This window comes from Streptomyces sp. 1114.5 (assembly GCF_003635085.1).
Taxonomy (GTDB): Bacteria; Actinomycetota; Actinomycetes; order Streptomycetales; family Streptomycetaceae; genus Kitasatospora.
In genome coordinates, this window is record NZ_RBXE01000002.1 from 916064 (window position 1) to 1031406 (window position 115343).

The window sequence follows — 115343 nt, forward strand, 5'->3', positions numbered from 1 at the left end:
CCGCCGGATGCTCGCCGAGGACGAGCAGGAGACCGGCTCGGCCGACGAGACGGAGATCGTCGCCCGGATCGGCCTACGACTGGCGCACCTGGGCTCCAGGGTCCTGCTCGTCTACGACAACGTCGCCGGTCGGGAGCAGTTGAACGGCCTGCTGCCGGACTGCGACGGCGCGCACGTGCTGATCACCACCCGGGACTCGGCCTGGGCGGCCGCCGAGGGCGGGCTGGTGGTGGAGCGGATGGCCGCCGCCGAGGCCGCGGCCTGGGCCGGGGAGCGGCTGCAGGCGGCGACCGGAACCGAGGTCGCCGCGCTGGTCGACGCGGTGGAGGGCATCCCGCTCGCGATCGCCCAGGCCACCGGCTACATCGCGGCGACCCAGTGCCCGGTCGACGTCTACCTCGCGGAACTCGCCCGGTTCAGGGCCCGGTTGCTCGACGAACCGGGTTTCGTCCCGCTGGACTACCGCCACGGCGTGACGCTGACGGCGGCCGTCGCCCTGAGCGTCCGGAAGGTGCTCGCCCAGGCACTGAGTTCGCCCGAGGCGTCGGGGCGCCACCTCGCGGGCGAGGTGCTGGCCCGCTGTGCACTGCTCGCTCCGGACTTCATCCCGCTCCACCTCGCGACCCTGGACCTGCCGGGCGGATCGGCCGTCTACGGCGCGGTGGCCGAGCTGCGCAGGTTCTCGCTGGTGGACCCTCGGGACGGCGTGCTGGCGATCCACCGCATCGTCCAGGAGATCGTCCGGGCCCTGCTGGACGGCGAGGCGGTGGACATGATGCTGCACCGGTTCCAGCGGAAACTGGTGACGGGGCTGCGGGACTGCCAGAAGCACGAGTCGTGGTCCGAGGCCGCCGCGCTGATCGAGCACGCCGTCCACGTGGCGCGCCAGGTGCGGAGCAGCGGCTTCGCGGACAGCGACACCGTCGCGGTGCTCAGCAATGTCGCAGGGGCGATCATGAACGTGCACGGCGACCTGGTGCGCAGCGAGGGGCTGCTGCGCGAGGCGCTGGAGGTGATCGAGCAGGCGGACGAGGGCGTGGTGGACGACCCCGTCTACCGGCGGGCCGCGACGACCGCCGCCCTGGCCCAGTGCTTCCTGAACCAGACCCGGTTCGAGGAGGCCGCCGACGCGGCGCGGACCGGCTGGCAGTTGCTGGAGGGCGTGGGCACGCTCGATGCGGACGGCGTGGAGCACCTGCTGCTGGCGTACGCGGCCGACATGCGCGCAGCCGTGGCGCTGGACCGCTTCTCCGGCGTCGCCCTGGCCAACGTTCGGATCGAGGACGCGCTGAGGCGGCTGGACGTGTCGGCGGAGGCGGTCCTGCGGGTCCGGTTGGAACAGGCGCAGGTGCTGATCTGGATCCAGAACTGGGAGGACGCGGCCCTGGTCATCGAGCGGGCCAAGGAGGACGCTCCGCGGGAGGCTGCGGCGAGCGTGCAGTTGCAGTTCCTGGAGGCCATCGTCCGTGCATCCACGGGCCGGCTGGAGGAAGCGCTCGCCGTGACCGCCAGGATCCCGGAGCCGGCCGAACGGGTGGCGGTCACCGTCCTGCGCCACCACACCGACCAGATGGTCGAGTCGGCCCACGCCCTGATGGTCGGGAGTCAGGCCAGGCACGACGCGGGGCAGCCGGTCGAGGCGTGGATCCTGCAGGCGGCGGAGTCGGTGATCGACCGGGCCGAGGCCCTGCTGAAGGCGCACACCGACGCCGGGCCCGATGCACTGGCGCCCATCGTCCACCGGCGAGCGATCCTCGCCCTGACCCGGCACCTGGTGGGGCACGCGGAGGGCCCGGCGGAGTGCGGGGTCCTGATGCGGGAGAGCCTGGAGCTGTTCGAGGCCGCCGGCCAGGGAAATGTGCCGCTGGCGCTCACCGCACGCCGCTACCTGGAGATCGAGGCGCAGGGCTTCGTGGACGATCCCGGCGAGGACGGCGCTTGCGGCGGGCCGCGGCTCGTCCCGCCGCCCCCGTCGGGCGTCGGCGGGCCGCACCGGATGTCCGACTTCGCGTGGCGCGACGCCGTGGCGCTCGCCCGGGTGGCGCCGGCGGACGCACACCGGCTCTACGGCCTGCTCGGGGCCACCGCCTACCACCTGGGCGGGCAGGAGGCACCCTCGTCCCTCTTCCTCGCCTCGGCGTTCGCTGCGGCGCTGCGCTCCCTGGGGGAGAAGAGCCGGCTGGTGCCCGTGACGGTGCGCGTGCTGCGGGCCGACGGCGAGGCGCTGGACCTGCCCGAGTGGCAGCTGCCGCCGGTGGCCACCGGGGACGGAGAGCTGGTCGGCCAGGTGGCCGTCTGGTGCGAGGGGTTCGGGCGGTTGGTGGATCCGGGGCTGTTGCTCGGTCAGAGCTGGTTCGGCCCGGGTGCGGTGGAGCGAGCGGTCTTCGAGGCGCCCGCCGTGTTTCCTGCTCCCGCACTGGATTCGCTGCTCGGCTTCAGCCCGGCGTCACGCCGTGAGGGACATCTGCTGGCGTACGAGCTCCATCTGGGGTGGGACGCGTTGCTCGCCGCCGCGACCGAACGCCTCGACCAGGCAGCGGTCGACGCGTTCGCACAGGTGCTGGTCGCTTCGGCGGAGTTGCTTGCCGATGGCGGCTCGTCCAGCTGAGGTGCGTCCGCCGGTCTGAAGCACTGAAGTGAGGACGAGTCCGCGGCCGCCCATCCCGTTCACGGGGTGGGCGGCTGTTGCGTTTTCGGGGGCGAGTCGGCTTCGCACGAGCTCTCGGCGTGGACGAACAATTGTGTTAGGTTAGGCTAGCCTAATCTTGCTGGTCGGAGAGGATGTCCTGTGCAGCAGCAGTCCGAATTCGCCGGTGCCGTCGCGATGGTGACCGGTGCCGGGCAGGGCATCGGTGCCGCCGTGGTCCGGGCGCTGGTGGCGGAGGGGGCCGTCGTCGCGGCGGTGGACCGCAAGGCCGAGGCGCTGGAGGCGCTGGCGGCGGAGGTGCCGGGCGTCAAGCCGTACGTGCTGGATGTCGCCGATGCGCAAGCAGTCGACACGACAGTCGAGTTGATCGAACGTCAACTCGGCCACATCGCCACGCTCGTGAACGTCGCAGGAATCCTGCGCACGGCCCCGGTCGTCGAACTCACCGACGGCGACTGGGCGGACACCTTCGCCGTCAACACCACCGGCGTCTTCCACACCGGCCGCGCCGTCGGACGGCGGATGGCGGACCGGGGGCGCGGGGCCATCGTCACCGTTGGCTCCAATGCGGCCGGGGTGCCGCGGGCCGGGATGGCCGCCTATGCGGCGTCCAAGGCGGCGGCCACCATGTTCACCCGCTGTCTGGGCCTGGAACTCGCCCGGTCCGGCGTGCGGTGCAACGTGGTGTCGCCCGGGTCGACCGACACCGAGATGCAGCGAGCGCTGTGGGGCGAGGACGCCGAGGCGTCCGAACGGAGGGTGATCGAGGGCGACTTGGCGGCCTGGCGGGTCGGCATCCCGCTCGGGCGGATCGCCGCCCCCGCCGACATCGCGGATGCGGTGGTGTTCCTGGCCTCCGACCGGGCGCGGCACATCACCATGCACGACCTGTACGTCGACGGCGGCGCGACCTTGCGTGCCTGAGCCGTCCCCCTACGTCGGCTTCCTGAGCCGTCCTCCTGCGTCGGCCTGCTGTCCGCTACGCCTGCATCCCGCGCCTCCGTCAGCTCCCCGGCTCCCCCGTAGACCCGTCCCAGACTGGAGAATCCACCGTGACCACGGTGCACCATGCCCCGGCGGCCCTCGCCGCCGACGGACCCGACCAAGCCGTCATCGGCGCGGCCAGCGGACTGCTCGGCCAGTACCGGTCCGCCCCCGGCGAGGCCTTCCTCGCCTCGCCGACCCGGACCCTGCTCACCTCCGGCGTGCACGCCCGGGTGCCGCAGGACGCGCGGCCGCTGCCCGTGCGGGTCGCCGAGACGCTGGCTGCGGCGGGCCGCTCCGGGATCGAACGGCCGCTGGTGGTGGGAGCGGTGGCCTTCGACCGGGAGAGCCGGGTCGAACTCGCCGTGCCCGAGCGGGTGCGTTCCGCCGGGGCGCTGCGCGACGATCCGTTGATCGCGCTGCCCGCGCCGCCGGCCGAGCAGGTCGACTGGCGGATCCGCCCGGTGCCGGAGCCGCAGGTCTACGGTGCGGGCGTCGCAGCGGCCGTGGAGCGGCTGCGCGGCGGGGAGTTGAGCAAGGTGGTACTAGCCCGGACGCTGGAGCTGAGCGCCGCCGAACCGTTCGACCTGCCGGCCATCCTGCAGCGGCTGGCCCGCCGGGATCCGGGCGGCTACACCTTCGCCGTTCCGGCCGGCGGCGGCCGGACGCTGGTCGGCGCCAGCCCCGAACTCCTGGTCTCCCGGCGGGGGACGGCCGTGCTGGCCAACCCGCTGGCCGGCTCGGTGCCGCGCAGCGCGGACCTCGGCGAGGACGTCCGGCGGGCCGCCGCGCTGCTGGAGTCCCCCAAGGACCTGCACGAGCACGCCGTCGTGGTGGACGCGATCCGCGAGGCGCTGGCCCCGTACTGCCGCACCCTGGAGGTGCCCGAACGGCCCACCCTGGTACGGACGGCCGCGATGTGGCACCTGGCCACCACGGTCAGCGGCGAACTGGCCGATCCGTCGCTCTCCGCCCTGGAACTGGCCTGCGCGCTGCACCCGACCCCGGCGGTCTGCGGCACGCCGACCGACGTCGCGCGCGAGGTGATCGGCGAGGTCGAGCCCTTCGACCGCGGCCTGTACACCGGCATGGTCGGCTGGGGCGACGCGGCCGGCGACGGCGAGTGGGTGGTCACCATCCGCTGCGCGGAGGCGGACGAGCGGACCCTGCGGGTGTACGCCGGCGCGGGGGTGGTGGACCGTTCCGACCCGGCAGCCGAACTCGCCGAGACCAGCGCCAAGTTCCGCACCTTCCTGGACGCCGCGGGGGTGTCCCGGTGACGACGGCGACCAAGGCGACGATGACGGAGGCGACGATGACGGAGGCGACGGTGACGGACGGATTCACCCCGTACCCCGCCGAATTCGCCGAGCGCTACCGGGCCGCCGGGTACTGGCGCGGCGAGACCTTCGGGCGGATGCTGCGCGAGCGCGCCGCCGCGCACGGCGAACGGATCGCCGTCGTCGACCCGGGCGGCCACTCGGTGGCGGCGGGGGAGCGGCGCTGGACGTACGCCGAACTCGACCGCAGGGCCGACCGGATGGCTGCCGGGCTGCGTGCCCGGGGGATCCGCGCCGGAGACCGTGTCGTGGTCCAACTGCCCAACGCCGCCGAGTTCTTCGAGGTGGTCTTCGCGCTGTTCCGGATCGGCGCGCTGCCGGTCTTCGCGCTGCCCGCGCACCGGTACACCGAGATCGGGTACTTCTGCTCCTTCACGGGCGCGGCGGCGTACGTCGTGCCGGCCGTCGAAGGCGGCTTCGACTACCGCGAACTCGCTGCCCGGGTGCGGGCGGAGAGCCCCGGTCTGCGACTGGTCCTGGTGGCCGGGGAGGACCCGGGGGAACACGTACGGCTGGCGGACGTGCCCTGCGACGGGCCGGGGCCGGAGGCTCAAACCGATCCGGAGCCGGAGGGTGAGACCGATCCGGGGCCGGGGGACGTCGCGTTCCTGCAGCTGTCCGGCGGCAGCACCGGTGTGCCGAAGCTGATCCCGCGCACCCACGACGACTACATCTACTCGCTGCGCGGATCCGTCGAGCTGTGCGGGTTGGACGCGGACAGCGTGTACCTGTGCGTGCTGCCCGCGGCCCACAACTTCCCGCTCAGCTCCCCGGGTTCACTCGGCACCCTGTACGCCGGCGGCCGGGTGGTGCTCTGCCCGCAGCCCAGCCCGGAGACGGCCTTCCCGCTGATCGAGCGCGAGGGCGTGACCATCACCGGCCTGGTGCCGCCGCTGGCGCTGCTCTGGCTGGACGCCGCCGAGCGCGGGGTCCGGGGGTACGAGAGCCTGGAGGTGCTGCTGGTCGGTGGCGCCAAGTTCAGTACGGAGGCGGCCCGCAGGGTGCGTCCGGTGCTGGGCTGCACCCTGCAGCAGGTGTTCGGGATGGCCGAGGGGCTGGTCAACTACACCCGGCTGGACGACCCGGAGGAGCTGATCACCACCACCCAGGGCCGGCCGATCTCCCCGGACGACGAGGTCCGGGTGGTCGACGACCAGGACCGGGACCTGCCGGACGGCGCGACCGGCCACCTGCTGACCCGCGGCCCGTACACCATCCGCGGCTACTGGAACGCACCCGAGCACAACGCGAACTCCTTCACCGCGGACGGCTTCTACCGCACCGGGGATCTCGTCCGGCGCACCCCGACCGGCCACCTGGTGGTCGAGGGCCGGGCCAAGGACCAGATCAACCGGGGCGGCGAGAAGGTCGCCGCCGAGGAGATCGAGAACCACCTGCTCGCGCACCCCGCGGTGCACGACGCGGCGGTGGTGTCGATGCCCGACCCGTACCTCGGCGAACGAACCTGCGCGTACGTCGTGCTCCGCCCCGAGCACCGCGAACAGCCGCCGAAGAGCGTCGAGTTGAAGCGCTTCGTGCGCGGACGCGGGCTGGCCGACTACAAGGTGCCGGACCGGGTCGAGTTCGTCGAGGCCTTCCCGGCCACCGGCATCGGGAAGGTCAGCAAGAAGGACCTGCGCGCGGCCGTCGCGGCCTCGCTGAACGTCGGTTGATTCCCGGCTGGTTGTCATCCAGCAGCCGTCCAGTCGCTGTCCAGTTGTCGTCTAGTCACTAAGGAACGACCACCGTGGGCCTGCCTCGCATCCCCTCCTACCCCATGCCCGCCGTCGACGAGCTGCCCGCCAACCGGGTCGCCTGGACGGTGGATCCGGCGCGCGCCGTCCTGCTCGTGCACGACCTGCAGAACCACTTCCTGGACGCCTTCGACACCGAGGCCGCTCCGGTTCCCGAACTCCTCCGCAACGTCGCGGCGTTGACGAAGTCCGCCGGTGCCCACGGCATCCCGGTCGTCTACTCGGCGCAGCCGGGCGGCCAGAGCCCGGCCGAACGCGGACTGCAGCAGGACTTCTGGGGGCCGGGCATCCCGGACGACCCCCATGCCACCGCGATCGCCGACGCCGTCGCCCCGGCGCCGGGCGACACCGTGCTCACCAAGTGGAAGTACAGCGCCTTCGTGCGCACCGAGTTGGAGCAGCTGCTGCGCGAGCAGGGCCGGGACCAGCTGGTGATCACCGGCGTGTACGCCCACATCGGGGTGCAGGCCACCGCCTGCGACGCCTGGATGCGGGACGTCCAGGCCTTCGTGGTGGCCGACGCGGTCGCCGACTTCGGCCCGGCGGAGCACCGGAGCGCACTGGCCTGGGTGGCCGGGCGCTGCGGGGTGGTCGGGATGACGGAGGCCGTGCTCGGGATGCTCGACGGGGCCGGCAGGGCAGACGGGGCCGACCGGGCCGACTGGGCCGACCGGGCCGACAATGCGGACGAGGTGGACGGGAAGTGACGGGCGTGGGCTTCACGGTGGAGCGGATCCGGGCCGAGGTCGCCGACCTGCTCGGCGAGGACCCGGCGGACATCCCGCTGGACGAGAACCTGGTCGACTGGGGGCTGGACTCCATCCGGCTGATGTCGCTCGCCGAGCGGTGGCGGGCGGAGGGCGCCGAGGTGGCGTTCGTGCAGCTCGCGCAGCGCCCGGCGATCGAGGCCTGGGCCGAGTTGTTGGGTGCGGCCTGATGGAGGCGGTCGTACGGGAGGCCGTGCGGGGCTCGGCGTGGGACTCGGCGTGGGACGCGGTGCGGGCGGAGGCGCTGAACGCGGGGCCTGCGCTGCCCCGCCGCTGCGTGACGTATCCGGCGACGACCGTGGTGGGGCCGGTCGAGGCGCAGGCGGCGCGGACGCCGGACGCGCCGGCAGTGGTGCTCGCGGGCGGGGAGACCGTCAGCTACCGGGAACTCAACGCCTCGGCCAACCGGCTGGCGCGTGCGCTGGCCGCCCGTGGGGCCCGCCCCGGCGCGGTGGTGGGCCTCGCGGCCGCCGGTCGTCCGGCCGGGCTGCTGACGGCGCTGCTGGCGGTGGTGAAGTCGGGCGCGGCGTACCTGCCGTTGGACCCGGCGGACACCCCCGGGCGACGGGAGCGGCTGCTCGCGGAGAACGCGCCGGTGTGCGTGCTGGGCGAGGGGGTGCCGGGGGCGCTCTCCGGGCTGGAGACGGGCGGCGAACTGCCCACCGACCCGCCACGGGCGCTCACCCCGCAGCACCTGCTGAGCGTCGGGTACGGCCCGGGCGGGCGCCCGACGGCCGTCCGGCTCACCCATGCCGAGGCGGACCGCCGGGTGCGCGAACTCCAGGCGGCCCACCCGTTGGGCCCGGGCGACCGGGTCCTGCAACTGGGGCTGCCGCTCTGGGAGTTCCTCTGGCCGTTGCGGACGGGCGCCGCCGTGGTGCTCGCCGACCCGCAGCGGGAGGGGGAGGCCGGTGCGCTGGTGCGGGAGCTGGGCGTGACGGCGGTGCGGGTGGCGCCGGCGGACGGTCTGCCTGGGACGACCTTCAGCTGACGGATGTCAGCTGTTACCCGCCGCCAGGTCCGCCGCCGTCCACGCCATCGCCACCGCGCCGTCCAGCACCGCCCGTTCCGCCTCCGGGCCCAGCGCCGCCTCGGCGAAGGCCGCCTCGTGCGGGGCGCAGGCGCCGCCGGTGATGTCCAGGACCGGATGGATCGAGGGCACCGCGTGCGACACGTTCCCCATGTCCGTACAGGCGAACGGCCCGCTCTCCACCGGCTCCGGCCGGCCGAGCGCCGCCGCGTTGGCCCGCCACAGGGCCAGCAGTGCGGGGTCGGAGCGCATGTCCAGGTAGTCCGGCTCGGGCCGGGACAGTTCGACCTCGCACCCGGTGGCGAGCGCCCCGGCGCGGAAGCAGTCCTCGACCCGTGCGCGCAGTTCCGAGAGGTCCTCGGCCGCCGAGGCCCGGATCTCGTACTCGGCGCTCGCGCTGTCCGGGATCAGGTTCGGCGCCGTCCCGGCCCCGGTCGTGATGCCGTGCACCCGCCACTGCGGCGGGAGTTGCTGGCGCAGCAGGCCGATTGCGACCTGGGCGACGGTGAGCGCGTCGGCGGCGTTGCGGCCGTCGTGCGGATTGAGGCTCGGGTGGGCGGCGCGCCCGGTGTAGCGGACGGACAGCGTGCCCAGCGCGAAGGAGCGGAAGTCGGCGACCTCGACCGGGCAGGGGTGGACCATCATTGCCGCGGCCGCCCCGTCGAAGGCCCCCGCCTCCAGCAGCAGCGCCTTGCCTGCCCCGCGTTCCTCGGCCGGTGCGCCGATCACCCGTACGGTGAGCCCGAGTCGGTCGGCGTACGGGGCGAGCCCGACTGCTGCGCCGAGGCCGGCGGCGGCGATCAGGTTGTGCCCGCAGGCGTGTCCGAGACCGGGCAGGGCGTCGTACTCGCAGACGAGTGCGACGGTAGTCGGCCCGCTGCCGAGGGTCGCGCTGAACGCGGTGGCCAGGCCGTGGGCGGGTGCGGTGACGGAGTAGCCGTGGTCGCGCAGCAGTTCTGCGCACCAGGCGGCCGCGCGGTGCTCCTCGAAGGCGGTCTCGGGGTGGGCGTGGATGCGGCGGCTGAGCGCGAGCAGCTCCGCCCGGTGGGCGTGCACGCGGTCGTGGACGGCCTGCTTGGTCGCGGACGGGGCATTGGCGGACGGGGCATTGGTCGAGGTCGAGGTCGAGGTCGAGGTCGCGGACAGGGGCATGGGTGCGCCTCCGGGGCGTCGGGGTCGGCGTCAGGGCCCGCTCCGTCCGGGGCCGTTGACCAGATCATCATGAAGTTAGATTAGGCTAACCTAAGTAAGACATTCCGGATCCCTGAGGAGCTTTCCGAACCATGCCCCCCGCCGAGATCCAGACTGGCGACACCCACACCGCCGCCACCCGGACCGTCGACACCCAGGCCGTCGACACCCAGGCCGCCGAGACCCGGGCCGTCGACGTTCCGATGCTCGCCGCCCAGGCCGCCATCTGGTACGCCCAGGCGCTCGACCCCGCCAGCCCGGTCTACAACACCGGCGACGCCGTCGAGATCACCGGTCCGCTCGACGAGGACCGGTTCGAGCGGGCACTGCGGCAGGCGGTGGAGGAGGCGGAGGTGCTGAGCGCCGTCGTCGTCACCGACCCCGACGGCACACCCCGTCAGCGGCTGACCCCGGGCCGCCCGTGGCCGCTGCACCGACTCGACCTGCGAGCCGAAGCCGCCCCCGCGGAGGCCGCCCCCGTCGAGGAGTCCCCCGCGACCGGCCCGGAGGCCGCCGCCGAGGCCTGGATGCGCGCCGACCTCGCCCGCCCCGTCGACCTCGCCGAGGGCCCGCTGTTCACCCACGCGCTCATCCGGCTCGCCGACGACCGGCGGCTCTGGTACCGGCGGATCCACCATCTCGCCGTCGACGCCTACGCCTTGACCCTCCTCGGTGAGCGGGTCGCCGAGCTCTACCGCGCGCACACCACCGGTACCGAGCCCGCCCCGACCCCGTTCGCGCGCCTCGCCGACGCCGTCGCCGAGGAGGCCGCGTACCTCGATGGCGAGGACTACCCGGCCGACCGCGCCCACTGGTCCGCCCGGATGGCCGACACCGACACCGACACCGACACCGAAGCCGGCGCCGAGGCCCCCGCCACCCTCCCGGGGACGCCCGCCGGAGACGGCGGTACGGCCCCGCTGCGCCTGACCGCCGACCTCCCCGCCGGCACCCGGGACCGCCTGGAGCGCGCCGCCGCCGACGCCCGCGCCACCTGGGCCGAACTGCTCCTCGCCGCCACCGCCGGTTACCTGCACCGCCTGTCCGGCAGCCAGGACGTCATCCTCGGCCTGCCGCTGGCCAACCGCCGCGGGCCGGCCGCCCTGCGCACCCCCGTCGCCACCGCCAACGTGCTCCCGCTGCGCCTGGCCGTCCGCCCCGCCGACAGCGCCGAGGCCCTGCTGCGCCAGGTGGTCCGCGAGCTGCGCGCCGTCCGCCGCCACCAGCGCTACCCGCTGGAGGACCTGCGCCGGGACCTCGGCCGCACCGGCGACCGGCGCGCCCTGTTCGGCCCGATGGTCAACATCAAGGCCTTCGAAGGCGACCTCGACCTGGCCGGACTGCCCGGAACCGTCCGTAACCTCGCCGCCGGCCCGGTGGACGACCTCGCCCTGAACGTCTCGCCCGGCCCGGACGGTGCCCTGCGCCTGGTGATCGACGCCGACCCGGCCCGCCACGGCGCCGCCTCCCTGGCCGCCCACCGCGACGGCCTGCTGCGCTACCTCGACGCCCTCGCCGAGCTGCTGCGCACCGCCCCGCAGACCCCGATCGCCCGGATCGACCTGCTCGACGCGGACGGTCTGCGCCGGGCCACCGCCGGCCGCACCGAACCCCCGGTCGAGCGCACCGTGCCCGAGCTGTTCGCCGCCCAGGCCGCCCGCACCCCCGACGCCGTCGCCGTCCGCTGCGGCGCGACCGCCCTGACGTACGCGCACCTCGATGCCGCCGCCGACCGGCTCGCCCACCGCCTGGCCGACCTCGGCGTCCGGGACGGTGCCCCCGTCGCGATCGCCCTGCCGCGCGGCGCGGACACGCTCGTCGCGATGCTCGCCGTCCTCAAGTCCGGTGGCGCCTGCGTCTCCCTGGACCTCACCCACCCCCGGCAGCGCCTGGCCGCCGTCCTGGCCGACGCCCGCCCGGTCTGCGCGATCGGCACCGCCGAGGCCCTGGCCGAGCTCGACCTGCCCGCCGGCCTGCCCACCGTGCAGCCGCACGGGTCCGACGGCGCTCACGACGGCGCTCACGACGGCGCTCACGACGACGACCACGACGACGACCACGACGACGACCAGGACGGTACTCGCCACGGCGACCAGAGCGGCCGGCCCGTACGCGCCCTGCCCGCGCCACAACTCCACCACGCCGCCTACGTGTTGCACACCTCCGGGTCCACCGGACGCCCCAAGGGCGTGGTGGTCACCCACGCCTCGCTCGCCAACCTGCACGCCGGCCTCGCCGAGGACCACATCACCCCCGCCGTACGCCGCACCGGCCGCGAGCGCCTGCGCGTCGCCCACAGCGCCTCGTTCGCCTTCGACGCCTCCTGGGATCCGGTGCTCTGGATGGTCCACGGCCACGAGCTCCACCTGCTGGACGACGCTACCTACCGCGACCCGGCCGCCCTGGCTGCCCACCTCGACCGCGAGCGCATCGACTACCTCGACGTCACCCCCTCCTACCTCGAAGTCCTCATCGCCGAAGGGATCCTGGACGAGGGCCGGCACCGCCCCTCCGTGCTCGTGGTCGGCGGCGAGGCCACCCCGCCCGCCCTCTGGCAGCGCCTGACCGCCGTCCCCGGCCTGCACCCGGTCGACCTGTACGGCCCGACCGAGACCACCGTGGACGCCTATGCCCGGACCCCCGGCCCGGACGGCGCCCCGGTCGGCCGGGTGGTGCGCGGCTCGCGCGCCTACGTCCTGGACGGTTCGCTGCGCCCCGTCCCCGACGGCGTCACCGGCGAACTGTACGTCGCCGGCGCCTGCCTGGCCCGCGGCTACCTCGGCCGCCCCGACCTCACCGCCGAACGCTTCCTCGCCGACCCCTTCGGCCCGCCCGGCAGCCGGATGTACCGCACCGGCGACCTCGCCCGCCGCCGTCCATGGGGGTTCCCCCGGCCGGAGGCCGGGGGAGGCACCCTGGAGTTTGTCGGCCGGGCCGACGACCAGGTGAAGATCCGCGGCTTCCGGGTCGAGCTCGGCGAGATCGCCGCCGTCCTCACCGAACTGCCCGGCGTCGCCCAGGCCGTGGTGATCGCCCGCTCCGGGCCGCAGGGCAAGCGCCTGCTCGGCTACGCCGTCCCCGCGCCCGGCGCCGCCCCGGACCCGGCCGGGCTGCGTGCCGCGCTCGCCGCCCGGCTGCCCGCGCACATGGTCCCGGCGGCCGTGCTGCTGCTGGACGAACTGCCGCGCACCGCCCACGACAAGCTCGACCACCGTGCCCTGCCCGAGCCCGCTGTGGAGGTCGTGGGCGCCACGGCGGCCACGCCCCAGGAGGAGCTGGTCTGCGGGCTGTTCGCCGACGTCCTCGACCTGCCGCAGGCACCCGGCCGGGACGCCTCCTTCTTCGACCTCGGCGGGCACTCGCTGCTCGCCGGGCGCCTCGCCGCCCGGCTGCGCGAGACCTTCGCCGTGCCGGCCGGGTTCGCCGACGTGTTCCGGCACCCGACCCCGGCCGGGCTCGCCACCCTGCTCGACGGGCGGCGCGACCCCGACCAGACCCACACCGGGCACGCCCACGCCGGCCAGGCCCACGCCGGGCAGATCGACGCCGGGCGGACCGACAGGGGCCGGGCCGACGCCCCGGAACCGTGCCCCGCCCCGGTCCCCGTGCCGCGCACCGAGCGGATGCCGCTGTCGCCCGCCCAGCGGGGCCTCTGGTTCCTGCACCGGCTCGAAGGCCCCAGCCCCACCTACAACATCCCGCTCGCGCTCACCCTCACCGGCCCGCTCGACCGGAACGCGCTCACCCTCGCCCTCGGCGACCTCGTCGCCCGGCACGAGGTCCTGCGCACCGTCTACGGCGAGGAGGCGGACGGCACCCCGTACCAGCGGATCCTGCCCACCGGTCCCGCCACCGCCGTCATCGAACTTCGCGACAGCCAGGAGGACTTGGCCGACGCCGTCCGGTACGCCTTCGACCTGACCGCGGAACCGCCGCTGCGGGCCACCCTGTTCACGAGGGGGCCCGAGCAGCACACCCTGCTCCTCCTGTTGCACCACATCGCCGGAGACGGCGCCTCCACCACCCCGCTGGTCCGCGACCTGGCCGCCGCCTACACCGCCCGGATCGCCGGACAGGCCCCCGAACTCCCGCCGCTCACCGTCCAGTTCGCCGACCACGCCGCCTGGCAGCAGCAGCGCCTCGGCACCGCCGACGCGCCCAGCCCGCTCGCCGTCCGGCAGACGGAGTACTGGCGCAGCACGCTGGCCGCTCTGCCCGACCAGCTGGAACTGCCCACCGACCGCCCCCGCCCGGCCGTTGCGAGCCACCGGGGCGCCACCGTGCCCTTCACCCTCGACGCCGATGCGCACGCCGCCCTCGCCGCCGTCGCCCGGGCCGCCGGCGGCACCGTCTTCATGGCCGTCCAGGCCGGTCTCGCCGCCCTGCTCACCCGGCACGGCTGCGGTACCGACATCCCGATCGGCACCCCGGTGGCCGGGCGCGAGGACGAACAGACCGCCGCACTGGTGGGCTACTTCGTCAACTCCGTCGTCCTGCGCACCGACACGTCCGACGACCCGAGCTTCCGCGACCTGCTCGCCCGGGTCCGTACCACCGTCCTCGGCGCCCACGAGCACGCCGACCTGCCCTTCGACCGCCTGGTCGAGGAGCTCAACCCGGCACGCTCGCTCGCCCGGCACCCGCTGTTCCAGGTGATGCTCGCCTGGCAGAGCCGCCCGGACGAGCGGATCGCGCTCGGCGGCGGCGTCACCGCCGAGATCACCGCCGTCCCCAGCGGCACCGCCAAGTTCGACCTCACCCTCAACGCGGGCGAACGGCCCGACGGCGGCATCGGCGGCTTCCTGGAATACCGCACCGACCTCTTCGACGCCACTACCGTGGCCGCGCTCGGCGAACGCCTGGCCCGACTGCTCACCGCCGCCGCGAGCGCCCCCGACACGCCGATCGGCCTGCTCCCGCTGATCGGCGAGGAGGAGCGGCTGCGCGCCCTGGTCGAGTGGAACGGCGCCCCCGCCCCGGCCGTCTCCACCCCCCGCGCCACCCTGCCCGAACTGTTCGAGGCCGCCGCCGCGGCCAACCCCCGTGCCATCGCCGTCAGTTACCAGGGAAGCCGGCTCGACTACACCGAACTCGGAGCCCGCGCCGACCGGCTGGCCCGCCTGCTGGCCGCCGAGGGCATCGGCCCCGGCAGCATCGTCGCCCTCGCCCTGCCGCGCTCGCTCGAACTCGTCGTCGCGCTCCTGGCAGTGGCCAAGTCCGGCGCCGCCTACCTGCCGCTCGACCCCGACTACCCGGCCGACCGCCTCGCCTACATGCTGGCCGACGCCGACCCGGCCGCCCTGCTCACCGACCGCGCCGCCGCGCCCCGGCTGCCCGCCCACTCGGTGCGCCGGATCCTCGTCGACGGGCCGGAGCCCGAGCAGTACCCGGCCGTCCCGCTGGCCCAGCACGAGCGCACCCGCCCGCTGTGCGCCGAGGACACCGCGTACGTCATCTACACCTCCGGCTCCACCGGCCGCCCCAAGGGCGTGCCCGTCACCCACCGCAACGTGGTCCGGCTGTTCTCCGCCACCGACCACTGGTTCGGCTTCGGCGCCGAGGACGTCTGGACGCTGTTCCACTCCTACGCCTTCGACTTCTCCGTCTGGGAGCTGTGGGGCGCCCTGCTGCACGGCGGCCGGCTGGTCGTCGTCCCGCACCTGGTCAGCCGCGACCCGGCCGCCTTCCTCGACCTGCTCGCCCGCGAACGCGTCACCGTGCTCAACCAGACGCCGTCCGCGTTCTACCAGCTCAGCGCTGCCGACCGGGAGCGCCCCGGCAGCGAACTGGCCCTGCGCTACGTGGTGTTCGGCGGCGAGGCACTGGAGCTCGGCCGGCTCGACGACTGGTACTCCCGGCACGCCGAGGACGCGCCGACCCTGGTCAACATGTACGGCATCACCGAGACCACCGTGCACGTCTCGTACATCGCCCTCGACCGGGCGAGCGCCGCCGCCGGAAGCAGCAGCACCATCGGCGTCAACATCCCCGACCTGCGGGTCTACGTGCTCGACCGCTACCTGCGGCCCGTCCCGCCCGGCGTCACCGGCGAGATGTACGTCGCCGGGGCAGGCCTGGCCCGCGGCTATCTCGGCCGCCCCGACCTGACCTCCACCCGCTTCGTCGCCGACCCGTACGCCGAACTGTTCGGCGAGCGCGGCACCCGGATGTACCGCTCCGGCGACCTCGCCCGCCGCCGCGCCGACGGCGTCCTGGAGTACTTCGGCCGCGCCGACCAGCAGGTCAAGCTGCGCGGTTTCCGCATCGAACTCGGCGAGATCGAAGCCGTGTTGGCGGCTCACCCGGACGTCGCCGACGCCGCCGTCGTCGTGCGCGAGGACGTGCCGGGGGACCAGCGGCTGGTCGCCTACGCGGTGCCCGGCGGCGCGGCGGCCGACGGCGAGGCGCCCGGCAGCACGTCGCCCGGCAGCGCGGTGGCCGACGGTCTGTCGCCCGAGACCCTGCGCAGCCACGCCGCCGCCGAACTGCCCGTCCACATGGTGCCGTCCGCCGTCGTGCTGCTGGACCGCCTCCCGCTGACCGCCAACGGCAAGCTCGACCGCCGCGCCCTCCCCGCCCCCGAGGCGCCCGCCGCGGGCGCCGGGCGACCGCCGCGCACCCCGCGCGAGCAGCAGCTGTGTGAACTGTTCGCCGAGGTGCTGGGCGTGGCCGCGGTCGGGGTCGAGGACGACTTCTTCGCCCTCGGCGGGCACTCGCTGCTGATCGTGCGCCTGGCCGGGCGGATCCGCGAGCTGCTCGGACTGGAGGTCGGCATCGGCACGCTGTTCCAGGCGCCCACGGCGGCCGCCCTCGACTCCGCGCTCACCACGGGGTCACAGGACGCCGATGCCCTGGACGTGCTGCTCCCGCTGCGGCCCGTCGCCCCCGGCCGAGGGCCCCGGCAGCGCCCGCTGTTCGCCGTCCACCCGGCCGGCGGCCTCAGTTGGTGCTACACCGGCCTGATCCGCCACCTGCCCGGCGAGGTCCCGATCTACGGCCTCCAGGCCCAGGGCGTCGGCGCCGCCACCGCCGCCGAACCGCTGCCCGCCACGATGGAGGAGCTGGCCGCGCACTATGCCGACCGGCTGCGCGAGGTCCAGCCCGAGGGCCCGTACCGGCTGCTCGGCTGGTCCACCGGCGGGATCATCGCGCACGCGGTCGCCGTTCGGCTCCAGGAGCTCGACCAGGACGTCGAGTTGCTCGCCATCCTGGACGCCTACCCCGCCGAGGGCTTCCGCGAACTGCCCGTCCCCGACCATGCCGAGGCGCTGGAGGCGCTGCTCACCATGGGCGGCTTCGGCCCCGCCGACCTCGACGGACGGCCGCTCGAACTCGACTCCGTCATCGCGGTGTTGCGCCGCGAGGGCAGCCCGCTCGCCGGCCTCGACGACGCCACCGTGGCGGCGCTCAACCGGATCTACCTCAACACCAACCACCTGGTGCGCGGCTACGACCACCGCCGCTTCGACGGCGACGTGCTGTTCTTCCGCGCCACCGTCGACACCATCGACGACACCCTGGTGCCCGAGCTCTGGACCCCGTACGTGTCCGGCCGGATCACCAACACCGACGTGGCCTGCTCGCACAAGGACATGACCCTGCCCGACCCGATCGCGCACATCGCGAGCGTGATCGCCGACCACCTGGAGACCGCCTCCGATGAGTGACGCCCCTGCCAACCCCTTCGACGCCGACGGCGAGTTCCTCGCACTCGTCAACCCCGAGGGACAGCACTCCCTCTGGCCCGCCTTCGCCGCCGTCCCGGCCGGCTGGAACGTCGCCCACGGCCCGGGTGAGCGAGCGGCCGTCCTGGCGTGGATCACCGCGCACTGGACCGCCCTGTGACCCCTCCCGAGGCCCCGGCGGAGCAGGCCCCCGCCGCGCAGGCCCCGGCGCGCCCCCTGCTCGCGGGGCGCGCCGCGGTGGTCGTCGTCCACACGGCCGCGATGTGCATGAACGGCCTGGACTCGACCATCGTCAACCCCGCGCTGTTCAGGATCGCCGAGGACTTCGGTCGGCCCGTCTCGGCCGCCAACGCCGTGGAGACCGCCTTCCTGGTCGGCCTCGCCCTCGGCCTGCCGGTGGCGGGCTGGCTCGGCGACCGGTACGGCGTGAAGCGGGTCTTCCTCGGCGCGCTGGGCGCCTTCACCCTCGCCTCCGCCCTGTGCGCCGCCGCCCCCGCCCTCGCCCCGCTGGCCGCCGCGCGCGCCGTGCAGGGGGTGGCGGGCGGACTGCTCACCCCGGTCGGGATGACGCTGCTGTTCCGGGCCTTCGCCCCGCACGAGCGGGCGGGCCTGGGCCGGATCCTGATCGTCCCGACCGCGCTGATGCCCGCCCTCGGCCCGCCGCTCGGCGGGTTCCTCACCGAACACCTGTCCTGGCACTGGCTGTTCCTGGTCAACGTGCCGATCGGGGTGGCCGCCGTCGCCCTCGGGCTCTTCGGCCTGCGCGGTGCGCAGGAGCCCTCGGCAGGCCGCTTCGACACCACCGGCTTCCTGCTCGCCACCCCGGGCCTCGGCCTGCTGACCTACGCCCTCGGCTTCGGCCCGGCCCACGGCTGGACCTCCCCGGGCGTGGTCCTCGGCGGGCTGCTCGGCCTGGCCCTGCTGGGCGCCGCCGTCCGGCACCAACTGCGGGCCGCCGAACCGCTGGTGGACCTTCGACTGCTCGCCGACCGGACCTTCGGCGCGGCGAGCCGGCTGGCGCTGCTCACCTCGGCCGGGCTGATGGGCGCCCTGTTCGCCCTCCCGCTACTCTACCAGGCGGCGCTCGGCGCCTCCGCGCTGGACGCCGGGCTGAGCGTCTTCCCCGAGGCGATCGGCCTGATGGCCGCCTCACAGGTGGTGGACCGCCTGCTGCCCCGGCTCGGCCCGCGCCGTCTCGCGCTGCCGGGGCTGCTGCTGGCGGCCCTCGTCCTCGCCGCCCTGGGCTTCGCCGAGAACCCCTGGGCGGTAAGGGTGTTGATGTTCGCCGTCGGCCTGATCCTGGGCACCGCCGTCCTCACCGTCCAGATCGCCGGCTTCTCCGACGTCCCCGGCCCCGCCATGGGCCGCGCGATGGGTCTGTTCACCATCCTGCGCACCCTCGGCGGCGCCCTCGGCATCGCCGCCACCGCCGCCCTCATCGGCGCCCTCCCCGCCGACTCGGGCACCACCCCCTACCGCCTCGCCCTCCTCCTCACCTCCGCCCTGGTCGCCTCCGGCGCCCTCCTCGCCCTCCGCCTCCCGGCCGAGGCGCCGGGCCCGCCCCCGGAGGACTGACGCCGGGGCCGCTCGCGGACCCGACGGCTCCGGCTGCCGTACGGTGGTCGGAGCACTGGAGGAGTCCACACGAACCCTGAGCGCTACCGCCTGCTCGAAGAGGCGCTGATCGCGATCGAGATCGTCTCGCCGTCCAACCCCGAGAACGACTGGACCGGCAAGGTCCGCGACTACCCGCGCATGGGCTTCCCGCTCTACCTGATCGTGGACCCGCGGCAGAAGACCGTGACGTTGTTCTCCGAGCCGAACCGCGACCGCTACCACGCCCGGACGGAGCGGGAGTTCGGCGAGTCCACCCGCATTCCCGCTCCGTTCGGCTTCGAGCTGGACCTGTCCCGGCTCGTCCCCCACCGGGACTGACCGCCGGCCCGTCCGGTCCGCCGCCCGGCCTGCCTCCGAGCGGGCGGCAGGCCGGGCCGGTTTGACTTCGGTCCATTCCGGTCTATTCCGGTCGTTCGGGTGAGCGGTCCGGTCCGAGCAGGTGGGCCAGGCCGTCGGCCAGGCCGCCGCGCCAACAGGCGTAGTCGTGGCCGCCGTTGAACTCGCGGTAGGCGAGGTCGTAGCCGCGGGCCGTGAGCACGTCGCGCAGGTGGCGGTTCTGGGTGAGCAGCATCCACTCCTGCAGGCCGACCTCGACGTAGAAGCGGGCGGCCCGTCGTTCCCCGGTCGCGAACTGCCGGGTCAGCCATTCGCTGCCGGCGTCGGCCTCGGTGCCGTCCGGCCACCAGAAGGAGCCGGACTGGGAGAGGGCGTTGCCGAAGCGATCGGGCCGGTGGAAGGCGGCGTAGGCGGCGGTCAGTCCGCCCGCGCTCTGGCCGGCGATCACGGTGTCGGCCGGGTCGGTGGTGGCGCCGAACTCCGTTGCGGCCCACGGGAGGAGGCGGTCGGCGAGCAGGTCGACGAAGGCCGGGTTGCAGCTGAGGTCGTCCGGCCGGCCGGGGCCCATGGTGTGCACGAGCAGAGTGACGGTGGGCGGGATCGCGCCGTCGGCCGTCAGGTTGTCGAGGGTGTCGCCGACGGACAGCACCTCGCCCCACATCTCGCCGTCGAGCAGTACGGCCACCGAGTGCGGGCCGCCGCGGTGTCCCGCAGGGAGGTGGACGTCGACCCGCCGCCCGGCGACGGTGAGCGACTGTGTCCGGCCGCGCGGCACGTCCTCGCGCCGCCGGACGTACGGCTGTGCGGGCGCCTCGGGCAGGCTGAGCACCGAGGAGGGGTGACGGCCGTCGCGGGCGGGCAGCCGGGGCTCGCGGTCGTACGGGTCGGGGCGGGCGTGGTCGAGGACGCGCAGCCAGTCGGGGCGGGTGGTGCCGGGAGCCTGGCCGCGGAACGGGTACAGCTGGTAGGAGGCGCGGTGGTCGGCGCGCAGCCGGTAGGTGATCGACCAGGCCCCGTCGGATTGGCGGGCCATCAGGTGTGGTGTGAGGTCCCCGGCGTGGCGGTCCTTGTCGGTCACGGTGTGCAGCAGGGCGAGGACTCCGTCGCAGTCCTCGCCGTGGTGGGTGAAGGTGACCAGGCGGTAGGCGGGGTCGTCGGGGTCGGTCGTGACGCGGGGAGGGGTTTCCACAGTGATGGCTCCAAGTGACTTAAGCAGTGCTGCTCTTGCGGCTGAGCAGCACCCAGAGCAGGAAGGGCCCGCCGAGCACGGTGGTGACGATGCCGACGGGGATCTCCACCCCGCCGATCAGTACCCGGCCGAGGGTGTCCGCGAGGACGACGAGCAGGGCGCCGGTCAGGGCCGAGCCGAGGACCGGCACCCGGGCGGGCCCGGCCAGTCGTGCGGCGATCACGGGCGCGGCGAGCGCCACGAAGCCGACCGGCCCGCAGACGCCGACCGCCAGTCCGGCGAGGGCGACCGCCAGCAGCAGGCAGGCGAGCCGGACCCGGCCGGGGTCGACGCCCAGTGCGGCGGCGACGTTGTCGTCGAAGCGCAGCACGGCCAGCCGCCTGGCCGCCATCAGGGCGATCGGCACCAGCACGGCCAGCCCGATCAGGACGGGCGCGGCGATGGCGTAGTCCCGTCCGTTGAGGCTGCCGGAGGTCCAGACGTACAGCGACCCGGCCGAGTTGAGCGAGCGGCGGGCCAGCGCGACCTGGATCACCGCGGAGGCGAGCGCGGACATCGCGAGGCCGACGACCAGCACCCGGTAACCGCGCGCGCCGAGCCCGCCGGAGACGAGGGTGACGACGAGGACGGCGGCGAGCGCGCCGAGCGGCCCGGCCCACCAGGCGCCGAAGGTTCCGGAGGCGGTGGCGGAGATCAGGACGGCGGCGGTGGCGCCGTCGTTGACGCCGAGCAGTTCGGGGGTGGCGAGACGGTTGCGGGCGAGGGTCTGGGTGAGGCAGCCGGCCAGGCCGAGTGCGGCGCCGGCGGCGAGTCCGGCGACGATCCGGCCGAGCCGGAACTTCTGCACCAGCAGCACGTCGAGGCGGTCGCCGTAGCCGAACACGGCCTGGAAGGTGCGGCCCAGGCCGAGTTCGCTCTGCCCGGCGTGCGCGGAGACCACGACGGCGGCGACCAGTGCGGCGCCCAGGCCGAGCGAGGCGAGCAGGGCCCGGCGGGGGAGCAGCAGCGACCAGGCGCCGTTTCGCAGTACCACGTCCGGTTTCGGGGAGGGTGGTTCGACCCGTCGTGCGGGCGGTGCGGCCTCGGCCGGGTCGGCGATGGCGAGGGCGGCGGAGCGCCGGGAGCGGACGATCGCGATCAGTGCGGGGGCGCCGACCAGGGCGACGATCACCGAGACGGGCGCCTCGAAGGGGCGGGCCACCACCCGGGCCAGTACGTCGGCGCCGGTGAGGACGGCGGCGCCGAACAGCCCGGCGAGCAGGGTGAGTCGGCCGACCGTGGGACCGGCGACGGCCCGGGCGAGGAAGCCCGCGAGCAGGCCGAGGAAGGAGATCGGCCCGGCGAGGGCGACCGCGGAGGCGGTGAGCAGGGTGACGGCGACGGCGACCGTCGCCCGGGTGGCGCCGGGCCGGTGGCCGAGGCCGCGGGCGAGGTCGTCGCCGAGTGCGAGGGCGGTGAGCGGCCGGGTGGTGAGCAGGGCGAGCAGGAAGCCGGCGCCGAGGGCGGGGGCGAGTTGGCGCAGCGTCGTCCAGCCCTCCGCTCCGGCGAGCGAGCCGAGCACCCAGACGCGGTACCGGTCGTACGCCTCCGGGGAGTTGACGATCAGGATGCCGGTGAGTCCGCCGAAGGTCGCACCGACCGCGGAGCCGCCGAGGACCAGGCGCATCGGCGAGCCGCCGCCCCGGCTGCCCGCGATCAGCAGCACCAGGGTGCTGGCGAGGACGGCTCCGCCGAAGGCGAAGGCGAGGTAGCCGTAGGAGGTCTGCACGCCGAGTACGGCGATGCCGAGCACGACGCCGAGCGAGGCGCCGGCGTTGACGCCGAGCAGTCCGGTCTCGGCGAGCGGGTTGCGGGTGACGGACTGCAACTGCGCGCCGGCCACGCCGAGTGCGGCGCCGACCAGCAGGGCGGTGAGGGTGCGGGGCAGCCGCAGGTCGCCGACGACGAGGGCGAGGCGGCCGTCGGCGCGGGCGCCGCCGCGGTCGAGCAGGTAGTCCAGGACCCGTCCGGGGCCGACCTCGCCGGCGCCGACCGACAGCGAGAGCGCGGTGAGGGCGAGCAGCAGCGCCACCGTCCCGAAGGCGACCGGCCAGGTACGGCGTCGGGCCTCCTTCCCCGTGGCCTCCGTTCCCGTGGTCTCCGTTCCCGGGCCCTCCTTCCCCGGCGGCGGGGTGTCCGGCGCGGTGGCGGGGGACGCTTCGTGGACGCCCGCTTGCGACAATGTCATAAGGTAAGGCTAACCTAATGGTCGTTCCGTCCTGTCCGGCACCTGCCCGGAACCGCAGCTGCCCGGCTGCCCGGACACTGCTCAACTCCCGTACCACCGCTGCCCGGAGGCACCCATGCCGTTCGCCCGTCGCCCGCTCAGCCCCGTTCGCCGCCGTGCGGCCCAGGTGCTGGCCGTCACCGGGGCGGCCGCGCTCCTGCTCGCCGGCTGCGGCTCCTCGGGCTCGTCCTCCTCGGGCTCCTCCTCGTCCGGCTCCGCCGCCCCGGCGGCGGACGCGGCGGGCGGCGGCAAGCGGACCGTCAAGGACGCCACCGGCAAGGCCGTCGAGGTCCCCGTCGAGCCCAAGCGGATCGTCACCCTCACCCAGGAGGACCTGGACGCGGTGCTCGCCCTCGGCGCCAAGCCGGTCGGAATCACCAACGGCCAGGGACTCAACGAGCCGCCCGCGTACCTCAAGGACAAGGTCCAGGGCGTGCCGGTGGTCGGCAACCTGCTGCAGCCCGTGATGGACAAGGTGATCGCCGCCAAGCCCGACCTCATCCTGGCCGGCGACATGCAGGACGAGCAGATGCTCAAGCAGCTGCGCGAGATCACCCCCGCCACCCTGGTCACCATGGCGCCCACCGACGACTGGAAGCTCGCCTTCCGCGGCATCGGAAACGCCGTCAACAAGCTCGACCGGGCCAATGAGGTCATCGGCGACTACGAGGCCAAGGCCGCCAAGGCCGGCGGCGAACTCGGCAGGAACAAGGGCGCCGCCGTCTCCATCGTCCGCTGGAACCCGACCGGGCCGAGCTGGATGGAGAAGAAGCAGTTCGCCTCCGGCGTGGCCCTCGACATGGGCCTCACCCGCCCGGCCGCGCAGGACAAGGACGGCAACGCGCACAGCCCGGCGCTCAGCCTGGAGAAGCTCGCCGAGATCGACGGCGACTGGCTGTTCCTGTCCACCCTCACGGACGACGGCAAGGCCGCCCTCAAGGACGTCCAGTCCAAGCCCGCCTACCAGGAGCTGAACGCGGTCAAGAACAACCGCACCGTCACGGTGGACGGTTCGGTCTGGTCGACCCGGGGCGGCCCGCTCGCGGCCGACGCCGTCATCGGCGACATCGGCAAGGCGCTCGGCGGCAGCTGAGCACGCGTCGGACCCGGACGTGTCGTCTTGGTCGTGTCTGGCGTCTCGGTCGTGTCTGTCGTGCCTGTCGTGTCCAGGGAGCTGGGAGTCCGAACTGCCATGGAGTTGACGATCGAGGGGCTCACCGCCGGCTACGGCCCCGGGCGCCCGGTGCTCGGCGGGGTGGACCTCACCGTCCCGGCCGGGCAGGTGGTGGCGGTGGTCGGACCGAACGGCTGCGGCAAGTCCACCCTGCTGCGGGCCGTCGCCCGGCTGCACCGGCCGGACGGCGGCCGGGTCCTGGTCGGCGGCGAGGACGTCTGGAGGCTGCGCCCGCGCCAGGCCGCGCACCGGATCGCCCTGCTCCCGCAGAGCCCGCAGGCACCGGAGGCGGTCACCGTCGCCGGGCTGGTCCGCTACGGCCGCCACCCGCACCAGGGCCTGTTCCGCCAGTGGTCGCCGGACGACGAACGGATCACCGCCGAGGCCCTGCGCGCCACCGGCGTCGCGGAACTGGCCGACCGCCGGCTCGACCGGCTCTCCGGCGGGCAGCGCCAGCGCTGTTGGCTCGCGATGGTGCTCGCCCAGGACACCCCGGTCGTCCTGCTCGACGAGCCGACCAGCGCGCTCGACCTCGGGCACGCGGTGGAGGTGCTGGAGCTCGTGCGCCAGGTCGCGGCGGGCGGGCGGACGGTGGTCATGGTCCTGCACGACCTCGCGGCGGCCGCCCGGTACGCGGACCTGCTGGTCGCCCTGCGCGACGGCGCGGTGGTCGCCTGCGGGCCGCCGCGCGAGGTGGTGGACGCGCCGCTGGTGCGGGCGCTGTACGACATCGACAGCCATGTGCTCACGGCGCCGGGTGACGGCGCACCGGTCATCGTGCCCCGGGCGCCGCTCGGCTGACACCCGCGGGCCCGCCTCGCGGCCGCTCCTCCCGCTGCCCCACCGGGCGGCGCTGCCCTCGTACGGGCGGCGCCGCCTATCCGGCTTCCCGCCGCCTTTCCGGCTTCCCGCCGTCGTGCCGCGTCGCCACCCCCACCTGCTCGATCACCCGTTCGAGCGGTTTCAAATCTCCGCGCCGCCATCCACCTCCACCCCGCCCGTCGCGTTGTCAGTGGGCCTCGCTACGTTCCTCGCATCGCTGGTCAGCACGGCGATCCGACAGGTGTTCCCAGGTGGGAGGAGTACGGCCGTGGCATGGGTGGAGACGGGCGCGGGAGGGTACCGCGTCGCGCTCGACGGGGAGGGCAAGGTGGTCTGCCGGAACGCGGCGGGCCGCGCGCTCAAGTCCCTGCCGTCGAAGCTCGGTGACGACCCGGTGGTCACCCAGCTCAAGCAGCTCGCCGAGTGGCTGGCCGCGCACGAACGGAGCTGCCGGGACGACGTCGAGCGCTGGATGGTGCGCTCGCTGCCGGTGCCCGCCGCGGTGCTCACCGCCGTCTGGCCGGACGAGGCCTGGCAGGCCGTGCTGCGCGATCTGGTGGTCACCGGTGCGGACGGCTCGGTCGCCGGCTTCCTGCGCGGCGCGGACGCCGAGCGCGGCCTCGGCCTGGTCGACCTCGACGGCGACACCGTCCGCCTCACCGACGGCGAGGTCCTGATACCCCATCCCGTCCTGCTCCAGGACCTCGACGAGCTGCGCGAGTTCGCCGTCGAGCTCGGCGTCTCCCAGCGCGTCCAGCAGCTCTACCGCGAGGTCTGGCACCGGCCGGAGGAGCTGCCGGGCGGCACCGAGGTCACCACGTACGCCGGCGGCCGCTACCGCGAGCTGCGCGAGCTGGTCGGGCGCTGCGCCCGGCTCGGCTGCCGGGTCCGCGGCGGCTCCGCCGTCCAGTCGATCACCGAGGGCGGGCGCACCGTCGAGGCCCGGGTCTGGGTCGGCGACTACTACGAGTACGACGAGTGCGAGACCGGCGCGCTCAGCTGGGCGGGCCCCGACGGCCGGGCCCTGCCGCTCACCGAGGTCGGACCGGTCGCCTGGTCCGAGGGCATGCGGATGGCCGCCGCCCTGTACGCCGGCCGCACGCTCGAAGGGGAGGACACCGCATGACCGCCACCGCCACCGCCACCACCGCCACGGCCGCCGGGCCCGCCGGGCCGTGCACCACCGGCCCGTGCACCGCTTCCGCCTCGCCCGAGGCCCTGCTCGACGCCGGCGCCGTGCTTCCGGCCGGCACCCTGCCCGAGGCCGGCCGGCCCGACAGCGCCGCCGACGTGCTCACCGCCCGCGGCTACACCCACCCCGCGCTCGACGGCCGCCGGATCGTCCGGCTGGTTCCCGGCGCGCTCGGCCGCGCCGAGGACCTCGCCGTCGAGTTCCTCGGTCTGACGCCCGACGGCGAGCCCGCCGAGGTCGGCCAGGTCCGCCAGGAGGCGCTGGGCTTCCCCGCCTGGGCCCTGGTCCACGACCCGGCCAACGGCCACCACGCGCTCGCCCTGGTCAAGGAGATGGAGCGGCTGGCCCGCCAGGCCGCCGCCAAGCCCGGCGCCGCCAAGGACGGCTTCGACGCGCTCGCCGCCCGGCTCGGCCGCGCCGTCCCGCACTTCCTGCCCACCTTCTGCGAGGAGGTCGGCCGGATCTTCCTCGGCCACGGCAACCAGACCTACGCCGCCTCGTGGTTCGGCAAGGCCCGCGAGGCCGAACGCACCCACGGCCTGACGGTGGACGAGGAGCGGCTGCGCGCCGTCTTCCTGGAGTTCGCCCTGGCCGGCGCGCTCACCGTCAAGTCCCTGCGCCAGTACGTCAAGGAGCTCGCCCAGCGGCTCGACCCGCTGACCGCCTGGCAGCGCTTCCGCCAGCTGTGCACCGAGCGCTCCGCGGCCGGCATGGCCCCGTACGCCGGGGTCGCCGAGGACGCCCGCGCGCTGATCCGGGCCGCCGGGCTGGACCGCGCCGAACAGGAACGGTCCCTGCTCGCCGAGCTGCTGGACGCCCCGGCGGTCAACCGGGCACCCGCCGCCTTCTGGAAGTCCTGGCACGGCCCGCTGATCGAGCTCGGCAAGGCCGACGCCGCGGTCAGGGCCCGCCTGCTGGAGCTGCTGCCCGACCCGGCCGCCTCCGGCTCCGGCTCCGCCACGCACGACACCGCCTGGCTGGAGGTCCTGGCCGCGACCGGCGCCGAGGCACTGCTCACCGGCCCCCGCCCCGAGGGCGCCGAGCCCGCCGCGGCCTGGCTCCAGCGCTGGTGCCACCACCTCGGCCGCGGCTGGCGCACCCGGCCCAGCTGCCCGGCCACCCTCGCCCTGGCCGCCCGGATGGTCGAGCGGCTGCGGGCCGACGCCGTCCCGGTGGACCTCTTCACCGGCATCCGCGCCAGCCACACCCGACTCGACCTGCTGAACCTCCTGCTGGCCGCGGGCGTCCCCGTGGCCGATCCGCCGACCGGCCTCGGCTTCGACCTGCGCGACTGGGTCCAGCAGGCCGGCCCCGACGCCGCCGCACTCGCGGCCGTCGCCGCCGACGCCCGCTACCGGCCGCTGCTGCGCCGCGCCGCCCCGCCCGCCTGGGAGACGGCCGTCACGGGCAGGGCAGTCGTCCTGCCGCTGCTGAACGAGCTGTTCGCGGAGTGGGCCGAGGACCGCGCCGACGAGCTGACCGCCGCCCGCGGCCTGGCCGGCGCCGCCGACCTGGCACGCTCGCTGAACCAGTACCGCACCGCGATCCGCACGGTCGCCCCGGCCGCCGCCGAGAAGATCGCCGCACTCGACGTCACCGGCCTGCTCGCCCGGGCCCTCGGCGCCGGCATCCTGGACGAACTCGGCTGGCCCGCCCTGGAGGCCGCGCTCGCCTCCCTCGCCGACCCACCCGCCGCCGACGCCCCGCCGGTCACCGCCCCCGGCCTGCGCACCCGAGGCCTCAGCGGCCTGCTCGTCGAGGACGCCTGGCCGAACCTGATCCTCGCCCGCCTCGACCGGGCCCTCGTGGTCGGCCCGGAGGGCATCCTGCTGGAGCACACCCTGCGGATGCCCCCGCCGAAGGAGAAGTGGAACCGGTTCCGGCTGCGCTTCGTCGACGGCGAACTGCTGGTGGTCTGGTGGGAGGACGGCAAGCAGCGGGCCTACTGGTCCGGCCGGCCGGAGGAGACCTTCGAGCCGGAAGGCAGCACCATCGCCGGCTACCACTACGGCGAGCGGTACCCGGAGGGCCCGTCAATCCCACTGCCCGGCGGTGGCCGCACCACCGGCGAGCGCCCGCTGCACCCCGGCGACACCCGGATGCCCCACGAGCACCCCGTCCTCGGCGACGGCACCGGCCACTGGACGCTGCGGCACGGCTCGGACGGCCCCGCCCTGCGCGAACTCGACCCGCTCACCGGCACCCTGGGCCGCACCGCCGAGCCGCCCCTGATCGCCGCCACCGCCTCCGCCGGCCGCCTCCTCGAAGGCAGCACCCGGCTGCTGCCACTGCAGCCCGGCCTGGAACACACCCCGCTCGGCACCGACGGCACCGTCCTCGGCAGCTGGGTCCGCACCGAGCCCGGCCGCGCCCTCACCACCTTCACCGCCGACGGGCAGCGCATCGTCCTGCCCATGCCCGGCTCCCGGCCGGACACCGTCCCGGTCGGCCGGCTCGGCCTGCCCGGCGGGGCGAGCCCGATCGTCAGCCGCTCCGGCGAGCAGCTCTTCTCCCTCAACCTGCCCGACCTCGCCGACCGTTCGGACCGCACTGCCGACCTGCGCGGCTGCACCCCGGGCGACCTCTCCGCCGCCGGCACCACCCTCGTCCCGCCGTACGAGCACTGGCACGCCCTGCGGCCCCGCGACGAGGCCGGCTCCCGGGTTTTGCGCGCCGTGACCACCGAGCAGGCCGCCCGGCTGATCGACCTCGCCTGGCCCACCGACACCCAGCCCGTCCCGGAGGCCGAGCAGCGCTGGCTGACCGTCCAGGGCGTGCGCCGCCCGCTCGCGCAGCGCGGCGAGGCCCGCAACACCCTGCCCGTCGAGGCGGTCGGCGCCGCCCTGCCCGGCATCGAACACCCACTGCTGCTCGCCGGCGTCGCCGGGATGGCCCGGGCCGCCGCCGACCTGCTCGACCGCATCGCCCGCTTCCTCCCGCAGCCGGAGGCCGAACGCCCCGGCCCGGCAGAGGCCGCCGAGTGGCGGCCCGCCCACGGCAGGGACGACGAACTGCGCGACGCCGTCGGCGCCGTCCTGCCCGAAGTCGGCGGCTTCGGCAACCACTGGGGCAGCTCCGACTGCTGCCGGGTGCTCAACAACCTGCGCACCGTCAGCGCCGTGCTCGCCTCCCCGCCTGCCGCCCCGCCCACCGCGAGCGCAGCAGGCTGGAGCACCCCGGCGAAGGTCACCCTGCGCGGCGGCGACGCCAACCACGGCTGGCTGCACCTGCTCGGCCGGGTCGACGCCCTCGCCCACGCCGTGGCCTCCCCGCTCACCCAGCCGGCCCACCGCTCCTCGCTGGTGCTGCTGCTCGGCGAGCTCACCAGGGGCCCGCTCGCCGACCGCGGGGCCACCCTGCGGGAGATCGTCCTCAGCGAGCCCGCCGACAACGTCACGACCGGCGGCACCGCCACGAGCAGCACCCGTCCGGCCGATCACCGCCAGGGCGAGGTGCTGCGCCACGGCGCCCGCACCGTCGTCATCCTCGGCCACCGGCGCCAGTTCTACGACGGCACGGTGCACTGGCTCGCCGTCGACCACGACCCGAGCGGCGAGTTCGGCCCCGTCGCACACTTCACCACCGTCGAGGAGCGCGGTACCGAGGAGCGGGTCTCCGCAGCCTGGGTCGCCAAGTTCTGGCGCGTCGCCGCCCTGCGCGGCAGCGTCCCGTGGGACCGGACCCGGGCCGCCGCCTTCTCCGCACTCACCGGCATCGGCACCACCCGCGCCACCCTGCTGCTCAGCCCGCCCTCCGGCCTGCTGCGCTGGGGCAACGCCGAGCTGCCCGAGGAGTACGGCTTCAAGCCCGCCGAGGTCAGGGCCGCCCAGGCGTGGCTGCGCGCACACGACCACGCCGGCATCGCCGAGGTCTGGGGCGCCCTGCTGACCGCCGACCCGAAAACGCTGTGGACCGAGGGCCCCGACCTCGCCGCCGGGGCCGAGGCCTGGATCCGGCGCTTCGGACGCCTCGTCACCCTCCCCGAGGAGGCCCAGGCCACCGTCCAGGGCGTCGCCATCACCACCATCGAAGCGGTGCTCAACCCCGCCCACACCCCGTGGCTGACCCGCACCACCACCTTCCGGCTCAGCAGCGAGGGCCTGCCCGCGCCCCGGCTCGTCCCCGAGGACCCGAGCGCGGTGCCCGGCTCCGGAGCACTGGACAAGACCCTCGACGCCCTGCGCTGGCTCGCCTACCACCTGCCCGCCGACAGCCCGCTGCGCCCGCTGCTGCCCCGGGCCGCCAGCGCGCTGCGCGAGCGCCTGGCCGACCCGGAGCTGCTGCTCGACGTCGACCTCCTGCGCACCACCAAGGGCGCCCCGCTCTCCGCCGTACTGCGCACCCACTTCGGTCTGCCCGCCGAGGGCGGAGCCGACCCGGACGGCCTGGTCCGCTGCGGCCCGGCACTCGTCCTCACTCCGGAGCACGAGCAGTACGAGCGGATCTGGCTGCGCCCGGCCGCCCTCACCGGCCCGGACGACCCGCTGCTCGAACTGCTCGACGGGCTCTCCGACAGCTACTGGTTCACCGTGGAACGCGGGGCCATCGCATCCGTCCTGCGCGGCGAACCGGAGCGGCTGGCCGCCCCCGCCGCGGTGGAGACGGCCGACGGCGAAGGACCGGCCTGGCTGCAGAACCCGCAGCTGTCCGCCCCCGGGCTGGTCGCCGAGGTCTCCCGCACCCACGGACTGGGCGAGGACGCCGCCGCCCTCTACCTCCAGCTGCTCGCCCTGCCCGACCCCACCGACCGCAACGCCGCCCGCTGGACGGGCTGGAAGCCCGCCCGGCTGAAGCGGGCCCGCGCCGAACTCGCCGCCACCGCCCTGGTGCTGGAGGCCAAGCGGTCCCGGGCCGGCCGCGGCCTCTTCCTGCCCGGCGGCTGGCAGGAGGCCAAGGCCCCCGCCCTCCCGGCCGAGCCCTGGAAGGCCGCCCTGTACGAACTGTCCACCCACCGCCCCGTGCTGGCGCCCCTGCCCGTCCCCGAGCTGTTCGCCCGGGCCTGGCAGCGCACCGTCGACGGCGACGCCCCCGGATACGAAGAGCTCCAGACCGGCAAGCGCAGGAAGGCCCGCCGATGACCGCCACCAAGACCACCACCGCAGGCACCACCGCCGCCGGCACCGTCCCCGTCCCCGTGGACCGGCAGACCGTCCCGCCCGAGGAGAAGTACGCCGCCGAACTGGAGTTCCTGGCCGCGCACGACAGCGGCCCCCGCCCGCCCGGCTGGCGCCTCACCCCGCGCGCCGTCGTCACCTTCGTGATGGGCAGCGACGGCGAGAAGCTCAAGGCCGGGCGCAAGAGCCTGGCCATCGAGCCCAAGTTCGTCGGCGAGCGGGCGCTGGTGGAGCGCTGCGTCGTCACCCTCGCCGGGGAGCGCGGCCTGCTGCTCGTCGGCGAGCCCGGCACCGCCAAGTCCATGCTCTCCGAACTGCTCGCCGCCGCCGTCTGCGGCACCAGCGCGCTCACCGTCCAGGGCACCGCCGGCACCACCGAGGAACAGCTCAAGTACGGGTGGAACTACGCCCTGCTGCTCGCCAAGGGGCCCAGCCGCGACGCCCTCGTCCCCTCCCCGGTGCTCACCGCGATGACCACCGGCGCGGTCGCCCGGGTCGAGGAGGTCACCCGCTGCCTGCCCGAGGTGCAGGACGCCCTGGTCTCCCTGCTCTCCGAACGGCGCATCGCCGTCCCCGAGTTGGCGGGCGGCCCGGACGGACAGCTGCACGCCGCCGCCGGCTTCACCCTGATCGCCACCGCCAACCTGAGGGACAAGGGCGTCAGCGAGATGTCCGCGGCCCTCAAGCGGCGGTTCAACTTCGAGACCGTCGGCCCGATCGGCAGCCTCGCCGCCGAGGTCGAGCTGGTCCGGCGCCAGTCCACCGTGTCCGTCGCCCGGGCCGGCGCCGCCTACGCGGTGGACGACGCCGTCCTGGAGGCCCTGGTCACCGCCTTCCGCGACCTGCGCACCGGCCGCTCCACCGAGGGCTGGGACGTCGAGCGCCCGTCCACCGTGATGAGCACCGCCGAGGCCGTCTCCGTCGCCACCGCGCTCGGCGTCACCGCCGCCTACCTGCCCGACGGCGGCGACCTGCTCGGCCGCCTCCCCGGCCAACTCCTCGGCGTGGTCCGCAAGGACGACCCGGCCGACGCCGCCCGGCTGCTCGGCTACTGGGACGGCCCGGTCCGCCGCCGCGCCGAACAGGGCGCCGCCACCTGGCGCACCCTGTGGGACCTCCGTTCGGCGCTGGAGGGCTGAGCCGATGAGCAGCGCGGTGACTCCCCTCCCGGACGACGCGGACCGGACGGTACGGGCCGAGGCCGAACGACTGGCCGCCTCCGGCACCGACCGCCCCGGGCCCTACCTGATCGGCGTGCGCCACCACGCGCCGTCCCTGAGCGCGGTCGTCCCCGCGCTGCTCGACGCCGCCCGGCCGGAGGCGGTGCTGGTCGAACTGCCGGCCGAGTTCCAGCCCTGGCTCGGCCTTCTCGCGGACGAGGCCACCGAAGCCCCGGTCGCCCTGGCCGCCGCCCCGGCCGGTCCCGAGGAGGCGGGCGGGGCCGACGGGAGGGGCGGGCCCGACGGGAGGGGCGGGCTCGCCTTCTACCCCTTCGCCGACTTCTCCCCGGAACTCGCCGCCCTGCGCTGGGCCCGGCGCAACGGCGTGGAGGCCATCGCCTGCGACCTCCCGCTCGCCCACCGCACCACCCGGGCCGGGGCGGCGGCCGACGCGGCCGACGCGGCCGACGCGGCCAAGGCCGCCAAGGCCGCCAAGGCGGCCAAGACGGCCAGGGCGTCCGGGACGCCCGGCGTCGCCGACGCGCTGCGCCACCGCCTCACCGGCCGCGACTCCGACGAGGACCTGTGGGACCGGCTGGTCGAGACCGCCGCCCCCGGCTCCACCCCCGAAGCCGTCCGGCGCGCCGCCCTGCTCGTCGGCTGGGCATTGCGCCACGACGCCGAGGACGGCCCCGGCGTCGACCCGTACGACCTGCGCCGGGAGGCCTGGATGCGCGCCCGCATCCGGGCCGCCTCGGCCGGCGGGCGCCGGATCGCCGCCGTGGTCGGCGCCTTCCACGCCCCCGCCCTGCTGGACGGCCCGCTCGCCACCGAGGAACCGCCGCACCCGGGCGACCCCGGCCACGTCCTCTCCCTGATCCCCTACACCTACCCGCTGCTCGACGCCCGCTCCGGCTACCCGGCGGGCATCCGCGACCCGGAGTGGCAGCACACCGTCCTCGACGCCGGCGGCGACCCCGATCGCCTCGCCCAGGCCCTCACCACCACCGCCGTCCGGATCTGCGCCGCCCTGCGCACCCAGGACCACCCCAGCGGTCCCGCAGACGCCCGTGAGATCGTCCGCCTGGCCGGCGACCTCGCCCGGCTGCGCGGTCACGCCGCCCCCGGCCGCGGCGAACTGATCGAGGCGGTGCAGACCGTCCTCGCCCAGGGCGAACCGCTCGGCCGCGGCCGGGCCGTCGCCCGCGCCCTCGAACAGGTCCTGATCGGCACCCGCACCGGCCGCCCCACTCCCGCCGCCCCGCGCAGCGGACTCGCCCCCGCCGTAGAAACCCTGCTCGCCGACCTCGGCCTGCCCGGCCCCACCGACCCAGGCCCCCGCGACCTGCGCCTCGACCCGCTGCGCAGCCCGCTCGACAGCCGCCGCGAGATCCTGCTCCACCGCCTCGCCGCCTGCGAGGTCCCCTACGCCGACCCCGTCGCCACCACCGGCGCCGGCGGCACCGAAACCCTCGGCACCCGCTGGCGCCTCGAATGGACCCCCGCCACCGCCGCCATGCTCACCGTCGCCGGCACCCGCGGCGTCACCCCCGCCCAGGCCGCCGAAGGCGCCCTGCGCGCCCGCCTCACCGACCACCCCACCCCGCGCGAAACCATCGACGGCCTCACCGCCGCCGCCTCCTGCGCCCTCCCGAACCTCACCGACACCCGCCTCACCCAACTCACCACCACCCTCCCCACCTCGGCCACCCTCCCCGAACTCCTCGAAGCCCTCGCCCTCCTGGACCGCCTCACCGCAGGCCACTTCCCCGGCTACACCCCGAAGGGGGAGGGCGAGAGCCCCGGCCGTGAACCGCTGTCAACCTGGTCCGGCGCCGGGGCAATCGCGGCACCCTCCGCAGCGGCCCCGCTCCCCGGTGGAGGCGGGCGCTCGGCCGCCTCGGCCGCGACAGCTGCACAGGGCGTTCCCGGCAGCCCCACACGTTCCCAGGCTGTCGGCCCGGTCGGCGCCGCGCCGTCCGCCGGCCCGGCCCCTGCCTGCCCGGCCGCCGCCGAGGCCGCAGGATCGTCGCCGACCACGGCGGCGGATCCCGCGAGTTCCGCCGCCCCGACCGGTCGGTTGGTCGCGGCCGGGGAGGTTCTGACGGTTGCTGCGGTGCGGCAGCTGGAGGGGCTGGGCGGGTCGGACGATCCGCAGGACGCGCGGGCGTTGGTGGAGTTGGTGCGGCGGGCGGATCGGCTGGGCGGGGTGCGGTTGGCGTACGTCCTGGCCGAACTCGCCGAGCGGGGAAGCCCGTTGGTGCGGGGTGCGGTCGGGGCGGTGCGGGTGCTGCTCGGGCAGGAGCCGGCCGGGGCGTTGGGCGGTCGGGCGGCCTCGTGGGTGGACGGCGCGACCGGTCCGGAGGCGCGGCATGCGCTCGGCCGGGCGCTGGTCGGGCTGCTGACGGCGGCGGAAGGGCTGTTCGACTCCGCGCCGGAGGCGCTGGAACCGGTGCTCGAGCGGGTCACCTCGCTGCCGGACGGCGCGTTCCTGGACCGGCTGCCCGCGCTGCGCGGCGGCTTCGACACGCTCAGCCCGGCCGCCCGCGACCGGTTGCTGGCACTGGTCGAGGAGCGCCTGGGCGCCCGGCTCACCGCGCTGCCCGAGGAGGTCGGCCCGGCCGTGATCGCCGGCTGGGTCCGGGCGGACCTCGCCGCCCGCGCGGCGCTGGTCCGTCGCGGCCTGCTGCCCCCGGTGCCCCCGGTGTCCCCGTCCGCCGAGCCGACCCCACCCGCCGAGCTGACCCCGGCTCCCGAGGTCGCAGGCCCGGCGGCAGGCCACGCCCTCGTGCCCGCCGAACGCTGGCGGCTGCTCCTCGGTCGCCCCGGCAGCTGCGGCCTGAGCGGCCGAGGCGCCCGACTCGCCACCGCCCTGGACGAGTTGTACGGCAGCGGCCACGGCGAGGGCTCCGGCCCGGGCCTGGGGAGCCGGGGCGGCCGCGAGGCGCCGTATCCGGGTGTGCGCGAATGGGCGGAGGAGCTGGAGTCGCTGTTCGGGCCGGGGCTCCGGGAGGAGGTGCTGGCCGCCGCCGTCGCGCAGGGCCGTGCCGACGTCCTGGAGGCGATCGACCCGTCCGCCGTCCGACCGTCCGTTGACCTGTTGCGCACCGTACTGGAGCACGCGGGCGGCCTGCCCGAGGCCCGGGTGGCCCGGCTGCGCCCGCTGGTGCGCCGCCTGGTGGAGGAGTTGACCCGCACCCTGTCGTCCAGGCTGCGCCCGGCGCTGACCGGGATCACCGTGCCCCGCCCGTCCCGCCGCCCGGGCGGCCGGCTGGATCTGGACCGGACGATCCGGGCCAACCTCGCGACCGCCCGTCCCTCGCCGGAGGGCGGCACCCTGATCGTGCCCGAGCGCCCGGTGTTCCGGACCAGGGCGCAGCAGGCCAACGACTGGCGGCTGATCCTGGTCGTGGACGTGTCCGGGTCGATGGAGGCCTCGACGATCTGGGCGGCGCTGACGGCCTCGATCCTGGCCGGGGTGCCCTCGCTGAGCACCCACTTCCTCGCGTTCTCCACCGAGGTCGTCGATCTGACGGAGCGGGTGGAGGATCCGCTGAGCCTGCTGCTGGAGGTCCGGATCGGCGGCGGTACCAGCATCGCGACCGGGCTGCGCTACGCCCGGGAGCTGGTGACGGTGCCCTCCCGCACGCTGGTCGTGGTGGTCAGCGACTTCGAGGAGGGCGGGCCGGTGGCCGGGTTGCTGGCCCAGACCCGGGCGCTGGTGGACTCCGGTGTGCACGTGCTGGGCTGCGCGGCGCTGGACGACACCGGGACGGCCCGCTATTCGAAGGCGGTCGCGAGCCGACTGGTCGCGGCCGGCATGCCCGTGGCGGCGTTGAGCCCGCTGGAACTGGCCCGCTGGGTGGGGGAGAAGGTGCGATGAGCATGACCGCGCGGACGAACGACTGGCCGGCTGTCCGGCCCGAGGTGGTGGCCGAGGTGGTGGCCGGGCTGAGCGCCCGGCTGCAGAAGCGGCTGGACGGTGCGGCGGCGAAGCTGGCGGAGCGTCCGGTGTCGCGCGACGGTGACCAGTGGCGGGTGGAGGTGGACGAGGAGACGGTGCTCGTCCTGCGCGCCCCGGGTGGGACGGTCGCCGACCCGGTGGACGTCCGTTGCGGGTGTCTGCTCGCCCCGGCCTGCGTGCACCGGGCCGCGGCCGTCACCCTCTGCCCGCTCGCCGAGGCGGCGGATCCGCCGGAGGCTCCCGAACCTCCCGCAGCCTCCGAATCCGGCGCAGCCCCGGGAGCTCCCGAAACCTCGGAAGCGTCGGCGCCCGCCCCCGCCACGCCCGCCCCCGCCACGCCCGCCGCTGCCGGGCTCACCGCCGCCGAGCTCGCCGCAGCCCGGCACCTGCACCGGGCTGCGGCCACCGTGCTGGCCGCCGGGGTGGCCGGCGCGGGCGCCGTCGTCCAGGCCGAACTCCTGCGTGCCGCCCACCGGGCGCGGCTCGCGGGTCTGCACCGGCCGGCCGCGGCGGCCGTCGCCGTGGTGGCGCGGGTACGGGCAGGGCGGTCCGGTGCCCCCGACCACCGCTTGGCGGACCTGGTGGCCGGTCTGCGCGAACTGCTCGGCCTCACCACCGCACTCACCGCCGCCGGAACCGCCACCGCCGCCGGCACCGCCACCGTCACCGGCACCGCTGCCGTCACCGGCACCGAAACAACCACCACCACCGGCCCGGTCGCGGAGCTGCGCGGCACCGCGCGCCAGACCTACCGGGAGGAGGGCGGCCTGCGGCTCTACGGGTTGTTCGCCGAGCCGGTGCTGACGGCCACCCACGCGGGCGCGGTCAGCTGGGCGGTGGATGCCGACGGGCGGCTCAGCACCATCGCCGAGGTGCTGCCGCACGAGGACGCGGCGGCGGCCGCGCCGCAGGCGGTCGGCGCGGGCAACCGGACGGTCCGGCTGGGCGACACCGCGCTCAGCCACCGCGAGTTCAGCCGCGCCGGGCTGGCCGTCCAGGGCGCGACCAGGTCCGCCGCCGGCCGGCTGGGCGCCGGTGCGGCCGTCCGGGCGGTCCGTGCGTCGGGTACGGCGTGGGCGGCGGAGCCGGCGGCCCGGCTCTGGTCCGTACCGGCGTCCGTCCAGGTGGCGCGGGCGCTCGCGGCGCAGGACGTGCCGTACGAGAGCCGGCCGGCGGGCAGCGACCTGCTGTTCCTGGACGTCACGCTGCTGGGTCCGGCGCCGAGCGGCCCGGGCGGGGTGCCGCAGTTGCTGGCGCGGTGCCGGGACGGCGGCCCGGTGCTCGCCCTGCGCGCGGCGCACGAACACCCCGGGCTGCCGTTCCGGGCGAACCTCGCGCTGCTCGCCACCGCGCCCGGCCTGAAGCTGCGGGTGATCGGCCGGCTGGAGCGGGTGGACCGTCCGGAGCTGCGACTGCTCGCCCTCGGCACACCCCCGGACGCCTCCGAGCCGCTTGCCCTCCCGGCCGACCGGGCGGGCCGGGTCAACCTCGGTCTCGAACGCCTCCAGACCGCCGACCTCCCGGTCCCCGACACAGCCCCTGACACAGCCCCCGCCCCGGCGCCAGCCCCCGACTCCGCCACGGACACGGCCCCGGTCCCCGGCAGTGCGGAGCTCCCCGCGCCGTACGGCCCGCCCGTGCACGTGCTGGGCCGCCGGGTGGAGCAGACGGTCACCACCGGCCGGCACGCCCTCGCCCCGGGCGGGGCCACGGCGGCGGCCGACCGCGGCCTGCTGCGCGCCGCGGGGCTGGCCACCGCCGCCGAACTGCTGGACGGCTTGCGGGCTGCCGCGGCGGACCAGCGGCGTGACGTGTTCGGCCGCATCGTCGCGGATGACCACGAGGCCTTCGCCACCGCCTGGTTGGCGGCCGCCTGGTACACCGAGGAGCTGGCCACGGCGTTGTGCGCGGCGGCCTGGGCCGGGGAGGGGTGAGCCACGGGTCCGAAGTAGTTGCAGCGTCCGGTAATCCGCGCGGCTGGCATACTTGGGGCGGAGATCCCGATCATGCAGTGCAGCGGAAGGGAAGGCGCGCCATGGGAATTCGCGACGACGCGGCCGAGGTCCGGGCCCGCGGCTGGCGCACGCTCGCCGCGCTGCACGGGATGATCGACACCGCGCTGGAGAAGGCGCTCCAGGCCGATCACAAGCTCTCGGTGGTCGAGTACACGGTGCTGGACGCGCTCTCGCGCCAGGACGGCTGGCACATGCGGATGCAGCAGCTGGCCCGTGCGGCGGCGCTGAGCAGCAGCGCGACCACCCGGCTGGTGAGCCGTCTGGAGGACCGGGGCCTGCTCTGCCGCTACCTCTGCGCGGACGACCGGCGCGGCATCTACACCGAGTTGACCGAGGAGGGCCGTGCTCTGCTGGCGGCCGTCCGCCCGGTGCACGACGCCACCCTGGAGTCGATCCTGGCGCAGGCCACCGAGGTCCCCGAACTGGCCCCGCTGGTCGGCTCGCTCGCGGTGCTCGACCCGGCCCAGGCCTGAGCCCGGAGCATCGAGCCCTGGGCGAACGGCCCGAGCCCGAAGCATCGGGACCTCAGCGCCGCTCCCTCAGCGCCGGCCGGCGCTGAGGGCGTCCCGGTGCACCCGGTCGAGCAGGGCGAGCAGCAACTCCTTGCTGGAGGCCCGGTCGCGGACGTCGCAGAGCACGACCGGGACCTCAGGGCCGAGGTCGAGGGCGTGCCGGACCTCCTCCGGGGTGGCCTCGCGGCGACCGTGGAAGCAGTTGACGCCGATGGCGAACGGGATGCCGCGCTGCTCGAAGAAGTCCACGGCGGCGAAGCTGGATTCCAGCCGTCGGGTGTCGGCGAGGACGATCGCCCCGAGGGCGCCGAGCGCGAGGTCGTCCCACATGAACCAGAACCGGAACTGCCCCGGCGTGCCGAAGAGGTAAAGCACCAGGTCCTCGCGGACGGTGATCCGCCCGAAGTCCATGGCGACCGTGGTGGTGGACTTGTCCTGGACGCCGTCGAGGCTGTCCACCCCGATGCTGGCGCGGGTCATCCGCTCCTCGGTCTGCAGCGGTTCGATCTCGCTGACCGAGCCGACCATGGTGGTCTTCCCGACGCCGAAGCCGCCGGCGACGAGGATCTTGACCGCGCCGGGCACCAGGCTCTGGGTCGTCAATTCGGGTCTCCTGGAAGGGGATCGGGGAGAGCGGGGAGAGCAGGGAGAGCGGGGGAGAACAAGGGCGAGCGGGGGAGAACAAGGGCGAGCGGGGAGAACGCGGGTTACGGACGCGCGGCCCGCCGGTCAGAGCCGTCGGACGCCCTCGATCACGGCCTGGATCAGCGAGATGTCCGGCGCCTCGGCGAGCTGGACGGGGGCGCGGGTGAGGATCAGCCGGGCCTCGGCCAGGTCGTCCAGCAGCACCTTGACCACGCTGACCGGCAGGTCGAGCGTGGCCGCGATCTCGGCCACGGCCAGCGGGCGTTCGCGGCACAGGTCGATGATCGCGGCCGGTTCGGGCGTGAGCCGGGTGGTGTCGGTGCGCGGGTCGGCGGTGACCACCAGGGTGATCAGCGCGAACCCGTCACGGACCGGGCCGGTGCGCCCGTTGGTGATCGCGTAGGGGCGGACCAGGTGGCCGGCGTCCTTGTCGTAGAACCAGCCCTCGTCGGCGTCGGCGGTGGTCACGCACCGCCACCCGCGCCGGCCTGGCCGGCGTCGCTGCGCGGCGCCGCGGTGAGGTACTGGCCGACCTGCTTGACCAGCATGTTGATCTCGTAGGCCATCAGGCCGGCGTCCACCTGCTCGCTGGTGAGGACGGCGAGCCGGGCGCCCTGTCCGGCGGTGGTGACGAAGAGGAACAGCTGGTCCATCTCGACCACGGTCTGCCGGACCCGTCCCCCGTTGAAGCGGTGCCCGACGCCCCGGGCCAGGCTCTGCAGGCCGGAGGCGACGGCGGACAGGTGCTCGGCGTCGGCGCGGTCGAGGCCCTGGTCCATGCCGACCAGCAGGCCGTCCTCGGACAGGACGATGGCGTGCTGGGTCTCGGGTACCCGCGCCACGAGCTGGTCCAGCAGCCAGTTGAGGTCGCGCTGGGCTTCGGTGTGCTGCGTCATCACTGCTGTTCCTTGGCTTCCTGAGCGGCGGAAGGTGCGGCCGGGGTGTTCGGGGCGGCGGGCGAGGCGGTACTGCCCGGTTCGGTGCCGGCCGCGCGGGCGGTCCGGGTGCCGCGCTGGATGGCGGCCATGGTGGCGCGGGAGCGCTGCGGCGAGGGGTCGTCGGCGTCGCTGTCGGTGTCGGCGCCGCCGTAGCGGGGCGCGGCGGGGGCGGCCGGTCCGGCAGGTGCGGTCGGCGTCGCGGCGGGGTGGCCGACGGACGGCAGCAGCATGGCGCCGGGCGCGTGGGCCTCGCGGAGTTGTTCGGCGAGGCTGGCGTTGCGGACCCGCTGCGGCAGGATCCGCGGGGTGCGCAGTTCGCCGTCCGGGCCGTGCGCCACGCGGTCCTCCTGCGGGCGTTCGTGGGTGGGCGCGGAGCGGTCGGCGGGGACTCCGTCGAAGGGCACCGCGGCCGGCTCGGCCGCCGGACCGCTGACGGGACCGCTGGCCGGACCACTGCACGCAGCGCCGAGCGGGCTGCCCTCCGGCAGGCCGCCGTCCACCGGACCGTCCGGTGACGCGTCGCCCGGGAGGTCGTACGGGCGCGGCAGGCTGGGCCGGGGGACGACCACGGCACCGGGCAGTCCGGGGATCTGGGCGCCGACCGGCAGGCCGCCGTTGACGGGCGTGACCGCCCCGCCCTCCGGCAGGCCGCCGTCCACCGGAGCACCGTCCACCGGAGCGCCACCGCTCAGACCACCGCCGACCGGAGCGCCACCGTCCTCCAGCAGCCCGCCGTCCGGCAGCAGCCCCTCCGCGGCAGCGCCCTCACCCGGCGGCGTCTGCGGAGCGGCAGACCCGGCCGGGCCGGTGCCCAGCAGCCCGCCGAGCACCCCGGACAGCGCCCCCGACAGGGCCCCGTCCACGTCCCCGATCACGTCCCCGAGGCCCCCGACCTCCGGCGCCCCGCCGCCCCCCGGCGTCCGGGCCCCGGGCGCCGGGGTCCGGGTGACCCGGGCGCCGGACGGCAGTCCGGGCACCGCGGCCGGCTGTTCGGGCTGCTCCAGCAGCACCGAGGGCACCAGCACCACGGCCCGGGTGCCGCCGTACGGCGAGGGCCGCAGGGTGACCTGGATGTCGTGCCGGGCGGCCAGTCGCGCGACGACGAACAGGCCGAGCCGCAGGTCGTCGCCGAGCGCGGAGACGTCCAGCTCGGGCGGGTTGGCCAGGTACTCGTTGAGCCGCTCGTACTCCTCCCCGGTCATGCCGAGGCCGCGGTCCTCGACCTCGACCGCCAGGCCCTTGGGCACCTCCTGCGCGGAGACCTGCACCTGGGTGTACGGCGGGGAGAAGGTGGTGCCGTTCTCGATCAGTTCGGCGATCAGGTGGATCACGTCGGCGACGGCCTGCCCGCTGAGCGAGGCCCGGGGCACGCCCTGGACGACGACTCGGGCGTAGTTCTCGGTCTCGGAGACGGCGCTGCGCAGCACGTTGACCATGGGTACGGCGTTGCGCCAGCGGCGGGCGGGCAGCGCGCCGCCGAGGATGACCAGGTTCTCGGCGTTGCGCCGCATCCGGGTGGCCAGGTGGTCGACCGCGAACAGCTCGCGCAGCAGCTCGGGTTCCTCGTGCTCGCGCTCCAGCGCGTCCAGCATGCTGATCTGTCGGTGGATCAGGATCTGGGTGCGGCGGGCGATGTTGAGGAAGACCTTCTTCGTCCCCTCGCGGCCCTGGGCCTGGTGGACGATGGCGGCGACGGCGGCCTGGCGGACGGCGGCGAGGCCGTCGGCGGTCTGCTGGACCTCGTCGCCGACTCGGCGGGAGGGCGCCCAGGCGGGCGGGGTGGGCACCGGTTCTCCGGCGCGCAGCCGCCCGACGACGTCGGGGATCTCCTGCTGGGCGAGCGAGAGGATGTCGGCGCGCAGTCCGGACAGCCGGCCGGAGAGCGCCCGGGCGGCGCGGATGCCGCGGATCAGGCTGACCAGCAGGACGACGGCGACGACCACGGTGCCGGCCGCCAGCGCGGTGCGCTGTCCGGCGTCGCGCAGCAGGTAGGCGGCGTAGCCCCAGGCGGCGGCGAGGCCCAGGCTGGGGACCAGGACGAGGGCGAGCAGCGAGCTGCGGAGGGAGCCGGACCGGCCGGCGCGGTGGCCCGTGCGGGGGGCCGATATGCCTGGCATCTGATTCCTTGGTGCAGGGCCGAGTTGCAGGCCGGGTCACGGGTCCGAACGGCGGGTCGGCCCGTGTGGCCCGGGCGGGTTTCGGGGTGCCGAGGCCGGGTTCGCCGGACATGGTGACGCGGTGTCACCGCCCGGGCGAGTACAGCCATGGCCGCCGACGGCAGGAAACCTATCAGTCCCAGGTGCCCTTATCGCAACATCAACTGACGATATGTAAAAGGCTGATGACCGCGGGTGGCTCGCCCGGCCGGGGCGTTCGTGGACACATCGCAGCAGCTCAGAACCTCCGCCACCAAGGGCGGACGGCCCTCCGGGAGGCGGGGCGCGCCTCCCGGAGAGCCGTCAGGAACAGGTCAAAAACGGTCGCCCGATCATCTGCTGAAGATTCGCCGGATCGACCAGCGGGTCGGATCAGCAGGACCAGCAGGACCAGCAGGACCAGCAGGACCAGCAGGGCCAGCAGCCCCAGCAGCCCCAGCGGGACCGGCGGGACCAGCGGGAACGCAGGACCAGCGGGGCCGGCAGATCCGCCCGCTCAACTCGCCAGCGGTATCCGGACCACCCGCGCGCCCGCGTCCTCCCGGCCCCGGGCCTCCCGCTGGTTGAGCTCGGTCCACGCCCAGCTCGCCAGGTCGGACAGTTCGGCCGACCACTGCTTGCCGTAGGTCCCCGAGGCGACTTGGCCGAGCCGCAGCCGCTGCACGTCCGAGGTGCCGGCCGGGGCGTAGAGATGGGTGGCGTCGCGCAGGTAGCGGATGATGTTGAACTCCTCCTGCGTGCCGCGGGCGGCCAGGATCTCCATCGCGGTGCGCGCCGAGTCCATCGCGTACTCGGTGTTGACGAGCTTGGCGTTCATCAGCTCGGCGTCGCAGGGCTTGCCGTTGTCGAGCAGGTGCGACGCGTGGTACGCGGCGAGCTTGGCGATCATCAGCTTGGACTGCATCTCGCCCAGCTTCAGTGCCACGCTGTTGAGTTGGTTGAGCGGCTCGCCGTACAGCACCCGCTCCTCGGCGTACCGCACGACGTCCTCGACGATCGCGACGTGGATGCCGAGCGCGACGGCGCCCAGGTTGAGCCGGCCGTACAGGGTGGAGGAGGAGTAGGCGACGTCGAGCCCCTGCCCTTCCTCGGCCAGCCGGTTGCGGGCCGGGATGCGGCAGTCCTCGAAGACCAACTCGCCGAAACTGAAGCCGTGCAGGCCGCCCTGGTTGCCGAGTTCGCCGGTCCGGAAGCCGGGGCGGTCGCTCTCCACCAGGAAGGCGGACAGGCCCCGGCTGCCCTTGCCGGTGCGGAGGACCACGCCGTGGACGTCGCCGATGTGGGAGTTTCCGACGAACCACTTGCGTCCGTTCAGCACGTACTCGTCGCCCTCGCGGCGGGCGGTGCCGGTCATGCCGAGCACGTGGCCGCCCGACTCGGGCTCGGTGACGGCGATGGTCGGCAGGGACTCGCCGGAGGCGAACTTCGGCAGCCACTTGCGGCGTTGGGCGTCCGAGCCGAAGTGGATGACCTTGGCGACGCCGAGCTGCGAGGCCTGGGCCACGGCGCCCATCGCGCCGCTGACCCGGGCCAGTTCCTCCACGATGATGGTCTTGCCGAGATGACCCAGCCCCAGGCCGCCGAACTCCTTGGGGATGGTCACGCCGATCCATCCCCGCCGGGCGATCTCCCGCGAGAGTTCGAACTCGACCTTCCGGTCGGCCTCCATGCGGGCCACCTGAGGACGCACTTCCTTCTCCGCGAACTCACGGACCTCCGCCCGGAGGCTCTCGTGCCGCTCGTCGGTGAAGTAGTCCATCGCCATTGCTGGGGTCCTCTCGTTGCCGTGGTGTCGTGCCTCCGTTCGTGCCGTCGATGCCGCTCCGGCCGCCCTCCGAGGGGACTGGGTGGATTGTGGGGGTCGGCGGCCGATCGCTCCCGTGCAACCGGTGCATGCGGACTCTGGAACGGCCCCTCCCGGGGAGGGCAATACCGTCCGTGTCTTCGGCAGGGCTCATTGTCATATGGGGACACCCGTTCCATGTCGGTTGATCTTGGATTGGCGGGATTCGGAGCCCCCGTTCCGCCCACGGGTTTCACCCGCAGGCCGGGTGGGAAACGATCTTCGCCCACATCGCGACCCCGTGAGCGGCCGTTCACATGCTGCTTTGACTGTTCATCAGCAGGTTCAGTGGCCGGTACCGGTAGCACCGAACAGCCCGGATGTCTGATTACATGTGCGCCATGACTGATGTGATGAGCACTCAAGGCCAGTTCCCGGGTGCCGCCGGGGAGTCCGAGCGGACTCGCAGGCTGCGCAGCCTGGGTCTCAACGAACCGTCCGCGGACGAGGCCTTCGACCGCTTCGCGCACCTGGCAGCCAGCATCACCCGCGCTCCCATCGCGATGGTCAACTTCATCAACGACGAGCGCCAGATGTTCCGGGGGCTCTACATTCCGCCAAACTCGAACGAAGCTGCGGCCGAAGAAGGCGCCTCCTGGGCGGACCGGGGCATCGCCTTCGACCTCCCCTCCCGGCAGATGCCGCTCAGCCACGGCTTCTGCCCGCACGTCGTCGCCCAGCGCTCGCCCCTCGCCCTGGACGACATCCTCGCCTACCCCCGCTTCGCCGGTAACCCGGTCGTGGACGAACTCGGAGTCCGGGCCTACCTCGGCGCCCCCCTCGTCGACGACACCAACACCGTCATCGGCACCGTCTGCGTCCTCGACCGGGAACCCCGGCAGTGGGGACGCGAGCGGCTGCGCGACATCCAGCACCTCGCCGAGGCGCTGCTCTCCGAGATCCGGCTGCGCGACAACCTGCTCGCCCAGCAGCAGGAGATGTTCGCCGCCTTCGACGGCTCCCCGTTCCCCATCATGCTGACCGACGGCCCCGGCCAGGAGATCCGCTACGCCAACGCCCAGCACGCCGAGACCTTCGGCGCCCCGGTCGCGTACGGCACGATCGGCACCGCCTACCCGCAGCTCGGCGCGGCCGGCCTCCAGCAGGCCGTCTCCGAGGCGTACCACACCGGCCGCGCCACCGTCCTCAACGACGTCCGGGTGCAGAGCGCCCGCCCCGAGGCCCAGCGCATCCAGCAGATCTTCAGCTTCACCTGCACCCCGCTGCGGACCGCGCGCACCGGCCAGGTCAACGGTGTCCTCACCGTCGGCATGGACGTCACCGCCCAGTCCCGCACGGAGGAGGAGCTCGGCACGCTGGCCGCCCTGCTGGTGGACCGGCTGCAGCAGAACGGCACCGCGACCGCGGCCGGCCGCCCGGGCGCCGCCGGCGGGTCCGGACTCGTCCTGCCGAGCTGAACCGCCGACCCGCCGCCCGCGCGCGGCACCGCGGCCACGGCCGCCGGCACCACCACTCCTACCGTCCGCCACCGTGGCGGGGCGCCTCTCACCCCCGAGGAGAGGCTCCCCGCCACGCTGCCGTCCGGGGCCCGGTGGCCCGGGGCCGCATTCCGACGGCGGCCCGACAGCACGGGCGGGCGTCCCGGGCGGCCGCTGCGGCCCTACGGCGCAGCGCAGTTCGGCCAGGCCGAGCGGGTGAACCGTCCGCCGACCGCGCCCCGGCCGGGCCCGCCCGCGCAGCCGCGATGGTAGGCATGGGCCGCATGGACTGGTTCGCCGCCCCCGACTACTGGCTGAGCCGGCTGCTCGTCCAACGCCTGCTCGCCGTCATCTACCTGATCGGATTCCTCGACGCGGCCGCGCAGTTCCGCGCGCTCATCGGCGCGGACGGCATGCTGCCGGTGCCCCGCTTCACCGCCCGCGTCACCTTCCGCCAGGCACCCGGCCTCTTCCACCTCCACTACAGCGACCGCTTCTTCGCCGCCGTCGCCTGGAGCGGCGCCGCCCTCGCCGCCGCCGTCGCGGCCGGGCTCGGCGACGCCGTCCCGCTCTGGACGTCGATCCTGCTCTGGGCGGTGCTCTGGGTGCTCTACCTCTCCATCGTCAACGTCGGGCAGACCTGGTACTCCTTCGGCTGGGAGTCCCTGCTGCTCGAAGCGGGCTCCCTCGCCGCCTTCCTGGGCACCGCCGACACCGCCCCGCCCACCCTGGTGCTGTGGCTGATGCGCTGGCTCGTCTTCCGCGTCGAATTCGGCGCCGGACTGATCAAACTGCGCGGCGACAGCTGCTGGCGCGACCTGACCTGCCTGCGCTACCACCACGAGACCCAGCCGATGCCCGGCCCGCTCAGCTGGTTCTTCCACCACCTGCCCGACCGACTGCACCGGGTCGAGGTCGCGGCCAACCACGTCGTCCAACTCGTCGTACCGGTCTGCCTGCTGCTCCCGCAGCCGATCGCGAGCTACGCCGCCTGCGCCGTCATCGCCACCCAGCTGTGGCTGATCGCCTCCGGCAACTTCGCCTGGCTCAACTGGCTCACGATCGCCCTCGCGCTCGCCGCCGTCCAGCCGTCCCGCCTCGCCCTGCCCGTCCACGCCCGCGACTACCCCGGCACCCCGCTCTGGTACGAGACGCTGGTGATCGCGCTGACCGCAGCCGTCGCCGTGCTCAGCTACTGGCCGGTACGGAACATGATCTCCCGCCAGCAGGCCATGAACCGCTCCTTCAACCGGCTCCACCTCGTCAACACCTACGGCGCCTTCGGCAGCATCAACCGCCTCCGCCAGGAGGTCGTGGTCGAAGGCACCGACGAGGCGGTCCTCACCCCGCAGACGGTGTGGCGCGAGTACGGCTTCAAGGGCAAACCCGGCGACGTGCGCCGTCTCCCGCGCCAGTACGCCCCCTACCACCTGCGGCTGGACTGGCTGATGTGGTTCGCCGGCATCTCGCCCGGCTACGCCCGCCCCTGGTTCCTGCCCTTCGTCGCCCGCCTGCTCGCCGGCGACCGGGCCACCCTGCGCCTGCTGCGCCACAACCCCTTCCCGGACGCCCCGCCGACCCACGTCCGGGCGACCCTCTACCTCTACCGGTTCACCGATTGGCGCGAACTGCGGGAAACCGGCGCGTGGTGGCACCGCACGGCGCTGAACGAGTACCTCGCGCCGGTCGACCTCCACACCCTCGGTCGGGCCGGGCACCGCCCGCCGCTCGGCCGACCGCGCCGCGGCGCCCGCGAGGTCCCCCTGGAACGGCTGCGGCGCCCCGGCCGCCGCCCCGGCCCGACCGGGGGAACAGCGCCCGACCACCCGGCCGGACCAGCACCGGACCACCCGGCCGGACCTCCCGAGTAGCGGCCAGGCGGGCGGTATGGGATACGACACCGGCCCGTCGGGACGGTGGGTGCGTGCAAGGCTCGAACGGGCACCCGTATTCTGGGCCTCCACAACCGGCAGCCCGACCGCGCGCCCCTCGCCCCGCCCCCGGGGCACTCCGCGCAACCGGTCCGCCGCCCCCTCGTCGCCAGCCCCGCCGCCGTCGCCCAGAACCGGACCTCACATGACAGTGCTTCACTCGCGCAACGCCGACGCAGCCGACCCGGTGGACGTCGCCGACGCCGCAGACGCCGCAGACGTCAAGGACCCCCAGGACGCCGCCGCGGAGCCCGACCTCCGCGAGGACCTCGGCCGCTACGCCGAACTCGGGGCCTTCACCCTCAGCGCCGACACCCACGCCTGGTACGCGGCCGTCGACACCGTCGCCACCCCCGAGGACGCCCGCGCCGCCTCCACCGCGCTCGCCGAACTGCGCGGCCGCGACCTCCAGCAGACCTGGGAGGCCGTCACCGCCCTGGCCGCCGAGGTCAAGCTGGACGAGCCGGACACCGTCGCCAAGGCCGCGCTCCTGGTCGAGATGCTCCACCGGGTGCACCGCACCTCCGCAACCCTCACCACCGCCGCCTACGACGCCGACCTCGGCGCCCTCGCCGCCGCCACCGCCGACAGCACCTGGCGCCGCGAGAACGGCGTCAAGCTCTCCTGGCTGCGCGGCCGGTCACTGCGCAAGCAGGCCACCGCCCTCGCCACCGACCGCCGCATCCGCCGCGAGGACCTGCACGAGGCCCTCACCTCCGCCGAGATCGAGCGCCGCGCCTGGGCCGCCCTCGCCCCGGCCGGCACCCTCCCGACCGTGCCCGCCGACGGATCCCTGGTCGAGCACACCGCCCAGGCCTTCGAGGCGATCAACACCGGCCTGCGCGAGCTCGCCCGCCTGCTGCCCGCCCACGACCTGGACGGGCTGCCCTTCACCGAGCTGATCGACCTGGTCGAGCGGCTCGCCTCCGACGAGGGCACCCTCTACCGCCTGCCCACCATCCGCAGCCTGCGCGCCGACCTGGAGGAGGCCGGCCTCGGCGAACTGCTCACCGAACTCGCCGCCGCCAAGGCCGACCGCCGCGCCGCCGAGGCCGCGTACACGGCCCGCCAGGCACTGGCGGGCGGGCAGCGGGACGGGCTGGCGGCCGACGCCGTCGTCGCGGAGGCCGTCGCGGAGAAGGCCATCGCGGAGGAGGCCGTCGCCGAGGAGGCGGCGGTCGACGTGGCGCCGGACGGCGAGGTGCTGGTCGACGAGGTGGCCGTCACCGATGAGCCGGTCGGCGAAGCGTCGGTCGAGGACGTGACCGGTGAGCAGCCGGCTGCGGAGGAGGCGGGCGCGGAGGAGCCGGGCTCCGAGGCTTCGGCCGCTGAGGCGGAGGCTGCGGCCCGTCAGGCGCTGGCCGGTGGGCAGCGGGACGGGCTCGTGGAGGAGGTCCCGCTCTCGGTGACGGCTCCGGTCGAGGAGACCGTCGAGGAGGCCGCCGAGGAAGCCGCCGAGGAGAGCGACGAGGCGGAGGCCGCCGTCGAGGTCGAGGCCGCCGTCGAGGTCGAGGCCGTCGACGTCGAGCCGGCCGCGGTGGAGGAGGAACTGACGGAGGAGGACGCGCCGGCCGCGGTCGTCTCCCTCCCGGCGCCCTCCCCGGCCGCCGACGACCTGGTCGCCGCCGCGACCGCCGCCCTGGCCGAGGCCGCAGCGGCGGACGAGGTCGAGGCAGAGGTGGCCGAAGCGGCCGTCGAGGTCGAGGCAGAGGTGGCCGAAGCGGCCGTCGAGGTCGAGGAGCCCGCTGCCGAGGTTGACGCCGAGGTGGCGGAGGAGCCCGTCGTCGAGGTGGACGAGGTTGTCGCCGAGGAGGAGGCAGCTGAGCCCGAGCCCATCGAGGCGGCCGTCGAGGCCGAGCCGGTGACCGAGGTCGAGGCCGACGCCGAGCCCGTCGCCGAGGTCGAGCCCGTCGCCGAGGAGCCCGTCGTCGAGGTCGAGGCCGTTGTCGACGCGGTAGTGGAGGAGGCGGCGGTCGAGGTCGAGGAGCCGGTCGCCGAGGCCGAGCCGGTGACCGTTGTCGAGCCCGAGCCCGCCGTCGAGGGGGCTCCCGAGCCGGAGGCCGGCACCCGTCCCGCGAAGCCGGACTTCACGCCCGGCCGTCCCGTCACCGCCTACTCGGCCGACGAACTGCTCGCCGTCGTGCGGTGGGTGGACGGCGACGGTGTCGAGCGCTCGGAGGAGGAGCTGCTGCGGGCGGCCATGAAGGAGCTGGGCTTCGCCCGCCTCGGCCCGCGCATCAAGGAGGCGCTGGGCGCCGCCGTCACCGCCGCGCGCGGCTGACGGGGGACGCCCGCCGGACGAACGGGGCCCGGGACGCGATCGCGTCCCGGGCCCCGTCGCGTTCCGCAGGACACGCGGCCTCGGGTCAGCCCGCCTTGTTCCAGGGCTGGCTGGACATCAGCGCCTTGACGTTGGCGACGTACCCCGGGTTGGGGATGGAGAGGCTGCCGACGACCTCGCCGGTGGTCGGGTCGGTGACGGCGTTGTAGTGCACGTTGCCCGCGCCCGCGTTGTACGCCGAGACGACCAGGTCGAGCAGCGGCGTCTTGCCGGTGACCGGGTCGGGGGAGAGGTCGTACTTCCCGCCGAAGGAGGAGTCGCCGTAGTAGGCGACGAGCCAGTCGAGCAGCTGGCTGCCGAGCTGGACGTTCCCGGCGAGCGTGTTGGCGTCCGAGGTGGTGCCGAACTTGCCGTTCATCCAGCTGATGGTGTTCGGCATGACCTGCATGGTGCCGATCCCGCCGTCGCAGGCGAGGATGCCGGACTGCCAGCCGCTCTCCTGCCAGGCGATCGCCTTGACCAGGTTGACGGGCAGCGGCGGGAGCTGGTCCGTTCCGCCGCTGCTCAGCTTGAGCGTCCGGGACTGGCCCGCGGCCGAGGCGAGGGCCGCGCCGACGGCCTCCTTGGGGTCGTCAGGGCGGGGCTTGCTGGGCGTGCAGCCGCTCTGCAGCGGCGGCACGTGCGGGGTCGGCGGCGCGGGCGGCGGCGGAGGTGCGACCGGGCCGGGCTTGGCGCTCGGCACCGGGGCCACGACGACGGGCTTGGCGACCGGCGGCTGAGTGGTCAGCCCGGCGGGCAGGGTGCCACCGGCCTTGGCGGCGGCACCCGGCGGGGTGCTCGGCGCGGCCTTGGCCGACTTGCCCGCGCCGGCGCTCGGGCTCTGCGAGGCGGCGGGGCCGCTGCTCGCGCTCGCCGAGGCGGACGGGCTCGGGGCGGCGCTCGCGGACGGGCTCGCGCTCGGCGTCTCGGTCGGTGCGGCGCTCGCGGCCGCCGGGGTGCCGCCCGCTGCCGCGTCCTGGTGCTTGTCGGCGTGCTCGGTGCCGCAGCCCGCCAGGACGGCGGCCGACGCGGCGGCGGCGGACACCAGGACCAGTGTCCGCCGGGTGGTGCTCAGTCTCATCTGTGGTCCCCCCGCTTGTCACCGGCGTTCCCGGTGAGAAGCGGTCATCCTACGAGGTGCCGATCCGACCCTGTCCGAACGGGTGGCCGATCGCCCGGCGCAGGACGGCGGGGGCGGTGACGAGTGACGGTCCGTACCAGGTCAGGTGCCGTCCGCTGACCAGGGCGACCGGGATGCCCGGGAACGCCTCGGGGCCGTCCTCGACGGTGAAACGGTACGGCTCGTCCGGCAGTACGACCAACTCGGGCCGGACCGCCAGCAGTTCGGGCAGTGGCACAGCGGGGTAGCGCTCGGGGTGATCGGCATGGACGAGCCGCAGGCCCAGGCGGCGCAGCAGGTCCCCGGCGAAGGTATCGCGGCCGAGGACCATCCACGGGCGGCGCCAGATCGGCACGATCGTGCGTGGGCCCGCCTTCGGATTCCCGTCCTCCGCCCGGCCGGTCGGGGCCCAGGCCGCTTCCGCCTCGTCCAGCCAGGCGGGGCGCGGGAGCCGGCAGGCAACGGTCAGCAGCCGGTCCAGTGAGCGGAAGGCGTCGTCCAGGGTGCGGATGTCGGTGACCCACACCGGGACGCCGGCCGCCCGCAGCGCGTCGAGGTCGGGGCGCCGGTTCTCCTCGTCGTTGGCGAGGACGAGGTCCGGTTCGAGCGCGAGGACCCGCCGGACGTCGGGGTTCTTGGTGCCGCCGATCCGGGTGACGGCCAGGTCGGCGGGGTGGCTGCACCAGTCGGTGGCGCCGACCAGCAGGCCGGTTGCGGTTGCGGCGACCGCCTCGGTCAGGGAGGGCACCAGCGAGACCACCCGGCGGGGCGGACGCGGCCCGAGCCGGACGGGCAGGTCGAGGTCGTCGCGCAGGACGACATCGTCGCGTGGGGCGGGCTCGTCGATCGGGGCGGGCTCGTCGATCGGGGTGGTGGCGTCGCGCGGGGCGGTGGGATCGGCCATCCGGCCACCTTACGGCGGGGCCGCGAGGCAGGGGCTGACGGTCGTCCGGAAACCCGCCCCCGGGTTCGCGAATCCGCGGGAACCCGCCGCCCGGACCGTCCGACTACCTGGTCCGGGTCCGCAGTACGGACCCCGAGCACGATCACCGACCAGGAGAGTTGTCATGCGCCCTCGCGTTGTCTGCGGAATCGCGGCCGCCGTCGCCCTGTTCGCCACGGCCTGCGGAAGCGGTGGCGGGGGTGGGCAGGCCGCCACCGGCACCGCCAAGGCCGCCCCGGCCGGCGCCTACCCGGTCACGGTCGCCGACTGCACGGGCAAGGAGACCACCATCGCCAAGGCCCCCACGAAGATCGTCACCAGCAACGCGTCGAGCCTGGAGATGCTGCTGCGGCTCGGCGCCGGCGACCGGGTGATCGGCACCGGCTTCCCGCCCGGCAAGGGCACCCTGCCCGCCGACCTCGCCGAACAGGGCGGCAAGGTACCGGTGTTGGGCGAGAAGGTCATCCCCAAGGAGAAGCTGCTCGGCTCCGGCGCCGACCTCTACATCGACACCTTCAGCGCGATGCCGATGATGGGCGGCGGCGCCACCGGGCCGAGCGAGGAGGAGTTCACGGCGGCCGGCATCCAGCACGTCTTCCTGCTCTCCACCGCCTGCTCCGGCACCCCGAAGGCGGCCAAGGCGCCGCGTACCGACCTCGCGGAGGTCGAGAACGACATCCGCCGCCTCGGAGCCGTCACCGGCACCGCCGCCCGGGCGGAGGAGCTGATCGCCGGGATGGAGAAGCAGGTCGGTGACGTCCGCACCGCGCTCGCCGGTGTCCCGGAGGGGCAGCGCCCCGGCTACTTCGTCTTCGACTTCGACGCCGGCACCAAGCAGCCGACGGCGGTCTGCGGCCGGCAGGTCGCCAACGCCGTCATCACCCTGGCCGGTGCCCGCAACGTGTTCGCCGACTGCGACGCCGACTTCAAGCCCGGTTCCTGGGAGGACGTCGTCGCCAAGAACCCGGACTGGATCCAGCTCGCCGTCCGCAACCGGGGCAGCGAGGAGGCCACCCGCAAGGCCTTCGACGACGCCGAGGCGTTCCTGAAGAGCTTCCCCGCGACCCAGGGCCTGAAGGCCGTCCAGGAGGGCCACTTCGTCCGGCTCGGCTCCGAGGTGACCACCATTGCGGGCGTGCGCAACGCCGACGCCGTCCGGCAGATCGCCGCGACCGTCCACCCCGACCTCGTCAAGAACGGGCAGTAGCAGGTGACCTCGGCCGTCCCCGCCGAAGCCGAACCGTACGGTGAATCCCGCGGCGAACCGCACGGGCAGCCGCGCGGCGAACCGCACAGGGAACCGTACGGTGAATCCCGCGGCGAACCGCACGGCACTCCGCGCCCGGCCCGCACCCTGCGGGCCGGGCCGCTGGCCGCCGTGCTCGCCGCGGCCCTGGTGCTCGCGCTGACCGCAGCCGTCTCCTTCGGCTCGGTGGACATCCCGCCCGGCGAGGTCTGGTCGGTGGTCGTCCACCACCTCACCGGCCGGGCCCCCGAACCCGACACCCGCGACCTCATCGTCTGGCAACTGCGCGTCCCCCGCGCCCTGCTGGCAGCCGTGGTGGGAGCCGGGCTCGGCCTGGTCGGCACCGCGGTCCAGGCCCTGGTGCGCAACCCGCTCGCCGACCCGTACCTGCTCGGCATCTCCTCCGGCGCCTCCCTCGGGGCCGTCGCCACCATCGTCCTCGGCACCAGCCTCGGGCTCCAGCTCTCCTTCGGCAGCGCGCTCGGCCTCACCGTCTCCCTGGCGGCGTTCGCCGGCGCGCTCGGCGCGTTCTCGCTGGTCTGGCTGATGGCCCGGCGCGGCGGTGGCTTCTCCCCGCTGCGCCTGGTCCTCGCGGGCATCGGCATCGCCCAGTTCCTCGGCGGCGTCACCAGCTACCTCGTCCTGCAGACCAGCGACGAGCAGCAGACCCGGGGCGTGCTGTTCTGGCTCATGGGCAGTCTCGGCGGCGCCGTCTGGGCCCAACTCGCCATTCCCGCCGCGTCCGTGGCACTGGCCATGGCCCTGCTGCAGTCCCGCGCCCGGGGCCTCAACGCGATGCTGATGGGCGACGAGACGGCCGCCGGGCTCGGCGTGGACGTCGCCCGGCTGCGCCGCGAGGTCTTCGTCGTCACCAGCGTGCTCACCGGGGTGCTGGTCGCCGTCTCCGGCGCGATCGGCTTCGTCGGGCTGATGGTGCCGCACGTCTGCCGGCTGCTCGTCGGCGGCGACCACCGCCGCCTGCTGCCGCTGTCCGCGCTCACCGGGGCCCTGCTGCTGGTCGTCGTCGACACCGTGGCCCGCACGGCCCTGGACGGCCAGGAACTGCCCATCGGCGTGGTCACCGCCGTCCTCGGCGCCCCCACCCTGCTCTACCTGCTGGACCGACGACTGGAGCGCAATTGAGGATCGCCGTCGAGGACCTGAGCGTCGCCCTGGCCGGGCGCACCGTGGTGGCCGGCGTCCACCTGGTCGCCGAGGAGGGGGAGATCGCCGGACTGGTCGGGCCCAACGGCAGCGGCAAGTCCAGCCTGCTGCGGACCGTCTACCGGCACCTGCGGCCGAGCGCCGGCCGGGTGCTGCTGGCCGGGCGCGACCTCGCGGAGCTGCGGCCCGCACAGTCCGCCCGGCACATCGGTGCCCTGCCCCAGGAGCGCGGCGGGGACTTCGAGTTGAGCGTCCGGGAGGTGGTCGCGATGGGACGCACCCCGTACAAGCGGGCCTTCGCCGCCGACGACGCCGAGGACCACCGGATCACCGCCGAGGCACTGACCCGGGTCGGCATGGCGCATGCCGCCGACCGTCGGTTCGCCCAACTGTCCGGCGGCGAACGGCAACGGGTGCTGCTGGCCCGCGCGCTCGCACAGCAGCCGGACGTCCTGGTGCTGGACGAACCGACCAACCACCTGGACGTCCGGCACCAGGTCGAACTCCTCGCCCTGCTCCGGGAACAGCGCCGCACCACCCTGGTCGCCCTGCACGACCTCAACGCCGCCGCCTCGGTCTGCGACCGGCTGCACGTGCTGCACCGCGGCGCCCTGGTGGCCTCCGGGGCGCCGCGGGAGGTGCTCACCGCGGAACTGCTGGCGGAGGTCTTCGGCGTACGGGCGGCGGTGGTAGAACACCCGCTCACCGGCGACCCGTTGATCGCCTTCGACCACCGCAGCCCGGCCGCCGCACCGACCGGACGCCCGGCCGGCGCGGTGGCCGACACCACGGGGCGGTAGGCGCCGCTCAGCGGCCTTCGGTCGGGATCTCGGTGTGGTCCTCCGTGTGGCCATCGGTGTGGCCCTCGTAGCGGCTCTCGTAGTGGCCCTCGTAGTGGCTCGGCCGGCCGTCGCGCAGCACCAGCCGGCCGCGTTGCTGCGCCTCCTCGCTGCGCAGCAACTCCCAATTTCCGTCCGGGCGGTGGAGCACCGAGGAGTGCCAGGGCGTGGTCCAGACGTCGGCCGCCTCCAGCAGCCGGATGCCGAACTTGGACACCCCGGCGGGCTGCGGGTGGATGGAGAGCCGTACCGCCCGCGGGTGCTGCTCGGCGATCAACTCGCCCCAGGCGCGGCTGCGCTGGATCACGCCGTACGCGCGGCGGCGGCACTCCCGCTGCAGGGCGGAGCGGGTACCGGGGAAGTCGACGGTGTCCTCGGTGAGGAACCGGGTGATCCCGCGGTACAGCCGCAGGGTCTCCTCCTCGGTCAGCACCTGCTCGCGCAACTCCTCGACGGTGGGGGCGTACTGCTGGTGCACCCGGGCGCGCTTCTCGTCGTACGGGAGGTCGCCGAGGACGGCCCGCAGGTCGAAGGTGGCGAGGTGGCCGAGGCCCTCGCGGGCGATCATCGCGGTCAACTCGTCGGAGTAGGCGTCGATGTGGTCGTCCGGGACGTTGATCAGGTCGCCGAAGATGTGCCCGTCGGAGCAGATCAGGATCTGTGCCCCGGGCTCGTGGAGGTGGCCTATCTCGGCGCAGAGCCGGTCGAGGAAGGTGAGCGAGAGCCGTTCGCCCTCGTCGGGCAGGTGGCCGAGCACCTTCGCCGGGTTGGGCGACTTGCACGGGAAGCCGGGCAGGGTGAACACGATCGGTTCACCGGCGGCGATGAAGTGCGCCAACTGGGCGAGCTGGAGCGGGAAGTGTTCCGGCCGTACGTCGAACTCCGGGTCGGAGGCGCGACGGTGCGGCAGCAGCAGACCGAGGATGCGGGTGGCTAGCCGCTCGGCCGTGGTGCGGTCGGAGGCCGGGGTGGTGGCGGCGTGGGCCGGAGTGGTGGCGGCGCCGACGGGCGGCATGGTGGGTCCTCCACGGAAGGTGGTGTCGTACGGGCATACGGCGGCGGGCGTGCGGGTCGGCAGTGAGCGTGCGGGCCGGCGGCCGGCGGGCAGGCGCAACCGGGCTGCCTCCCGGACCGGGGGCAGCACCGCGGGTGCTTCAGGGGTGGGGGCCGGGCGGGGCCTGGCGGGGGCTCAGCGGCGCCGGTCGTAGGCGACGGGCAGCCGGTTGACCCCGCGGGCCAGGACGGCGGGCACCCAGGCGAGGTCCGCCAGGCCGTCCCCGGGGGCCTCGGCCGGGCGCAGGCCGGGCAGGCGGGTGAGCAGCGTGGCGATGGCGACCTGGAGTTCGGCCCGGGCCAGCGCGGCGCCGGGGCAGTAGTGGATGCCGTGGCCGAAGGCGAGGTGGGCGTTCGGGGAGCGGTCGAGGTCGAGGCGGTCGGCCTCGGGGAACTGCTCCTCGTCGCGGTTGGCGGCGCAGAGCGAGACGATCACCGAGTCCCCGGCCGGGACGGTGGTGCCGAACAGGTCGCTGTCCTCGGCGAAGAACCGCCAGGTGGTGAGCTCGAACGCGGCGTCGTGGCGCAGCAGTTCCTCCACCGCCCGGGCGAGCAGGCCGGGCTCGTCGATCCCGTCGCGCAGCCGGTCGAGCTGATCGGGGTGGCGCAGCAGGGTGATCAGCATGGTGGTGATCTGGTTGGTGACCGGCTCCTGCCCGGCGACCAGCAGCTGGAACACCATCGAGTCGAGCTCCGCGCGGCTCAACTCGCCCGCGTCGTGGGCGGCGACGAGTCGGCCGAGCAGGTCCTCGGACTCCGACCAGCCGGGGGCCCGGCAGTCGGTGCGCTTGCGGGCGACGACGTCGGCGATGTACGTCTGCAGGCCGCGCAGCCGCGCCTCGTACGCCGGACGGCCCGGGTCGTTCGGGCCGACGGGCTGGACCACCTTGCCCCAGTCGCGGTCGAACCGGACTGCCAACTCGGGTGGCAGGCCGATGACTTCGGCCAGCACGCGGAAGGGGTAGTGGGCGGCGAAGCCGGCCACCAGGTCGGCGCCGCCGGTCTCGGGCAGCTCGTCCACCAGGGCGTCGGCGAGCTCTCTCAGCCGCGGGCGCAGCGACTCCACCCGGCGCGGGGCGAAAGCGTCCAGGACGAGGCGGCGCATCGAGGTGTGCTTGGGCGGGTCCTGGTGCAGCAGGTGGACCTGCAGCTGCGAGTGCTGCGGTTCGGGCATGATCGACGCGAGCCGGCGCCAATTGTCGTTGCCCAGAGTGTGGTTCTTGCCGAGCCGCGGGTCGTTGAGGGCCGCGTGAGCGGCCCGGTAGCCGGTGACCAGCCAGGCGTGGATGCCGCTCGGGAACTCCACCCGGTGCACCGGCCCGGCCTCGCGCATCCGCCGGTACAGCGGGTACGGGTCGCTCTTGTACGCCGGACCGTACAGCGGGACGGGGGAGGGGAGCCGGTCGTACCCGTACGGGCAGCGCGGGGTGTCGGCGCCGGTGGCGGCCGGGTCGGGCAGGGTGTCGGTCATCTGGGCTGGTCCTCCGGTGCGGGTGCGGGCAGGCGTACAGGCGTGCGTGGGTGCGGGTGTGGCGCAGGGGGTGCGGGCGGGTCAGGGCCGGGGGCGGCGGTACAGGGCGAGCAGGGCGACGCCGGTCGCCGCGACCAGGGCGGCCAGGGCGATCCCGGCCCTGGTCCCGGTGGTGGCACGGTCGCCGGCCAGCGCGGCGGCGGTGGCCAGGGCCGGGCCGAGGGCGAAACCGAGGCTGCGGGCGAGCTGGACGGCGGAGCCGGCGGTGGCCAGCTTCCCGGGTGGGGAGGCGGTCATCACCAGGGCCTGGGTCGGGCCGCCGTTGAGGCCCATCCCGGCACCGGCGAGGGCGAGCCGGGCGGCGATGTCCACGGGGGACCAGCCGGTGTCCAGCGGGACGAGCAGCGCCAGGCCGAGGGTGGTGACGGCGGCTCCGGTGAGTGCGGTCGGACGGGCGCCCCAGCGGTCGGCCAGCCGCCCGCCGACCCGTCCGGCCAGCACCATGCCGAGCGGGAACGCCAGCATGGTCAGCGCGGTGGCCGTGGCGCTCTCGCCCCGGGGGCCGCGCAGGTGTTGGACGAGCAGGTACTGGCAGGCCGAGAACCCGGCGGCGAGCGCCAGCACCGCGGCGTTGACCCCGGCGGTACCGGCCGCCCGCAGCACCTCGGCCACCGGCAGGCCGCCCGGGCGACGCAGCCACAGCAGCACCAGCGGGGCAGCGGGCAGCGCCAGCAGGAGCCACTGCGGCGCGTCGGGGGCCAGGGTGAGCCCCAGCAGGACGGCGGCCACGGCGCCGCCGATCAGGGCGGCGTCGCCGAGCGAACCCCGCTCGGGCGGGCGCAGCCCGCCGCGACGCGGGGCGTGCCGCCGCACGATCAGCACGGCGGCCAGGCAGACCGGCAGCTTGACCAGGAAGATCGCCCGCCAGCCGAGGTGGTCGAGCAGCAGGCCGCCGACCACCGGGCCGGTCACGGCGCCGAGCGGGCCGAGGGTGGCCGGCACGCTCATCGCCCGCCCGCGCAGCTCGGGCCGTACGGACGTCGCGGCGAGCACCGGCATCAGGACGAAGAGCACGGCACCGAAGGCGCCCTGCAGCAGCCGGGCCGCGATCAGCCAGCCGGCCCAGGGGGCGACGGCCGCCAGCACGCTGCAGCCGGCGAAGCAGCCGACCGCGAGCAGCAGGGCGGACCTGGTGCCGACCTGGTCCAGCCACCGCCCGGCGGGCAGGAGGAGGGCCACGAGCGGGAGTTGGTAGCCGAGGACGGCCCACTGGGCGACCCCGGCGGAGACGTGCAGTCCGCGCGCGATGTCGGTGAGCGCGAGGTTGACCACGTTCATGTCGAGCATCGCGACGAACGAGAGCAGGCCCGCTGCCACGACCAGGCTCCAGCGGTCGACCACCGTGGCCTGACGATCCGTCAGTGTCGTGTCGGTCTTGGGCTGTTGCGCTGTCATGGAGTCCCTCCGTTCTGGTGCCGCCGTGCCGGACACCGCCTCGGCGGCGGCGTCCGGTACAGCAGTCGGAAGCGCGCGGGCTCCGGTTCCGAACACGTGGGGGAATTTTTCGGTGGTGGCGGCGGCAGCCGACGGGCGGTGGGTGGCGTGACGGCCGACAGGTGACAGGTGACAGGTGACAGCTGACAGATAACAGATTTCGAAATCTGTTATCTGTCAGCTGTTTTTTGTTCGCCCGACCCGCCCCGCCTGCTCAGCAGGCGGTCGCGAGTTCCCCGGCGTCCGCCGCCCGCAGCCGCGCTATCAGCTCCTCCCGGGCCCGGGCGACCCGGGAGCGGACGGTGCCGACCGGGCAGCCGGCGACTTGGGCCGCCTCGGCGTAGCTCAGGCCGACCACCTGGGTGAGCACGAACGCCTCCCGGCGCTGGGCGGGCACCCGGTCGAGCAGGTCGTCGAGCGCGACCCCGTCCTCGAACCCGGCCTCCGGTGCGCCGCCCTGCCGCTCCGCCGCCTCCTGCCAGTCCGGCAGTGCCGCGCAGCGCGGCCGGGCGGCGGCCATCCGGTAACGGTCGATCACCGTGCGTCGGGCGATCGACAGCAGCCAGGTGCGGGCCGAGGAGCGCCCGGCGAACGCGGGCAGACCGCGCAGCGCGCGCAGGAAGGTCTCCTGCGCCAGGTCGTCGGCGGACTGCACGTCGGTCAGGTGGGCGACGAAGCGCCAGACGTCCCGCTGGGTGGCACGGACGAAGGCCTCGACGTCCGCCGCGCGGCCGGAGCGGGCGGTCAGTGCGAGCGCGGTGAGCTGTTCGTCATCCACGGCGTCCTCCGACCCGGCCGGTCACGCCGCGGGCGCTGTGCGAGACGATGGTCACATGAGATGTGCGCAGTTCCGGACCGCTCTGTCCGCCCGGCTCGACGGCGAACCGAGCGGTCTGCCGGACACCCGGCTGGACAAGCACGTGGCGCGCTGCACCGGCTGCCGGGAGTGGCTGGCCCGGGCGGAGCAGCTGGGTGGCCACGTACGGGCGGCCGCCGCCGACGGGCCCTCGGCCGAGTGGTCGGCCAGGCTGTCGGCCCGGCTGTCGGCCGAGCTCGCGACCGAGCAGGAGGGCGGCCCGCAGGCCGGGCAGCGGTAGGACGGTGGCGCCGGGCCGAGCCGGTGCGCCGTCGTAGTCAGGCATGGAAAGGTCCCGAGGGGAAGGCGGGGGACGGCGCCCGCGCAGGGCGGCGCCGTCGGCGTCCGTGGGCGGCCGCGCGGCTCGTCGCACCTCCCGGTCAAGCGGGAAGGCACGAGGGCGGACGCGGGCCCGCGCCCTGGCGGCACGCCGGCGGAAGGGCACGGCCGTACGGCAGGGCGACCTGCCCGTCGCGGGGTTCCGGCGGCCGGTGGCGGCCGGGGGAGCGGAGCGGCGGGCGCGTCAGCAGGCGAGGGCGAAGGCCGGCGGCCCGCGCCGGACCACGGCATGCGTGAGCAGCACCGACCGGGGCGGGCAGGCCGGGTCGTCGGTGGGCCGGGGCGGGGTCGGGGCCCGGTAGCCGAAGGGGCGTGCGAAGAGCGCCAGAAGCGGGAGCAGCAGCGCCCCCGTCACGACGGAGCCGAGGGCGCCGAGCAGTTCGAAGAGCCGGACCAGTGCCGCGTCGCCGCGCCACAGCAGCAGGGCGCAAGCCAGCGCGGCCAGCACGTGGGCGGCGGCCATCCCCGGCGACATGCCGTGCGACATGCCCTGAGCCATGCCGTGCGACATCCCTTGGGACGTGCCGCCGGTCATGCCGGGCATCCCCGCCATCCCGGACAGGCCACCGTTCATGGCCATCGCGTCGGCCGACGGCCCCATGGTCGCGGTGCCGTGGTGCATCCCGGTCATCGGGTGCAGGCCGCCGGTGGCCGGTGGGGCGTCCGGGTCGATGCCCGCCATCCGGGCCAGTTCGACCGGCGAGAGTCCGCCGGGCGCGCGGTCCGGGTTGCAGAGCAGCAGGGCCGTCCAGTCCGTGGTGGCGAGCCGGCCGACGCCGCCGCCTCCGCGGGCGAGCGCCCCGGCCTGTTCGAACAGCAGGTGCAGTGCGGTCTGCGCCGCGACCATCCAGGCGCTGATCGCGCCGAGCCCGCGCCGCTTCCCGGCGAGCAGCCAGGTCAGCCCGAGGACCGCCCCGAACGCGCCGGTCAGCACTGTCGGCGAGACCCCGGGCCCGGCCATGGCGACGTGCGCCGTGGCGGCCATCGCCACGCACAACGCGGCGAAGACCACGGCGCGCAGCTGGCGGATCCGGTCGGTCATCACGATGGCACTCATCGTCGCACCCGGCCCGCCCGGCCCGTACCGCACCCTCCGGTATTGGCCGGTTCCGCCCCGTGAGACCATGCCCGGCCGTTCGCCCGGAGGTCGGGTCGACGGCCGCCTTCCCGCACTCCAGTCCGAACGTCTGCTCGTACGACCATCGATGCAGCTTGACAAGCGGTCACCGCCTGATCACTAAATGTGCGCAGGCCGGCACGTGCGGTTTGCCCGTTCGTTCCGTACATGTCGGAACGATGCCGTCCAGTAGCAGGGAGGTCCGACCTTGGAGACGCCGACGGACGCCACGCAGCGCCCCGCCGACCAAGTCGATCAAGTCGACCAAGTCGCCCGCACGGACCAGGCCGACCTCGCCGACCTCGCCGACGTCGCCGACGTCGCCGACGTCGCCGACCTCGCCGACCTCGCCGACGTCGCCGACGTCGCCGACGTCGCCGACCTCGCCGACCCCGGCTTCTGGCGGCTGCCCGCCCCCGCCCGCGCCGCCGCCTTCGCCGAGCTGCGCCGCCGCCCCGGCCCGGTGTTCTTCGGCGACCGCGCCACCGGAAGGGGCTTCCACGCCCTGGTCCGCCACGCCCACGTGGCCGAGGCCAGCCGCACCCCCGCCGTCTTCCTCAGCGGCCCAGGCGTCACCACCCCCGCCCCGGCCCGCTGGGTCCGGCTGCTCTTCGGCGACTCGATGGTGAACCTGGACGACCCCCGCCACGCCCAGCTGCGCCGGATCGTCTCCCGGGCCTTCACCCCGCGGCTGCTCGGCCGGGTCGAAGAGGACGTCCACCGGATCAGCACCGCCCTCGTCGACCGGGTCGAGCGGGAGCGGCCGGAGGACTTCGTGGCCGCCGTTGCCGCCGAACTCCCGTTCCAGGTGATCTGCACCATGATGGGCATCCCCGAGCAGCCGCGCCGCGCCATCCTCGACCTGGTCAACCGCACCTCCGCGGACATCGGCGTGGCGCGCTCGCTGCGCGACCGGCTCCGGTCGCCCGGCCGCGGGCTGCGGGCGCTCGCCCGGATGCAGGGCATCGTGGCCGGGATCGGCCGGGAACGCCGCCGCCGGCCGGCGGAGGACCTGATCTCCGCACTGGTCACCGCCGACGTCGACGGCCGCCGGCTCACCGGCCGCGAACTCGGCGCCTTCTTCACCCTGCTGCTGGTCGCCGGTGTCGAGACCACCCGCAACGCACTCGCCCACGGCCTGCACCTGCTGACCGTCCACCCCGAACAGCGCGCCCTGCTCCTCTCCGACCCGGACGGCCGGCTCGGCGGCGCGGTCGACGAGATCGTCCGCCATGCCACGCCGATCATCCAGTTCCACCGGACCCTGGCCGTCGACCACGAGCTCGGCGGCCCCGGCGGCCCGCTGCTGCGCGCGGGGGAGAAGGTCGCGCTGTTCTACGGGTCGGCCAACCGCGACGAGGCCGTCTTCCCCGACCCGGACGCCTTCGACATCACCCGCACCCCCAACCCGCACCTCGGCTACGGCGGCGGAGGCCCGCACTACTGCCTCGGCGCGCACCTGGCCCGACAGGAGATGACGGCGCTGTTCCGTGAACTGTTCACCCGCCTGCCCGAGGCGCGTTCGGTCGGCGAGCCGGAGCTCGTCCCGTCCAGCTTCGACCACCGGGTCCGTTCGCTGCGCTTCACCTTCTGAGCCCCCGCGGTCTCGCACCGTACCCGCCGAACCGACAGCCCCCGGTCGACAGCCCCGGTCGACAGCCCCCGAATCGGCCTTCAGCTGCCGCGTCGTCAGGAACGGCCACCTCCACGCCGCCCTGCCCGTGTTGCGTCTCCCCGGTGCTGGTGGCGGGCGTCACGGCGAGCGCGTGAGAAGGGGAGCACAATGCCGGTCATGACCGATCGTCCGCTGCCCGAAGGCTCCGTCCGTCCCGCGAGCGCCGCGGGTGAATCCGCCGGAGGTGAACCCGCAGGTGGCGGGCCCGCCGGAGGTGCGCCTGCCGGAGGTGCCACCGCCGACCGCGCCACCGTCGACTGTGCGACCGCCGATGCCTGGGCGGCCCTCGGCGGGCCGCCCGACCTGCTGGAGCGGGTGAGCTTCCACGGCCCGCAGGACGTCCTGCCCTCCGGCCTGCCGGTGCGGCGTCTCGCCCGGGCCACCGTGGCCGCCTGCTCGCTCGCCGCCGCCGAACTGGCCGCCCTGCGCGGCGGTGGCCCCGTACCCGCCGTCCGGGTGGACGAGGGTGCGGTCGCCACCGCCTTCGTCAGCGAGCGACACCTGACGGTCGACGGCCGTTCGCCCGTCAACTTCGCCCCGCACTCCGGCTTCTGGCGCACCGCCGACGGCTGGGTACGCACCCACGCCAACTACCCGCACCACCGCGCCCGGCTGCTCGCCGCCCTCGACCTCGCCGCCGACGCCGGGCCCGAGCAACTCGCCGAGATGCTCCGCACGCTGCCGGCCGAGCAGGTCCAGGAGCGCGCGTACGCGGCGGGGGCGCTCGCGGTGGCTGTCGCGCCGGTGAGTACGGCCATGCACCCCCTGGTGGAGAAGTGGGAGGTCGACGTCGTCGGCGGCGAGGCCGAAGGCGCCGCTGCCGCCGGGGCCCGTCCGCTCGGTGCGGCCCCGGTGGACCGGCCCGCCGCGGGGGTCCGGGTCCTCGACCTCACCCGGGTCATCGCCGGCCCCGTTGCCACCCGCACCCTCGCGCTGCTCGGCGCCGACGTCCTGCGCATCGACTCGCCCCGACTGCCCGAGGCCGAGGACGCCCACGCCGACACCGGCTTCGGCAAGCGCTCCACCCGCCTCGACCTCGCCGAGCCCGCCGAACGCGCCGTCTTCGAGGAACTGCTGGCCACCGCCGACGTCGTCGTCAGCGGCTACCGCCCCGGTGCCCTCGACGCCCACGGCCTCGCTCCCGACGCGCTGTTCGCCCGTCGCCCCGACCTGGTCGTGGCCCAGATCTGCGCCTGGGGCTGGCGGGGCCCGTGGGCCGGGCGACGCGGCTTCGACAGCCTGGTGCAGGCCGGCGTCGGCATCGCCGGCCACGAGGCCGGCCCCGACGGCCGACCCGGCGTCCTGCCCGCCCAGGCCCTCGACCACGGCACCGGATACCTCATCGCCGCCGCCGTCCTGCGCGCCCTCACCGACCAGCGCACCCGCCGCCCCGGCGGCCGCCACCTGCGCTTCGCCCTCGCCGGCACGGCTTCCTGGCTGCTGCACGGCATCGAACCGGAGAAGCCGGCCCAGGCCTCGCCCGAGCCCCACGCCGCCGAGGCGCACGCCGCCGAGGCCTACGACCCGTCCCGGTGGCTCGTCGAGACGGACTCCGCGTACGGGCGACTGCGCCACGCCCTGCCGCCGATCGGGTACGAGGGCGCGCCCACCGACTGGTCGCGCCCGCCCGGGCGGTGGGGGACGGACGCGCCGGTCTGGCTCTGACCCCGGCGCCACCCGACCGGCGTTGTCGGTGGGATCCGGCATCATCGGGGCCATGACCACCGCACACGCCACCGACTACACCTGGTTCGAACAGCGCTACCCCGTCCTGGGCGAGGCGTACTGCCTCACCCAGGTCCGGGGGATCTCCGCCGAGGAGCTGCTGCGGCGCTTCGACGCCCTGCCCGGCCGCGAGGTCACCGGGCTGGGCGCCGTGGTCCAGGCCTGGGAGACCTTCGACGACGGTGAGGACGAGGAGGCCGAGGCCCTGCTCGGCGAGGACGACGACCGGCTGCTCGTCGCCGTCACCGAACTGGACGGCTGGGCACTCGCGGTCGAGGCCTTCGGCTACCTCGGGAGCCTGTACGAGCTGATCCCCGGCCTCGCCGACGGCACCCGGCTGGTCTCGCACTACCGGGGCGCCATGGGCGAGGACCACTTCAACTGGTGGGAGCACAGCGACTGCCGGCTCCAGTTCGAGCCGCTCTTCGCCGACCAGCGGCACGGCTCGGACGCCGACGCCCCGGGCACCGTCGAGCTGCTGACGGCCTGCGGCTTCCACCTCGACGGGGAGCGGTACGAGCTGCACACCGAGGCCGCGTTCGCGCTGGCCGAGCGGCTGACCGGGGTCCGGCTCACCCCGGAAGGGCTGGAGGCCGCCACCTTCCGGCTCGGTTACGCGCCGCGGCCGTAATGCCGGCGCCGGCATCACGGCCGCGGCGTCCGCGATCCGCTGGTCAGATCCCCGAGGGGATCTGCTTGGCGCGACTTCGTACCTGGACCGCCGTCACGATCTCGATCAGGCCCAGGATCACCAGCCAGCAGCCGGCCAGAACGGCCAGCGCGGCGATCGACTCGACCGGCCAGACCAGGAGCAGCACGCCGGCCAGCGTGTTGGCCACGCCCGCGAAGGCCTGCCAGCCGCGGGCCGGCATCAGGGGGTCGGAGATCGCGGCGGCGAGCTGGGTGATGCCGCGGAAGAGCCAGCCGATGCCGATCCAGAGTGCGAGCAGCACCAGCGACCGCACCGCGCTGCGGAAGCAGAGCAGCCCCAGCAGCACGCAGAGCGCCCCGCTGATGAAGGCCATCACCCGTAGTGCGGTGGTGACGTGGGTGCCGAAGGCGGCGACCAGCTGCACGATGCCGATCACCAGCAGGTAGAGGCCGAAGAGCACGCCCACCACCAGCAGCGTCTCCTCCGGCCAGGCGAAGACCACGATCCCGAGGGCGAGCGAGGCGAGTCCGGCGACCAGCAGGACCTGCCAGGCGGCCTTGGCGAGCATGCCGAGCGGTCCCTGGATCGGGGAACCGTCGGGGGTGACGATCGGAGGAACCACGATGGCATACTCCTCGGGCTGAATTCGACGGGGAGGGAGACGGGGAGGGAGAGGGGACGGAGCGCAGGGAACGACGGGCAGGGAACGAACCCCAGCCTCTTCGCACCGCCGCCGGACCGCGTGCCGGATACCGCCGTTCGAGGGATTCGCCGCAGTCGCCGGAACGACATCCTCCGGACACTCGCCGTCGATATCATCCGGCGGTATGACTTCTGAAGGGTGGGGGACCCCTCCGGTCGAGCCGATCTGCCAGCACTACATCGTCTGCGGGGGCAACGCGCTGGCGCACCGGCTGATCCTGGAACTCGTGGAGCACTACGAGGTCCCGGTCGTCGTCCTGGTCGCCGACCGGACCCGCGACCACGCGCCGCAGATCGAGCAACTCGCCGGAGTCGCGGCCGTTGTGGAGTACACCAGCATCACCGACGAGGCTCTGCGCGCGGTGTCCATCGGCACTGCCCGCGGCCTGGCCCTGGTCGAGGGAAGCGACCAGGAGAACATCCACGCCGCGCTCAGCGCGCAGAACCACAACCCCGACATCCGCATCGTGTTCCGGATGTTCAACCAGCGGCTCGGCGAGAACATCGAACGGCTGCTCAAGAACGGCGCCGCACTCTCCGGCTCCGCCACCGCCGCCCCGGCCTTCGCGGCCGCCGCGCTCGGACGCCCCAACTCGGTCGAGGTCGACGGGCGTTACCTGCACATCGCCTTCGACGACGCGATCACCTCCGACCGACTCTGCGTGGTCGCCGACCAGATCGACCGGCAGGACCTCAGCAAGATCCGGCTGCTGCCCGAGCAGCAGGGCGACTCGGCCGAATTCGTCCGGCTCGCCCGCGAGTTCGGCGACGACGGACCGATCCGGCCCGGAGGCTTACGGCGCGAACCCGAACCCGAACCCGAAGCCTCGATGGACGCTGACACCGAAGCCGGTACCGAAGCCGCCGCCGCCGATGCCGCCGCCGCCGACCCCGACACGGCCGACCCCGTAACGGAACGGGAACCGGGCGGCACCGCCGCGCTGCAGGTGCTGCGGATCGAGCCACGGGAACCGATCGGCTGGCGGCGGCGGTTGCGTTGGCGGCTGCTCGACACCATGCGCTTCTTCACCAGCGCCCGGATGCGGATGGTGTTGCTCACCGCCCTCGCGGCCGTGCTGATGGCGTTCGGCGTGCTCTGGTACCTCAACCGGGACTTCGGCTGGACCGTCTACATCTCGCTGCTCGACCTGGCCGGGGCCGCCCAACCGGACCAGCCCTCCGACATCGCCGCCGGTACGGGCACCGGCGGCCTCTGGCAGCGGGTCGCCCAGGTGGTGATCACCATCTGCGGGATCACCTTCGCGCCGGTGGCCACCGCCATCGCGGTCGAGGTGCTGGGCTCGGGGCGGCGCGGGCAACCGCGCAACCCCGGGGCGGGTACCCGGGACCACGTGATCGTCGTCGGACTCGGCAACGTCGGCACCCGGGTCGCCACCCAACTGCACGATCTGGGCGTGCCGGTGGTGTGCATGGAGCGGGACCCGCAGGCGCGCGGCATCGCCGCCGTCCGGGCGCTCGGGATCCCGGTGGTGATGGGCGACGGCCCGTTCGAGCAGCAGCTGCGCCGGGCCAGGCTGAAGCACAGCCGGGCACTGGTCGCGGTGAGCGGCGACGATGCCACCAACCTGGAGGCCGCGCTGGAGGCACGGCACGGCAATCCCGAAGTCCGGGTGGTGGTGCGGCTGTTCGACGACAACTTCGCCGGGCACTTCTACAAGACGCTGGACAACGCGGCCTCGCGGTCGGTCTCCTACCTGGCCGCGCCCGCCTTCGCGGCAGCGCTGATGGGGCGGGAGGTGCGCGGGACGCTGTCGGTGTTCCGGCACGTGCTGTTGATCGCCGAGTTGACGGTGGAGGACGGCAGTGGGCTGATCGGCCTGAACCGGCACGACCTGGAGGACCCCGGCGGCGTCCGGGTGATCGCCGTCCGCCTCGCCCGCAGCGCGCAGGTGCAGTGGAACTTCCCCGACCGCACCCGGCAGCTCGCCCCGGGCGACCGGATCGTGGTGGCCGCCACCCGCAGCGGGCTCGCCCGGCTGAACACGGCGGCGGTGGAGGAGTGAGCCGGCGGGGCGGGTGACGACCTACAGCTGACAGCCGACAGATTTCAGATGATGAAATCTGTCAGCTGTCAGCTGTTATCTGTCATCTGTCAGCGGTTGGTGAAGGACGGCGGGCGCTTCTCGGCGAAGGCGGCCATGCCCTCCTTCTGGTCCGCCGTGGCGAAGGTCGCGTGGAAGAGTCGGCGCTCGAAGCGGACGCCCTCCGCCAGGGTGGTCTCGAAGGACCGGTTGACGCTCTCCTTGAGCGTGATCGCCGCCGGGGTGGACATCGCGGCGACGGTCTCGGCGGTGGCCAGCGCCTCCGCGAGCAGCTGGTCGGCGGGGACGATCCGGGAGACCAGGCCCGCTCGCTCGGCCTCCTCGGCCCCCATCATCCGACCGGTCAGGCACAGCTCCATCGCCTTCGCCTTGCCGACCGCCCGGGTTAGCCGCTGCGAGCCGCCGATGCCGGGGATGACGCCGAGCTTGATCTCCGGCTGGCCGAACTTCGCGGTGTCCGCCGCCAGCAGGATGTCGCACATCATCGCCAGCTCGCAGCCGCCGCCCAGTGCGAAGCCGGCGACGGCCGCCACCACCGGCTTGCGCAGCGCGCCGAACCGGTCCCACGGGCCCAGCCAGTCGTCCAGGTAGACGTCCGGGAAGCGGTTGCCCTGCATCTCCTTGATGTCGGCGCCGGCCGCGAAGGCCTTCTCCGAGCCGGTGATCACCAGACAGCCGATCTCCGGGTCCCGGTCGAAGGCGGTCGCGGCCGCGACCACCTCGTTCATCAGCTGGGTGTTCAGCGCGTTGAGCGCCTTGGGCCGGTTGAGCGTGATCAGCCCCACCCGGCCCTTGCGCTCGACCAGGATCGTCTCGTAGGTCTCGGTCTCGGTCATCGCCGTCGACTCCCATTCCGCTGCTCGGCGCCGCGCGGGCGCGCCCTGACCACCCAACGATCTACGACGTGCCCCGCCTCGCGCCAGTCTTGACATGCGAGACGCCGGTCACGAGCCGTCGACCCGGGATATCGACCCGGGACGTCGTCAGGCCAGGCCCAGCTCGTCGCCCTCGCGCGGCGCGAGGAAGCGGGCGACGTCGGCCTCCGTCACCTCGGCGAGGGTGGCGGGCTCCCAGCGGGGGTTGCGGTCCTTGTCGATCACCTGGGCGCGAATGCCCTCGACCAGGTCATGGCCGTCCAGCGCCGCGCAGGAGATGCGGTACTCCTGGTCGAGCACGGCCTCCAGGGAGGGCAGCGTACGGGCCCGGCGCAGCGCGGCCAGGGTGGCCTTGACGGCGGTGGGGGAGTTGCCGAGGACCAGCTCGGCCGCCTCCTTCGCCTCCGGGACACCGGAGTTCAGCAGGTGCTCGACGATCTCCTCGACGGTGTCGGCCGCGTAGCAGGCGTCGATCCAGGCGCGCTGCCCGGCCAGGGCGGCGGGCGGCGCGGGCTCGGCGTGCGCGGCGACGACGGCATCGACGGCATCGACGGCGGTGACCGGCGTGGCGGCCGTGGGCAGGAGGTCGGTGGCGGCGGCGCGGGTGAGGGCGTCGAGCAACTCCGGTATCCGCGCGGAGGGCACGTAGTGGTCCGCGAACCCGCACAGCAGCGCGTCGCCCGGGCCCATCGAGGCGGAAGTGAGACCGAGGTGGAGGCCCAACTCGCCCGGGGTGTGGGCGAGCAGGCGGCTGCCGCCGACGTCCGGGACGAGGCCGATCCGGGTCTCCGGCATCGCGACGGTGGAGCGCTCGGTGACGATCCGGACCGCGCCGTGGGCGGAGAGGCCCACGCCACCGCCCATCGTGATGCCGTCCATCACCGCGACGTACGGCTTCGGGTAGCGGGCGATCAGCGCGTTCAGCAGGTACTCGTCACGGAAGAACGCCCGGGTGCCGGCCCCGCCCGCCTTCGCGTCGTCGTGCATCGCGCGGATGTCGGCGCCCGCGCACAGGCCGCGCTCGCCCGCGCCGGTCAGGACGACGACGCGCACCCGGTCGTCGGTGGACCAGGCGTCCAGGGTCGCGCGCAGGGCGGTGATCATGCCGTGGGTCAGCGAGTTGAGCGCCCGCGGGCGGTTCAGCACGATCCGTCCGACGCTGCCGTCCAGGAACGCCTGGACCTCCGCCACCTCTGCGTTCATCGAGCCCGCTCCCGTTCCTCGGTGATGTCGACTCCGGCCGTGCACGTCCGTGTCCACCGTACCGGGGGCGGTGCGCAGTTGTGATCACCGGGCCGGGCTCCGGGGGGAAAGGAGGGGTGACGCCCCTCGGTCGACCCGGTCCGGCTCAGGGCCAGGCGCGCAGGGCGAGTTCGGCGGTGCGGGCCAGGTCGTCGGCGGTGGCGCCGTCCCGGGCCTGCTGCGACATGCCCTGGATGACGGTGGCGAGATAGCCGGCCAGTGCCTTCGGGTCCGCCTCGGGCGGCAGTTCGCCCTCCTCCACGGCCCGGCGCAGCCGCGCTTCGAAGACCCGCTGGTTCTCGTTGCGCAGTTCGCGCAGCCGGGCCTGAATGCCGGCGTCCTGTGCGGAGACGTTGGTGGCGGCGGAGATCACCAGGCAGCCGGCCGGGTGGGACGGGTCGGGGTAGATGGCGGCGGCCTCGCGCAGGATGCGGGCGAAGGCTCCGTACGCGGTGGGCTCCTCCGCCAGCGCGACCGCCGCGAACGCGCCGACGGGCGAGCTGCCGTATGCGCGGACGACCTCCTCGAACAGCGAGCGCTTGTCGCCGAACGCCGCGTACAGGCTGCCCGGGCGCATGCCCGTGGCGGCCGTCAGGTCGGTGACGGAGGTGGCCTCGTAGCCGCGCTCCCAGAACAGCCGGGTGGCTGCGGCCAGGGCCTCGGCACGGTCGAAGGTCGGCGGGCGGCCGCGCCTGGGGCGGGCCGGGGTGGCGGGGCCTGTTCCGTGGGCGGGGCCCGGGTCGGGGGCGGCCGTCGCGCCGTCGGTCGCCTGTGCTCCTGCCGTTGCCTCGGTCATGCGTTGAATTTTAGAGCACTCACTCAAGAAGTGCGTGCTAGGTTATTTCTTGAGCGATCGCTCAATAATTATCGGGATGCAACGCCGATTGCGACAGGAGGAGGATCTGTCTTGGGCGCGTACGGACTTCGGGACAGGACGGCGCTGGTCACGGGCGGTAATAGGGGGATCGGCCGGGCGATCGCCCGCCGGCTCGGACGGGACGGCGCCACCGTGGCGGTCGGCTACGCCCGCGACGCGGCGGCGGCCGAGGAGGTGGTGGCGGGCATCCGCGCCGACGGCGGCCGGGCGTTCGCGGTGCGGGCCGAGCTCGGCCGGCACGGCGACGCGGCCGCACTGTGGGACGCCTTCGACGCCGGCATCGGGGCGCACGCCCCGGGCGGCGGGGTGGACATCATCGTCAACAACGCCGGGATCGGCCGAAGCGCGGACCTCGGCGCGCTGACCGAGGAGCAGTTCGACGAGCTGTTCGCCGTCAACGTCCGTGCACCGTTCTTCGTGGTGCGGCACGGATTGGAGCGGCTGCGGGACGGCGGCCGGATCGTCAACATCTCCAGTGGTGCCGCACGGCTGGCGATGCCGGAGATCATCGCCTACGGCGCGACCAAGGGGGCGCTGGACACCTTCACCCTCAACCTCGCCAAGCAGCTCGGGCCACGCGGGATCACCGTGAACTCGGTCGCCCCCGGCATCGTGGACACCGACGTCAACGCGGGCTGGCTGCGCGGAAATGCAGAGGCGGAGGCCTACGCGGCCTCGGTCGCCGCGCTCGGCCGGGTCGGGCAGCCGGAGGACATCGCGGACATCGTCGCCTTCCTCGCCTCCGACGACGCGCGCTGGGTGACCGGACGGGTCATCGACGCCACCGGCGGCGCGGGGCTGTAGGCGCGCGGGCGCGGGCGCGGGGCGAGGGGCGCGGGGCGCGGGCGGGAAAACAGATGACAGCCGACAGATGATGAAATCTGTCGGCTGTCATCTGTCTTCTGTTATCTGTTCTCCGTCAGCCGTCAGCCGTCAGCCGTCAGCCGTCAGCCGTCAGCCGTCAGCCGCTACCCGCGCACCCGCCCGGTCACCTCGCCGAAGCCGACCACGGCCCCGTCCGGGCCGGGCGCGGTGGCGGTGATGGCGACCTCGTCGCCGTCCTCCAGGAAGGTCCGGGTCGTCCCGTCCGCGAGCTTCAGCGGCTCCTCGCCGTTCCAGGTCAGCTCGATCAGCGCGCCCCGGGTGTCCGGCTCCGGCCCGCTGACCGTCCCCGAGGCGAACAGGTCGCCGGTGCGCAGCGAGGCGCCGTTGACGGTCATGTGGGTCAGCTGCTGCTGCGCCGTCCAGTACATGGTGGCGAACGGCGGGCGGGACACCAGGTGTCCGTTCAGCCGGACTTCCATGGCCAGGTCCAGGCCCCACGGCTCGCCGCCCCGGTCGTCCAGGTACGGCAGTGGCTCGACGTCGCGCTCCGGCGGGGTGACCCGGGCGTGCTGCAGGGCGTCCAGCGGGACGATCCACGGCGAGATCGAGGTGGCGAAGGACTTGCCGAGGAACGGGCCCAGCGGCACGTACTCCCAGGCCTGGATGTCGCGCGCCGACCAGTCGTTGAGCAGGCAGACGCCGAACACGTGCTCGCGGAAGTCGTCCAGCACGACCGGCTTGCCCAGCTCGGACGGCGTGCCGACGACGAAGCCGACCTCGGCCTCGATGTCCAGCCGCCGGGACGGCCCGAAGCCCGGTGCCGGGTCGGTGGGCGCCTTGCGCTGCCCGTACGGCCGCACCACCGGCGTGCCGGAGACCACGACCGTCCCCGCCCGCCCGTGGTAACCGATCGGCAGGTGCTTCCAGTTGGGCGTGAGCGGCTCCGAGCCCGGGCGGAAGATCCGGCCCAGGTTGGTCGCGTGGTGCTCGGAGGCGTAGAAGTCGACGTAGTCGGCGACCTCGAAGGGGAGGTGCAGCTCGACCTCGTCCACCGGCAGCAGCGCCGGCGACAGCGCCTCGCGGAAGGACTCGTCCGTGAGCCAGGTCGTCAGGTCCGCCCGCACCCGCGTCCAGACCGGACGCCCCGCCGCCATCAGCGGGTTGAGCGAGTCCGCGTCCAGCAACGTGGACGGCGCGCCGACCGCGCGGGCGGCCGCCCCGGCGTCCAGGACGAAGTCCCCGACGCGCACGCCGATCCGGCGCCGCCCGGGCTGGTCGGCGGCGGTGAAGACGCCGTACGGCAGGTTGTGCACGCCGAACGGCGAGTCCTGGGCGCTGGCGAGCCAGCTGCGGGGGCTTCCGGCGGTGGTCAACGGTCCTCCTGGGGCAGTGGACTGGGCGACGACAGCAGGCCGAGCGCGGCCAGGTCGCCCAGGGGTTCGGCGATGCTGCAGGTGCCGAACGCGGTGAACGAGTTGCGGATCACCGTAACCTGACGATCCGTCAGTGCACGTACCGCCTTGGCCAGTACCTCGCCGTCGCGCTCCGCGAGCACCGCCGCGGCCGCGGCCGCGTCGGTCTCCTGCGCGGCCAACAGGACGTTCAGGAAGCCGTGGTGCTCGAAGCCGGTCTCCCGGTCGGTGTGCCGGACGGCGTTGTGCAGCCCGGCCGTGCACTTGTACGGCAGTCCGCGCCGCGCGCAGCCGGTGAGGAAGGCGGCCAGCTCCTGCTCGTCCGGGAACGCCTCGGCGATCAGCCCGCCGGTGCGGAACTTCGCCCGGTACGCGCTGTCCACCAGGACGTCCAGGACGGCGTCCAGCCCGTCCCCGCGCAGGAGTTCGCGCGGCAGTTCGACGGCGGCCGGGACGTCCGGCGGGAGCAGGCGGTCCAGCTCGGCGACCGCCTCGGCGGCGTCCCGGGTGGCCAGCTCGACGCCGGCCAGCTCGAACGGCGCGGCGGCGGCGAGCGCCGGGGCGAGCTCGGTACTGCCCCCCGGCAGTACGAGCCCGACCCTGAACCGCGCGCCGCCCGTCACCGGACCGCCCGTCACCGGACCGCCCGCTGCAGCCGCGCCGCCCGCTGCAGCCGCGCCGCCCGCGGCCGCCGCGGCCAACTCGCCCAGCCGACCCGGCCCGCAGAGGAACGGCCCGACCGCCTCGGCGTACCAGGCCGCACGGTGGGCGCGGTGCGCGGGCACCGCCTCGGCGACCGGCAGGTTCCCCGGCGGGAACACCGCCGCATCGTCGAAGAGCCCGCGGAACAGCTCCGGGATCGCCCCGGCGTCCGGGACCAGGCCCCCGGCAGCGGGGATCGCATCCCCGGTGGGCAGCGTGCTCATCGCCCGGGCCCCCGACCGGCCCAGGTCCAGGCGTAGTTGCCGTCCTCGCTGGCCCGGCCGCCCTCGCCGAGTTCCAGCGGGCGGAAGGTGTCCACCATGACGGCGAGTTCGTCGAAGAACTCCACGCCGATGCTGCGCTCGTACGCGCCCGGCTGCGGCCCGTGGGTGTGACCGCCGGGGTGCAGCGAGATCGAGCCCTGGCCGATGCCCGAGCCCTTGCGGGCCGCGTAGTCGCCGCCGCAGTAGAACATGACCTCGTCGCTGTCCACGTTGGCGTGGTAGTACGGCACCGGGATCGACAGCGGGTGGTAGTCCACCTTGCGCGGGACGAAGTTGCAGATCACGAAGTTCTGGCCCTCGAACACCTGGTGGGCCGGCGGCGGCTGGTGGATCCGCCCGGTGATCGGCTCGTAGTCCCGGATGTTGAAGGCGTACGGGTACAGGCAGCCGTCCCAGCCGACCACGTCGAAGGGGTGGTGCGGCACGGTGTAGCGGGTGCCCGAAATCCCCTGCGGGCCACGGTGCTTGACCAGCACGTCGACGTCGCCGGGAGCGTCCTCGACCAGCAGCGGGCCGACCGGTCCGCGGAAGTCCCGCTCGCAGTACGGCGCGTGCTCCAGCAGCTGGCCGTACTTGGACAGGAAGCGCTTGACCGGGGTGATGTGGCTGTTCGCCTCGATGCAGTACGCGCGCAGCGGCTCGTCGCCGGCCGGCACCCAGCGGTGGGTGGTGGCGCGCGGGATGAGCACGTAGTCGCCCTGGCCGACCTCGATCGAGCCGAACACCGTCTCGACCGTGCCGGAGCCGGACTCCACGTACACGCACTCGTCGCCGAGCCCGTTGCGGTACAGCTCGCTCGGGGCCCCGGCGGCGACGTACGAGATCCGCACGTCGCCGTTGCCGAGGACCAGCCGGCGGCTGCTCACGACGTCGGCGGACTTCCACTCCTGGCCCGCGAACAGCTCGTGCAGCTTGAGGTGGCGGGGGAGGAGCGGGTGGTTGGGCACGGTGGACTGGTCCGGCAGCTCCCAGGGCACCGCGTTGACCACGGCCGAGGGGATGCCCCGGTGGTAGAGCAGCGAGGAGTCCGAGGAGAACCCCTCCTCGCCCATCAACTCCTCGTAGTACAGCCCGCCTTCGGGGGTGCGGTGCTGGGTGTGCCGCTTGGGCGGGATGCTGCCCAGCTGCCGGTAGTACGCCATCTCCGTGGTCCTCCTCGACCGTCCGTCAGAGCTCTCCGACGATCACGACACTCACAGGTTGCCGCGTCGGTCCTGCTCGCGCTCGATCGACTCGAAGAGCGCCTTGAAGTTGCCCTTGCCGAAGCCGAGCGAACCGTGCCGCTCGATGAACTCGTAGAAGACGGTCGGACGGTCGCCGATCGGCTTGGTGAAGATCTGCAGCAGGTAGCCGTCCTCGTCGCGGTCGACCAGGATGCCGCGCTTCTTCAGCTCCTCGATCGGAACGCGGACCTTGCCGATCCGCTCGCGCAGCTCCGGGTCGTCGTAGTACGCGTCCGGGGTGTTGAGGAACTCCACGCCGCGCGCCCGGAGCACGTCCACGGTGGTGAGGATGTCGTTGGTGGCGAGCGCCATGTGCTGGCAGCCGGGGCCGGTGTAGAACTCCAGGTACTCGTCGATCTGGGACTTCTTCTTGGCGACGGCCGGCTCGTTGAGCGGGAACTTCACCCGGTGGTTGCCGCTGGCGACGACCTTGGACATCAGCGCGGAGTACTCGGTGGCGATGTCGTCGCCGACGAACTCGGCCATGTTCACGAAGCCCATGACGCGGTTGTAGAACGCCACCCACTCGTCCATGCGGCCCAGCTCGACGTTGCCGACGGCGTGGTCGAGGGCCTGGAACAGGCGCTTGGGCGAGCCCGCCGGGTGGGTCACCTTGCTCTCCGCGACGACGTAACCCGGCAGGTAGGGGCCGTGGTAACGGGAGCGGTCGATCAGGGTGTGACGGGTCTCGCCGTAGGTGGCGATGGCCGCGCGGCGCACCGTGCCGTTCTCGTCCGAGACGTCGTTCGGCTCCTCCAGGACGGTGGCGCCGGAGGCACGGGCGTGCTCGATGCACTTGTCGACGTCCGGGACCTCCAGGGCGAGGTCCACGACGCCGTCGCCGTGGCGGCGGTGGTGGTCCAGCAGCGGGCTGCCCGGCTGGACCCCGCCCTTGATCACGAAGCGGCAGGAGCCGGAGCGCAGCACGTACGCCTTGCGGTCGCGGCGGCCGGTCTCCGGGCCGGAGTAGGCGACCAGCTCCATGCCGAACACGACCTGGTAGAACTGGGCCGTCTGGGTGGCGTTGCCGACCACGAAGACGACCGCGTCCTGGGCCGTGACCGGGAACGGGTCGGCGGCGGCGTCGTGCTCGACCAGGCCGACGAGGCGGCGCAGCTGGTCGGCGTCAAGACCGGCCTCGCGCTCCTCGGGGGTCAACTCAAGGGCGTGGGACTGCGTGGTCATCGCTCGTTCCTCCACTTCGGGCCTCGGCTTTGAGGCTCCCGCTGGATCGCGACCGCACCGCGGATGGGTGGGCGGTGCGGTTGCGGAGAGCTTGCTCCTGTCGGGATGGTTGGGCAACAGGTCGGTTTTTCACTGCTCAATGTGTACAAGCTGGCCAGGAATTCCTGCGTTGCGCTGCGCAAATTGCGCTGCCTATCGGGGGTGACGCACGAAGTCTGCGCAATCGGCGTCGACGGGTCGTCCACGGATCGGTCCACGGATCGGTCACGGGTCGACGGTCGCGGACCCGGGCTCGGGGAGGTGGCGCAGGAACCAGTCCCGGGCCAGCTCAGCGACCTCGTCGAGGGCTCCGGGCTCCTCGAACAGGTGGGTCGCGCGCGGCACCACCGCCAGTTCCCGCTCGCAGCGGAGCCGGCGTGCGGCCCGCCGGTTGAGGTCCAGGACGGTGACGTCCAGGGCGCCGACGACGAGCAGCGTCGGGGCGCTCACCCGGCTCAGCTCCTCGGCCCCGGCGAGGTCGGGGCGGCCGCCCCGGGAGACCACGGCGCGCACGGCCGGGCCCAGCTCGGCGGCGGTGTGCAGCGCGGCGGCGGCGCCGGTGCTGGCGCCGAACAGGCCGAGCGGCAGGCCGCGGGTCTCGGTCACGGCCGCGGCGGCGGATTCGGGTGCGGCCTCGGGTTTGCTGCCCGTGTTCAGCTGTCGGGCGACGGCGGTCAGCCGAGAGCCCAGCAGCGCCACGTCGAACACGTTGCGCCGGTCCGCCTCCTCGGCCTCGGTGAGCAGGTCGAACAGCAGTGTGGCGAGCCCGGCGCGGTTCAGCCGGTCGGCGACGTACCGGTTGCGCGGGCTGTGCCGGCTGCTGCCGCTGCCGTGCGCGAAGACCACGATGCCGAGCGCGCCGGCCGGTACGGTCAGCCGGCCCGCGAGCCGGACCCCGGCGGCGGGCAGCACCAGCTCCCGGTCCACCCCCGCGGCCGTCCCGGACGTCGCCCTCGCCGCCGTCGTCGTCGCTGACGCCGCCGCTGGAGCCGCTGCCGCACTGTCGTGGGCCTCGGCGAGCAGCCGCAGCACCTCCTCGTCCTCGGTCTGCGAGAAGTCGGCGTAGAACTCCCCGATCGCGAAGAACGGGGACGGCGTGCTCACGCAGACCAGCTCGTCGGCGACCTCGTCGAGGCGGTCGATCCAGTCCCGGGGTGCCACCGGCACGGCCAGCACCACCCGGGCCGCACCACGCTCCCGGACGATCCGGCACGCCGCCCGGGCGGTGGAACCGGTGGCGATGCCGTCGTCCACCACGACCACGACCCGGCCGCGCACGTCCGTCGGCGGGCGGTCGCCCCGGTAGCGACGGGCCCGGCGCTCCAGTTCGACGCGCTCGCGCCGCTCCACCTCGGCCAGCTGGTCGTCGGTGACCGAGGCGAGCCGGATGACCTGCTCGTTCAGCACCCGGACGCCGCCCTCGCCGATCGCGCCCATGCCCAGCTCGGGCTGGTAGGGCACGCCGAGCTTGCGGATGACGCAGATGTCCAGCGGAGCGCCGAGCACCGCCGCCACCTCGGCGGCCACCGGCACGCCGCCCCTCGGCAGCGCCACCACCACGGTGTCGGGGCCGCTCAGGTGCCCGAGCCGGGCGGCCAGCCTGCGGCCCGCGTCGGTGCGGTCGGCGAAGGGGGTGAAGTGTGTTCCGGTGACGTGCATGACACGGCCTCCGGTTCCACCGTACGTCCGTACGTCCTTGTGCGCGGGGCCGTCCGACGGGATCGCGAGTGGGATCGCGGCCGGGATCACGAGTGGGATCGCACGTGGGATCGGGCGTGGGATCGGGCGTGGGATCGGGCCGGGACCGACCGGGATCCGGCCCGGGATGCGAGTGGGCTGCGGACGGGATCCGGACGGGATCCGGACGGGACGGAACCCCCGTGTGGACGGGACAACGGGCGGCGCACGGTGGGTCACAGAGGCGGACCGCAGGGCCCGCCGGAGACCGGAAGGAGCGCCGAAATGCCGGGCACCGTCATCACCGACCTGCGCCGACGAGGCGCCGTCGACCCCGGCCGCCTGCTCGCGGGCCCGCTGCGCGGCGTCGGCCTGCAGCGGCTCGAACCGGGCCACCGCACCGAGGTGGCCGCCGACGGCGTCGAGCACGCGCTCTACGTCACCGCTGGCTCCGGGCTCGCCGAACCGCCGGAGAACGCGGTACGGCCGGACGCCGCCGCGAACGACGACCAGCCGTACGACCCCGAGCCGCAGGACTCCGGCATCCCCCTCGTGGAGGGCACCGCCGTCGTCCTCCCGCTCGGGAGCCGGACCGTCCTCACCGCCGGCACCGCCGGGATGGAGTACTTCCACGCCGTCCTGACCGTCCCCGCCGGCCGCCCCATCCCGTCGAGCGGAGATGAACCCGCATGATCGTCACCACCGACACCGGCGCTGCCATGGTCGTCCTCGGCCCGAACGGCGAACGCGTCCGGATCCGCTCGCTGGCGCGGCGCTCGATGCTCACCAGCGACTGCGAGGCCTTCGACCACCTGCGGCTGAGCCCCGGCGCCCATCACGTGCTGACCGGCCGGCCCGACGCCGAGACCGTCCTGCACGTGCTGCGCGGCGCCGCTGTCGTCGGACAACTCTCCGACGAGACCGACCACTTGGCCTCCGAGGGTGACCTGTTGCTGGCCCGCCGCGGCCGGACGCTGCACCTCGAAGCCGGGCCGCTCGGTGCCGAACTGCTCTGCCTCACCCTCGCCGTCCCCCGGCACAACGCCGGTACCCGGGCCGCCCTGGCCAGGCGCCGCGCCGCCCGCCGCGACCGGCCCTGAACCCCACCCGTCGCGGATCGCCCGTCCCCCGTCCCAGGAGACCAGAAGTGATCGTCGTCCCCGTCGCCGTCCCCCGCACCGCGCCCGTCCTCCGGCGGTTGATCGACCCGGAGCAGCGGCCGTCCGTCCGCGCCGGGCTCACCGTCGAGACCCTGCCGCCCGGTGTCCGTCTCGACCAACTCCCGTACGGGTCGGCCGAGTCGGTGACCGTGGTGCTCTCCGGCCGACTGTCCGCAGCCGGCCGGATCCTCTCCCCGGGTGAGGCGCTGCACCACCGGCCCGGCAGCACCTGCCGGCTCACCGCCGTCCGGGGCGCACCGACCACGGTGCTCACCGTCCGGCCCACCCCGTCCCGCGCCGGCATCCCGGCCCAGCGCTCGGGCCCCGGCCCCGCCCGGGCCTGGCGCCAGGTCGAGGTGGCCACCGTGGACCTCGAACCGGGCGGCCTCTGCGGGCCGTTCGAGGAGCGGGCGGCCGACGTCTTCCTGCTGGTCCTCTCCGGGCCCGGCGTCTTCCTCGGCGAGCTCGGCGAAGTGCCGCTCTACCCGGGCGACTTGGTCTACGCCAGGGCCAAGGAGCGGTACGGCCTGCGGGCCGGATCGCACAGGCAGGTCACCGCCGTGCTGGGCCGCATCCACGCGCCGGGCGCCGAACCGGGACCGGAATGGGACGTCAAGCCCATGCGCTCGGGGCGTGTCCGTCCGCAGAGTTGAGAGTGACCGATCGACCACGACCGGTCGCCCGGAAGAAACAGGAGTACCTCCTCATGGCAACCAACACCACGACCACGGCGATCTGCGCGGCCGGCGTGCTGGGGGGCCTGATCGCGGCGGCGATGGCGCTGCGCAACGCCTGTTCCGCCTCCGCTTCGGAGTCCCGTGGCCGCCTCGCCCCGTCCCCGGTGGTGACACCGGACGGTGGTGGCGGCGTCGGCTGCAAGCTCGGCAACTGCGGAGTGCCGCCCACCCCTCCGGGGCCGGCCGCCTGATCACAGCTGACAGGTAACAGATGACAGGGAACAGATGACAGATTTCAAACTCTGTCATCTGTTCCCTGTTCCCTGTTCCCTGTTCCCTGTTCCCTGTTCCCTGTTCCCTGTTCCCTGTTCCCTGCTCCCCGTCATCCGTCCGCCTCCCCCACCGGGTCAGCTCACCGGTCGGCCGTAGCCGATCGCGGCAGGATCGCCAGCACCTGAGTGCCCCCGTTCGTCGGCAGTGCGCGAACGGTGCAGTGCCCGCCGATCTCCGCCGCGCGGTCCGCCATCGACCGCAGCCCCACTCCGCCGCCCGGCTGCTCGCCGATGTCCTCCCGGTACCCCACCCCGTCGTCCTGCACGGTCAGCATCAGGGCCTCCTCGTCCACCCGCAGCGCCACCCGCGCCGTCCGGGCCCGGGCATGCCGGAGCACGTTGTTGAGCGCCTCCGCCGCGATGCGGTAGGCCGCGACCTCCACCGCCGCGGGCAGCTCCGGCAGCGGGTCCGGCGACAGCTCCGCCGTCACGGTCAGCCCGGCGCCGCTGAAGGCGTCCGTCAGCTGCCGGACGGCCCGGGTCAGCCCGAACTCGCCGAGCGGCGCCGGCCCGAGCCGGTCGGTGATCCGGCGGACCTCCTTGATCGTCATCCCCAACCCGTCCGAGACCCCGCTCAGGGTGTCCGCGAGCCCGTCGTCCGCCGACGTCGCGGCGTTGTCCACCCGCAGCCGAAGGCCGGCCAGCGCCGGCCCGAGCCCGTCGTGGATGTCCCGCCGCAGCCACCGCCGTTCCTCCTCCCGCGCCGCGACGATCTGCTCCCGGCTGGCCTGCAGGTCCTCCTGGAGCCGCAGCGAGGCGACCGCCGGGGAGGCCTGGTCGGCGAGCGAGCGCAGGATGTCGATGTCAGTGGCCTCCAACCGCGTCTCGCCCGCCCGCAGTCCGACGGTCAACTCGCCGATCGGCAGCCCGTTGTGGACCAGTGCGAAGTCCTGGCTGTGCCCGTCCAGCCGTCCGGCGGTGGCCAGCGTCCGGCGCCCGGCCCGGGTGGTAACGGCGAGGGTGACCCCGGGCAGCCGCAACTCCTCGGCGACCGTCGCGCACAGCGTCTCCGGCAGCCGCGCCGGGTCGACGACCTGCCGCACCCGGCCCGCGAGCGTGCGCAGCACCTGGTACGGCTGCGCGCGCTCGCCGTAGTACAGCCGGTCCACCAGGGCGACGACCCGCCTGGCCGCCCGCGGCAGGGCCGCGCCGAGTGCGTACACCAGGGCGATCAGCAGTAGCGCCGCCCCGCCGCGCCCCGGCAGGAGCCAGCCGGAGAGCAGCGCGGCGGCCACCAGGAACAGTCCGGTGACCCCGGTGCCCAGCAGCAGCCCGATCAGCACGCTGCGGGCCGCCCGGTCGAGCCGCCAGCCGTGGTCCCGGACGACCAGGTACGCCACCGCGACCGCCCACACCAGCCCCGCGGCGGCGAACAGCGAGTAGCTGAGCCAGTAGTGCTCGGTGAAGTTCCGCGAGTACAGGTCCTGCATGCCGGCCCAGAACAGGTAGGCGCCGAGCATCGCCGCCACCCGCAGGCGGTGTCGAAGGACCTCGCGCCCGTCGCCCGCCCGGCGTGGACGCAGCAGGCGGGCCAGGAGGACGGCGCTCACGATCCCGACCAGGCATTCGCTGACCAGCAGGTCGTGGCCGCCCAGGGCGTCGGTGGCGGTGGCGAAGAAGTGCGCCGGCGGGTTGCCGGCCATTGGGTTGGGTCGGCCGAACTGCCGGGGGCGGTCGAGCCGTTGGGCCATCTCCGGGACCACGAACAGCGCGACGGCGCCGATGTACCACCACCAGCGCCGGGTCGTCAGCCGCCCGTCCGGCAGCCAGAGTGGGAGTACGTAGAAGATCGTCACGTTCACCGAGTTGCAGAGCGCGGCGAAGGCGGCCACGGCGCCGACGATGCCCGGGTCGGTGACCTCGACCGAGACGGGCGCCGCGGCCGCGTCCGGCAGGATCTCGGTCAACGCGTAGACCAGCAGCACCCAGCCGAGCGGGTTGCCGGGGCGGTGGGCGTGCAGAATCATGCCCGCCCCCGCGGTCGGGAGGGCGTAGATCAGGTTGCCGAGTTCGTCGCGGGGCTGGTGCACGCCCGGATCGCCGAGACGGACGAGCACGTAGCAGATCCACAGCGTCGAGGCGACGACGCAGACCGCCGTGGCGATCGCGGCGGCGGTCAGCTGTCGCTCGGCCGGCGTGCGGCGCCGGGCGGAGGTCACCGTGGTCATTGGCACCACCTCGCAGACGGGCTGGGCCGGTGGGGTCGACTCCGGTGGTGCGAACCCCCCGGCGGTACGGACCTGCGGCCGGCGGGAAGGTCGACGGCGTGAACTGAGCCGGGTTCCAGTCTCGACGGCCCGGTGTCCCGGGTGCCTGAGGCAGCGGTCTCGGATCCGGCCCCGGGCCCGGCCCCGGAACCCGCCCCGATGTCCTGCCCGGGTGTCCTGCCCCGCCCGCCACGCGGACGACTTCCGAGCATGTCACGGAAAGTAGCCAGTTCGCCGCTGGTAGTGTCGGCCGGGTGGATGAAACGCAGCCTGTGGAACCCCCGGACCCGGGCGGCACAACGCCCGTCCGTGTGCTGATCGTCGACGATCACCCCCTCTTCAGGGAGGGGCTCAAGGCGGCCCTGGAGAGCGCCGAGGGCGTCCTCGTGGTCGCCGAGGCCGAGCGGGTCGCCGACGTGCCGGAGTCGGTCGCCCGGCACCGCCCCAACGTGGTGATCATGGACCTCTCGCTGCCGGACGGCTCCGGGCTGGAAGCCGTCCGCCGGCTCGCGACCCAGGAGGCGCCGCCGCCGGTGCTGATGCTGACCATGTCCGACGACGACGGCAACCTGCTCGCCGCCCTCCAGGCGGGCGCGCGCGGCTACCTGGTCAAGGGTGCCGGGCGGGAGGAGGTGCTGCACGCCGTGCGCACGGTCGCAGCCGGCGGCGCGGTGTTCGGCGGCGAGGTGGCCGGACGGATCGCCGCCCTGCTCGCCGGGGCCAGGATGCGCGAGGCGGGGCAGCTGTTCCCGGACCTCACCGCCCGCGAGGCCGAGGTGCTGGACCTGGTCGCGCGCGGGCTGGACAACCGGCGGATCGCCCGGGAGCTGGTGGTCGCGGAGAAGACCGTCCGCAACCACATCACCCACATCTTCGAGAAACTGCACGTCGCCACCCGCGCCGAGGCGGTCGCCCGGGCCCGCGACATGGGCCTCGGCGACAGCTGAGCCGCCCGCTGGGGCGACAGCTGAGCCGTCCGCTGAGCCGTCCGCTGAGCCCGCACGCACGCCGCGACGTGCACACGTGAAACCGGGGGTGCCGGTCCGCCGACCGGCACCCCCGGGGTCCATCCGGTACCGCTGCCGCCGTTACGGCTGCATCTCGTACGCGCCCGACAGCGCCTCGACCCGGCCCCACACCCGTTCGGCGCGCGCCGCGTCCGACACCGGGCGGCGCACGTTCGCCAGCGCCCAGGCGGCCTGCTCCTCGGTGGTGGAGGCCTTGCCGTGCAGCTCGGTGGCGTGCGCGGAGAAGTCGCGGACCAGCGCGTCGAAGACCTGGTCCAGCACGTCGCGGCCCTCGTCGGAGGCATCCAGGCCGGTCAACTCGGCCTGCTCCAGCACCAGCTGGCCGTAGACGATCAGCGCGAACAGCTGGCCGATCTCCAGCAGGAAGTCCAGGTCCGCCTGCTGCTCCTTGCTCGGCGCGTGGCTGAGCAGCAACTCGCAGAAGCTGTCCGCCTGTTCGCGGAAGCGGGCGACGTTGGGCAGCTGCGCCTGGCGGTCGTAGGCGGTGCGCCAGTCGTGGAAGCGGATCGCACCGAGGCCGCGGGCCGGGCCCTGGCGGAACAGGAAGGCGTCGTCGGCGGCGTCCAGCCGGCTCGGCACCGGGGCGTAATCGGCCGGGGCGAACAGGTAGTTGCCCATGAACTTGAGGATCAGCGCCAGGTTGACGTGGACGGTGCCCTCCAGCTTCGGCAGGCCGCGGATGTCCTTCGCCGCCTTGTCGAAGTAGGTGTCCGCCTCGAAGCCCTTGGCCGCGATGACGTCCCACATCAGGTCGATGACCTTCTCGCCCTCGGTGGTGACCTTCATCTTGGTCATCGGGTTGAACAGCAGGTAGCGGCGGTCCTCGGGGGAGGCGGTGCGGAAGTAGTCCACGGCCCGGGCGCTGAACAGCTTCATCGCCACCAGGCGGACGTACGCGTCGGTCAACTCCCGCTTGACGTGCGGGAAGTCGGTGACCTTACGGCCGTACAGCACCCGGTTGTGGGCGTGCGTGACGGCCTCGTACATCGCGTGCTCGCAGATGCCGACCGAGGCGGTGCAGAGGTTGAACTTGCCGACGTTGACGGTGTTCAGGGCGGCGTCGAAGGCGGCCTGCCCGGTGTGCAGCACGTCCTCGGCGCGCACCGGGTAGTCCTCCAGGCGGAACTCGCTGACGTACATCTGGGCGTTCACCACGTTCTTGACCAGGTGGTACGCCTCGTGGCGGCTGTCGGCGGCGAAGAAGACGTAGCCCTCGGGGCCCTCGACGTCCGAGCGGCGGCCGAACACCGAGACCAGGCCGGCCACGTTGCCGTTGCCGATGTAGTACTTGGAGCCGGTCGCGGTGAAGCCGCCCTCGCCGTCCGGGGTGAGGATCATGTCGGTGGAGTAGATGTCGGCGCCGTGGGTGCGCTCCGAGAGGCCGAAGGCCATGACGTGGCCCTCCGCGAGCAGCTTGGCGGCGCGGGCCCGGGCGGCCTCGTTCTCGCTCTGCCAGACCGGGCCGAGGCCCAGGATGGTGACCTGCCAGGTGTACCAGTAGCCGAGGCCGTAGAAGCCGAGGATCTCGTTCAGCTCGGCGATCCGCGCGGTGTCCCAGCGCTTGTCGGGGTCGGCCGCCGAGGGGGTCAGGAACTCCGCGAACAGGCCTTCCTTCGCGGCGAATTCGAGGAAGTCGGCGTACCAGCTGCGGTCGATGTAGGTGTCGATCAGCGCCTTCTTGCCGCGGGACTCGAACCAGTCCACGGTCGCGCGCAGCAGCCGGCGGGTCGGCTCGTCGAACTGTGCGGGGTCGTAGGTGCGCGGGTTGAAGAGCATCGAGGGCTCCCGGGAGTCGAGGGGTTCGGGGAGGGACCGGCCACCGAGCGGTGGACCGGCCGCCGAGCAGTGGACCGGCCGCCGAGCGGTGGGCCGGCCGGCTGTTGGGACGGTCTGTCGTCAGGACGGTCGGCCGTCGCCGGCGAGCCGGCGCAGGGTGGCGAGCACGTCGTCGAGCCAGGCGAGCGTCATCCGCTCGTACTCGATGCCGCCGCGCAGCACCACGTGCTGCAGCTCCTGGCCGGCGTCGAGCGCGGTGAGGTCGGGGAAGTCCCGTTGCTCGCCGTGCAGGTAGCGGGCGAGCAGGGCGGCGTGGCTGTCGCGGTGCCGCTCGACCTCGGAGATCAGTGCAGCCGGGTCGTCGAAGGCGGCGGCCCGGATCTTGACCGCGAGTTCGTGCCGGACGGTCTCCGGTTCGACCGGTTCGCGCAGCCAGTCGGCCAGCGCGGCCCGGCCGGGCCCGGCCGCCGAGTACACCTTCTTGTCCGGACGCCCGTCCTGGGCGACCTCCTCCGCGGCGACCCAGCCGTCCGCCTCCATGCGCCGCAGCACCCGGTAGATCTGCTGGTGGGTGGCGGTCCAGAAGCGGCCGATGGAGCGGTCGAAGCGCCGGGCCAGTTCGTAGCCGGAGCCGGGCCGTTCCAGCAGCGAGACGAGGATCGCGTGCTCCAGTGCCATGCCCCGCATCCTGCTATGCAACGAGTTGCATAGGCAATGCCACCCCGCGGTGTTGAGACGCAGGTCACCGACGTGATCGGATGGTTATCGATCATTCTGGACTATCAGGTGCAAAACGTTAGAGAAGGGACAGAATGGGTACGAGGCCAAGCGCCTTTGTGGGGCAAGCCCTTCACGGGTGCCCATGAGGGGCGAGCGCCTCCCACGTTCCGGACCACAGGAGGTGGTATCGGTGGCAACCCATATCCCGACGGGCATGGAGCACCATCCGGACATCGTCGAACTACGCGAACACTACGAGCGGGTCACCTCGACCCCCCGAGCCCAGGGCATCGAAGCCCTGGCCGTACTGGCCGGCCTCTTCCTGGCGGCATCGCCATGGATCGTCGGCTTCACTGCGTTCAGCACCCTGACCGTGACCTGCCTGATCGTGGGTCTGGCCTACACCCTGCTGATGGCCGGCTACGGCACGGCCTATGAGCGCACCCACGCGAGGGCCTGGGCAGCCACCGCGCTCGGAGCCTGGACGATCATCTCTCCCTGGGCCGTCTCCGGTTCCGTCGCGCACGGTAAGAACATCGTGACCTGCATCATCGTCGGTGCCGTGATGTTCCTGCTCGGCCTCGCGGCGATCTCGATGGCCACCATGACGTCGAATGGAGCGGCAATGCGGCGCGGCCGGGCCGGCCGAGCCAGGGGCTGATCTTCCCCGCAGCCCGTGTCCGGGGCACGGAGGGCGCAAGCCGCCCACCGCGCCCCGGCGCACGTCCCGGTCGCATATCCCAGTCCGACGACCACCCCGCGGGCTACGGGCGGGTCATCCGCAGCACGTCCAGCGCCTCGTCCAACTGCGCCTCGGTGAGCCGGCCCTGCTCGACGTACCCGCGCTCCAGCACCACCTGACGGATCGTCTTGCGCTCGGCCAGCGACTGCTTGGCGACCTTCGCGGCCTCCTCGTACCCGATGTAGCGGTTCAGCGGGGTCACCACCGACGGCGAGGACTCCGCGTACTCCCGGGCCCGTTCGACGTTGGCGGTGATGCCGTCCACCGTCCGGTCGGCCAGCAACCGGGCGCTGTTGGCGAGCAGCCGCACCGACTCCAGCACGTTGCGGGCGATCACCGGGAGCATCACGTTCAGCTCGAAGTTGCCGCTCGCCCCGGCCAGCGTCACCGTCGCGTCGTTGCCGACCACCTGGGCCGCGACCATCAGCACCACCTCGGGTAGCACCGGGTTCACCTTGCCCGGCATGATCGACGAACCCGGCTGCAGGTCCGGCAGGTTGATCTCGCCGAGCCCGGTGCGCGGACCGGAGCCCATCCACCGCAGATCGTTCGCGATCTTCGTGAACCCGACGGCCACCGTCCGCAGTTGGCCGCTCAGCTCGACCAGGGCATCCCGCGCGCCCTGCGCCTCGAAGTGGTCCCGGGCCTCGGTCAGCGGCAGGCCGGTCGTCCGGGCCACCTCCGCGATGACCGCCGCCGGGAAGCCCGGCGGGGTGTTGATGCCGGTGCCCACCGCCGTACCGCCGAGCGGGAGTTCGGCGACCCGGGGGAGCGTGGCCAGCAGCCGCTCCCGGCCGTGCCGCACCTGCGCCGCGTAGCCGCCGAACTCCTGGCCGAGCGTGACGGGCGTGGCGTCCATCAGGTGCGTACGGCCCGACTTGACCACCTCGGCGAACTCGGCGGCCTTGCGCTCCAATGCCTCCGCCAGGTGCTCCAGCGCCGGGATCAGGTCGTGGGTGACGGCCGCGGTGGCGGCGATGTGGATCGAGGACGGGAAGACGTCGTTGGACGACTGGCTGGCGTTGACGTGGTCGTTCGGGTGTACGGCGCGCCCCAGCCGCTCCCCGGCCAGGGTCGCGATCACCTCGTTGGTGTTCATGTTGGAGGAGGTGCCCGAGCCGGTCTGGAACACGTCCACCGGGAACTGGTCGTCCCAGCGCCCCTCCGCGACCTCCTCGGCCGCCGAGGCGATCGCCTCCGCCGTCTCCTCGTCCAGCACCCCGAGGCGGGCGTTCACCTGCGCCGCGGCCGCCTTCACCCGGGCCAGCGCGGCGATGTGCGCGCGCTCCAGCCGCTGGCCGGACACCGGGAAGTTCTCCACCGCCCGCTGCGTCTGCGCCTGCCACTTCGCGGCGGCCGGTACCCGGACCTCGCCCATCGAGTCGTGCTCGATCCGGTACTCCTGCGGCTGTTCCTGCTCGTCACCCATCGCGCGCTGCACCTCCTGTACGGGCCCGACCGGCCCAGAACGGATCTCCGATCACGACAGCGGCGCGCGGGCCCCGGGTATTTCCGCCCGGGCCGACGCACCGACCAGGGCCAGGGCCAGGGCGCCGGTGGCGGCAGAGGGGAGGCGCGAACGGGGGCGCGAACCGGGGCGTGAACGGGTCGAAATCGCGCCGTGATCACTCGAAGGAGTGAGGCGGCGGGTGGACGGCTCCAAACCGCCGTACGTGCTTCGTACGCTCCTTCCCGGGCCGGGCGGACACCGGCCGGACCCGGAGTGCCGCAGCCGGAGTGCCGCAGGTCGGCCCCGGCGCGGCCCGGAGCGACCAGGGATGACCAGGGCGAGGGGCAGACGGACGGATGACCACAGGACACGGTGTGACCGGTACGGCCGACGGAGCCGGCACGGCGGGCGGAGCCGGCGACGCACCGCCCCGCGGGAGCGGGCTCACCCGGCGGCAACTGCTCGGCGCCTCGGCCGCCCTCGGCAGCGCGGCCTGGGTGCTGCGCGGCACCGTCGGCCCGGACAGCGCCGAGGCCGCCGCCCCCGCGCCGCCCGCCCTGCCCGCCGGCAGCGAGCTCTACCAGCGGGTCTTCCAGAACTGGTCCGGCGAGATCCGCACCGACCAGCTGTGGACCTGCGCGCCCCGCACCCCCGAGGAGGTCCCGGCCCTCGCCGACTGGGCGCACACCAACGGCTGGCGCCTGCGCGCCACCGGCTACCGGCACACCTGGGCACCGCTCACCGTCGCCGACCGCACCCCGGAGAGCGCCCGCGTCCTGCTCGTGGACACCAGCCGCCACCTCACCGCCATCACCGCCGACTCGCCCACCACCGTCCGGGCCCAGACCGGCGCCACCATGGAGGCCCTGCTCGCGCACCTGGCCGACCGGGGCCTCGGCCTGACCGCCTGCCCGGCCCCCGGCGAGCTCACCGTCGGCGGCGTGCTCGCCATCGGCGGCCACGGCACCGCCGTCCCCGCCGCGGGAGAGGTACGGCCGGACGGACACGGGTACGGCTCGGTCAGCAACCAGGTCGTCCGGCTCACCGCCGTCGTCCTCGACCCCGCCACCGGCCGCTACGCGCTGCGCACCTTCGACCGCGCCGAGGCCGACAGCGCCGCCTTCCTGGTGCACCTGGGCCGGGCCTTCCTCACCGAGGTCGTCCTGCGGGCGGGCGCCGACCGCCCGCTGCGCTGCGTCAGCCGACTCGACATCCCGGCCGCCGAGCTGTTCGCCCGCCCGGGGTCCGGTTCGGCGGCAGGGACGGGCTCGGACACAGGAACGGGCGGCGGGCTGCTCGGCGGAGTGCTCGGCGGGCTGCTGGGCGGTGACAGTGGCGGTGGCGGCGGTGCTCCGCGGACCTTCGCCGACTTCGTGGAACGGGACGGCCGGGCCGAGGCGATCTGGTTCGCCTACACCGACCACCCCTGGCTCAAGACCTGGAGCGTCACCCCGACCAAGCCGCTCGGCTCCCTCACCGTCGACCAGCCCTACAACTACCCCTTCTCGGACAACGTTCCGGAGCCGGTGGCCCGGCTCGCCGGCGAAATCGTCGCCGGCGCCTGGGGATCGGCCCCGCTGTTCGGCCAACTCCAGTACCTGGTCGCGAAGGTGGGGCTCACCGGAGACATCACGGACGTCCTGCTCTCCGGCGGGCTGCTCCGCAATCTGCTCAGCGGCGAGGTGCTCACCCACCTTCTCGCGGGCGGCCTGCACTCCGACCTCTGGGGCCCCTCCCGCACCCTGCTCCAGTACGTCCGCCCGACCACCCTGCGGGTCACCGCCAACGGCTACGCGATCCTCGCCCGGCGCGCCGACCTGCAGTGGGTGGTCAGCGAATTCGCCGCCCACTACCAGGAGTTGCTCGCCGCCTACCAGGCCCGGGGCGAGTTCCCGGTGAACGGGGCGGTGGAGATCCGGGTCACCGGCCTGGACGACCCGGCCCACTCCGGAGTCGCCGGCGCCCGGCCCCCGCTGCTGTCAGCGCTGCGGCCGCGCGCCGACCGTCCGGAGTGGGACACGGCGGTCTGGCTCGACGTCCTCTCCTTCCCCGGCACCCCCGGGTTGGAACGGTTCGCCCGGGACCTCGAACAATGGCTGCTGCGCACCTTCGACGGCACCCGGGCGGGCCTGCGCGTCGAGTGGTCCAAGGGCTGGGCCTACACCACCGACGCGGCCTGGGCCGACCCGGACCTGCTCGGCCGGGTCATCCCGGAGAGCCTGCGGGCCGGCGGCGGGCCCGGCTGGGACGAGGCGGTCGCCGTCCTGGACCGGTACGACCCGCACCGGGTGTTCGGAAACCCCTTCCTGGACGGCCTGTTGAGGTAGCCGCCGGGGCGGCACCGTTCCTGAACTGACGAGTCGTCAGATGTGTTCCATGACGATCACCGCCAGGGTGTCCGGGGCGAGCGCGCGGAACACGTGGGGGGCGTCGCCCGGGTAGCTCACGTAGTCGCCCGGGCCCAGCTCGACCGGCGCTTCCGTCGGCCCGGCCAGCGCGCGCCCGGCGCCGATCATCACGTGCTCGACGGTGCCGGGCATGTGCGGGTCGGAGGCCCTGGTCTCGCCCGGCTGCGCCTCGATCCGGTAGATGTCGCGCCGGGCGTTGGGCGGGCAGGAGGAGAGCACGGTGGCGGCGTAGTCGGCGCGCTCGGAATGGGTCACCGGGCCCTCGCCGGCCCGGATCACCTTGACCGCCGGACGCGGCGGGTCGACCAGCCGGCTGAACGGCACGTTCAGTGCCACCCCGAGCGCCCAGAGCGTCTCCACGCTGGGATTGCCCGCGCCCGACTCCAGTTGGGAGAGCGTGGACTTGGCGATGCCGGCCCGCCGGGCCAGCTCGGCCATCGACAGCCCGCCGCGCTCGCGCTCACGCCGGATGGAGGCGGCGATCTGGCCGATCAGCTCGGCTCCGGAGCCGCCGGCGGCCGCGGCCGGGGTGGTCTGGTCATTCATGCTCGCCACTCACGCTTTCCTCTGGCTCCTTCTTCGGCTTCCTCGCCGCGCCGGCCCGTCTGCGGGTCTGCCCGTCTGCCCGTCTGCCCGTCTGCCCGTCGGCCCGTTCGTCCGTCCGTCCGTGGGCCTCCCGGCTCCTCGCTCCGGCGTCGGGCGGTCGGTGCCGTTCATGCTGCCACGGTTGCCCCGGCCTGCGGGGTGTCCGCGGGTGGTCGCTGTTCGGTCTGTCGGTCTTCTCGTTCGCCTTGACGAACCTGCGGGTTCGGGTTCACTCTGATGGACATGCGTTCGCTACTCCGAACACTGGAGCGCGCCACCCTGCGCGACATCGCTCTGGTCTGCCTGGCCGACGCCCTCGTCGGCGCCTCCTTCGGCGCGATCAGCGCCTCCGGCGGTCTGCCCCTGTGGGTGCCGATCGCGCTCTCCGTCCTCGTCTTCGCCGGCGGCTCCCAGTTCGCGGCGGTCGGCGTGGTGCTCTCCGGCGGCGGGGTCCTCGCGGCCGTCGTCACCGGGCTGGTGCTCAACGCCCGCCTGCTGCCCTTCGGCTTCACCGTCGCCGACGTCCTCGAAGGCCCCTGGTGGCGACGGCTTTTCGGCGCCCAGCTGATCACCGACGAGACCGCCGCGTTCGCCCTCCAGCAGGAGGAGCCGCGGCGGCGCAGGGCGGCGTTCTGGCTCTGCGGGATCGCGCTGTACGCGGTCTGGAACGTCTCGGTGCTGCTCGGCGCCGTCGCGGGCGGGCTGATCGGCGACACGGACGCGCTCGGCCTGGACGCGGCCTTCCCCGCAGTGCTGCTCGCCCTCGTGCTGCCCTCGCTCGCGGACCGGCGCACTCGTACGGCGGCGCTGGTGGGCGCCGTGGTGGCGGTGGCGGTCACGCCGTACGTGCCGGCCGGGCTGCCGGTGCTGCTCGCCCTGGTCGGGCTGCTGTTCGCGGGGCGGCGACCGGGGGCAGCGGAACGGGTGGAATCGCTGGAGCCGGTACGGGCCGAGGAGAAGGAGGCGGTCCGATGATGCCGCTGTATGCCGTGCTGCTGTTGGCGGTCGGGACGTACGCCTTCCGGATCGCCGGACCGCTGTTCGGTGCCCGGCTCGCCCTGTCGGAGCGGCTGCGGCACCTGCTCGCGGTCGCGGCGACGGTGCTGCTGGTCGCCCTGGTGGCGACCGGAGCGCTGACCCAGGGACACGGGTTCGCGGGATGGGCCCGTCCGGCGGGCGTGCTGATCGCCGGGGTGCTCGCGCTCCGTCGGGCACCGTTCCCGGCGGTGGTCGTCGCAGGCGCGGCGACGACGGCGGTACTGCGACTGTGCGGGGTGGGGTGAACGGCTGACAGATAACAGCTGACAGATGACAGATTTCGAAATCTGTCATCTGTCAGCTGTTATCTGTCAGCCGCGGGTCCAGCCCCCGGCCACGTCAGCCGCCCATGTCGCTTTCCTCACTCGCTCGTGCCCACCCACCGCCCGGCCCGGTGCGGAATACTCGCCGGTACTCCGCCGAGACCGGTATCCCGCCGAGACCACAAGGAGCTTCGATGACGAAGCCGCCCCGGATCGACCCGTCCGACCTGCTCGCAGTCGGCGACCTCCTCACCGACGAGGAGCGGCTGATCCGCGACACCGTCCGCCGGTTCACCGAGGAGCGGATCCGCCCGCACATCGGCGAGTGGTTCGAGCGCGGGGTGTTCCCGGCCCGCGAACTCGCCCCGGAACTCGGCGCCCTCGGCGTGCTCGGCATGCACCTCGACGGCTACGGCTGCGCGGGCGCCGACGCGGTGGCGTACGGGGTGGCCTGCATGGAGCTGGAGGCGGCGGACTCCGGGCTGCGCAGCTTCGTCTCCGTCCAGGGCTCGCTCGCCATGCGCTCGATCCACGCCTTCGGCTCCGAGGAGCAGAAGCAGCGCTGGCTGCCCGGCATGGCCGCCGGCGAGCTGATCGGCTGCTTCGGCCTCACCGAGCCGGACTTCGGCTCGGACCCGGCCAACATGCGCACCCGTGCGGTCCGCAAGGGAGGCAAGGGCGACCAGGGTGGCGACTGGGTGCTGTCCGGCAGCAAGATGTGGATCACCAACGGCAGCATCGCCGACGTCGCGGTCGTCTGGGCGCAGACCGAGGAGGGCGTGCGCGGCTTCCTGGTCGAGGCCGGCACGCGCGGCCTGACCGCGACCGACGTGCGCGGCAAGCTGTCCCTGCGGGCCTCCGTCACCAGCGAGCTGGCCTTCGACGAGGTGGTCCTGCCCGCCGACGCCGTGCTCCCCGGGGTGGTCGGCCTGCGCGGCCCGCTCTCCTCCCTCAACGAGGCCCGCTACGGCATCCTCTGGGGCACCGTCGGCGCCGCCCGTGACTGCTACACCGCCGCCCTGGACTACGCCAAGAGCCGGATCCAGTTCGACCGCCCGATCGCCGGCTTCCAGCTGACCCAGCAGAAGCTGGTCGAGATGATGCTGGAGGTCGAGAAGGCCTACCTGGTGGCGCTGCGGATCGGGCGGCTCAAGGAGCAGGGCGCGGCCCGTCCGCCGCACATCAGCTTCGGCAAGCTCAACAACGTCCGCACCGCGCTGGAGATCGCCCGCAGCGCCCGGACCGTCCTCGGGGCCAACGGCATCACCACCGAGTACCCGGTGCTGCGGCACGCCAACAACCTGGAGTCGGTGCTCACCTACGAGGGCACCAGCGAGATCCACACCCTGGTCCTCGGCGAGGCCATCACCGGCGAGTCCGCGTACCGCTGACGGGACGTCCCACCCCCTGGTGGCCGACGGAAATCCGGTGGCCGGGCCGGTCGTGGCCCGGCTACCGTCCCGGCCATGACCAGCCCGCCCGTCCGCACGCCCCCGACCACCACCCTCTGGCGCCCCACCGGCCCCGAGGAGCTGGCCCTGGTCGAGGCCGCCGACTGGCGTGCCTGGCCGCCCCGCCTGTCCGACCAGCCGATCTTCTACCCCGTCCTCAACGAGGACTACGCGGTCCGGATCGCCCGGGACTGGAACGTGCCCGCCTCCGGCGTCGGCTACGTCACGCGGTTCGAGGTCGAGACCGACTTCCTCGCCCGCTACCCGGTACGGCAGGCCGGCGGCCGGACGATCCTCGAACTCTGGGTGCCCGCCGAGGAGCTGGACGAGTTCAACCGGCACATCGTCGGCCGCATCGAGGTCGTCCGCGAGTTCCGCCCCTGACCCGGCCGCGAGTTCCGGCCCTGACCCGGTCGTGCCCCGACCCGCGCCTGACCCGGCCCTGACCCGCGCCTGACCCGGCCGGAACCCGTCCGTTCGGGTCGACGGAGCATCCGCCCGACACCCGCCAGACACCCGGCGTTCGGTGGCGCGACGCCGGACGGTACGGCGGCCGGTGAAGCATGACGCGGTCGGCGGTGCCCGCGGAGGGTGCGCGCCGATCGTGCGCACGACCGAAAGGAACCACCGCCATGTCCGCTGCCCAGTGGCCCCGCCCCCGCGTGCTCGTCGTCGGGATCGACGGCGTCCGCCACGACTACCTGGCGCAGGTGCCGATGCCGCGCCTGCAGGAGGTCGCCGAGACCGGGTTCCTGGTGCCGGTCACCGTGGCGGACACCACGCCGACCATGTCCGGGCCGTGCTGGGCCACCATCGTGACCGGGGTCGAGCCCGCCAAGCACGGTGTGTGGGGCAACCACCTGGGCGGCAACCGGCTCGACGTGTTCCCCGACTTCGCCACCCGGCTCAACCGCGGCGACCGCCGCCGCACCTTCGTCGCGGCCGGCTGGGACCCGCTGATGATCAACGAGTCCGGCGGTCCGCTCTTCCGTGCCCCCGGCCGGCTCTCCTACATCGCCCCGGCCGAGGACACCCCCGAGGCCTGGGAGGCCGTGGACGAGGAAGTCACCCGCGAGGCCGTCCACGTCCTCGGCACCGCCGACCCGGAGGCCTCCTTCGTCTACCTCGGCGCCGTCGACGAGACCGCCCACTTCCTCGGCTGCGGCGACGAGTACCGCGCCGCCATGCGCACCGCCGACGAACGCCTGGGCCGCCTCCTGGACGCCGTCCGCGGCCGGGCCGGGTACGCCGAGGAGCAGTGGACCGTCATCGTCGTCACCGACCACGGCCACGTCGACGCGGGCGGCCACGGCGGCCGTACGGTCGAGGAGCGGACGGCCTGGGTCGCCTGCGCCGGCCACGACATCCCGGCCGGGCCGCCCACCGGCGAGATCCGCCACCCGGACGTCGCCGCCCAGGTGTACGCCTCCCTGCTGCGCCCGATCGACCCGCACTGGACCCTCGACGGCCGCCCCTTCCCGGTCGCCCGCCCGGTGCCCGTGACGGTCTGACCCGTCCCCCGGTCAGCCCGGATACGGGGACGAGTGCGCCGGATGCCGAGGCTGCCCTGTCCCCGGGTGCAGCAGGCCGGGCTGCGGGGGAGCCGGGCTTGAGCGAGGCTCGATCGGGACTCGATCGGGACTCGATCGGGGCTCGACCGGAGTCCGTCAGGGCTCGGGCCGCGATGTCAGGGGTCTCTGCCGAAGGACATACGCCTGAAGGTGGAGACGGTACCCCGTGGGTCGGAGACGGGATCGCGACCTGGTGGTGACGCTCCGCCGGGTCGGCACGGGCCACGATTGGTTGCACCGGACGGCGTACCGCGTCATCCGCCACCACCGGCCGGGCGCACCGGCCACGGACAGGGAGAGGGAAGCCGGGCATGAAGGGCATCGTGAGCAAGGTCGCGCTGGGAGTCGCAGGCACCGGCATGGCCGTCGCCGTGGCAGCCGTGGCAATCGGCCCGCGGGTGTCCGACTGGTACAGCGGGCGCCACCAGGAGCAGGCCGCGTACGAGACCGGCACCCAGGCCAAGGCCGACCGCCGCTCGATGCCGGCCTGGCTCCCCGACAACGCCTCCGGCGTGAAGTACCTGATGTCCACCACGGGCGACGACCGCCTGCTGCGCGCCACCCTCCCGGAAGGGCGGCTGCCCGTCGGCTGCACCGCCGGGTTGCCGGGCAGGGCCGCGCACCCGGTGCCGGAGTCGCTCAAGGCCGGGTGGTTCCCGGAGAACGTCGTGACCAAGGCCAGCGGCACCTGCGGCCACTACAACGTGGCGCTGACCGGCAACCAGCTCTACGCCTGGCAGGACGGCGCGGCGGTGCAGGCGGCGCTGCGCGCCGGGAACGTCGCCAAGCACTGAGCGCGTGCCGGTGCCGGGGCCCGGCCGTTCCGACTGCGGAGCGGCCGGCCTTCGCCGTACCAGGTCCTGGGACGGACCCCCGCTGTCGGAACCAGGCCCGGCTGCGATAGGACGGAGCGCGAACGAAGCCCTCGTCACCCCGTCCCGTTAGGAGCGCCATGCCCGGCCCGACCGTCGGCCCCACCGACGACACGCCGACCGCTGCCGCCGACACAGCCACCGCTGACACAGCCGTCGCCGACAGAGCCGTCGCCGACAGAGCCGCCGCCGGGCGAACCGGCACCGGCCTGGCCACGATCGCCGTTCTCGGCGGCCTCACCGCGCTCGGCCCGCTCACCACCGACCTTTACCTGCCGGGCCTGCCCGCGATCGCGGACGACCTGGTCGCCGAACCGGCCGCCGTCCAGCTCACCCTCACCTTCTCGATGTTCGGCGTCGCGGCCGGACAGCTCCTCTTCGGACCGCTCAGCGACCGGTTCGGGCGACGCCCGCCGCTGCTCGTGGGGCTCGTCGCCTACACCCTGTCCAGCGTGGTGTGCGTGCTCGCGCCCAACCTGTCGGTGCTGATCGCCGCCCGCTTCGTGCAGGGCGCGGCGGGCTCCGCCGGGCTGGTGATCAGTCGCGCCGTCGCCCGCGACCGCTTCCAGGGCGTCGCCCTGCTGCGCTTCCTGGCCTCGATCGCGCTGATCTCCGGTCTGGCGCCGATCCTCGCCCCGATCATCGGCGCGCAGCTGCTGCGGGTCACCTCCTGGCGCGGCACCTTCGGCGCGCTGACGGCGCTCGGACTGCTGCTCGCCCTCGCCGCGTTCGGCGTGCTGCGCGAGACGCTGCCGCCGGAGACCCGGGACGGCGGCGGGCTGGGGGCGACCCTGCGGACGATGGGACGGTTGCTGCGCAACCTGCCGTTCCTCGGGCTGGCGCTGACCAGTTCCCTCGCGTTCGGGGCGCTGTTCGGCTACATCAGCGGGTCGTCGACGGTGCTCCAGCACGTGTACCAGGTCTCGCCGCAGACCTACAGCCTGCTGTTCGGGCTGAACTCGGTGGCGATCGTGGTGATGACGCAGGTGAACGGGCGGCTGCTGGCACCGCGGTTCACGCCGCGGGCTCTGATGCTGGGCGCGCTCGCGGTGGCGGTCGCCTCGGGGGTGGCGCTGGTGCTGCTGACGACGGTGTGGGACCTGGGGCTGGCCGGATTCTGCTCACCGCTGTTCGTGATGATGGGCAGTCTGGGAGTGCTCCTGCCGAACACGGCCGCGCAGGCCCTCGGCCTGGTCGAGCCTCAGGTGGCGGGCACGGCCTCGGCCCTGCTCGGGACGGGCAACTTCCTGGTCGGAGCGGTGGTGGCACCGCTGAGCAGCCTCGGCGGGCAGCCGTCCGCGGTGCTGCTGGCGCTGGTGGTCCTGGTCAGCGGGATGCTGGCGACGGTGGCGTACCTGACGCTCTGCCGGCCGGGGCGGATGGCGGCAGCCCGCTGACGGTGGGCGGTGCGCGGGCAGGTGACAGCCGGCAGAGAGCAGGTAACAGGTAACAGAAAACAGATGACAGCTGACAGATGTTGAAATCTGTCAGCTGTCATCTGTCATTCGTCACCTGTTACCTCCTACCCCTCGCCCGCGCTCACGCGATCGAGAAGTCGTCCCCGTACACGTTGCCCTGGCCGTACCAGCCGTGCAGGTACACGGTGACGGTGCCCGAGGCGCCGGTGGTGAAGGGGACGGACAGCTTCGTCCAGCCGGCGGAGTTGGCCCAGGTGCTGGCGGTGGCGCCGCCGCTGACGCCGACGTACGCATAGTTGCCCTGCACCCACCCGCTCAGCGTGTAGCTGGTGTTGGGCTTCAGCGTGACGCTCTGCGAGCACTCGCCGGTCTGGCTCGCGGTGGCCGCGGCCTGCAGCGCGTGGGAGCCGGAGTGGACCGGGGTGGAGACCACGGCGCCGCCGCTCTGGCAGGTCCACGGGGCCAGACTGCCGGTCTCCAGGCCCCCGTTGACCAGTCCGGTGGTCGGGCCCGTCCCGGTGACGGTCAGTGTGTAGACGCCGGTGTGAGTGCCGGAGGCCGCCGTGCCGGTCACCGTGATCGGGTAACTCCCGGGGACCGCCGAGGCGGTGGTGGTGATGTTGAGCGTGGCGCTGCTGCCGGCGTTGACGCTGCCGGGGGTGACGGTGGCGGTGACGCCGGCCGGGGCGCCGCTGACGGTGAGGTTGACGCTCTGTGCCGAACCCGCCGTCACCGCCGTCGCGATGGTCGCCGAGGTGGACGAACCGGCGCTGACCGTACCGGAGTTCGGGCTGGCGGTCACCGAGAAGTCGTTGCCCACCGTCGAGCCGCTGGTGAACGGCGCGAAGACGTGGGTGAAGTCCCAGGCGTTCTGGTTGATCCCGGAGCAGGCGTCGTCCCCGCCCTTGCCCGGGCAGCCGCCGTTGTCGCGCTGAAGCGCCCAGAAGGACAGCGTGTTGATGCCCTTGGACACCGCCCAGTTGTACACGGTGGTGGCGTTGGCCAGGGTGAAGGTCTCGGCCGCGCCGTAGTCGTCGATGCCGAGCATCTCGGTGATCCCGATCGAGCCCCACAGCTGGGCGGGGGTCTTGGACGGGTAGAGCTTGGCGAGCTGGTTGTAGAGGCCCTGCGCGGAGGTCTGGGTGTCGGCCGCCATGTCGTGGGTGGCGCCGTCGTAGTAGTCGAAGGTCATCATGTTGACGACGTCGATCCGCGCGTTGTTGCTGACCGCGTTCCTCAGCACCGCGAGGCCGTTGTCGGCCAGGCCGCTGGTGGTGGTCGGCAGCGTGTAGGAGAACTGGATGCTCCGCCCCTTGGTGGCGGCCCAGTCCTGCACGAGCTTGATCGCCTTGTTGCGGCGGTCGATCCCGGCGGTGTTGGTCAGCGAGTTGTCCTCGATGTCGAGGTCGATCCGGCTGATGTCGTAGGTGGTGATGACGTTCTCGAAGGCGGCCGCGATCTGGTTGACGTCGGTGCAGCTGTCGGCGAGCTCGGTGCCGGTGTTGTCGGCGGTGTAGCCGCCGAAGGAGGGGATCACGTCCCCGCCGTTGGCGCGGATGGTGGCGATGTCCGCGCCGAAGGTCGAGGAGGCGACCGGCATGGAGGAGTCGCCGTTCCAGTACGGGGTGCACGAGCCCTTGGTGGCGGCCTGCAGGAACGCCATGGTCAGGTGCTTGGCGCCGGACTGCGCGGCCAGGGTGGCCGGGCTCTGGCCGGTCCAGGCCTCGAAGTAGGGGGCGAACACCCGGCTGGGGAGCGGGGTGGCGGCCTGGGCGGAGCCCGTCCCGGCGGCGAGCAGGCCGGTCGAGGCGGCCAGCGTGGCGCAGGCCGTGAGGACGGCCTGGATGGTTCTGCGAAGACGCATGGATTCTCCAACAGACGTGGTGGGGCAGGACGTTGGGGAGGTGCGAACGGACCGGGCGCGGCAGAGCTCGGGGCGTGGGGGCGTGCGGGGTGCGGGCATGCGGGTGTGGCGAGTGGGGGCGTGCGGGTGTGCGGAACCCCGCCGGCTCGCGTGGACGCGGGCGGCGGCAGGACGGCGGTGCGAGAGCGTGCGCCGTACGGAGCGGGGGTGGAGCGGAACAGGGCAGGGCAGGGCAGTGCCTCAGCCGCCGGTGGTCACACCCCCACAGTGCATCCCGGTCGGATCGACATGCCTATATTTGGACTAGACCACTGGCCTGTCAAGGGACCTGATGGTTCGTCATCGGACCGCCCGGACGCCCGAAGAGGGGCGAGCCGGGTTGCCGGTTGGGAGGGGGAGGGTGCCCGGCAAGAAGAAGACCGTGACCGCACACCCGCTGGGCGGGGTGCGGCCACGGTTGCCCGGCGCTCAGGACACCGGACGTTCGAGGTGGCGCGGGTCGGATCAGCGCGAGGCCGGGCAGAGCGTGGACCGCAGCGCGTCGTTGATCTTGGCGGCGGTGTCCGGTCCGAAGCCCTGCGGGTGGTCGGGCGAGGTGAAGCGCTGGTTGGCCAGCTCGACCAGCTTCCCCTTGTCCTTGGGGAACTGGTAGAGCGACTGGCACTGGTTGCGCGCCCGGTCCACGGCCTGCTCGGGCTTGCCGCCGACGATCGCCGGGTCGATCGCGTCCAGTGCGGCGACCAGCTTGGCGGTGAGGTCGGAGTCCGGCTTGGCGGGCAGCCCGGCGTCGGCGGGCGGCGCGGGCTTGGCCGGCGCGGGGGCTCCCGGGGTCGTGCCGGCGGGCGCAGGAGCGTCGGTGGCGCCGTCGGCCGTGGGGGCGGCCGTGCCGGGCGTGGGGGCCGACGCAGTCGAGGCGGCGTCGGAGGGGGCAGCGGTGGAGACGGCGGTGGCGGTGGGGGAGCCGGCCGCGGAGGTGGCCTTGCCCGAGCTCGATCCGGAGCTGGAGCAGGCAGCGAGGCTCACCGCGGCGAGTGCCGTGAGGGTGGCGGCGAGGAGTCGAGTGCGCATGGCGCCCACACTGTCATGTTCGCGGCGCAGAAGGGAAGGTCCCTCGGGAGGCCCGACCAGCCCCGCCCGACCGGCCCGCCCGGCCCCGCCTGGGCGGGCCCCGGGGAGGGCCGGTCCGACGAACGGCGGCCCGGGGGAACCATCTCCTCCGAGCCGCCGTGAGCCCTACGTCATCCGCCCTCCGACCGTCCGGCCGTCAGCCCAGACCGTTGGACTTCAGCCAGTCCTTGGCCACCGTCGACGGGTCCTCCTTGTCCACCGCGACGCGCTTCATCAGGGCCGTCAGGCCCGCGGTGTCGAGCTTGGCCGACACCGCGTTGAGCGCCGCCGTCGCCGTGGCGTCCACGCCGGCCTTGTTGACCAGCGGGGTGACGTTCTGCGCGCCGAAGACGTTCTTCGGGTCGCTCAGCGGGACGAGCTTGTACTGGACGATCTTGGGGTCGGTGGTGAACACGTTGCCGACCTGGATGCTGCCGTCCTTGAGCGCGTTCGCGGTGGTGTCGGCGGTGGGCTTCCACTCCTTGAAGGTCAGCCCGTAGACGTCCTTGAACTGCTGCTCGCGCCGGGACTTGAACTCCGGCGGGCCGCCGATGGTGAACTCGCCGGCCTTGGCGGCCAGGTCGGAGATGCTCTTGAGGTTGTACTTGTCGGCGGTCTCCTGGGTGACGCTGAGCGAGTCCTTGTCCTCGGCGGGGGAGGAGGTGAGGATCCCCAGCGCGGCGGGCAGCGTCGTGGCGAGCGCCGCGTTCACGTCCTGCGTGGTGACGGCGGTGGCCTTGGGGTCCAGGTAGGCGAGCAGCGCGCCGTTGTACTCGGGCAGGACGGTCAGGTTGCCGCTCTGCAGCTGCCCGTAGAGCACCTCGCGGCTGCCGATGTTGAACTTCTCCTCGACCTTGACGCCCTTGGCCTTGAGGGCCTGCGAGTAGATCGAGCCGAGCAGCACGTTCTCCGGGAAGTTCGCGGAGCCGATGACCACCGTCGAGCCGGAGCCGCCGCCCGAGCCGCCCGAGCCGCCTGCGCCGGCGGAACCGCTGGAGGAGGCAGAGGCACTGGAGCCCCCGCCGAGCGGGTCGCCGCCGGAGGAGCCGCAGGCGGTGGCGCCGAGGGCGAGCACGGCGAGCGTGCCGAGGACGACCGCGCGCCGGCTTCGCTTCATTGTCGACATGGTGAGATGTGTCCTTCCGGAGAGGATGGGAGAGGAGGTTCAGCGGGCCCGGCGCTGGGCGCGCATCCCGGGCGGGAGCGCGAACCGGGCGAGCAGGGCGAAGAACAACTGGGCGGCGACGGCGAGCAGCACCACCAGCAGCGCACCACCCACCGTCACGGCGTACTTGCGGGTCGCCAGCCCGTCGATGACGTAGCGGCCGAGCCCGCCCAGGCCGACGTAGGCGGCCACCGTGGCGGTCGCGATGACCTGGACGGTCGCGGTGCGGAAGCCCGCCAGCAGGGTCGGCGCGGCGGAGGGCAGGCAGACCTGCCGCAGCACCTGCGGGTGGGTCAGCCCGATGCCGCGCGCGGCGTCCCGGACGTCCGGGTCGGTGCCGCGCACCCCCTCGACGGCGGCCACCAGCAGCGGCGGCGCGGCGAGCGCCACCAGCGGGACCAGGACGGCGGTGTCGCCGACCCCGGCGAGCAGTACCGCCAGCGTCACCAGGCCGAGGGTGGGCAGGGCGCGGGCGGCGCCGGCGAGCGCGGTCACCACGGTGACGCCGCGCCCGGTGTAGCCGATCAGCAGCCCGAGCGGGACGGCGAGCAGCGCCGCGAACAGCAGCGCCTCGCCGGAGAGCAGCAGGTGCTCGGCGACCCGGTGCACGATCGAGTCCGGGCCGCTGCGGTGGTCCGGGGCGGTGAAGAAGTCGCTCAGCCAGTCCAGCCAGTTCACGAGCCCGCCCCCTTCTCGCGGACGGCCCAGGGTGCGAGCAGCCGCCGGGCGGCCACCAGCACCAGGTCCACGGCCAGCGCGAGGACGGCGATCAGCACGATGCCGGCCACGATCGGGGTCGGGAAGGTGCGCTGGAAGCCGTCGATGAACAGGTAGCCGAGCCCGCCGCGCCCCACCAGCGCGCCGACGCTGGCCAGCGAGATGCTGGACACTGCGGCGACCCTCAGGCCGGCGATCAGGTACGGGACGGCGGCGGGCAGTTCGACCGAGGTCAGCCGGTGCCAGGGCCCGTACCCCATCGCCGTGGCGGCCTGCCGGACGGCCTCCGGGACGGCGCGCAGCCCGTCCACGGTGGTCGGCAGCAGGACGGCGAGGGCGTAGAAGGTGAGCGGGATCATGACGGTCGCCTGGGTGGCGAGCCCGGTGTACGGGATCAGCACCACGAACACGGCCAGCGAGGGCAGCGCGTAGACGATGTTGAAGACGGCGGACAGCGGCTGGTAGAGCCGGGGGAAACGGGCGCAGGCCAGACCGAGCGGGATCGCCAGCAGCAGTCCGATGAGCACGGGGACGAGGGCGATCACGGCGTGGTCGGCGAGCAGGTGGCCGAGGTAGCCGAGGTGGTCGCCGATCCAGTACCAGCGGACGATCGGTTCATCGTCCACCGTCGGCTCCGTCCGCGTCCGCGCCCGCGTCGGCGCCGGCGGCTCCGTCGGCCGCGGGCCGGAGCGCGGCCAGGACGGCCTCGCGGCTCGCGGTGCCGGTGGCCCGGCCCTCGGCGTCCAGGGCGACCGCGACCCCGGCGGCGGAGAGGACGGCGGCGTCCAGTGCGGTGCGCAGGGTGTCGGTGTCCGGCCGGAAGGCGGGGGCGGCGTGCAGCTCGGCGGTGACGGCGTCGCGGTCGATCCAGCCGATCGGTCGGCGCTCGTCGTCCAGGGCCAACTCCCAGCCCCCGTAAGCGAGTCCGTCGCTCACCGGGCGCAGCGCGACGGCCCGTGCGGGACGCAGGCCGAGGCCGCGCAGGCCCCGGTCGCGGCCGAGGAAGGCGGCGACGCCGTCGTCGGCGGGGGTGGTGAGCAGCGTGTGCGGGTCGGCCAGTTGGGCGATCCGGCCGTGCTCGCGCAGCACCACCACCTGGTCGCCGAGCCGGACGGCCTCCTCGATGTCGTGGGTGACGAACAGCACCGTCTTGTGCAACTCGGACTGTAGCCGCAGCAGCTCCTCCTGGAGCCCGGCGCGCACCACCGGGTCGACGGCGCTGAACGGCTCGTCCATCAGCAGCACCGGCGGGTCGGCGGCCAGGGCGCGGGCCACGCCGACGCGCTGCTGCTGGCCGCCGGACAGCTGGAACGGGTACCGCTTGGCGGTCTCGGGCGCGAGCCCGACCAGTTCGAGCAGTTCGGCGGCCCGGGCGCGGGCCTTCTTGCGGTCCCAGCCGAGCAGGTACGGGACGGTGGCGATGTTGTCGATCACCTTGCGGTGCGGGAAGAGTCCGGCCTGCTGGATCACGTACCCGATGCCGCGCCGCAGTTTGGCGGGCTCCAGCTTCGCGACGTCCGTGCCGTCCAGCAGCACTCGGCCCGAGGTGGGTTCGACCATCCGGTTGACCATGCGCAGCAGGGTGGTCTTGCCGCAGCCGGACGGTCCGACCAGGACGGTTATCCGGCCGGTCGGGACCTCAAGGTCCAGGCCCTCGACGGCGACGGTCCCGTCGGGGTGGCGCTTTCCGGCGCCCTCGAATCTGATCACGGGGTGTTTCCTCGTCAGGGCGCCCCGGGGAGGCGGCGCCTGTGTCGGTCGTTCGGTCGGGTCGTTCGTTGGCGGCGGTTTCACGCGCCCGGGCGTACTTCCGCCCGCGTGGCTGCCCAGCTTTGGACCGGCGGAAACTCTGATCAGACTATGACCTGCATCATCTCCTGTCCCTGATTTACCGTCCGGCACGCGGCGCAGCCGGGCACCGCCGGTGCTCAGCCGCCCTGACGGGTCGGCAGCCCGGCTGCCGCCCAGCCGACGAACCCGCCGTCCAGGTCGGTCGCCCGGTGCAGGCCCAGCTCCCGGAGCGAGGCGGCGGCCAGACTGGAGGCGTAGCCCTCGGAGCAGACCACGATCACCTCGATGTCGTGGCCCGAGGCCTCGGGGATCCGGTGGCTGCCCGTCGGGTCGAGCCGCCATTCCAGCACGTTGCGCTCGATGATCAGCGTGCCCGGGATCTCTCCCTCGGCCGCCCGCTGCGCCGCCGGGCGGATGTCCACCAGCAGCGCGCCGTCCAGCTGGGCCTGGTACGCCTCCCGGGCGTCTGGACGGTGCACGCCCTCGCGGGCCCGCTCCACCAACTCTTCGATCGTCGTCACCACTGCTCCGGTCCTTCCTCCGAGGTGCGGACGAGCCCTCCGGCCCGTAGGTCGTAATGCGCCATCGAGTCCAGCGGCGGCGAGTAGGCGTGCAGGGTGACGGCGGGGCCGGAAGCGGTGTTCCGCACGTCGTGCACGTACTCGGGGCCGAAGGCCCGGGCGGTGCCGGCCTGGAGCCGGCGGATCAGCAGGCCCTGCTCGGGGCCGCCGAGGGACAGCTCCTCCAGCTCGCCGAGGGCGACGGCGAACGCGCCGCGCGAGCCGCCGTGGTCGTGGAAGCCGGTGGACTGGCCGGGCAGCCAGCTGATCAGCCACACCTCGTGGTCGTCCGCGGCCACCAGCCGCCGGTACCAGCGGTCCTCGGTGGAGAGGCGGACGTGGTGGATCCACCGGTCGGGCTGCTCGGCCAGCTCGCGGACGATGCTCCGCAGGGTGCTGGGGGTGAGCGGGGCGGCGGGGGCGGGAGGGGCGGCCGTCGGGGTGTCGGTGACGAAGTCCAGGCTCGTGTTCAGGCTCATCAGGGCGTCCTCGGATGCGGCGGGAACGTCGGCAGGGGTGCCCGGTTCCGGCGGCGGGTGGACGGGCGTGGGCCGACGGGGGCGGCCCGGCCCGTACGGGTGTGCCGGGACTGGGGCGGGAGGAGGTCAGGACTGCGGGTGCGCGGCGCGGGCCCTGGCAGGCGTCACAGGGCGGGAGCGGCGGGGGAGAGCAGGGTCAACAGGCACAGATGGAACTCGCCTGGCGTCGCAGATCGACGTGCAGGCGGCAGACCAGAGTGGTGCCGGAGTCCATGGCCGGATCCTTCCCGAGCGAACCGGACGAAGTCAAGCCGGTTCGGACGAAGTCAGCCGGGTCGGCAGTCCGGCGGGTGAGTAAGGAGGGCACTTACGGGGTAGATGAGCCTTTCATCGCACCCCGGACCGTCCGCGTGTCCGCCCGAGAAGATCGCCTCAGACCCGTATCCGCCAACGTATTGTCAGGCCACCGAGGCCCGGCCTACGGTCTACAGATCGCTTTCTACGCACGTAGACCCCAGCGGATCCCCGAGCGGATCCGCGGGTGAGACCCGCCCCGTCAACCCATGGACCGCGGGCCCGACCGCACGGCCGGGCCGCGGAGTTGCGGAGGTACCCATGTCACAGATCGTCCGTGCCGCGCTCGTCCAGACCCGCTGGACCGGCGACCAGGAGAGCATGATCGCGCTCCACGAGCGCCACGCCCGCGAGGCCGCCGCCCAGGGCGCGAAGATCATCGGCTTCCAGGAGGTCTTCAACGCCCCGTACTTCTGTCAGGTCCAGGAGCCCGAGCACTACCGCTGGGCCGAGGCCGTTCCCGACGGCCCGACCGTGCGCCGGATGCAGGAACTCGCCCGCGAGCTCGGGATGGTCGTCGTCGTCCCGGTCTACGAGGAGGAGCAGCCCGGCGTCTACTACAACACCGCCGCCGTCATCGACGCCGACGGCAGCTACCTCGGGAAGTACCGCAAGCACCACATCCCGCAGGTCAAGGGCTTCTGGGAGAAGTACTACTTCAAGCCCGGCAACCTCGGCTGGCCCGTCTTCGACACCGCCGTCGGCAAGGTCGGCGTCTACATCTGCTACGATCGCCACTTCCCCGAGGGCTGGCGCGCCCTGGGCCTGGCCGGCGCGCAGATCGTCTACAACCCCTCCGCCACCAGCCGCGGTCTGTCCGCCTACCTCTGGCAGCTCGAACAGCCCGCCGCCGCCGTCGCCAACGAGTACTTCGTCGCCGCCATCAACCGGGTCGGCACCGAGGAGTACGGCGACAACGACTTCTACGGCACCTCCTACTTCGTGGACCCGCGCGGCCAGTTCGTCGGCGACGTCGCCTCCGACAAGGAGGAGGAACTCGTCGTCCGGGACCTCGACCTCGGCCTGATCGAACAGGTCCGCCAACAGTGGGCGTTCTACCGCGACCGCCGGCCCGACGCCTACGGACCGCTCGCCGAGGCCTGAGGAGCAGCGCGATGACCACCCGCGACCCCCAGCAGCGCACGATCGTCCGCGGCGGCCTCGTCATCACGGCCACCGAGGAACTCCACGCCGACGTCCTGATCGAGGGCGAGCGCATCGCCGCCCTCGCCGCCACCGGCAGCTCCGCCGCCCAGGCCTGGACCGCCGACACCGTCATCGACGCCACCGGCCACTACGTCATCCCGGGCGGCGTCGACGCCCACACCCACATGGAGCTGCCGTTCGGCGGCACCGCCGCCTCCGACACCTTCGAGACCGGCACCCGGGCCGCCGCCTGGGGCGGCACCACCACCATCGTCGACTTCGCCGTCCAGCCCGTCGGCGGCTCGCTGCGCGAGGGCCTGGACACCTGGCACGCCAAGGCGGACGGCAACTGCGCCGTGGACTACGCCTTCCACACGATCGTCTCCGACGTCAACGACGGCGTCCTCAAGGAGATGGACGCGCTCGTCGACTCCGGCGAGTCCACCTCCTTCAAGCTCTTCATGGCCTACCCCGGCGTCTTCTACAGCGACGACGGCCGCATCCTGCGCGCCATGCAGCGCGGCGCCGCCAACGGCGGGCTGATCATGATGCACGCCGAGAACGGCATCGCCATCGACGTCCTGGTCGAACAGGCCCTCGCCGCCGGGAAGACCGCCCCCCGTTACCACGGCGAGGTCCGCCGCGAACTGCTGGAGGCCGAGGCCACCCACCGGGCGATCAAGCTCGCCCAGGTGGCGGGCAGCCCGCTCTACGTCGTGCACGTCTCCGCCGCCGCGGCCCTCGCCGAACTCGCCCAGGCCCGCGACGCCGGGCTCAACGTCTTCGGCGAGACCTGCCCGCAGTACCTCTTCCTCTCCACCGACAACCTCGCCGAGGAGGGCGCCGACGGCTTCGAGGGCGCCAAGTACGTGTGCAGCACGCCGCTGCGGCCGCGCGAGCACCAGGAGGCGCTCTGGCGCGGGCTGCGCACCAACGACCTCCAGGTGGTCTCCACCGACCACTGCCCGTTCTGCTTCGCCGGGCAGAAGGAGCTCGGGCGCGGCGACTTCTCCAAGATCCCCAACGGCCTTCCGGGCGTGGAGAACCGGATGGACCTGCTCCACCAAGCCGTGGTGGACGGGCACATCAGCCGGCGCCGCTGGGTCGAGATCGCCTGCACCACGCCCGCCCGGATGTTCGGTCTGCACCCGCGCAAGGGCACCATCGCCCCGGGCGCCGACGCCGACCTCGTCGTCTACGACCCCGCCGCGGTCCAGACCGTCTCCGCCGCCACCCACCACATGAACGTGGACTACTCCGCCTACGAGGGCCGCCGACTCACCGGCCGGGCCCGGACGGTGCTCTCCCGCGGCACCGTGGTGCTCGACGACGGCACCTGGCACGGCCGGGCCGGTCACGGCACCTTCCTGCGCCGCGACACCTGCCAGTACCTGACCTGACGCCCTCGCCCTGTCGTCTCCGCCGTTCCTTTCCGCCGTTCCTCTCCGTCTTTCCTCTCTCCCGGAGCCACCCATGGACATCGGCCTCGTCCTGCAGACCGACCCGCCCGCCCGCCTGCTCATCGACCGGATGATCCGCGCCGAGCGGGCCGGGTTCAGCCACGGCTGGACCTTCGACTCCTGCGTCCTGTGGCAGGAGCCCTTCGTCATCTACAGCCGGATCCTCGCCGAGACCGAGCGCCTGACCGTCGGCCCGATGGTCACCAACCCCTCCACCCGCACCTGGGAGGTCACCGCCTCCCTGTTCGCCACCCTGAACGACATGTACGGCAACCGCACGGTCTGCGGGATCGGCCGGGGCGACTCCGCGATGCGGGTCGCCGGACGCCACCCCGCGACCCTCGCCCGGCTCTCCCAGGCGATGCACGCCATCAAGGAGTTGGCGGAGGGCCGCACCGTCGAGGTGGACGGCACCGAGATGCACCTGCCCTGGGTCGGACCGGGCGCGTCCCTGCCGATCTGGATGGGGGCGTACGGCCCGAAGGCCCTCGCCCTGACCGGGCGCCAAGCAGACGGCTTCATCCTGCAGTTGGCCGACCCGTACCTCACCGAGTTCATGGTCAAGGCGGTGCGGGCCGCCGCGGTCGAGGCCGGCCGCGACCCGGACTCGGTCACCGTCTGCGTGGCCGCCCCCGCCTACGTGACCACCGACGACTCGCCCGCCGCGCTCGCCCACGCCCGGGAGCAGTGCCGCTGGTTCGGCGGGATGGTCGGCAACCACGTCGCCGACCTGGTCGACCACTACGGCGAGCACTCCGATCTGGTGCCGGAGGCGCTCACCGACTACATCAAGGGCCGCCAGGGCTACGACTACAGCCACCACGGCCGGGCCGGGAACCCGGACACGACCTTCGTGCCGGACGAGATCGTGGACCGCTTCTGTCTGATCGGCCCGGCCGAGGTGCAGCGCGCCCGGCTGGCGGAACTGCGCTCGCTCGGCGTCGACCAGTTCGCCGTCTATGCCATGCACGACGCGATCGAGACCACCATCGACGCCTACGGAACGGACGTCATCCCCCACCTGTGATCCCCGGCGACGTCGGACGGTGGACGTCCGACGTCAGCTGTCCGGGGATCCTGAGGTGATCCCAGTTGCAGCAGACGGGAGTTGCCCATGCCCGACACCGTGACCAGCGGCGACAGACAGCGGCAGCACCCCGACGGCCGGGTCGAACTCGACCCGGCCGCCGGCGAGTTGCCTCCCAACGGCTTCACCAGCGACGACCTGCTCCCGGTCCCGGTGGCACGACGCACCTGGACCACGTACAACTTCCTCGCACTCTGGGTCGGCATGGCCCACAACATCCCTTCCTGGACACTGGCTTCGGGCCTGGTCGCGATCGGCATGGACTGGAAACAGGCGGTGCTGACCATCGCGCTCGCCAACCTCGTCGTGCTGGTGCCGATGCTGCTCACCGGGCACGCCGGCACCAAGTACGGAATCCCGTTCCCGGTGTTCGCCCGCGCCGCCTTCGGGCTGCGCGGCGCCAACCTGCCCGCCCTGATCCGGGCGGCGGTCGCCTGCGCCTGGTTCGGCATCCAGACCTGGATCGGCGGCGAGGGAATCTTCCTGCTCGCGGGCAAGCTGTTCGGCCAGTCCTGGCTCACGGCAGGGGAGTTGGGCGGCTACCCGTGGACCCAGTGGCTCTCGTTCCTGCTGTTCTGGCTGCTGGAGATGGCCATCATCGCCCGCGGGATGGAGGCGCTGCGGCGCTTCGAGAACTGGGCCGCGCCCTTCGTCATCGTCGGTGCGCTCGCCCTGCTGGTCTGGATCACCGTCAAGGCGGGCGGACTGGGCCCGCTGCTCGACCAGCCGTCCACGCTGGGGTGGGGCAGCGGGTTCTGGAAGGTCTTCTTCCCCTCGCTGATGGGCATGATCGGTTTCTGGTCCACCCTGTCGCTCAACATCCCGGACTTCACCCGCTTCGGCGGCAGCCAGCGGGCCCAGATCCGGGGCCAGGCGCTCGGCCTGCCGACGACGATGACGCTCTTCGCCCTGCTGTCCGTGCTGGTCACCTCCGGCTCCCAGGCGGTGTACGGCGAACCGGTGTGGGACCCGATCCGGCTCGCCGCGAAGATGGAGAGTCCGGTCGGCATCCTGTTCGCGCTGCTGACCGTCCTGGTCGCGACGCTGTCGGTGAACATCGCCGCCAACGTCGTCTCGCCCGCCTACGACCTGGCCAACCTGCTGCCCCGGTTCGTCAACTTCCGTACCGGGGCGCTGATCACTGGTGTGGTCGGGATCGCCATCTTCCCGTGGCGGCTGATCGCCGACCCGCACGTCTACATCTTCACCTGGCTGGGCGTGGTCGGTGGCCTGCTCGGCACCGTCGCCGGGGTCCTGATCGCCGACTACTGGCTGCTGCGGGGCACCCGCCTCCAGCTGGCCGAGCTCTACCGCCCGGGCGGGGCGTACTGGTACACCGGCGGGTGGAACTGGCGGGCGGTCGTGGCACTGCTGGTGGGCGGCCTGCTCGCGGTGGGCGGCTCGTACTCCACCGTCGACGCCCAGGGCGCCAAGCAGGGCCCGTTCCCGGTGGACGGCCTGATCCCGCTGCTCAAGCCGCTGGCCGACTACGGCTGGGCGGTCGGCCTCGCGGCGGCCTCGCTGGTGTACGTGGGGCTGGGGCGGCGGGGGCCGGGGGAGCGGGGCGCGGATGACAGATGACAGCTAACGGATAACAGCTGACAGCTGACAGATGTTGAAATCTGTCAGCTGTCATCTGTTACCGGTCGGCTGTCGCCCGTTCGACCGCAGCGAGCACCTTGGTGGTGCCGTCCTCGCCGGCGAGGACGGCGGCGACGGCTTGGGTGCGGGCCCGGTGGTGGGGGGTGTCCACGGCGTGGCGGATCGCGGTGGCGAGACGGGCGGGGGTGAGAGCACGGAGGGGGACGGGGTCGGGGGAGACACCGAGGGCGGCCAGCCGGGCGGACCAGAAGGGGCCGTCCAGTTGGGCGGGCACGGGGACGGAGGGAACCCCGGCACGGAGCGCGGCGGCGGTGGTGCCCGCGCCCGCGTGGTGGACCACGGCGGCGGTACGCGGGAACAGCCAGTCGTGCGGGGTGTCGCCGATGGTCAGGACGGTCTCCGAGTCCTCGGCGGCCAGCCCGCTCCAGCCCGACTGCAGGAGGACGCGCACCCCGGCGGCCCGGGCGGCCGCGAGCACGGTGGCAGTGAGCCGCTCGGGATCGGGGACGACGAGGCTGCCGAAGCCGACGAAGACCGGTGGCGCTCCGGCGGCGAGGAAGTCGAGCAGCCGGGCCGGAGGCTGCCAGTGCGGCTGCGCCGGCGGCCACCAGTAGCCCGCCACGTCCAGCCGGGGATGCCAGTCGGCCGGCCGGGGCACGACCGTCGGAGAGAAGCCGTGCAGGACGGGGTGGTCCCGACGGGCCCCGGCGATGCCGCGCGGTGGCAGGCCGAGCCGGCGGCGCAGTGCGCGTACGGCGGGCGCGAACAGCTGGTCGGTCGCGGCCTGGACGGCGTGCCCGGCGAGCAGGTTGCCGGGTCGGGAGAGCGAGCGGGTGCCCGTGACGGCGGGTGCGAACTCCCGCGTGGGGGCGAGTGGTTGGAGGAACAGTCCGACGGTGGGCAGGCCGGCCGCCTCGGCGGCGACCTGGCCGAGTGCGCTGGTGGTACTGGTGGTCAGCAGCAGGTCGGTACCGAGGGCGACGGCCTCGACGATGCCGTCGCCGAGAGCGGGCATGAACTTTCGGCCAAGGCGCAGGAGTTGGAGGACCACACCCGGGCCGCTGCCGGCCCGCAGCAGTCGTCGCCCCTGCGCGGAGGCGAGTTCGGCGCGCGGGTCGACCGGCAGCGGGCGGAACTCCAGCCCGGACGCCCGGACGTACTCCGCGAAGGTCGCGTGCGTGGCGACGGCCACCTGATGGCCGGCCGCCCGGAGGCGGACCCCGAGCCCGGTGAAGGGGGCCACATCGCCCCTGGACCCGGCGGTGGCGATCAGGATGCGCATGCCCGCAGTATTCCGGCGCGGAAGGCCGCCGGGAAGGACGCCACGCGCGGTGGGGAGGGGAGGGCGGAGCCTGGAACCGGGCGGCGGGCGGTGGCGTCCTTCCGGGCGGAGCCGACGGGACGGGGCCGTCGCGCCTGGGACGGGAGGAAAGACGGATGGGCATCGTTGCGTGGATCGTGCTGGGCCTGCTGGCGGGAGCGCTGGCCAAGCTGCTGCTGCCGGGGAAGGACCCGGGGGGCCTGATCGTGACCACCCTGATCGGCATCGCCGGCTCCTTCGTCGGCGGGTGGATCGCGTCGCACTTCATGCACCGGTCGGTCACGGCGCACTTCTTCGACGCGGCGACCTGGGTGTCGGCGATCGGCGGCTCCCTGGTGCTGCTGATCGTCTACCGACTGCTGTTCGGCAACTCGCGCCGCTGACGGGCGGGTTCGGCTACCGGCCACGGCCGGCGGCTCCGGGGTGGTGGCCCGGGGTGGCGGCGCCGGTGGCCGGTTCGCGCCGGTCGTTCCGGGCACCGGAAACCATCCGGCGCCCTCCCGCGTCCTTCGGACCGGGCCCGGTGTGTCTCGACGGGGCCGTCACGTCGAGGACGCGAGGGGCGACGGATGAGCTGGATGGCGTGGATCGTACTGGGCCTGGTGTCGGGGACCCTGGCCAGGATGGCGCTGCCGGGCAAGGGTGATCGCGGCCTGATCGGCACGACCCTGATCGGCATCGCCGGCTCCTACGTCGGCACCTGGATCGTCTCGCACTGGATGCACCAGTCGGTCAGGGTGAGCTTCCTCGACCTGACGACCTGGGTCTCCGCGATCGGCGGCGCCGTGGTGCTGCTGTTCCTCTACGGAGTGCTCCACCGCATCGTCCGGCGCTGACCGTCCCCGCCCCAGCCCGGCAACCCCTCCCGGGCCACCAGCCAGGCGGGCGGGACCCCGGCGAGCCCGGTGCGGGCGGCCACCACCCCCGCGGCGATGGCGCAGGTGGTGTCCATGTCGCCCCAGCCCTCCAGGGTGTGCCAGACGGCCCCGGGCAGCGAGTCCAGGTGCCCGGAGGCGGACCAGAGGGCGAACGGGACGGTGTCCGGGGCGGAGATCAGCACCCCGGAGCCGAGCACGGTGGCGGCCTGGCGGACGCTGGTGTGCCCGGGCAGCCGGGCGGCTATCCGCAGGCCGGAGCGGACGTCGCTCACCGGCCGCCGCCCGGCGACCTCGGTCAGCAACTCGGCCCGGCCCGGGGCGGTTTCACCGCGGCTCCGGACGGCGAGCGCGGCCGCAAGGGCGACCGCCAGCGCGCCGATGACCGCCTCCGGGTGGAAGTGCGTGGTGAGCGCCGGGAGTTCGGCGGGTCAGCCCGAGTGACGGTCCGTCACTTCGCTGTCGTCACTTCGCTGTCGTCACTTCGCCTTCAGGCCGCCGAGGACGAGCTTCCAGACGGCCTCGAAGCGGTCGTCGGCGCCCGGGACGGACCAGGTGGAGGCGTAGGCCGGGTCGTGGAACGGGGCGGTGGCGTCGAAGACGGCGCGGGCGGTGCTGAGGATGTGGGCGAGCTTGAACTCCTTCTCGTCCACGCCGTCGTGGATGATCTGTGCGATCTGGTCGACCAGCGTGTCGATGTGCGCCTCGACGGTGGCGCTGTTCTCCTCGACCAGCACCATGTAGGTGGCGAACAGCTCCGGGTCGTCGAGCGCCTTCTTCCGCTTGGCCGCGAACAGCGTGCCGAGCCAGCGGTGCAGCCGCTCGGCGGAGTGGCCGCCCTCGATGGTGATGGCCGCGAGCTCGTGGTGCGCCTGGTCGAGCCAGCGCTGGGTGACCGCCTCGCGCAGCGCGGCCTTGCTCGGGAAGTGGCGGTAGACGCTGCTGTGGCTGACGCCGAGGATGCGGGCGACGTCCACGACGGTGGCCTTGGCCGGGCCGAACCGCCGGAGGACGTCCTCCGCCGCGATGAGGACCTGCTCGGCGGTGAGTGTGGTGTCCGTGGTCACGGGGTGGTCCGTCCTTAGGGTCGTTCGATCGGGTGGTGCTGTGCTCCGGCGTGGCGGGCCGGAGCAGCGGGCCGGGCTGCTCAGCGCTCGCTGTCCAGATGGGCCATCTGGGCGGCAGCGTACCGGTCGCCTGCGGCGGCGCCGGCGGGGACGGCCGCCTCGATGGCGGCGAGGTCCGCCGCGGTCAGCGTGACGTCCAGGGCGCCGAGGGCCTCGGTC

92 protein-coding genes and 1 pseudogene (2 of these 93 running past the window's edge) are annotated in these 115343 nt (G+C 74.0%); 51 read left to right on the forward strand and 42 right to left on the reverse strand.

The genetic code is table 11. The features are described from left to right. The 7 genes from BX285_RS27345 to BX285_RS27375 all read left to right on the forward strand — a co-directional run. Positions 1-2608 carry the 3' portion of an NB-ARC domain-containing protein gene (locus tag BX285_RS27345; RefSeq protein WP_259470809.1) on the forward strand. The gene continues 959 nt to the left of window position 1, outside the view, so only the last 2608 of its 3567 coding nucleotides appear in the window; the start codon falls outside the window, past its left edge; it ends in the stop codon at positions 2606-2608. 180 nt (positions 2609-2788) lie between these two features. Next, a complete protein-coding gene (locus tag BX285_RS27350; protein WP_259470810.1) occupies positions 2789-3571 on the forward strand; it encodes a 2,3-dihydro-2,3-dihydroxybenzoate dehydrogenase in 783 nt (260 codons plus the stop codon). Between the two features lie 137 nt (positions 3572-3708). Beyond that, positions 3709-4911 (forward strand): isochorismate synthase DhbC, encoded by a 1203-nt coding sequence (gene dhbC / locus BX285_RS27355; RefSeq protein ID WP_121179036.1) that lies wholly within the window; start codon positions 3709-3711, stop codon positions 4909-4911. Positions 4912-4946: 35 nt separating this feature from the next. Beyond that, positions 4947-6644 carry a (2,3-dihydroxybenzoyl)adenylate synthase gene (locus BX285_RS27360; protein ID WP_121178539.1) on the forward strand — a complete coding sequence of 566 codons (1698 nt, stop codon included), beginning with the start codon at positions 4947-4949 and terminating at the stop codon, positions 6642-6644. Between the two features lie 74 nt (positions 6645-6718). Further along, positions 6719-7432 carry an isochorismatase family protein gene (locus BX285_RS27365; protein ID WP_121178540.1) on the forward strand — a complete coding sequence of 238 codons (714 nt, stop codon included), beginning with the start codon at positions 6719-6721 and terminating at the stop codon, positions 7430-7432. Further along, positions 7429-7662, forward strand: coding sequence for a phosphopantetheine-binding protein (locus BX285_RS27370; protein ID WP_121178541.1), 234 nt, complete (start codon positions 7429-7431; stop codon positions 7660-7662). The genes BX285_RS27365 and BX285_RS27370 overlap by 4 nt, the downstream gene beginning before the upstream one ends. After that, on the forward strand, positions 7662-8483 hold the full coding sequence (locus tag BX285_RS27375; RefSeq protein ID WP_121178542.1) for an AMP-binding protein: 822 nt from the start codon (positions 7662-7664) through the stop codon (positions 8481-8483). Before BX285_RS27370 ends, BX285_RS27375 begins: the two co-directional genes overlap by 1 nt. A 6-nt stretch (positions 8484-8489) precedes the next feature. On the opposite strand, the gene BX285_RS27380 is transcribed toward BX285_RS27375, so the two are convergent. After that, entirely contained in the window at positions 8490-9674 is a 1185-nt protein-coding gene (locus BX285_RS27380; protein WP_121178543.1) for an amidohydrolase, read from the reverse strand. Between the two features lie 131 nt (positions 9675-9805). Between BX285_RS27380 and BX285_RS27385 the strand changes: the two genes are divergently transcribed. The 4 genes from BX285_RS27385 (at position 9806) to BX285_RS27400 (ending at position 19333) form a co-directional block, all read left to right on the forward strand. Next, entirely contained in the window at positions 9806-17380 is a 7575-nt protein-coding gene (locus tag BX285_RS27385) for a non-ribosomal peptide synthetase (RefSeq protein WP_121178544.1), read from the forward strand. Then, positions 17373-17558 (forward strand): MbtH family protein, encoded by a 186-nt coding sequence (locus BX285_RS27390; protein ID WP_097235454.1) that lies wholly within the window; start codon positions 17373-17375, stop codon positions 17556-17558. The genes BX285_RS27385 and BX285_RS27390 overlap by 8 nt, the downstream gene beginning before the upstream one ends. A gap of 56 nt (positions 17559-17614) precedes the next feature. Beyond that, complete coding sequence (locus BX285_RS27395) at positions 17615-18973, forward strand: DHA2 family efflux MFS transporter permease subunit (RefSeq protein ID WP_398901556.1); 1359 nt, start codon at positions 17615-17617, stop codon at positions 18971-18973. 108 nt (positions 18974-19081) lie between these two features. Beyond that, positions 19082-19333 carry a Uma2 family endonuclease gene (locus BX285_RS27400; RefSeq protein ID WP_398901558.1) on the forward strand — a complete coding sequence of 84 codons (252 nt, stop codon included), beginning with the start codon at positions 19082-19084 and terminating at the stop codon, positions 19331-19333. Between the two features lie 82 nt (positions 19334-19415). Here the strand turns inward: BX285_RS27400 and fes are convergent, their stop codons facing one another. Together fes and fhuB are read right to left on the reverse strand one after the other, a co-directional pair. Next, positions 19416-20540, reverse strand: coding sequence for an enterochelin esterase (fes, locus tag BX285_RS27405; RefSeq protein ID WP_398901264.1), 1125 nt, complete (start codon positions 20538-20540; stop codon positions 19416-19418). 19 nt (positions 20541-20559) lie between these two features. Next, entirely contained in the window at positions 20560-22767 is a 2208-nt protein-coding gene (fhuB, locus tag BX285_RS27410) for a Fe(3+)-hydroxamate ABC transporter permease FhuB (RefSeq protein ID WP_121178548.1), read from the reverse strand. Between the two features lie 115 nt (positions 22768-22882). Between fhuB and BX285_RS27415 the strand changes: the two genes are divergently transcribed. From BX285_RS27415 to BX285_RS27450, 8 genes are all read left to right on the forward strand, one after another. Further along, on the forward strand, positions 22883-23899 hold the full coding sequence (locus tag BX285_RS27415; RefSeq protein ID WP_121178549.1) for an ABC transporter substrate-binding protein: 1017 nt from the start codon (positions 22883-22885) through the stop codon (positions 23897-23899). Between the two features lie 99 nt (positions 23900-23998). Further along, positions 23999-24781, forward strand: coding sequence for an ABC transporter ATP-binding protein (locus tag BX285_RS27420; RefSeq protein WP_097235449.1), 783 nt, complete (start codon positions 23999-24001; stop codon positions 24779-24781). A gap of 289 nt (positions 24782-25070) precedes the next feature. Beyond that, positions 25071-25928, forward strand: coding sequence for a DUF4132 domain-containing protein (locus BX285_RS27425; RefSeq protein ID WP_373560460.1), 858 nt, complete (start codon positions 25071-25073; stop codon positions 25926-25928). Continuing rightward, the gene (locus BX285_RS27430) at positions 25925-31072 is read left to right on the forward strand and encodes a hypothetical protein (protein WP_121178550.1); all 5148 of its coding nucleotides are present in this window, start codon (positions 25925-25927) and stop codon (positions 31070-31072) included. The genes BX285_RS27425 and BX285_RS27430 overlap by 4 nt, the downstream gene beginning before the upstream one ends. Then, positions 31069-32247: an AAA family ATPase gene (locus BX285_RS27435; RefSeq protein ID WP_097235446.1), complete on the forward strand. Its 1179-nt coding sequence runs from the start codon at positions 31069-31071 to the stop codon at positions 32245-32247. The genes BX285_RS27430 and BX285_RS27435 overlap by 4 nt, the downstream gene beginning before the upstream one ends. Before the next feature lie 4 nt (positions 32248-32251). Then, on the forward strand, positions 32252-36151 hold the full coding sequence (locus BX285_RS27440) for a DUF5682 family protein (RefSeq protein ID WP_121178551.1): 3900 nt from the start codon (positions 32252-32254) through the stop codon (positions 36149-36151). A gap of 2 nt (positions 36152-36153) precedes the next feature. Continuing rightward, on the forward strand, positions 36154-38166 hold the full coding sequence (locus tag BX285_RS27445; RefSeq protein WP_121178552.1) for a hypothetical protein: 2013 nt from the start codon (positions 36154-36156) through the stop codon (positions 38164-38166). A gap of 101 nt (positions 38167-38267) precedes the next feature. Further along, positions 38268-38720 carry a MarR family winged helix-turn-helix transcriptional regulator gene (locus tag BX285_RS27450; RefSeq protein WP_121178553.1) on the forward strand — a complete coding sequence of 151 codons (453 nt, stop codon included), beginning with the start codon at positions 38268-38270 and terminating at the stop codon, positions 38718-38720. A gap of 66 nt (positions 38721-38786) precedes the next feature. Here BX285_RS27450 and BX285_RS27455 read toward each other — a convergent pair whose 3' ends face one another. The 5 genes from BX285_RS27455 to BX285_RS27480 all read right to left on the reverse strand — a co-directional run bounded on the left by BX285_RS27455 (position 38787) and on the right by BX285_RS27480 (position 44263). After that, positions 38787-39362 carry an ATP/GTP-binding protein gene (locus BX285_RS27455; protein ID WP_259470811.1) on the reverse strand — a complete coding sequence of 192 codons (576 nt, stop codon included), beginning with the start codon at positions 39360-39362 and terminating at the stop codon, positions 38787-38789. A 126-nt stretch (positions 39363-39488) separates the two neighbouring features. Beyond that, positions 39489-39872, reverse strand: coding sequence for a DUF742 domain-containing protein (locus tag BX285_RS27460; protein WP_097235442.1), 384 nt, complete (start codon positions 39870-39872; stop codon positions 39489-39491). Beyond that, on the reverse strand, positions 39869-40300 hold the full coding sequence (locus tag BX285_RS27465) for a roadblock/LC7 domain-containing protein (protein ID WP_097235441.1): 432 nt from the start codon (positions 40298-40300) through the stop codon (positions 39869-39871). Before BX285_RS27465 ends, BX285_RS27460 begins: the two co-directional genes overlap by 4 nt. Next, on the reverse strand, positions 40300-42459 hold the full coding sequence (locus BX285_RS39330; RefSeq protein WP_121178554.1) for a sensor histidine kinase KdpD: 2160 nt from the start codon (positions 42457-42459) through the stop codon (positions 40300-40302). Before BX285_RS39330 ends, BX285_RS27465 begins: the two co-directional genes overlap by 1 nt. A 535-nt stretch (positions 42460-42994) precedes the next feature. Further along, positions 42995-44263, reverse strand: coding sequence for an acyl-CoA dehydrogenase family protein (locus BX285_RS27480; RefSeq protein WP_398901271.1), 1269 nt, complete (start codon positions 44261-44263; stop codon positions 42995-42997). A gap of 419 nt (positions 44264-44682) precedes the next feature. On the opposite strand from BX285_RS27480, the gene BX285_RS27485 reads away from it, so the two are divergent. The 3 genes from BX285_RS27485 (at position 44683) to BX285_RS27495 (ending at position 49992) form a co-directional block, all read left to right on the forward strand. Next, positions 44683-45759: a GAF domain-containing protein gene (locus tag BX285_RS27485; protein ID WP_121178555.1), complete on the forward strand. Its 1077-nt coding sequence runs from the start codon at positions 44683-44685 to the stop codon at positions 45757-45759. Between the two features lie 305 nt (positions 45760-46064). After that, on the forward strand, positions 46065-47651 hold the full coding sequence (locus BX285_RS27490) for a lipase maturation factor family protein (protein WP_121179040.1): 1587 nt from the start codon (positions 46065-46067) through the stop codon (positions 47649-47651). Positions 47652-47856: 205 nt separating this feature from the next. Beyond that, complete coding sequence (locus tag BX285_RS27495) at positions 47857-49992, forward strand: hypothetical protein (protein ID WP_121178556.1); 2136 nt, start codon at positions 47857-47859, stop codon at positions 49990-49992. Positions 49993-50077: 85 nt separating this feature from the next. On the opposite strand, the gene BX285_RS27500 is transcribed toward BX285_RS27495, so the two are convergent. Both BX285_RS27500 and BX285_RS27505 read right to left on the reverse strand, forming a co-directional pair. Next, positions 50078-51112, reverse strand: coding sequence for a lytic transglycosylase domain-containing protein (locus BX285_RS27500; RefSeq protein WP_121178557.1), 1035 nt, complete (start codon positions 51110-51112; stop codon positions 50078-50080). 49 nt (positions 51113-51161) lie between these two features. After that, positions 51162-52055, reverse strand: coding sequence for a helical backbone metal receptor (locus BX285_RS27505; RefSeq protein WP_220783982.1), 894 nt, complete (start codon positions 52053-52055; stop codon positions 51162-51164). Positions 52056-52218: 163 nt separating this feature from the next. On the opposite strand from BX285_RS27505, the gene BX285_RS27510 reads away from it, so the two are divergent. The 3 genes from BX285_RS27510 to BX285_RS27520 all read left to right on the forward strand — a co-directional run bounded on the left by BX285_RS27510 (position 52219) and on the right by BX285_RS27520 (position 55304). Then, the gene (locus BX285_RS27510) at positions 52219-53301 is read left to right on the forward strand and encodes an ABC transporter substrate-binding protein (protein ID WP_121178558.1); all 1083 of its coding nucleotides are present in this window, start codon (positions 52219-52221) and stop codon (positions 53299-53301) included. A gap of 147 nt (positions 53302-53448) precedes the next feature. Then, positions 53449-54483 carry an iron ABC transporter permease gene (locus BX285_RS27515; protein WP_121179042.1) on the forward strand — a complete coding sequence of 345 codons (1035 nt, stop codon included), beginning with the start codon at positions 53449-53451 and terminating at the stop codon, positions 54481-54483. After that, positions 54480-55304, forward strand: a complete 825-nt coding sequence (locus tag BX285_RS27520) for an ABC transporter ATP-binding protein (RefSeq protein ID WP_121178559.1) — start codon at positions 54480-54482, stop codon at positions 55302-55304. Before BX285_RS27515 ends, BX285_RS27520 begins: the two co-directional genes overlap by 4 nt. Before the next feature lie 7 nt (positions 55305-55311). On the opposite strand, the gene BX285_RS27525 is transcribed toward BX285_RS27520, so the two are convergent. The 4 genes from BX285_RS27525 to BX285_RS27540 form a co-directional block, all read right to left on the reverse strand. Then, positions 55312-56358 carry an L-tyrosine/L-tryptophan isonitrile synthase family protein gene (locus tag BX285_RS27525; protein WP_121178560.1) on the reverse strand — a complete coding sequence of 349 codons (1047 nt, stop codon included), beginning with the start codon at positions 56356-56358 and terminating at the stop codon, positions 55312-55314. Between the two features lie 174 nt (positions 56359-56532). Continuing rightward, positions 56533-57867 (reverse strand): cytochrome P450, encoded by a 1335-nt coding sequence (locus tag BX285_RS27530; RefSeq protein WP_121178561.1) that lies wholly within the window; start codon positions 57865-57867, stop codon positions 56533-56535. 81 nt (positions 57868-57948) lie between these two features. After that, complete coding sequence (locus BX285_RS27535) at positions 57949-59322, reverse strand: MFS transporter (RefSeq protein ID WP_121178562.1); 1374 nt, start codon at positions 59320-59322, stop codon at positions 57949-57951. A 253-nt stretch (positions 59323-59575) separates the two neighbouring features. Continuing rightward, positions 59576-60139 (reverse strand): sigma-70 family RNA polymerase sigma factor, encoded by a 564-nt coding sequence (locus tag BX285_RS27540; protein ID WP_097235431.1) that lies wholly within the window; start codon positions 60137-60139, stop codon positions 59576-59578. Between the two features lie 55 nt (positions 60140-60194). On the opposite strand from BX285_RS27540, the gene BX285_RS27545 reads away from it, so the two are divergent. Continuing rightward, a complete protein-coding gene (locus BX285_RS27545) occupies positions 60195-60458 on the forward strand; it encodes a zf-HC2 domain-containing protein (protein WP_121178563.1) in 264 nt (87 codons plus the stop codon). Between the two features lie 282 nt (positions 60459-60740). Here the strand turns inward: BX285_RS27545 and BX285_RS27550 are convergent, their stop codons facing one another. Further along, positions 60741-61613, reverse strand: a complete 873-nt coding sequence (locus BX285_RS27550; protein ID WP_121178564.1) for a hypothetical protein — start codon at positions 61611-61613, stop codon at positions 60741-60743. A gap of 466 nt (positions 61614-62079) precedes the next feature. Between BX285_RS27550 and BX285_RS27555 the strand changes: the two genes are divergently transcribed. The 3 genes from BX285_RS27555 to BX285_RS27565 all read left to right on the forward strand — a co-directional run bounded on the left by BX285_RS27555 (position 62080) and on the right by BX285_RS27565 (position 65704). Further along, positions 62080-63267: a cytochrome P450 gene (locus BX285_RS27555; protein WP_398901561.1), complete on the forward strand. Its 1188-nt coding sequence runs from the start codon at positions 62080-62082 to the stop codon at positions 63265-63267. A gap of 198 nt (positions 63268-63465) precedes the next feature. Next, entirely contained in the window at positions 63466-65013 is a 1548-nt protein-coding gene (locus BX285_RS27560) for a CoA transferase (RefSeq protein WP_121179043.1), read from the forward strand. A 52-nt stretch (positions 65014-65065) separates the two neighbouring features. Beyond that, positions 65066-65704 carry a DUF6461 domain-containing protein gene (locus BX285_RS27565; RefSeq protein ID WP_121178566.1) on the forward strand — a complete coding sequence of 213 codons (639 nt, stop codon included), beginning with the start codon at positions 65066-65068 and terminating at the stop codon, positions 65702-65704. 43 nt (positions 65705-65747) lie between these two features. Here the strand turns inward: BX285_RS27565 and BX285_RS27570 are convergent, their stop codons facing one another. After that, positions 65748-66347, reverse strand: coding sequence for an HdeD family acid-resistance protein (locus BX285_RS27570; RefSeq protein ID WP_259470812.1), 600 nt, complete (start codon positions 66345-66347; stop codon positions 65748-65750). A 205-nt stretch (positions 66348-66552) separates the two neighbouring features. Here BX285_RS27570 and BX285_RS27575 point away from each other — a divergent pair, with 205 nt between their 5' ends. Beyond that, the gene (locus BX285_RS27575) at positions 66553-68451 is read left to right on the forward strand and encodes an NAD-binding protein (RefSeq protein ID WP_121178567.1); all 1899 of its coding nucleotides are present in this window, start codon (positions 66553-66555) and stop codon (positions 68449-68451) included. Positions 68452-68540: 89 nt separating this feature from the next. On the opposite strand, the gene BX285_RS27580 is transcribed toward BX285_RS27575, so the two are convergent. The 3 genes from BX285_RS27580 to BX285_RS27590 form a co-directional block, all read right to left on the reverse strand. Next, complete coding sequence (locus BX285_RS27580) at positions 68541-69326, reverse strand: enoyl-CoA hydratase (RefSeq protein ID WP_097235425.1); 786 nt, start codon at positions 69324-69326, stop codon at positions 68541-68543. Positions 69327-69473: 147 nt separating this feature from the next. Next, positions 69474-70568, reverse strand: coding sequence for an enoyl-CoA hydratase/isomerase family protein (locus BX285_RS27585; RefSeq protein WP_121178568.1), 1095 nt, complete (start codon positions 70566-70568; stop codon positions 69474-69476). A gap of 145 nt (positions 70569-70713) precedes the next feature. Next, positions 70714-71403, reverse strand: a complete 690-nt coding sequence (locus tag BX285_RS27590) for a TetR/AcrR family transcriptional regulator (RefSeq protein WP_121178569.1) — start codon at positions 71401-71403, stop codon at positions 70714-70716. 111 nt (positions 71404-71514) lie between these two features. On the opposite strand from BX285_RS27590, the gene BX285_RS27595 reads away from it, so the two are divergent. Next, positions 71515-72288 carry an SDR family oxidoreductase gene (locus BX285_RS27595; RefSeq protein WP_121178570.1) on the forward strand — a complete coding sequence of 258 codons (774 nt, stop codon included), beginning with the start codon at positions 71515-71517 and terminating at the stop codon, positions 72286-72288. Positions 72289-72452: 164 nt separating this feature from the next. Here BX285_RS27595 and fahA read toward each other — a convergent pair whose 3' ends face one another. The 5 genes from fahA to BX285_RS27620 form a co-directional block, all read right to left on the reverse strand. After that, the gene (gene fahA, locus BX285_RS27600; RefSeq protein WP_121178571.1) at positions 72453-73682 is read right to left on the reverse strand and encodes a fumarylacetoacetase; all 1230 of its coding nucleotides are present in this window, start codon (positions 73680-73682) and stop codon (positions 72453-72455) included. Further along, positions 73679-74647, reverse strand: coding sequence for a hypothetical protein (locus BX285_RS27605; RefSeq protein WP_220783983.1), 969 nt, complete (start codon positions 74645-74647; stop codon positions 73679-73681). The genes fahA and BX285_RS27605 overlap by 4 nt, the downstream gene beginning before the upstream one ends. Then, complete coding sequence (locus tag BX285_RS27610) at positions 74644-75849, reverse strand: homogentisate 1,2-dioxygenase (RefSeq protein WP_097235420.1); 1206 nt, start codon at positions 75847-75849, stop codon at positions 74644-74646. Before BX285_RS27610 ends, BX285_RS27605 begins: the two co-directional genes overlap by 4 nt. Positions 75850-75900: 51 nt before the next feature. After that, positions 75901-77115 (reverse strand): 4-hydroxyphenylpyruvate dioxygenase, encoded by a 1215-nt coding sequence (hppD, locus tag BX285_RS27615; RefSeq protein ID WP_097235419.1) that lies wholly within the window; start codon positions 77113-77115, stop codon positions 75901-75903. Positions 77116-77379: 264 nt separating this feature from the next. After that, on the reverse strand, positions 77380-78813 hold the full coding sequence (locus BX285_RS27620) for a phosphoribosyltransferase family protein (protein WP_121178572.1): 1434 nt from the start codon (positions 78811-78813) through the stop codon (positions 77380-77382). Positions 78814-79116: 303 nt separating this feature from the next. On the opposite strand from BX285_RS27620, the gene BX285_RS27625 reads away from it, so the two are divergent. From BX285_RS27625 to BX285_RS27640, 4 genes are read left to right on the forward strand one after another with little or no spacing between them, the layout of a single operon-like run. Further along, positions 79117-79524 (forward strand): hypothetical protein, encoded by a 408-nt coding sequence (locus tag BX285_RS27625; protein ID WP_121178573.1) that lies wholly within the window; start codon positions 79117-79119, stop codon positions 79522-79524. Continuing rightward, positions 79521-79931 carry a hypothetical protein gene (locus BX285_RS27630; RefSeq protein WP_121178574.1) on the forward strand — a complete coding sequence of 137 codons (411 nt, stop codon included), beginning with the start codon at positions 79521-79523 and terminating at the stop codon, positions 79929-79931. The genes BX285_RS27625 and BX285_RS27630 overlap by 4 nt, the downstream gene beginning before the upstream one ends. 47 nt (positions 79932-79978) lie before the next feature. Beyond that, entirely contained in the window at positions 79979-80644 is a 666-nt protein-coding gene (locus BX285_RS27635) for a cupin domain-containing protein (RefSeq protein ID WP_121178575.1), read from the forward strand. Between the two features lie 53 nt (positions 80645-80697). Then, complete coding sequence (locus BX285_RS27640) at positions 80698-80919, forward strand: hypothetical protein (RefSeq protein ID WP_097235414.1); 222 nt, start codon at positions 80698-80700, stop codon at positions 80917-80919. A gap of 161 nt (positions 80920-81080) precedes the next feature. Here BX285_RS27640 and BX285_RS27645 read toward each other — a convergent pair whose 3' ends face one another. Next, entirely contained in the window at positions 81081-83168 is a 2088-nt protein-coding gene (locus BX285_RS27645; protein ID WP_121178576.1) for an ATP-binding protein, read from the reverse strand. A 350-nt stretch (positions 83169-83518) separates the two neighbouring features. Between BX285_RS27645 and BX285_RS27650 the strand changes: the two genes are divergently transcribed. Further along, positions 83519-84154: a response regulator transcription factor gene (locus BX285_RS27650; protein ID WP_259470813.1), complete on the forward strand. Its 636-nt coding sequence runs from the start codon at positions 83519-83521 to the stop codon at positions 84152-84154. A gap of 141 nt (positions 84155-84295) precedes the next feature. Here the strand turns inward: BX285_RS27650 and BX285_RS27655 are convergent, their stop codons facing one another. Then, positions 84296-86011, reverse strand: a complete 1716-nt coding sequence (locus BX285_RS27655; RefSeq protein WP_121178578.1) for an acyl-CoA dehydrogenase family protein — start codon at positions 86009-86011, stop codon at positions 84296-84298. A gap of 120 nt (positions 86012-86131) precedes the next feature. Continuing rightward, on the reverse strand, positions 86132-86689 hold the full coding sequence (locus BX285_RS27660; RefSeq protein ID WP_097235410.1) for a PadR family transcriptional regulator: 558 nt from the start codon (positions 86687-86689) through the stop codon (positions 86132-86134). Between the two features lie 232 nt (positions 86690-86921). Here BX285_RS27660 and BX285_RS27665 point away from each other — a divergent pair, with 232 nt between their 5' ends. After that, the gene (locus BX285_RS27665; RefSeq protein ID WP_257032310.1) at positions 86922-87392 is read left to right on the forward strand and encodes an SPW repeat protein; all 471 of its coding nucleotides are present in this window, start codon (positions 86922-86924) and stop codon (positions 87390-87392) included. A 103-nt stretch (positions 87393-87495) separates the two neighbouring features. Here BX285_RS27665 and BX285_RS27670 read toward each other — a convergent pair whose 3' ends face one another. After that, the gene (locus BX285_RS27670; RefSeq protein WP_097235409.1) at positions 87496-88902 is read right to left on the reverse strand and encodes an aspartate ammonia-lyase; all 1407 of its coding nucleotides are present in this window, start codon (positions 88900-88902) and stop codon (positions 87496-87498) included. 377 nt (positions 88903-89279) lie between these two features. Between BX285_RS27670 and BX285_RS27675 the strand changes: the two genes are divergently transcribed. Next, positions 89280-91250, forward strand: a complete 1971-nt coding sequence (locus tag BX285_RS27675; RefSeq protein WP_121178579.1) for a cholesterol oxidase substrate-binding domain-containing protein — start codon at positions 89280-89282, stop codon at positions 91248-91250. Positions 91251-91286: 36 nt separating this feature from the next. On the opposite strand, the gene BX285_RS27680 is transcribed toward BX285_RS27675, so the two are convergent. Beyond that, a complete protein-coding gene (locus tag BX285_RS27680; protein ID WP_097235407.1) occupies positions 91287-91877 on the reverse strand; it encodes a helix-turn-helix domain-containing protein in 591 nt (196 codons plus the stop codon). Between the two features lie 282 nt (positions 91878-92159). On the opposite strand from BX285_RS27680, the gene BX285_RS27685 reads away from it, so the two are divergent. The 7 genes from BX285_RS27685 to BX285_RS27715 all read left to right on the forward strand — a co-directional run bounded on the left by BX285_RS27685 (position 92160) and on the right by BX285_RS27715 (position 98508). Beyond that, the gene (locus tag BX285_RS27685) at positions 92160-92891 is read left to right on the forward strand and encodes an AzlC family ABC transporter permease (RefSeq protein WP_121179046.1); all 732 of its coding nucleotides are present in this window, start codon (positions 92160-92162) and stop codon (positions 92889-92891) included. Next, complete coding sequence (locus BX285_RS27690) at positions 92888-93199, forward strand: AzlD domain-containing protein (RefSeq protein WP_121178580.1); 312 nt, start codon at positions 92888-92890, stop codon at positions 93197-93199. The genes BX285_RS27685 and BX285_RS27690 overlap by 4 nt, the downstream gene beginning before the upstream one ends. Positions 93200-93411: 212 nt before the next feature. Beyond that, positions 93412-94608 carry an acyl-CoA dehydrogenase family protein gene (locus BX285_RS27695; RefSeq protein ID WP_121178581.1) on the forward strand — a complete coding sequence of 399 codons (1197 nt, stop codon included), beginning with the start codon at positions 93412-93414 and terminating at the stop codon, positions 94606-94608. A 75-nt stretch (positions 94609-94683) separates the two neighbouring features. Then, positions 94684-95052 (forward strand): hypothetical protein, encoded by a 369-nt coding sequence (locus tag BX285_RS27700; protein ID WP_121178582.1) that lies wholly within the window; start codon positions 94684-94686, stop codon positions 95050-95052. 248 nt (positions 95053-95300) lie between these two features. Further along, positions 95301-96179, forward strand: a complete 879-nt coding sequence (locus tag BX285_RS27705; RefSeq protein ID WP_121178583.1) for an alkaline phosphatase family protein — start codon at positions 95301-95303, stop codon at positions 96177-96179. Between the two features lie 371 nt (positions 96180-96550). Further along, complete coding sequence (locus tag BX285_RS27710) at positions 96551-97033, forward strand: hypothetical protein (RefSeq protein WP_121178584.1); 483 nt, start codon at positions 96551-96553, stop codon at positions 97031-97033. A 158-nt stretch (positions 97034-97191) separates the two neighbouring features. Beyond that, a complete protein-coding gene (locus BX285_RS27715) occupies positions 97192-98508 on the forward strand; it encodes a multidrug effflux MFS transporter (protein ID WP_121178585.1) in 1317 nt (438 codons plus the stop codon). Positions 98509-98650: 142 nt separating this feature from the next. Here the strand turns inward: BX285_RS27715 and BX285_RS27720 are convergent, their stop codons facing one another. From BX285_RS27720 to BX285_RS39565, 9 genes are all read right to left on the reverse strand, one after another. Continuing rightward, positions 98651-100393 carry a glycosyl hydrolase family 18 protein gene (locus BX285_RS27720; RefSeq protein ID WP_121178586.1) on the reverse strand — a complete coding sequence of 581 codons (1743 nt, stop codon included), beginning with the start codon at positions 100391-100393 and terminating at the stop codon, positions 98651-98653. A gap of 504 nt (positions 100394-100897) precedes the next feature. Beyond that, positions 100898-101461, reverse strand: a complete 564-nt coding sequence (locus BX285_RS27725; RefSeq protein WP_121178587.1) for a hypothetical protein — start codon at positions 101459-101461, stop codon at positions 100898-100900. Positions 101462-101657: 196 nt separating this feature from the next. Then, a complete protein-coding gene (locus tag BX285_RS27730; RefSeq protein ID WP_121178588.1) occupies positions 101658-102617 on the reverse strand; it encodes an ABC transporter substrate-binding protein in 960 nt (319 codons plus the stop codon). 48 nt (positions 102618-102665) lie between these two features. After that, positions 102666-103343, reverse strand: coding sequence for an ABC transporter permease (locus tag BX285_RS27735; protein ID WP_101948149.1), 678 nt, complete (start codon positions 103341-103343; stop codon positions 102666-102668). Next, positions 103340-104008 (reverse strand): ABC transporter permease, encoded by a 669-nt coding sequence (locus BX285_RS27740; protein ID WP_097235397.1) that lies wholly within the window; start codon positions 104006-104008, stop codon positions 103340-103342. The genes BX285_RS27735 and BX285_RS27740 overlap by 4 nt, the downstream gene beginning before the upstream one ends. After that, positions 103998-105092, reverse strand: coding sequence for an ABC transporter ATP-binding protein (locus tag BX285_RS27745; protein ID WP_121178589.1), 1095 nt, complete (start codon positions 105090-105092; stop codon positions 103998-104000). The genes BX285_RS27740 and BX285_RS27745 overlap by 11 nt, the downstream gene beginning before the upstream one ends. A 218-nt stretch (positions 105093-105310) precedes the next feature. Next, entirely contained in the window at positions 105311-105697 is a 387-nt protein-coding gene (locus BX285_RS27750; protein ID WP_097235395.1) for a rhodanese-like domain-containing protein, read from the reverse strand. Further along, the gene (locus BX285_RS27755) at positions 105691-106212 is read right to left on the reverse strand and encodes a cysteine dioxygenase family protein (protein ID WP_097235394.1); all 522 of its coding nucleotides are present in this window, start codon (positions 106210-106212) and stop codon (positions 105691-105693) included. The genes BX285_RS27750 and BX285_RS27755 overlap by 7 nt, the downstream gene beginning before the upstream one ends. Before the next feature lie 196 nt (positions 106213-106408). Continuing rightward, entirely contained in the window at positions 106409-106486 is a 78-nt protein-coding gene (locus BX285_RS39565; RefSeq protein WP_101948289.1) for a putative leader peptide, read from the reverse strand. Positions 106487-106827: 341 nt separating this feature from the next. Between BX285_RS39565 and BX285_RS27765 the strand changes: the two genes are divergently transcribed. The 4 genes from BX285_RS27765 to BX285_RS27780 all read left to right on the forward strand — a co-directional run bounded on the left by BX285_RS27765 (position 106828) and on the right by BX285_RS27780 (position 111840). Next, on the forward strand, positions 106828-107670 hold the full coding sequence (locus BX285_RS27765) for a nitrilase-related carbon-nitrogen hydrolase (protein ID WP_121178590.1): 843 nt from the start codon (positions 106828-106830) through the stop codon (positions 107668-107670). 11 nt (positions 107671-107681) lie between these two features. Then, positions 107682-109112, forward strand: coding sequence for a dihydropyrimidinase (gene hydA, locus BX285_RS27770; RefSeq protein ID WP_121178591.1), 1431 nt, complete (start codon positions 107682-107684; stop codon positions 109110-109112). Positions 109113-109185: 73 nt separating this feature from the next. After that, positions 109186-110199 carry a TIGR03842 family LLM class F420-dependent oxidoreductase gene (locus BX285_RS27775; RefSeq protein ID WP_121178592.1) on the forward strand — a complete coding sequence of 338 codons (1014 nt, stop codon included), beginning with the start codon at positions 109186-109188 and terminating at the stop codon, positions 110197-110199. Between the two features lie 87 nt (positions 110200-110286). Continuing rightward, positions 110287-111840, forward strand: a complete 1554-nt coding sequence (locus BX285_RS27780) for an NCS1 family nucleobase:cation symporter-1 (protein ID WP_121178593.1) — start codon at positions 110287-110289, stop codon at positions 111838-111840. 58 nt (positions 111841-111898) lie between these two features. Here the strand turns inward: BX285_RS27780 and BX285_RS27785 are convergent, their stop codons facing one another. Next, positions 111899-113143 (reverse strand): glycosyltransferase, encoded by a 1245-nt coding sequence (locus BX285_RS27785; protein ID WP_121178594.1) that lies wholly within the window; start codon positions 113141-113143, stop codon positions 111899-111901. 155 nt (positions 113144-113298) lie between these two features. On the opposite strand from BX285_RS27785, the gene BX285_RS27790 reads away from it, so the two are divergent. Together BX285_RS27790 and BX285_RS27795 are read left to right on the forward strand one after the other, a co-directional pair. Beyond that, positions 113299-113565 (forward strand): GlsB/YeaQ/YmgE family stress response membrane protein, encoded by a 267-nt coding sequence (locus BX285_RS27790; RefSeq protein WP_097235388.1) that lies wholly within the window; start codon positions 113299-113301, stop codon positions 113563-113565. A 195-nt stretch (positions 113566-113760) separates the two neighbouring features. Further along, a complete protein-coding gene (locus BX285_RS27795; protein WP_306458840.1) occupies positions 113761-114018 on the forward strand; it encodes a GlsB/YeaQ/YmgE family stress response membrane protein in 258 nt (85 codons plus the stop codon). Here the strand turns inward: BX285_RS27795 and BX285_RS27800 are convergent. From BX285_RS27800 to BX285_RS27810, 3 genes and pseudogenes are all read right to left on the reverse strand, one after another. After that, positions 113985-114473, reverse strand: a pseudogene (locus BX285_RS27800) (ADP-ribosylglycohydrolase family protein); the annotation flags it as partial. The gene BX285_RS27795 and the pseudogene BX285_RS27800 sit on opposite strands and share 34 nt — an antisense overlap. A 63-nt stretch (positions 114474-114536) precedes the next feature. Continuing rightward, positions 114537-115124 (reverse strand): TetR family transcriptional regulator, encoded by a 588-nt coding sequence (locus BX285_RS27805; protein WP_097235385.1) that lies wholly within the window; start codon positions 115122-115124, stop codon positions 114537-114539. Positions 115125-115204: 80 nt separating this feature from the next. Beyond that, positions 115205-115343 carry the final stretch of an aldo/keto reductase gene (locus BX285_RS27810; RefSeq protein ID WP_257032309.1) on the reverse strand. Its footprint extends 875 nt past the window's final position, so the window shows 139 of its 1014 coding nt (coding positions 876-1014); the start codon falls outside the window, past its right edge; its stop codon occupies positions 115205-115207.

What these genes read in the sequence shown, in the direction of transcription:
- BX285_RS27360 (WP_121178539.1), top strand. Translation starts at nt 4,947, where the DNA reads ATGACGGAGGCGACGGTGACGGACGGATTCACCCCGTACCCCGCCGAA.
- BX285_RS27375 (WP_121178542.1), top strand. Translation starts at nt 7,662, where the DNA reads ATGGAGGCGGTCGTACGGGAGGCCGTGCGGGGCTCGGCGTGGGACTCG.
- BX285_RS27380 (WP_121178543.1), bottom strand. Translation starts at nt 9,674, where the DNA reads ATGCCCCTGTCCGCGACCTCGACCTCGACCTCGACCTCGACCAATGCC.
- BX285_RS27385 (WP_121178544.1), top strand. Translation starts at nt 9,806, where the DNA reads ATGCCCCCCGCCGAGATCCAGACTGGCGACACCCACACCGCCGCCACC.
- BX285_RS27390 (WP_097235454.1), top strand. Translation starts at nt 17,373, where the DNA reads ATGAGTGACGCCCCTGCCAACCCCTTCGACGCCGACGGCGAGTTCCTC.
- fhuB (WP_121178548.1), bottom strand. Translation starts at nt 22,767, where the DNA reads ATGACATTGTCGCAAGCGGGCGTCCACGAAGCGTCCCCCGCCACCGCG.
- BX285_RS27415 (WP_121178549.1), top strand. Translation starts at nt 22,883, where the DNA reads ATGCCGTTCGCCCGTCGCCCGCTCAGCCCCGTTCGCCGCCGTGCGGCC.
- BX285_RS27420 (WP_097235449.1), top strand. Translation starts at nt 23,999, where the DNA reads ATGGAGTTGACGATCGAGGGGCTCACCGCCGGCTACGGCCCCGGGCGC.
- BX285_RS27430 (WP_121178550.1), top strand. Translation starts at nt 25,925, where the DNA reads ATGACCGCCACCGCCACCGCCACCACCGCCACGGCCGCCGGGCCCGCC.
- BX285_RS27435 (WP_097235446.1), top strand. Translation starts at nt 31,069, where the DNA reads ATGACCGCCACCAAGACCACCACCGCAGGCACCACCGCCGCCGGCACC.
- BX285_RS27440 (WP_121178551.1), top strand. Translation starts at nt 32,252, where the DNA reads ATGAGCAGCGCGGTGACTCCCCTCCCGGACGACGCGGACCGGACGGTA.
- BX285_RS27445 (WP_121178552.1), top strand. Translation starts at nt 36,154, where the DNA reads ATGACCGCGCGGACGAACGACTGGCCGGCTGTCCGGCCCGAGGTGGTG.
- BX285_RS27450 (WP_121178553.1), top strand. Translation starts at nt 38,268, where the DNA reads ATGGGAATTCGCGACGACGCGGCCGAGGTCCGGGCCCGCGGCTGGCGC.
- BX285_RS27465 (WP_097235441.1), bottom strand. Translation starts at nt 40,300, where the DNA reads ATGACGCAGCACACCGAAGCCCAGCGCGACCTCAACTGGCTGCTGGAC.
- BX285_RS39330 (WP_121178554.1), bottom strand. Translation starts at nt 42,459, where the DNA reads ATGCCAGGCATATCGGCCCCCCGCACGGGCCACCGCGCCGGCCGGTCC.
- BX285_RS27480 (WP_398901271.1), bottom strand. Translation starts at nt 44,263, where the DNA reads ATGGCGATGGACTACTTCACCGACGAGCGGCACGAGAGCCTCCGGGCG.
- BX285_RS27485 (WP_121178555.1), top strand. Translation starts at nt 44,683, where the DNA reads ATGACTGATGTGATGAGCACTCAAGGCCAGTTCCCGGGTGCCGCCGGG.
- BX285_RS27490 (WP_121179040.1), top strand. Translation starts at nt 46,065, where the DNA reads ATGGACTGGTTCGCCGCCCCCGACTACTGGCTGAGCCGGCTGCTCGTC.
- BX285_RS27495 (WP_121178556.1), top strand. Translation starts at nt 47,857, where the DNA reads ATGACAGTGCTTCACTCGCGCAACGCCGACGCAGCCGACCCGGTGGAC.
- BX285_RS27500 (WP_121178557.1), bottom strand. Translation starts at nt 51,112, where the DNA reads ATGAGACTGAGCACCACCCGGCGGACACTGGTCCTGGTGTCCGCCGCC.
- BX285_RS27505 (WP_220783982.1), bottom strand. Translation starts at nt 52,055, where the DNA reads ATGGCCGATCCCACCGCCCCGCGCGACGCCACCACCCCGATCGACGAG.
- BX285_RS27510 (WP_121178558.1), top strand. Translation starts at nt 52,219, where the DNA reads ATGCGCCCTCGCGTTGTCTGCGGAATCGCGGCCGCCGTCGCCCTGTTC.
- BX285_RS27525 (WP_121178560.1), bottom strand. Translation starts at nt 56,358, where the DNA reads ATGCCGCCCGTCGGCGCCGCCACCACTCCGGCCCACGCCGCCACCACC.
- BX285_RS27530 (WP_121178561.1), bottom strand. Translation starts at nt 57,867, where the DNA reads ATGACCGACACCCTGCCCGACCCGGCCGCCACCGGCGCCGACACCCCG.
- BX285_RS27535 (WP_121178562.1), bottom strand. Translation starts at nt 59,322, where the DNA reads ATGACAGCGCAACAGCCCAAGACCGACACGACACTGACGGATCGTCAG.
- BX285_RS27545 (WP_121178563.1), top strand. Translation starts at nt 60,195, where the DNA reads ATGAGATGTGCGCAGTTCCGGACCGCTCTGTCCGCCCGGCTCGACGGC.
- BX285_RS27550 (WP_121178564.1), bottom strand. Translation starts at nt 61,613, where the DNA reads ATGAGTGCCATCGTGATGACCGACCGGATCCGCCAGCTGCGCGCCGTG.
- BX285_RS27560 (WP_121179043.1), top strand. Translation starts at nt 63,466, where the DNA reads ATGACCGATCGTCCGCTGCCCGAAGGCTCCGTCCGTCCCGCGAGCGCC.
- BX285_RS27565 (WP_121178566.1), top strand. Translation starts at nt 65,066, where the DNA reads ATGACCACCGCACACGCCACCGACTACACCTGGTTCGAACAGCGCTAC.
- BX285_RS27575 (WP_121178567.1), top strand. Translation starts at nt 66,553, where the DNA reads ATGACTTCTGAAGGGTGGGGGACCCCTCCGGTCGAGCCGATCTGCCAG.
- BX285_RS27580 (WP_097235425.1), bottom strand. Translation starts at nt 69,326, where the DNA reads ATGACCGAGACCGAGACCTACGAGACGATCCTGGTCGAGCGCAAGGGC.
- BX285_RS27585 (WP_121178568.1), bottom strand. Translation starts at nt 70,568, where the DNA reads ATGAACGCAGAGGTGGCGGAGGTCCAGGCGTTCCTGGACGGCAGCGTC.
- BX285_RS27590 (WP_121178569.1), bottom strand. Translation starts at nt 71,403, where the DNA reads ATGACCGAGGCAACGGCAGGAGCACAGGCGACCGACGGCGCGACGGCC.
- BX285_RS27605 (WP_220783983.1), bottom strand. Translation starts at nt 74,647, where the DNA reads ATGAGCACGCTGCCCACCGGGGATGCGATCCCCGCTGCCGGGGGCCTG.
- BX285_RS27610 (WP_097235420.1), bottom strand. Translation starts at nt 75,849, where the DNA reads ATGGCGTACTACCGGCAGCTGGGCAGCATCCCGCCCAAGCGGCACACC.
- hppD (WP_097235419.1), bottom strand. Translation starts at nt 77,115, where the DNA reads ATGACCACGCAGTCCCACGCCCTTGAGTTGACCCCCGAGGAGCGCGAG.
- BX285_RS27620 (WP_121178572.1), bottom strand. Translation starts at nt 78,813, where the DNA reads ATGCACGTCACCGGAACACACTTCACCCCCTTCGCCGACCGCACCGAC.
- BX285_RS27625 (WP_121178573.1), top strand. Translation starts at nt 79,117, where the DNA reads ATGCCGGGCACCGTCATCACCGACCTGCGCCGACGAGGCGCCGTCGAC.
- BX285_RS27630 (WP_121178574.1), top strand. Translation starts at nt 79,521, where the DNA reads ATGATCGTCACCACCGACACCGGCGCTGCCATGGTCGTCCTCGGCCCG.
- BX285_RS27640 (WP_097235414.1), top strand. Translation starts at nt 80,698, where the DNA reads ATGGCAACCAACACCACGACCACGGCGATCTGCGCGGCCGGCGTGCTG.
- BX285_RS27645 (WP_121178576.1), bottom strand. Translation starts at nt 83,168, where the DNA reads ATGACCACGGTGACCTCCGCCCGGCGCCGCACGCCGGCCGAGCGACAG.
- BX285_RS27655 (WP_121178578.1), bottom strand. Translation starts at nt 86,011, where the DNA reads ATGCTCTTCAACCCGCGCACCTACGACCCCGCACAGTTCGACGAGCCG.
- BX285_RS27660 (WP_097235410.1), bottom strand. Translation starts at nt 86,689, where the DNA reads ATGGCACTGGAGCACGCGATCCTCGTCTCGCTGCTGGAACGGCCCGGC.
- BX285_RS27670 (WP_097235409.1), bottom strand. Translation starts at nt 88,902, where the DNA reads ATGGGTGACGAGCAGGAACAGCCGCAGGAGTACCGGATCGAGCACGAC.
- BX285_RS27675 (WP_121178579.1), top strand. Translation starts at nt 89,280, where the DNA reads ATGACCACAGGACACGGTGTGACCGGTACGGCCGACGGAGCCGGCACG.
- BX285_RS27680 (WP_097235407.1), bottom strand. Translation starts at nt 91,877, where the DNA reads ATGAATGACCAGACCACCCCGGCCGCGGCCGCCGGCGGCTCCGGAGCC.
- BX285_RS27685 (WP_121179046.1), top strand. Translation starts at nt 92,160, where the DNA reads ATGCGTTCGCTACTCCGAACACTGGAGCGCGCCACCCTGCGCGACATC.
- BX285_RS27690 (WP_121178580.1), top strand. Translation starts at nt 92,888, where the DNA reads ATGATGCCGCTGTATGCCGTGCTGCTGTTGGCGGTCGGGACGTACGCC.
- BX285_RS27695 (WP_121178581.1), top strand. Translation starts at nt 93,412, where the DNA reads ATGACGAAGCCGCCCCGGATCGACCCGTCCGACCTGCTCGCAGTCGGC.
- BX285_RS27700 (WP_121178582.1), top strand. Translation starts at nt 94,684, where the DNA reads ATGACCAGCCCGCCCGTCCGCACGCCCCCGACCACCACCCTCTGGCGC.
- BX285_RS27705 (WP_121178583.1), top strand. Translation starts at nt 95,301, where the DNA reads ATGTCCGCTGCCCAGTGGCCCCGCCCCCGCGTGCTCGTCGTCGGGATC.
- BX285_RS27710 (WP_121178584.1), top strand. Translation starts at nt 96,551, where the DNA reads ATGAAGGGCATCGTGAGCAAGGTCGCGCTGGGAGTCGCAGGCACCGGC.
- BX285_RS27715 (WP_121178585.1), top strand. Translation starts at nt 97,192, where the DNA reads ATGCCCGGCCCGACCGTCGGCCCCACCGACGACACGCCGACCGCTGCC.
- BX285_RS27720 (WP_121178586.1), bottom strand. Translation starts at nt 100,393, where the DNA reads ATGCGTCTTCGCAGAACCATCCAGGCCGTCCTCACGGCCTGCGCCACG.
- BX285_RS27725 (WP_121178587.1), bottom strand. Translation starts at nt 101,461, where the DNA reads ATGCGCACTCGACTCCTCGCCGCCACCCTCACGGCACTCGCCGCGGTG.
- BX285_RS27730 (WP_121178588.1), bottom strand. Translation starts at nt 102,617, where the DNA reads ATGAAGCGAAGCCGGCGCGCGGTCGTCCTCGGCACGCTCGCCGTGCTC.
- BX285_RS27755 (WP_097235394.1), bottom strand. Translation starts at nt 106,212, where the DNA reads ATGAGCCTGAACACGAGCCTGGACTTCGTCACCGACACCCCGACGGCC.
- BX285_RS39565 (WP_101948289.1), bottom strand. Translation starts at nt 106,486, where the DNA reads ATGGACTCCGGCACCACTCTGGTCTGCCGCCTGCACGTCGATCTGCGA.
- BX285_RS27765 (WP_121178590.1), top strand. Translation starts at nt 106,828, where the DNA reads ATGTCACAGATCGTCCGTGCCGCGCTCGTCCAGACCCGCTGGACCGGC.
- hydA (WP_121178591.1), top strand. Translation starts at nt 107,682, where the DNA reads ATGACCACCCGCGACCCCCAGCAGCGCACGATCGTCCGCGGCGGCCTC.
- BX285_RS27775 (WP_121178592.1), top strand. Translation starts at nt 109,186, where the DNA reads ATGGACATCGGCCTCGTCCTGCAGACCGACCCGCCCGCCCGCCTGCTC.
- BX285_RS27780 (WP_121178593.1), top strand. Translation starts at nt 110,287, where the DNA reads ATGCCCGACACCGTGACCAGCGGCGACAGACAGCGGCAGCACCCCGAC.
- BX285_RS27785 (WP_121178594.1), bottom strand. Translation starts at nt 113,143, where the DNA reads ATGCGCATCCTGATCGCCACCGCCGGGTCCAGGGGCGATGTGGCCCCC.
- BX285_RS27790 (WP_097235388.1), top strand. Translation starts at nt 113,299, where the DNA reads ATGGGCATCGTTGCGTGGATCGTGCTGGGCCTGCTGGCGGGAGCGCTG.
- BX285_RS27795 (WP_306458840.1), top strand. Translation starts at nt 113,761, where the DNA reads ATGGCGTGGATCGTACTGGGCCTGGTGTCGGGGACCCTGGCCAGGATG.